The following is a 96,402-nucleotide window of genomic DNA, read 5'->3' on the forward strand; positions in this document are numbered from 1 at the left end:
CCGCGTCGAGCGGACAAGCGCGACAATGTATTCCAGAACATCGTCGTGTACGGCCACCCCCTCCACCGCCGCCCGCATGCCGAGCACGTCGGCGGCCTCGACCACCCGGCGGGCGCGGGGTTCGCGGACCGTGCGGTCCACGCGCTGCCGCAGCAGCGACTTCTCTTCGCCCGCACCGAGATACCCGAGCCGCAGCCGGACCGCGAACCGGTCGAGCTGGGCCTGCGGAAGCGCGTACGTCCCCTCGTGCTCGACGGGATTCTCCGTCGCCAGCACCACGAACGGCGACGGCAGGCGACGCGTGACTCCGTCCACGGTGACCTGTTCCTCGGCCATCGCCTCCAGCAGCGCGGACTGGGTCTTGGGCGGGGTGCGGTTGATCTCGTCCGCGATCACGACGTTGGTGAAGATGGGCCCCGCGCGATACTCGAACTCCCCGGATCCCGCGTTGTACACCGCCGACCCCACCAGATCGGCGGGCAGGAGATCGGGCGTGAACTGGACGCGGGTGACGCCGAGTCCGAGCGCCGTCGCGAAGGACTTCGCCGTCAACGTCTTTCCGAGTCCCGGCAGATCCTCGAGCAGGACGTGCCCCCCGGCCATGATCGTCGCAAGGACGATCGTCAGCACCGGGCGCTTGCCCAGGACGACCCGATCCACCTCGTCGAGCACCCGCTGCGCGGGCGTGCGATCCGCCCTACCGTTCGTGCTCATCGCTGCCGCCCGATCATCCCGACAACCGCGCCGAACCGACCGCGGTCCCCCAGATCGCCATGGACATCGCGAGATTCGCGAGCACGGTGACGATGATCGCCATCCGGATCGCCCGGCCGGCCGCGACGCCGACGCCTTCCGGCCCGCCGGTCGCGAAATAGCCGTAATAGCACTGGATGAAGACGGTCAGCACCACCATCACCACCAGCTTGAGAATCGAGTAGAACACGTCGGTCGGGACCGCGAAGATGTGGAAATAGTGCTCATAGGTGCCGCCGGAGACGTCGCCGATCACCGCGACGGTGAGCTGTGCCGATATGTACGAGACCGCCAGCGCCACAACGTAGAGCGGCACGGCCACCGCCGCACCGGCGATGATCCGGGTGGTGACCAGATAGGGCATGGGGCGGATCGCCAGCGATTCGAGCGCGTCGATCTCCTCCGAGATCCGCATGGCGCCCAGCTGGGCGGTGAACCGGCATCCGGCCTGGACGATGAATGCCTGCGACGCCAGGATGGGGGCGATCTCACGCGTTCCGCCCAGCGCCGTGATCGCACCCGTCACCTGCCCGATTCCCAGCAGATCGAGATTGGAGAACGCCTCGATCCCCACCGTCATGCCGCCGAACGCGCACATGACCAGCATGACCCCGACGGTGCCGCCGCCGGCCACCAATGTGCCGTTCCCCCAGGTGATATCGGCGATGAGCCGGTTCACCTCGCGCGAGTAGTGCCGCAGTGTCAGCGGGATGTCCGCCAGGGCGTGGAGCAGGAAGTAGACCATGTGGCCCGCGCCCGCGAGTCCTCGTTTCGGCGCCTGGGCGGCCCGTCGGGCGGGGCGCAGAGCGGCCGGCCGGTATGTCGTCGCCATCGCCTACCCCAACCGGCTCGGGACTATGGAGTTGTAGATCTGCGAGATGATCACGTTGGCGCCGAACAGGACGAGCGCCGACTGCACCACCGCCGCGTTCACCGCGTTGGCCACCCCGCCCGGACCGCCGCGGGCGTGCAGCCCGTGGTAGCTGGCGATGATCCCCGTGAAGGCGCCGAACAGCGCGGCCTTGACGATCGCGATCAGCAGGTCGTTGGAGTCGGCGAAATCCACGAATGCCTGCAGGAAGGATCCCGCGGTGCCGTTGTCGGCGTAGATGAAGAAGCCGTAGGTCGCCGCGAAGCCGACGAAGATCACGAACCCGCACAGCATGGTGCTGACCAGGGTCGCGGCCAGCAGCCGCGGTCCCACCAGCCGCTCCAGCGGGTCGACGCCCATCGTCCGCATCGCGTCGATCTCCTCGCGGATGGTGCGCGAGCCGAGATCCGCGCAGATGGCGGATCCGACCGCACCGGCGATCATGATCGACGTGACCAGCGGCGCGCCCTGCTTGACCACGCCGATCCCGACCGCGGCGCCCACGAAGGAATCGGCGCCCACCTGCTTGATCACCAGGCTCACCTGCAGCGATACGACTACACCGACCGGAATCGCGACGATCATCGTCGGAATCGCGGAGACGCTCGCCATGAACGAGCACTGCCGGATGAACTCGCTCCAGTGGAACCGGCGGCGCAGCAGCGCCACGATCACGCCGACGATCACCTCCCGGCCCATCGCGATCTGCAGGCCGAAGGTCTCCAGAGCCCGTTTGGGGTGGTCGTCCCAGAACTGCCTGGCCCGGGAGAGCACCGCCTCCCCCGATCCGCGTCGTACCCGACCGGCCTCCGGCGCCTGCCGCAGGGGCACCGCAACGGCCTCATCCCGCGTACTCACACCTAATCACCTACCTTGAGTCGTGAGCCGACTCTCAGTATGTGAGTGGTCGCGCGGTTTGTCCATACGACACAGAGATCTCGGGTGCGCGTTTCGGCGCGAGCAGGGAAGGGGGTTGGCCGACAAGAGAAAACGGCCCCGGAACCAGTGGTTCCGGGGCCGTTCATTTGTAGCGGGGACAGGATTTGAACCTGCGACCTCTGGGTTATGAGCCCAGCGAGCTACCGAGCTGCTCCACCCCGCGTCGGTGAACACAACATTACACACACGTGCCGAGTATGGACAAATCGTGTGGTCAGAGGGTGTTTCCGGGGTGCGGTCGATGATCATCGCAAAGGGGCGAACGGTTGGGGAGCGGCCGAATCGCGGCAATAGTGACGACCGACCGGTTCCATTCCGCGGATGATGGCCGCAATTGCTCACGCACGCGCGCGTTTCCAAAACAAGCCCCGACTAACGTGATCCAGGCCACATTTTTTGTGTGATCCGCCACACATCACGAATGGATAACAGACCGACCAGAATTTGCATTTGCAGCATAGCCGCCCTGCATCAACGTTCTTTTTGCGGTTATGCACATCATGCATACTCGACGTTATCAAGACGTGATCTGCCGAAATCTGTTCGTTATCGTCGTGCTCGGCCCGGATCGACCAGTGAAGGGCTCCAGACCCGAACCGCTGCATGCCGGTAACCCTGCCCCGCGGTTCGAGGGATCCCCGACCTCCTGGGGGCAGGGACACGGCGGAAGATCGCCGCGCCGGTGGGCGCAGGGAGGGACACCACCATGAACAAGAACCGGAAGATCAGCAGTCGCGCCCTCGGCTTCGCCGCCGTCACCGGCGCACTTGTTGCCGTCCCGTTCACCATGACCAGCACCGCCTCGGCCGCCCCAGCGCACGATTGGGACGGCGTCGCCCAGTGCGAGAGCGGCGGCAACTGGGGCATCAACACCGGTAACGGCTACTACGGCGGTCTGCAGTTCTCGCAGAGCACCTGGAATGCCAACGGCGGCAGCGGCAGCCCCGCCAACGCCTCGAAGGCGGAGCAGATCCGTGTCGCGGAGAACGTGCTGGCCACCCAGGGCCAGGGCGCCTGGCCCGTCTGCGGGCAGTACCTGCGCTGGGGCGCCGACGAGGCCGCCCAGCCCGAGCCCGCCCCGCAGGAGGAGGCGCAGGCCGCTCCGGCCCCAGCCCCGTCCGAGCGCCAGGCGCTCATCGACCAGGCCAAGACCACCGGTGGTCAGGTCGCCACCCAGTTCGGTGTCACCGACCAGTACCAGCAGATCCTGCAGCAGCACAACGACTTCATCGAGTCGCTCGCCCGCTGACCCGGCCTCTCCGCCATACCGGAGAAACGGGAACGGCGCCGTCATCATTGGGGATGACGGCGCCGTTCGCGTTCGGAGGTACGCCTAGCCGCCGGACTTGTTGTAGTCGTCGACCGCCCGCTGCAACGTCTCCAGGGCCTGGCCGAGGCGGCCGAGATCGCCCGACTTCTGGGCGTCCTGCACGCCCTTCAGCGCGTCGTTGAGCTCGCGGACCGCGGCATCCTTACCCGCCGATCCCGTCGGCGGAGTCACGGGCGGCTGCGTCGGCGGATTGGCGCCGCTCTGGCCGGACGGCGGATTCACCGCCTGCTGGCCGGGCTGCTGTGTCGCCGCCGAGCCGATGCCCGACTGGACGTCGTCGAGGGCGTCGCCGAGCGTCGCCTGATAGCCGACCTTGTCGCCGGAACTCGCGAGGACCTTGACCAGCTGCGGGAACGACGCGGCATTCGGACCCGCGTTGCGTTCCAGATACCACGGCTCCACATACAGGACCCCGCCGTCGCCGACCGGCAGGGTCAGCAGATTCCCGTATTTGATCTTGTTGGTATTGCCGCCGGTCAGCACGGTGCGGTCACTGGACACCCGCGCGTCGGTCGTCATCGACGTCTGCACCTGTTGCGGGCCGGGTGTCTGCGAATCGGTCGGGAGTCTTCGCACCGTGAATTTGCCGTAATTCTCCGGATCGGAATTGACCTGGATATAGGCGGCGAGGAACTGCCGTTTGTAGCCGACCATCGCACTGGTCAGATTGAATGCCGGCTTCCCCGTCTGTGGATCACCCAGCAGCACGTAGTACGGCGGCTGATGCGCGTTGGTCGGGGTGTCGGAGGTCGGATCGCTGGGCACCGACCAGAACGCGTTCGTGGTGAAGAACTCGCGCGGGTCGTTGACGTGGTAGCGCGACAGGATGTCCCGCTGCACCTTGAACAGATCCTCCGGATAGCGGAAGTGCGCCTGCAACTCCGGCGAGATCGCGCTCTTCGGCTGAACCGCGTTCGGGAACACGCCCTCCCACGCCTTGAGCACCGGATCGTTGGTATCCGTCTCGTAGAGGGTCACCGTGCCGTCGTAGGCGTCGACGGTGGCCTTCACCGAGTTGCGGATGTAGCTGACCTCCTTGCGCGGCAGCATGCGCCCGGTGTTCTGGTCGATCGAATCCTCGACCACGCCGTCCAGCGAGGTGCGCTGGGCATACGGGAAGTTGTCGAGGGTGGTGTAGGCGTCGACGATCCACTGGATGCGGCCGTTGACCACCGCCGGGTAGACGTCGCCGTCGGCGGTCAGCCACGGCGCCACCTGCTGCACCCGGTCGCGCGGGTTGCGGTTGTAGATGATCTTCGAATCCGAGCCGATCGCGCCCGAGAACAGGATGTTGCGCTCGGCGTACTTGGCCGCGAACGCCAGCCGGTTGAACCAGTTGCTGATCGGCACGCCGCCCGAACCCGTGTAGGTGTACTGCGAGGTGCCCGTGTCGTATTCGCGCGGCGGCTGCTCGTTACCGCCCACGATCGCGTAGTCGGCATCGGACTTGGAGATCATCTCGCCGTAGTAGATGCGCGGCTGGTCGACCTTGATGGCCTGCTTGTCCTTGGGCGTGAACAGGTCGCTGACCGTGGACTGGTCACCGACGTTGAACACCGGGTAGCCGTAGCCGCCCGAATTCGTCCCCGCCGAACCCGTCGCGGCCTGCTGGGTCTCCTTGGGCGGAGCGACGTTCACGCGGTTGGCCGGCGCGGCGACGAATCCGTTGCCGTGCGTGTAGACCGTGTGCTTGTTGATCCAGTCGGTCTGGTTACCGGACAGGTTCTGCGGCACCAGTTCCCGCGCGCCCACGATGTAGTCCTGGATGTCGCCGTTGACGGTGTAGCGGTCGATGTCCAGCGGATCGGGGAAGCCGTAGAAGTTCTGCAGCTGCTGGCGCTGGATGAAGGTCTGCGTCAACAGGTTCGGGTCCAGCAGGCGGATGTTCTTGATGGTCTGCTGATCCGCGGGGATCGACGCCGGATCCTTGGTCGGGGTGCCCTTGTAGTCCTGGTATTGGACCTTGTCGTCGGTGAGCCCGTATGCCTGGCGCGTTGCGGCGATATTGCGCTCGATGTAGGCCGACTCCTTGGTCGCCGCGTTCGGCCGCACCTCGAACTGCTCGACGATGAGCGGCCACACCGCGCCGATCAGGATCGACGACAGCACCAGCAGCGCCGCGGCCATCGCCGGAACGCGCAGGTCCTTCAGCACGATGCCGGTGAAGAACGCGATCGCGCAGATGATCGCGATCGACATCAGGATCAGCTTGGCCGGCAGGACCGCGTTGATATCGGTGTACGAGCCGCCGGTGAAGGTGGGCTCCTTGCGCGTGCTCGACAGCAGCGAATACCGGTCGAACCAGTACGCGATCGCCTTGAGCAGCACGAAGGTTCCGGCGATGACGGCCAGCTGGATGCGGGCCGGGCGGGTCAGGGTGCCCTCGCGGCCGGACAGGCGCAGGCCGCCGAAGACGTAGTGCGTCACCAGATTCGCGAAGAATGCGATCACCGCCGCGACGAACAGCCAGTTCAGCAGCATCTTGTAGAACGGCAGATCGAAGGCGTAGAAGCCGACGTCCAGGCCGAACTGCGGATCCTTCATATTGAAGGAGCCGCCGTGCAGGAACATCTGCACCGTCACCCAGCTGGACTGCGCCACCAGGCCCGACAGCAGGCCGACCAGCACGGGGATGCCGATGCCGAACAGCCGCAGCCGGCCCATGACCGTGGTGCGGTAGCGCGCGATCGGATCGTTGGGCCCGGCGACCGGGACGAAGACCGGCCGCGTCCGGTAGGCCGCCAGCAGCGCCAGCCAGATCAGCAGGCCGACGACGACGGCGACCACCAGGAACAACAGGATCCGGGTCAGCAGCACCGTGGTGTACACGCGGCGGAATCCCAGTTCGCCGAACCACAGAAAATTGGTATAGGCGTCGACCAGGCGCGGCCCCACCAGCAGCAGAGCCGCCAGTACTAGGGCGGTCACGAGCAGCACCCGGCTGCGTCGGGACAGCGAAGGTAAACCCGTCGGGGGGCGCATGCCCACGATGCCACTCTCCCAGGTCCGGCGGTGCGCGACTTCCCGGTCGACACACCGCAGTCCGATGTTGCGGAGGTCCCTGCGGACCGTCTCTCGCGCCCCACTCTACGTAAAACGGGTCGAGTTGGATCACGATGCCTCCGGCGCGGGTCGCAACTCGCTACGGGCGAACGCCGGCACCGACAACGGTTCGCGGCCCGGCTCGTGTTTCGGTGGCCGCCGCGCAAGCGACGAAGGAGCAAGCGGCGGTCGCCGAAACACGAGCCACAGGGGCCGCGAACCCACGGCGCCGAAGGCGACGCCATAAGCTCTGCCCGTGACCATCGCGAACCCATCCACCGCCCTGTACCGCTGTATCCGCGAGGTGGCCGAGTACGCCGAGGACGAGGGCTGGGATCGGCCGCCGCAGCTGTTCGCTCTGGTGCCCACGGCGGACCTGGTCGCGGCCGAGCCGACCCTGGAGGATCAGCTCGCCGACGGCGCCGAGCTGACTCCCGTTGCGCAGGAACCGCTTCCGGACGACCTGCGCTCGGATTCGATGGCGCTCGACGAGTTCCTGGCCACCACCAGCTGGCCGCCGGCGGTCGCCGGATGTGTGCTGGTGCAGCAGATCGTGGTGCTGCCGCCGGACGCCGAGCAGACCCTCGACGAGGCGATCGCCCCGCTGATGGCCGACCGCGACGCCGCGGACCGCGCGGGCCGCGACGCCGCCGTCACCCATCCCGGCCGCCGCGACGCGCGGCTGTACGCGGGCGTGCTGCGCGACGGCGTCTCGCTGTGCCTGCTGCAGATCCGCCCCGACGAGGACGAGGACGACCCCTTCGGCGACCTGGACCTGCGCACGGCCCCCAATCTCGCGCCGAATGTCGTCGAGGCCCTGCGTCACACGCTCGAGAACGAGCCCGACTAGGCCGGGCGGTCTCGGCCACGCGCGCTTGACTGTGCCGTAACGGCACACCAGAGACTGACGTTCGAGCCGGTGCGACCGTGCCGGCCGCCCCGGTGTCCGAGGAGTGACTGTCATGGCGTGGAGTACCCGTCAGCTCGCCGACCTCGCCGGCACGAGTCTGCGGACGGTGCGGCACTACCACGACGTCGGCCTGCTCGCCGAGCCCGAACGCTCGTCCAACGGGTACAAGCAGTACGGCGTCCCCCACCTGGTGCGGCTGCTGCGGATCAAGCGGCTCACCGATCTGGGCTTCTCGCTGAACCAGATCGCCGAGATGGGTGACGGCGGCGGCCATCCCGAGGAGGCGCTGCGGGCGCTGGACGCCGACCTGGCCGCGACCATCGAGCGGTTGCAGCGCGTGCGTGTCGAGCTGTCGCTGATCCTGCGCAACTCCTCCCCGACCGACCTGCCCGCGGACCTGGCACAGGCCACCGTCGACGCGGGTCTCAGCGACAACGACCGGTCCTTCGTCCTCGTCATGACGCGGGTGCTCAGCTCCTCGGCCCTCGACGCCTACAAGGAACTGCTGCGATCGCCCGACGCACTGCCCTCGGGTCCCGATTTCGACCGCCTGGCCGCCGACGCCGACGAACGGACCCGGTCCGAGCTGGCCGAACGCCTGCTGCCCGAGATGCGCGCCCTGCTCGCCGACATTCCGGAACTGACCGATACCGCACCGGGTGTGCCCGACGCCGCGCACACCATCCGGACGGCGCTGACCGATCTGTACAACCCGGCTCAGGTCGACGTGATGCAACGCGTCGGCCGAAGGCTCGGGGCGACGACGGGAGAGGATCAGGAATGAGTCCGTGGACGAACCACCGCCTCCGGCGGCGGGGCACGGTGGTCCTGCTCCTGGTGCTGGCGCTGGGCGCGTGCGCCCGGTCGGAACCGTCCGGACCGGAGACCGGCCTGGCGCGTTTCTACGACCAGAAGCTGTCGTTCGGGGCATGCGAGGGGTATGCCACGACCGCGGCGGACACTCGGGCGTTCGCGGGCGATCCGGGGTTCCGGTGCGCCCGCGTCGAGGTACCGCTGGACTACGACAACCCCGGCGGCCGGACCGCGAAGATCGCGCTGCTGAAGGTCCCCGCGCGCGGTGAGCGGATCGGATCGCTGCTGCTCAATCCGGGCGGGCCCGGCGGGCCGGGTATGAGTATGGCCGCGCTCGGGGCGAAGACCCTGGCGAACAGCGCGGTCACCGAGCGCTTCGATCTGATCGGATTCGACCCGCGCGGCGTCGGGGCCTCCACCCCGGCCGTCGACTGCTTCACCGACGCGGACCTGGACCGCGGGAAGGCCGTCAGTTCCGTCACCGTCGGCGACGGGACGTGGACCGAGAAGGACACCCGGGGCCTGGCCGACCGCTGCGCCGCGGGGTCCGGCGGCCCGGATGTGCTGGCGCACCTCGGAACTCGCGACGCGGCACGCGATCTGGATATTCTGCGCGCGGTCCTGAGCGACGAGAAGCTGAGCTATTTCGGCCAGAGTTACGGCACCCGCCTGGGCGCGGTCTACGCCGAGATGTTCCCGCGCAATGTCCGGGCGATGGTGCTCGACGGCGGCATCGATCCGCATACGGGCACCTCGGAGCGCCGCCTGTCGCAGTTCGCGAGCTTCCAGCGGTCCTTCGACACGATGGCCGCCGACTGCGCCACCCGGCCCGGCTGCCCGCTGGGCGCCGATCCGGCGAAGGCGACCGAGACCTTCCAGAACATCGTCCGGCCGCTGATCGACCATCCGGTCCCCGCGGGCGGCGGCCGGGAACTGGACTTCAACGGGGCCTGGGGCTCGGTGGGCGCCGGACTGTACGACGCGACGGCCTGGCCCGCGGTCACCAGGGGGATCGCCGAGGTCGCGGCCGGGCGCGGGGACACCCTTCTCGCGCTGAGCGACGCGTTCGGCGGGCGCGACCCCGACGGCCACTGGAGCAATTTCGGCGAGGCCAACTACGCGATCAACTGCATGGACGAGGACCGCCACACCCCCGAGCAGGAGAGCGATCTCAAGCGCCGGGTCCAGGAGGCGGCCCCCTACACCGACTCCGGTCGCGGCTTCGCGGGCGCGCGGGACGGCTGCGAGGCGTGGCCGGCCCGGCCGACCCTCGGCTACCCCTACGCCACCGGCATTCAGGGCTTGCCGCAGACCCTGACGATCTCCGTCACCGGCGACCCCGCCACCCCCTACCAGGGCGGTCTCAACCTGGCCCAGGCCCTGGGCGGCGCCGCGCTCGCCGTCGAGGGCGAACAGCACACCGTCGCCCTGGCGGGAAAGAGCGCATGCGTGAACGAAGCCGTCGCCGAATACCTTGTCGCGCTGAGGATTCCACCCGCGGGCGCACGCTGCACCCTCTGACCGCAGAACTCCGCGCCGCCCAGCACCCCCGACCGCCGGATTCAGCCCGCTGAGCACCCGCTGCACCCCAGGGGATGGCCGGACTCCGCCACCTCTCACGCGCTGCATCCTCGGCGGCCGAACTCCGCCCAGCACCCGCTGCACCCCGAGACGGCACCCGCACGGCCGGTGTCCGCTGCGGACACCGGCCGTGCGGGTGGGTCAGCCGCAGGTGGGGGCGTCGTCGCGGCCGGCGGTGATGCTGTCGAGGGACTGGACCGCGGTGGTGAGGGTGTCGACCTTGACCAGCTTCAGGCCGTCGGGGATGCGCTGGCGGGCCTCGTTGCAGTTGTCGGCGGGGACGAGGAAGGTCTCGGCGCCGGCCTCGCGCGCGGCGATCATCTTGTACTGGATGCCGCCGATCGGGCCCACCTTGCCGGCCGGATCGATCGTGCCGGTTCCGGCGATGAACTTGCCGCCGTTGAGCTTTCCGGGGCTGAGCTTGTCGATCAGGGCCAGGCTGAACATGAGGCCCGCGGACGGCCCGCCGATATCGGCCAGGTTGAAGGTGACGTCCAGCGGGCCCTGCGGGACCTCCTCCGGCGTCACGCCGAGGTAGCCCTTCGACTTGTCGTCGGGCCGGGCGCCGAGCTTCACCTCGATGGTCTGTTCGGTCCCGTCGCGGCGCACCACGATCGGCAGGACGGTATCGGGCTTGGCCGCCGTCACGGCCTCGACGACCTCCTTGGAGGTGCCGACCGGTTTGCCGGCGACGCTCACCAGCACGTCGCCCTTGCGCAGCACCCCGTTGGCCGGGCCGTCCTCGGCGACGACGCGCAGCTTCACCGTCGTCGGGTACTTCAGGTAGTGCAGCGCGGCCAGTTCGGCGTTGTTCTCGGAATCCTTGAAATCCTGCTGGTTGGACTTGTCGATTTGATCACGCGGCACGCCCGGCGGATAGACCTCCGCGCGCGGCACCAACCCGTAGCGCCCGTCCGCCCAGAGCGCGAACGCCTCGAAGATATTCAGCCCGTCGCGAACGGAGACCGTGGTCATGTTGAGGTTGCCGGACGTCGGATCGACGGGTGCGCCCTGCACGTCGACGACCTGTTTACCTTCGACATCACCCAGCGTATTGAAGGTGGGACCGGGGCCGAGCGCCACGAACGGCACCGTGACGGCACTGCCTACGACACCGAGTACGAGGACGGGGATCAGGGCGGCCAGCAGCGTGAGGATCCGTCGATTCACCCGGCCCACAGTAGCGGCTCGCCCGTGGCCACCCGCGTAACGTTAGGGATATGAGCGACGTGCCATTCGGATTCTCCAACCGTGATGACGATCCCGACCGCGACAAGCGGGGCGATCAGTCCGGTCCCGGCGCGAACAACCCGTTCGGAATCGGGGGTCCGGGTGGGGGCGGATTCGATCCGTCGCAACTCGGGCAGATGCTGACCTCGCTGGGGCAGATGTTCTCCACCATCGGTCAGCCCGGCGAGCAGTCGGGCGGGCCGGTCAACTACGACATCGCCAAGCGGCTGGCCCGCCAGCAGCTGGGCTCGACCGTCGAGCCGGTGTCCGCGAGCACCCAGCGCGCGGTCGCCGACGCGGCCCATCTGGCCGAGCTGTGGCTGGACGCGGTCACCACCCTGCCCGCGGGCGCGACCAAGACGGTCGCGTGGACCCCCAACGACTGGATCGAGGAGACGCTGCCCACGTGGCGGCGGCTGTGCGATCCGGTGGCGCAGCAGGTGTCGGGCATGTGGACGGCGACCCTGCCGGAGGAGGCGAAGGAGTTCGCCGCGCCGATGATCGGCATGCTGGGGCAGATGGGCGGGCTGGCCTTCGGGTCGCAGCTCGGCCAGGCCCTGGGCCAGCTGGCCAAGGAGGTGCTGACCTCCACCGATATCGGCCTGCCGCTGGGCCCGGACGGCACCGCGGCGCTGCTGCCGGCCGCCGTCACCGAGTTCAGCGAGGGTCTGGAGCGTCCGGAGAGCGAGATCCTGGTCTTCCTGGCCGCCCGCGAGGCCGCGCATCAGCGGCTGTTCGCGCACGTGCCGTGGCTGCGCCAGCAGGTGCTGGGCGCGGTCGAGGATTACGCGCGCGGCATCCGGATGGACTTCTCGGCGATCGAGGAGGCCGCGCAGAACATCGATCCGATGTCGCTGACCGATCCGTCCAAGCTGGAGGAGTTGCTCTCCCAGGGCACATTCGAACCGCAGACGACCCCGGAACAGAAGGCCGCGCTGGAGCGGCTGGAGACGCTGCTGGCCCTGATCGAGGGCTGGGTGCAGGTCGTGGTCACCGAGGCCGTCGGCGACCGGCTGCCCGGCGCCGGCGCGCTGGCCGAGACCCTGCGCCGCCGCCGCGCCACCGGCGGCCCCGCCGAGCAGACCTTCGCCACCCTGGTCGGCCTGGAACTGCGTCCCCGCAAGCTGCGCGAGGCCGCCGACCTGTGGCAGCGCCTCACCGCCGACGCCGGCATGCAGTCCCGCGACGCCATCTGGGCCCACCCGGACCTGCTCCCCAGCTCCGAGGACCTGGACAACCCGGCCGGCTTCATCGACACCGTCATCGGCGGCGGCACCAGCGCCTTCGACGACCCCCTCGCCCAACTCGCCGAATTCGAGGCCCGCGAGAAGGAGCGGAAGGAAGGCGGCGAGGCGAAGGACACGGAGAAGCCGGACGACGACTCCGGCGACACCCCCACCTGACCACCGCCGCGCCGCCCCAACCGTTTCCGGCGCACCCCCACCCCACCGTTTCCGGCACACGCCCACCCCACCGTTTCCGGCACACCCCACCCCACCGTTTCCGGCACACCCCACCCCACGGTTTCCGGCACGCTTTTGGCCGGAAACCACGCCGCTCAGTCCCCCTACGACAGCAGCACCTCCGCCAGGCGACGCCACCGCGGCACCGCCGACTCTCCCGGCGCGACGCCGATGACCTGCACCGCGACGTGGTCGGCGCCGGCGGCGACGTGGGCGCGCAGGCGGTCGGCGATGTCGGCGGGCTCACCCCAGAACACCAGGTCGTCGACGAGACGGTCGCTCCCGCCGCCCGAGGTGTCCTGTTCCGAGTAGCCGAGGCGGTGGAACTTGGCGAGGTTGTACGGGGTGGTCAGGTACGGGACGAGGTGGGCGCGCGCGATCTCGCGGGCCCGGTCGGGATCCGTCTCGAACAGCACCGCGTGTTCGACGCCGAGGAAAGTGCCGGGGCCCAGTATCTCTCGCGCCTGGGCGGTGTGGTCCACGGTCACGTGATAGGTGTGCGCCCCGGCCGCGCGGTCGCGGGCCAGCTCCAGCATCCGGGGGCCGTAGGCGGCCAGGATGCGGCGGATCGGGCGCGGGTCGTCCTGCTCCCGCGCGAGCCGGTCCAGATCGTCGAGGTACCGGTTCATGGCGGCCAGCGGCGTGACGCCCGGCAACCCCTGCCCGACGCCCAGGCCGAGGATGTGCCGGTCCGGATACGCGTCCGCCAGCAGCCGCGCGGCCCCGTACGTGGCCAGCGGCTCGCGCGGCGCGAGTTGCGCGATGGCGTTCACCACGGGCAGCCGCTCGGTGACCGACAGTAGGTAGCCGGCATGCGAAAGCGCCTCGCGCCCACCGACTTCCGGAAACCAGAACGCCCCCCAGCCTTGCTCCTCGACCGCGCGGATCGACTCGCGCAGCCCGGCCGCGGGCAGATGTTCGAAGTCGAAGGTGTAGATCCCGAAGGTCCCGATGTCGAGGCCGTCGATGGTGCCCATGGCAGATCTCCCTGTATCGGTCACGCCGCACGTGACGCATCGTCGTATCGAAGAATTACGATACAACAAACATCGCAGATCTTCGATCTGTTCCGGCCCGATGCCCCGCACGCCCACCGAATCCCGGCACGCCCACCACATTTCCGGCACGCTTTTGGCCGGAATCCCTACAACACCCGCCCCAACTCAGCCACCAACTCCGCGATCCGCCCCTCGTCCCGCCGATAGTGGGTCCACTTCCCCACCCGCGTCGACCGCACCAGCCCCGCCCGCTCGAGCTCGGCCATATACGCCGACACCGTCGACTGCGCGAGCCCCACCTTCTCCTGGATATGGCTCACACAGACGCCGACCTCGGTCATATCGACGATGGCGCGCTCCACCGGGAAGTGCCGCTCCGGATCGCGTAGCCAGGCGAGAAGTTGCAGCCGCAGCGGATTCGCCAGCGCGCGCAGGGCCCGGACGAGATCCGGATCGGGCGCGTCCGGAGTCTCTGGCATGCGCCCAGAATACCGTCCGGATACCGACATTTCGAAGGATGTCGATGCGAGGCCGGTCGGCCGCCCGCTCCCCCGGGCCTCGGAATCGAGCCCTGATCAAGGAGATTCGCGCCGGTAGGATGGATGCACACAGCCGCTACGTCGGCTCCACACATCCGGCCGCCCGCACCGAACAGCCCACCCGCCGCACCTGCATACGGAGGCCTTCGTGACCTTTCGCCCCACCACCGACCGACCGGCCACCGTCAGCACCGATCCGATCCGGGACTACCTGCACCGCATCGGCCGCACCGCACTGCTCACCGCCGAGCAGGAGTACGAACTCGGCGAGCGCATGGCGGCGGGCCAGGATGCCGAGCAGCGCCTGGCAGCGGCCGAGGCGGAGGGCACGACACTCACCACGGCCGAGCGCCGCGAACTGACCCGCGCCGTCCGGTCCGGACGCACCGCGAAGAACCACATGATCGAGGCCAATCTGCGGCTGGTGGTCTCGATCGCCAAGCGCTATCCGGCGCCCGCCGGCATGTCGCTGCTGGACCTGGTCCAGGAGGGCACGCTGGGCCTGATCCGGGCGGTGGAGAAGTTCGACCACCGGCGCGGGCTGAAGTTCTCCACCTACGCGACGTGGTGGATCAAGCAGGCCGTCGGCCGCGCGATCGACGACAAGAGCCGCGCGATTCGCCTGCCCGCGCACGTGGCGGAGGTCCTGCACCGGATCACCCGCGCCCAGCGCACCCTCGACCAGCAGCTCGGGCGGCAGGCCACCGATGACGAGCTGGCCGCCGAACTGGACCTGCCCGCCGCCAAGGTGCGCGAGGTGCTGCGTCATGCGCGCGAGCCGATCTCCCTGCACCTACAGGTCGGCGACGACGACACCGAACTCGGCGCGCTGATCGCCGACGAGTCGCCCGATCCGGCCGATACGGTCGCCGCCTCCCTCACCCGGGGCCGGCTCGCCGATGTGCTGGCCACCCTGGCCGAACGCGAGGCGCAGGTACTCGTGCTGCGCTACGGGCTCGACGGCACCGAACCGCGCACCCTCGAACAGGTCGGCCGCCTACTGGGCGTCTCCCGCGAGCGCATCCGCCAGATCGAGGCCAAGAGCATGACCAAACTCCGCAAACCCGCCAGTACACGGGTCCTGGACGGCCTGCTCGGCTGAGGTCGCGTCCCGGACGGCCTGCTCGGCTGAGGTCGCGTCCCGGACGGCCTGCTCGGCTGAGGGTCGGGTCCCGGACGGTCTCCTCGGCTGAGGTCGGGTCCTGGACGGCCTGCTCGGCTGACCGCTCAGGCGAAGCGCGCCTCGGCCGTGGCGTATCCGAAGAGCTTGCGGCCCTTGGCGATTGCCTCGATGCCGATGGTGGCCGTTCGCCGGATCGGGTTCAGCCAGGTGACGCGACCGCGGAATTCGATCGGGACGGGCTCGCCGGTGCCGATCGGCAGGTAGTGCATCTTGGGCGCGTACTGCACGCGGTACTTCGATACGGCCGTCGGATCGCCGAGCCACGACGAGAGGTACCCGGCGGCCAGGCCGAGGCTGAGCATGCCCGGCGTCACGGCGCCCGGTGAGGTCGTGGGCACGCGGTCGTCGGGCCCGAGCCGCCCCAGCGTGCCCACCACGCTGGCGTGATGCATGACGTCCGCGGGGGCGAGCGTGTGGCGCCGGACCGGTAGCTCGAATCCGGCGCTCAGCTCGGAGAACTCGACGACCGGCCGCGGTCCCCGGGTCGCGGCGGCGTCCCGGCGGCGGGCGGGCGCCGATTCGCCGAGGACGGAGAGGCGCGGCCGGTGCCGGGTCGGCACCAGCTCGAGCCCCCGCTCGTACCCGCTCGGCCCGGTGCGGTGCGGCGGGACCCGCTGGGTGTGCACCAGCAGCGTGGACGAGCCGACGGCGACGACCTGCGCGTGGCGATCGCGCAGCGTGGTCACCATCGACACGATGTCGTAGTCGCGATAGTGCCGGAACGACTCGAAGTGGACATCGCATCCCACCCGGTCGCCGGCCAGCAGCGGGCGCGCGAGATCGAGGGACCGGTCGGCGTGCAGGATGCGGCCGATGTGGAAGCCGGGCACCAGCGCCGCCAGCGTCTCCTCCTCGGCCCGCATCCACACCATGGTGGCGAAGGTCGGCGGCGCCACCAGCGCGCCGAATCCGCGGACGGCGGCGGCATCCGCGTCGAGGTGGATGCGATCGCTGTTGCCGACCGCCAGCGCGTACTCGCGGATGTGGTCGGCGTCCACCGCGAAGGTGTTGCGCGACCACAGTCGTTCGTCGGCAGCCACGTGCGGGACGTCGACGGATGCGCTTCCCATAGTGCTCCTTTGCAGCGTATCCGGGGCCGGGCCGTTCGGGGCGAGGTCCATATCACCGAACACCCATTGTTTTCCCGTCGAGCCGCGAATTTCACCACTCGCGGTAGGGGTCTGGAGAACTCACCGCATTCCGGGCGATCGGGTTGTGACTCCCCCTGCCCCGCCGCCACCGCCGACTGTGAAAGGTCTCCGTCCAGGGCCGATGGGGCGCGCTGTCTCAGCCGGTCCGTGTGCGCGAGGCGATTTCGCGGCCCGGAATGTCCGGAAAGGCGGAATCCTTTGGTAGCTGGGAGGTTCCGTGAAGATCGTTTTCCACAGGCGCGGGACGAACCTTGGGAGAAACACCCCCGCTGGGGATGAATTCGGCGGCAGGCTGCGGAGAGGACACCGGCGAGCGGGGCGCGGACACCCCCGTGTCCTGGCCGATCATCCTGTTGATGACCCCCGAATTCTGTGGATAACCAGCGATTTCGGGCGATCTCACAGCGCCCGGTGTGCGAATACTGTGGATATGACCATGTTTCGGCCGCGCGGGCCGATGCTGCATCCGCGAGTGGCGGTGCTGCGGCGTCCGTCGGGCGCGGTACAGCTGGGGTGGGATCCGGAGCGGGCGGTGGTGGTGCAGCCGCCCGGAATCGCCGCCGACCTGATCGCCGAATTCCTGAAGCTCCTGGACGGTCTGCGCAGCCATCCGCAGATCATCTGGCAGGCAAGCCGTTTCGGTATCCCGGCCGCCGACGCGCTACAGCTGCTGGCCGATATCGACCGTGCGGGCCTGCTGGTGCGTCCCCACTCCCGCGCGGAGACGGTGCGGACGCTCCACGTGCACGGCCGGGGTCCGCTGTCGGAGGCGATCGCCGCGGGCGTGCGGCGGCTGGGGCTGCGGCCGGGCCGGACGCGCGCGGCCGGTACGGAGCGGCCGGTGGGCAGCGGGGCCGATCTGGTGATCCTGGCCGACGCGCTGGTGCCCGAACCGCACCTCGTCAACGACCTTGTCCTGCAGCGCGTTCCGCACCTGCAGGTCCGCATCCGCGACGGCCGCGGCGTGGTGGGCCCGCTGGTCCTCCCGGGCGGCACCAGCTGCCTGCGCTGCGCCGACCTCACCCGGCGCGATCTCGACGCGGAGTGGCCGCACCTGGCCGCCCAACTGCTCGGCCGGGTCGGGTACGGCTCCCCCGCGATGATCGCCGCCACCGCGGCCCTGGCTCTGCGCGATGTCGAGATCATCCTCGGCGGCGCCGCCGATCCCGCGCCCCAGACGCTGGACACCACCCTCGAACTGGATCCCGACTCCCATCACATCGACCGCCGCTCGTGGCCCCCGCACCCCGCCTGCGGGTGCCGCGCCGTGCTCACCGCTCCACCGGGGGCTCGCAAAAATGACGGTTGCCGCGGCGGGCAGCGCGGGGACCGGTCGACGTGACGGGTGACACATCCAAGGGAGTGGGAACCGTCACAGAACCAGAGTGTGACCGATACCACCACTGTGAGAGGTCCATGAGTTCACCCGATTCCCATGGCACACCGCTCGGTCCGTCGGCCATGATGGTTGGGTGTCTGAGATTGTGCGACGTCGCTCCTCCCGCAATGCCAAGCTGGCCAAGATCCCGCTCGGGATCGCGGGCCGCGCGGCCGTGGGCTTCGGGCGCAAGCTCGCGGGGGGCGACCGCACCGAGATCAACGCCGAGCTGAACCAGCGGGCCGCCGAGCAACTGTTCGCCGTCCTGGGCGAGCTCAAGGGCGGCGCGATGAAGTTCGGCCAGGCGCTGTCAGTGATGGAGGCCGCGGTTCCCGAGGAATTCGGCGAGCCCTACCGCGAGGCGTTGACGAAGCTGCAGGCCGCCGCGCCGCCGCTGCCCGCTCCGGCCGTGCACCGCGTGCTGGACCAGCAACTGGGCACGGGCTGGCGCCAGCGGTTCGCCGCCTTCGACGACACCCCGGCGGCCTCGGCCAGCATCGGCCAGGTGCACAAGGCCGAATGGTCGGACGGGCGCGTCGTCGCGGTCAAGGTGCAGTACCCGGGCGCCGACGAGGCCCTGCGCGCCGACCTCAAGACCCTGAACCGGATGGCCGGCATGATCGGCGCGGTCGTCCCCGGCGCGGATGTGAAGCCGATCCTCGCCGAGATCACCGAGCGCACCGAGGAAGAACTCGACTACCGCACCGAGGCCGCCAACCAGCGCGCCTTCGCCAAGGCCTTCGACGGGCATCCCCGGTTCCTGGTGCCCAAGGTGGTGGCCAGCGCGCCCAAGGTGATCGTCACCGAATGGCTGGACGGCACACCGGTTTCCGCGATCATCAAGCGCGGCGAGGAGGATCCGGCGGGCACCGTCGAACTCCGCAACCGGGTCGCCGGGCTGATGGGCGAATTCCACTTCTCCTCGCCCGCCATCGTGGGCAAGCTGCACGCCGATCCGCATCCGGGCAATTTCATGATGCTCCCCGACGATCGCCTGGCGGTCATCGACTTCGGGGCCTGCGCGCCCCTGCCGGACGGGTTTCCGGTCATCCTCGGCCAGATGGTGGCGCTCGCGGTCGAGGATCGCTTCGACGAGCTGACCGATCTGATGTACGGCAACGGATTCGTCATCCCCGGCCGCCGGATCACCCATCAGGAGCTGGCCGACTACCTGCGCCCGTTCACCGATCCCATCCGCACCGAGTCGTTCCACTTCACCCGCCGGTGGATGCAGCGCGTCGCGGGCAAGGCCACCGACGTCAGCCGCCCCGAGATGAAAACCGGCATGTCCCTGCAACTTCCGCCCGAGGACATCATGATCTTCCGGGTGCTGATGGGGTCGATCGGCATCTGCGCCCAGCTCGACGCCGAGGTCCCCTTCATGAAGCTGATGCAGGACTGGGTGCCCGGCTACGCCGAATATCGCTCCGCCAGCTGATCTTTCACGCCGTATACCTCCCACAACGCACTGAACATTCACAACGCGACCTTGCGGATGATCTCTTCCGATCGTCATGAGGTAAAAACTGTGCTGTGCCCTCGCGGCGCCGACAATGAAGCCCGAAACCGTTGGGAGGCTGGGCGAGTGCACGCGAACAGTGAGGTACCGAGACGGCTCGGCCTGGCCGACGTCGTGCACAACCGGCGGCTGGCGGCCAAGCTGACGCTGGCGCAACTGGCCCAGCGCACCGCGCTCTCACCGTCGTTCCTCAGCCAGTTCGAGAACGGCCACACCAATTCCAGCCTGCGCTCGCTCCAGCGGATCGCGGGCGCGCTGGGCACCACGGCCACCGCACTACTGGCCGAGGCGAATCCGGCCCCCAGCGAGGCGGTGGTCCGAGCGGAGCCGAATCCCCTTCCGGCCCAGGATCTTCCGGACGAGGGCTCGAGGCGATCGCTGGTACACGGCCGCCGGGACCTGCGAGCCCTGGAATACACCGGCGGCACGGCCCGAGCCGACCACGATTCCACCCGCGACAGCGACGAATTGATCTACGTGGTGCGCGGCACGATCACCGTCCTGGCCGGCGGCGCGGAGACCGAGCTGTCCACGGGCGACTCCTACTACTGCACGGCGGGCGAGAGCCACAGCTGGTGGGCCCACACCGACGAAACGGTCACCCTTCTACTGTCCGTAGCGGACGGTCTGGTCGTCCGCCGTCCACCGCACCGGCCCCGCTGAGACCGGCCTCCACCCCGCTGAGACCGGCCTCCACCCGCACGCCCATCCCCACGCCCATTTTCCGGCACGCTTTTGGCCGGAATCCACTCGCCGCACAGTAGATTCCGGCCAAAAGCGTGCCGGAAAAAGATGACGCCCCGCCGGGGATGATGCTTCGCCGGAAAGCGGGCACCCAAAGGGCGAGCCCCGCATCTCGAACAGAGATGCGGGGCTCGGTCGGGATTCGAGTCTTGCGTAGCCATCACGCCACGGCGACCTTGCGCGGGCGGCCGCGGGGCCGCTTGCGGGCGATCACGACACCCTGGTCGAAGATCTCGCCGCCCCAGACCCCCCAGGGCTCCTGGCGATCCAGCGCCGCCGCCAGGCAGCCCTTGCGGATCGGGCAGGTGGCGCACAGTGCCTTCGCCTCCTCCAGCTGCGTGGGGCTCTCGGCGAACCACAGGTCGGGGTCGCCGACCCGGCAGGGCAGGTTGAGGGTGACCCCCCGGGTGCGGGAGGTCGGGGCCACGGTCGTGCAGCAGGTCACGCGAGGAACGGTCGCGGTCGACACGTCGTCTCTCCTTCAGCTCGTGCAGCGGTTGTTTCGTTTTCCGTGAAACCGGTGCCGGTGGCTGGAGAGCCGGTAAAACTATGGCCACGGTTTCGCTGTGCGCGATCCGTGGCCAGGAGGCTCAGGGTGGGTGTCCCCTACCTGAGTCGACTTCGATGTCGAGATCTGATCACGGTCGCTGGTTTGGTGCGGCGGAGGCGGGCTGCCGGCATACCGACCATCGGGTGGTCGGCCGCACCGGCATTGGCGAATGCGTCTGCGTGCGCATCGGCAAAGGCCAGATGCCAGCCCCGCTCGGGCTTGTCCGTCTCGATCGCATGCTGCGGCGCCGGCACATCGGCTCCGAGAATGCTCACGCCGGACAGGCCGGTCCCCTGCAAGGCGAGGACCCCCCGGGAGGCAGGCGCATAGGAAATCGCCGACGGCGCATTGCCGATCGAAGCGATGTACAAGGTGATGCTCATTGGTCTGCCTCCCTCCTAACTCGTTGTCCGATTGTTGACTGTGCGCGCCGGAATGCCCTCCCGGTGCGTGGTCCCCACCCTACGGGGGGCTTACACAACGGCACAACCTATTTTTCACCTGCAGTTTTATGGTCTTGCGCACCGGCGTGCGAGCGCACTATCGCTAGTACGTCGGCGCCGTACTGCCCGAGCTTCTTGGCCCCGATTCCGGGGATGGCCACCAGCGCGCGATCGTCGGCGGGCAGCTGCTCGGCGATCGCGGTCAGTGTGGTGTCGCTGAACACGACGAAGTGCGGGAGCGACAGTTCGTCGGCCTTCTCGCGCCGCCACTCCCGCAGGGCCTCCAGCAGGACCGGGTCGATCTCCGCGGGGCAGCGCGAGCAGCGGCCGAGCATGGTGGATTTGGTGCCCAGCAGCGGGCGGCCGCAGATGCGGCAGGTCGGATGCCTGCGCTTGCGCGGGTCGCCGGTGGGCTGGGCGATACGCGAGGCCGGGGAGTCGTCGGGCACCAGACCGGCGAGAAAACGGCTGCGGCGGCGCGTCTTGCGCCCGCCCTCGCTGCGCGCCAGCGCCCACGACAGCCGCAGATGTTCGCGGGCGCGGGTCACGCCCACGTACAGCAGCCGCCGCTCCTCCTCGAGGGCGGCCTCGTCGGCGACCGTGCCGCCGTCGCCGAAGACGTGTGCGATGGGCAGGGTGCCGTCGGCGAGGCCGACCAGGAATACCGCGTCCCACTCCAGGCCCTTGGCGGCGTGCAGCGAGGCCAAGGTCACGCCCTGCACGGTCGGGGGGTGGCGGGCCTCGGCGCGAGTGGCCAGCTCGCGCAGCAGACCGCTCAGCTCGAGGTCCGGATCGTTGGCGGCCAGTTCCTCGGTGAGTTGCACCAGCGCGACCAGGGACGCCCATCGTTCCCGGGCCTGGGCGCCGGTGGGCTCCTCGGTGGTCAGGCCCAGGCGGCCGAGGGCGGCGCGGACGAGGCTGACGAGCCCGGGGCCGCGAGCATCGGGCAGGTCGTCGCGGGCGGCGGTCTGGCGCAGGGCCTGGACCGCCTGCCGGACCTCGGTGCGCTGGAAGAAGCCCTCGCCGCCGCGCACCTGATACGGGATGCCCGCCTCGGTGAGGGCGTGCTCGTAGGCCTCGGACTGGGCGTTGATCCGGTACAGCACGGCGATCTCGGCCGCGGGTACGCCCCGGTCGATCAGGCGGGCGGCGGCCTTGGCGACGGACAGGGCCTCGGCGGGCTCGTCGTCGTATTCGGCGAAGGCGGGCTCGGGACCGTCGGGCCGCTGGCCGATCAGCTGGAGGCGGGTGCCCGCGATGCGGCCGCGCGCCGCGCCGATCACCCGGTTGGCCAGCGAAACCACCTGCGGGCTGGAACGGTAGTCGCGCTCGAGCCGGACCACCGTGGCGTCGGGGAAGCGGCGGGAGAAGTCGAGCAGGTGATTCGGGCTGGCGCCGGTGAAGGAGTAGATGGTCTGGTTGGCGTCGCCGACGACGGTCAGATCGTCGCGGTCGCCGAGCCAGGCGTCGAGGACGCGCTGCTGTAGGGGGGTGACGTCCTGATATTCGTCGACGACGAAACAGCGATAGCGGCCGCGGAACTCCTCGGCGACGGACGCGTAGTCCTCCAGCGCGGCGGCGGTGTGCAGCAGCAGATCGTCGAAATCGAGCAGCAGGCCGTCCGGAGTGTTCTTGAGCTGCTCGTACCCGGCGTACACGGCGGCGACCTTGCCCGCCTCGTACGGGATGTCGCGGCGCAGGCGCCCGGCGGTCGCGGCGTAGTCCTCCGGGGCGACCAGCGAGGCCTTGGCCCACTCGATCTCCGAGGCCAGATCGCGCACGCTCTCGGTGGAGGTGGGCAGGCTCGCGGTGCGGGCCGCCTGCGCGACGATCGGGAATTTGCTGTCGATCAGCTTCCACGGGACGTCGCCGACGATCTGGGGCCAGAAGTAGCGCAGTTGCCGCAGCGCCGCGGCGTGGAAGGTGCGCGCCTGCACCGTATTCGCCTCGCCGCCCAGCCCCAGGCCACGCAGGCGAGAGCGCAACTCCCCGGCGGCACGGGCGGTGAAGGTGACCGCCAGCACCTGGTCGGCCCGGACATGGCCCGCCGAGACCAGATGCGCGATGCGATGGGTGATGGTGCGGGTCTTCCCCGTGCCCGCGCCCGCCAGTACGCACACCGGGCCGCGCGGAGCGGTGACGGCGGCGGCCTGCTCGGGATCCAGTCCGTCGAGCCGCAGCGCGGGGGTGGGGGTCGATGCGGGCACGGGCTCCATCATGACAGTGCGGTACGACAGAAAACCGACCCCCACGCATTACTGTTCGCTCGTGGCCTCGGACTCACCGATTCGCGAACCGGAACACGCCGACCGGCACGCGACCTGGATGGAGCTGTTCTTCGACCTGGTCGCCGTGGCCGGAATCGGCCAGCTGACCCATCTCCTGCACCATGGTCCGTCGCCCTCCGATTTCGCCCTGTATGCCGTTGCGTACCTGGCCTTCTGGATGGTGTGGGCGTGCGTCACGCTCTACGGCGACATCGCCCGCGATCAGACCCGGATCGCACTCATGCTGGCGGCGATGCTGGGCCTGGGCCTGATGGTGGCCGCGGTCGCCGGTATCCCGGAACGGCATTCGACGACCTTCGCCGCGGTGTACGTGGTGGTCCGGATGGTCACCGACCAGGTGTGGGGGCGCGGGCGCGTGGTGGTCGACTGGCCCACCGCGCAGTTCGGCGCGGGCACGCTGCCGTGGATCGTCTCGCTGTGGGTGCCCGAGCCCTGGAAGTACTGGCTGTGGGCGGCCGGGCTGGCGGTCGACATGTGGGTGATGTTCGCGATCAGCGGCGAGCGGATGATGGCCGGCGCGCAGGAGGCGCTCGACCGCCGCCTGCGCCGATCCCGCCGCTTCGAGGGCAGGGAACCTCCGAAACTCGAGGCGCTGCACGCCGATCCGGCCCATCTCGGGGAGCGGCTGGGCCTGTTCGTGATCATCGTGCTCGGCGAGGGCGTCATCGTGGTGGTGGACGCGGTCGGCGGCGTGGCCTGGACCGCGCGGGTGCTCGCACTGGGCCTCGCCGCGTTCGTCGTCCTCACCGGCATGTGGGCGCTGACCCTGAACTTCGGCATCATCCCGCGCATGATGTCCGGCACGGACCCCGCCGCCGCGCTGCCGAGCCGGCACATCATGGCCCAGCACTGCTGGCTGACCGGGGCGATCGCCACCGTCACCGCGGGCCTCGGCCTGTCCCTGGATCACGTCGGCGGACATCTGACGACGGGTATCGGCTGGGTGCTGGGCGGGGGCGCGGCCGCCTACTTCCTGATCACCGGCCTCGGCGGCGCCCACAGCGGCGCGGGGTGGCGCTGGACGATCGCCTGGCCGATCCCGTGCGCCGCCCTGGCCGTCCTGCTCGGCGCCCTCGGCCCGCACCTCGGCGCCCTCTGGCTGGTCTGGGGCCTGGCCGCCCTGATCCTCTGGTCTGTCGCCTGGGAGACCCACGCGCGGGGCCTCTGGCCGCGGCGCCGCGAGCGGCGATAGATCCCGGCCAAAAGCATGCCGGGATCAGTACGGGAGGCATGCCGGGAACGGGGCGGGAGGCATGCCGGGAACGGGGCGGGAGGCATGCCGGGAACGGGGCGGGAGGCATGCCGGGAACGGGGCGACGGGCACTGGGGGCGCCCGCGGATCTAACCGCGCAGGTGGCGGAGGGCGGTGGTGAATCCGGCGGTGCGCTCGCCGAGGGGTGCGAAGAATTCGTGGTCGCAGGTCTCGACCGCGACGATGGCCCGATCAGCCAGGGCCACACCGGCTTTCGTGGCGACCAGGGATTTCGCGCGCCGGTCGTGCGGGTGGTCGCGGCGCTCCACCAGGCCCTTCTGTTCGAGGGCCCGCAGTACCTGCGACGTCATCATCGGATCGGTGGCGGCGTGCGCCGCGAGGTCGCGCTGCATCACCGGCTCGCCGCCGGTCGCGTCGGCCAGCCAGGTGAGCGAGGCCAGCAGCACGAATTGCACGTGCGTGAGACCGAACGGGGCCAGGGCCGCGCGCTGGGCGGCCTGCCAGCGGTTGGTCACCTGCCACAGCAGCAGTCCGGGGCTCTCGTCGGCGTCGGCGAATTCGGAGCGCAGTCGATGCCTCACGCGCCGACCATAGCCCGCGAGATGACGGCGAAATCGTGGGCGCTCAGCTCGACGAGCCCGCGCCGCAGCACCACGCCCCAGTGGGGTGTGCTGGTGAGTTCGAGGTCGCCGCGCAGCTCGTCGATCGGGGCCTCCCGCGCCTCGGCCGCGTACGTGACCGCCCGCCGCCAGGGCCGGAAGTCACCGCCCTGATCCTCCGCCTGCCAGACCGGCCGGTCGTCGATCGTGCCCAGGGCGGTGAACGCCTTGACCGGCGCGCCCTCCCGCATGCCGGTGCGGGGCGAGTAGTACACCAGCCCGTCGCCGGGGCGCATGCGCTCGGCCGCGGCGCGCTTGCCGTGGTTGGCCTGCGCGATGCCCAGTTCGACGCCGCGACGGACGTGGTCCCGCGAGACCACATTGAGCCAGTACCTGGTCATCGTTCCTCCTGCGTTCCACAGATAGTATGCATGCATACTATCTGTTCGGTCGATACGGGGAACAGGTTCGGCACTGTCGATGTTGAATGCTGTCGTGACTGCTAGCGACCTGACCATGTACTCGACGACCTGGTGCGGCTATTGCCGCCGCCTCAAGAAGCAGCTCGACGAGGCGGGCATCACCTACACCGAGGTGGATATCGAGCAGGACCCGGCCTCCGCCGAGTTCGTCGGAAAAGTCAACGGCGGCAACCACGTGGTGCCGACCGTGAAGTACTCCGACGGCTCGACCGCCACCAACCCGAGCCTGGCCCAGGTGAAGCAGGCGCTGGCCGCCATTTAAGACCATGGCTCCCGTGTCCCGGCATGCCTTTGGCCGGGATCACCCCTCCGCAGCCCACGACTCCACAATGCTGCGGGCGATCGAGATGGACCCCGGCAGGAACAGGCGCTGCTGTTCGGCATTCCCCGAGACACCGGTCGGCGCGCCCCACGCGCCGGCCGACAGGGCCTGCCGCACGTCGGCGCGCGTGAACCAGTACGCCTCGGCGATCTCGCCGTCGGTGAAGGCCAGCGGCTGTTCCGGATCGGCGACGGCCGCGAAGCCGAGCATCAGCGAGCGCGGCAGCGGCCACGGCTGACTGCCCAGGTACTGGATGTCGCGCACATCGATGCCGACCTCCTCGCGGATCTCGCGCTGCACGCACCGCTCCAGCGACTCCCCCGCCTCCACGAACCCGGCCAGCAGCGAGAACATCGTCTCCGGCCAGGTGTGCTGACGGGCCAGCAGCACCTGGTCGCCGCCGTCGTGCACCAGGCAGATCACCGCCGGGTCGATGCGCGGGAACTCCTCGTGCCCGGCCGCGCTCACCCGCGTCCAGCCGCCGTTGGCGGGTGTGGTCGCGGTGCCGTCGGCCGCGCTGAAGCCCGCCCGCTCGTGCCAGTTCAGCAGGGCCAGGGCGGTGGACAGGATGCCGAGGGTGACGTCGTCGAGGTGCAGGGTGCTGCCGACCACGCGCAGGTCCATCAGCGTGCCGTCGATATCGTTGTCGCGCACCGCCCACAGGTGGGCGCCGCCGTCGACACCGAGGAACACCGCCTCCGGAACGGGCTCGGCCGCCAGCGTCTCCGTCGATTCCAGCAGCACCGAGTCACCCTCGACGCGCACCTGACCGCGGCGGTTCATCCGCAGCAATCGTGCCCCCGGCCAGCCTTCCTTCAACGCCTTGTCGTCCGATCGCAACTCCTCGGCGCGATCGAGCGCGGAACGCGACAGCAGCGGAACGTCTTTCAGCCGAAATCCAGACACGATCCGAGCGTATAGGGCCGGAGCGACAGGAGCGGAGGCGGCAGCCTGCACACCATCCGTTACTTGTGCACGCGGCGGATGTACAGCAGCCGGTCGCCCGTTTCCAGGGCGTCCACCTCGGGCTCGTCGACGCGGATCAGGTCGCCGCCGCGGACCACGCCCAGCACGATGTCGCGCAGGTGCCGCGGGGAGCCGCCGACCTCGTCGGGATCCACCTCGCGCTCGGCGATGGCGAAGCCCGCCTCGGGCGTGAGCAGGTCCTCGACCATGTCGACGACCTTCGGCGTAGTGGTCGCGATGCCGAGCAGGCGGCCCGCGGTCTCCGAGGACACCACCACCGAATCGGCGCCCGACTGCCTCAGCAGATGGACGTTCTCGGCCTCCCGGATCGACGCGACGATCTTGGCCTGCTTGTTCAGTTCGCGCGCGGTGAGCGTGACCAGCACAGCCGTATCGTCGCGGTTGGCGGCCACCACCACCGAGGCCGCGTGCTGCACGCCGGCCAGCCGCAGCACATCCGACTGCGCCGCCGATCCGTGCACCGTCACCAGGCCCGCGGTGGCCGCGCGCTCCAGGGCCACGGGATCGGTGTCGACCACGACGACGTCGCCGGGCTGCACGCCGTCGCCCAGCATCGCGTCGACGGCGGTGCGCCCCTTCGTCCCGTACCCCACCACCACGGTGTGATTGCGCACCTTGTGCCTCCATCGCTGAATCTTGAACACCTGTCGGGACCGCTCGGTCAGCACCTGCAGGGTGGTACCGACCAAGACGATCAGGAAGAGGACCCGCAGCGGGGTGATGACGATGGTGTTGATCAGCCGGGCCTGCGGAGTGATCGGCGTGATATCGCCGTAGCCGGTGGTCGACAGCGACACCGTCGAGTAGTACAGCGCGTCCAGCAACGACAGGTCGTCGCCTTGATTGTCGTGATATCCCGAACGCCCGAAATACACCACCAGCGTCGCGCCGGCGAGCAACGCCATCGCGAACACGACGCGACGAGTCAGCGAAGCCCAAGGGCTGGTTTGAATCTCGGGTATTCGCAGAATGCCGACCAGGGCGTAGTCGGGACGGTCGGTGAGTCGGCGCAGACCGCGCGACTGCTCATCGAACACGGGTATCACCGATCCTGTCCTGCACCACGGATCCGCAGCGTACCGGGCCGACGCCGGCTCGACAGCACGGCACGCGGGTGGCATCGTGCAGACATGACCTCCGACTCCACCGCACGGCCGCGTCGCGCGCAACTGATGGCCGCCGCGCTGTTCGGTATGGGCACGTTGCATTTCGTGGTGCCGGGCCCGTTCGATTCGATCGTGCCGCCCGCCCTGCCCGGAAAGGCGCGCAGCTACACCTACTGGTCCGGCGTCGCGGAGCTGACCGTGGCGACGACGCTGGCGCTGCCCCGCACGCGACGGCTCGGTGGACTGCTGGCGGCCCTGCTGTTCATCGCCGTCTACCCCGCCAACGTCCAGATGGCGGTCGACAGCGTGCGCAATCCCAAGGCGCCGACCGCGCTCAAGGCGATCTCGATCCTGCGGCTGCCGCTCCAGTTCCCCATGATCCGGCAGGCGTTGAAGGTGCGCCGCGAGGCGGCCTGATCCGGCTAGCCGGACGTCTCCTCCGAGGCCGCGGACCAGCTCGGCGCGGCGGTCGTGAGAAATTCGGCCAGTTCCTCCGGACCGGGCAGGTTCGGCGGCTTGATGGTGCGGCCGGTGCGCACGTAATGGAATGCGGCGTCGATCTTTTCGAGCATCTCGTGCTCGTCGGCGCCGAGCCGCCCGGCCAGCAGGCGGGCCCACGCCAAGCGGTACACGGCCAGCTGCATCGACACCGCGGCCTCCTCGGCGCGGGTCGGCTCGGCGCCGGTCTTCCAGTCCACCACCAGCCAGCGGCCGCCGGGTTCGGCGAATACCGCGTCCATGCGGCCGCGAATGAGCGTGCCCGCCAACGACGTTTCGAAGGCGACCTCGACCTCGGCGGGATTGCGGTCGGCCCACGGCGAGGACAGGAACGACTCCTGCAACCGGACCAGATCGGCGTCGGCACCGCCACTGTCGGCGGCGCCGGGCAGTTCGTCCAGCCCGAGCAGCCGGGTCGAGCCGAACCACTGCTGCAGCCACGCGTGAAACGCGGTGCCGCGCCGCGCGAACGGGCTCGGCGGATACGGCAGCGGCCGCCGCAGCCGCGCCGCCAGCTTCGCCGGATCGGCCCGCAACTCCACCAGCGCCGTGGCGGGCAACTGCCCCGGCAACTCCACCTCCCGCACCCCGTCACCGGCAGCGAAATGCTCCGACAGCAACGCATCGACATCAGCCGCCCAGCCCTCGGGATCATCGTCCGCCGGCGATGAGTCCTTGTGCTCCCCACGGGGTTCCTCGACCGGACCGGGCGTCTCGTCCGCCGGATCACCGAACAAGGACAGCTGCCCGCCCGGCTCCCCCGCGTACTCGGCGAAGGTCTCCTCGCCCGCTGCCCGGGCCGCGTCGTTCTGCGATGTCTCGCCCAGCGGCGACCCGTCCGCCGCGGCACCCTCGTCGTGTCGTGGATCCGGTTCGGGGGGAAGGTCTTTCAGCGCGGCCCGGACCAGATCGGCACCCTCCCGCACGGCGGCGCGACGCCTGCCCAGGGGGTCGCGGGGCCACTGCGCGGAGGCGGGGTCGTCGGTGAAGGGGTTGACCGCGTCGGTGGCGGGCGGGTCGGCCCACAGGTCGATGCGGACGGCCGCGCCGAGGGCGGAATCCGGGTGCTCCACAGCGTGTTTCAGGTCGAGCAGGAAGTCCGACGGGCCCTTGGGGGTCGAACCGGTTTCCGCCCAGTGGTGGGCCGAGACGAACAGGACGCGTTCGGTCCGGGTGAGCGCGACGTAGAACAGGCGGCGCTCCTCGTCGAGCCGCCGGCGGTTGAGGGCGTCCTTGTGCTGTTTGATGGCGCGATCGAGATCGCTGCGGTCATAGAGGTCCGAAAGATCCAGGACGGGAACGCCGTCCGCGGAGTCGCGCTGCCGGTCGCCGCGCAGGGTGGTGGGCAGCTCGGCGAGCGCGCCCAGCCAGGTCCCGGCGGCGGTGCCGGACGGGAACACACCGCGCGCCACGTGCGGGACGGCCACCACCTCCCATTCCAGGCCCTTGGCGGCGTGCACGGTGAGGATCTGGACGCGGTCGCGGGCCACCTCGACCTCGCCGGGCTCCAGGCCGTTCTCGACCTCCTCGGCGGCGGCCAGGAACGTCAGCAGTCCGGGCAGCGTCGCGCGGTGATCGCTGGTGTAGTCGGCGACGACCTCGGCGAAGGCGTCGAGGTGTTCGCGGCCCGCGCCGCCGCCCGCCGACGCCCGCCGGGCCTGGGTCTCCACGCCGACACCGATGGTGCGCTCCACATCGGCCACCAGTTCCGGCAGCGATTGACCACTGCGCTCGCGCAATGCCGCCAGTTCCCGGCCGAGGTCCACGATGCGTGCGTACCCGTCGTCCGAATACTGTTCCGCCGCACCGGGATCGGCGATCGCGTCGGCGAGTCCGGCCCGTTCGGCCGGTTCCGGCGCGACCGTGCGCAGCGCCTCGGCCAGGCCCGCCGAATCGGTGATGGCGGCGGCCTGTTCGGGCGGCCGCGTGATCGACAGGTCGCGGGCCCGGCGGGCCAGCGCGGCCAGATCGGAGACGCCCAGCCGCCAGCGGGCGCCGGTGAGGATGCGCACGGCGGCGCTGCCCGCGGCCGGATCGGCGATGAGCCGCAGGGTGGCGACCACATCGGCCACCTCCGGCGTGGCCAGCAGGCCGCCGAGTCCCACGATCTCCACGGGTAATCCGCGCTCGCGCAAGGCTTCCGCGAGCGGCGCGGCATCGGCATTGCGCCGCACCAGCACCGCGGACGTGGGCGGCGGCACACCGGCGTCGGCGCGCGTCTCCCATTCCGCGGCGATCCGTTCGGCCACCCACTCCCGTTCGGCCGCAACGGTTTCGGCCAGCGCCAGCGCCACGGTTCCGGCGTCGGCCCCGGGCCGCGGCCGCAGCGCGTCGACGGTCACCCCGCCCTCGACGTCGCGCAGCGGCTCCGCCACCAGATTCGCCAGTTCCAGGGCCTCCGGCGGATTGCGCCAGCTGGTCAGCAGCGGCAGTATCGGCGCGGGAACGCCGGGCGCGCTGGGAAAGTCGGTGGCGAACCGCGGCAGGTTGGCCGCCGACGCGCCACGCCAGCCGTAGATGGACTGCATCGGATCCCCGACCGCAGTCACCGCCAGCCGCTGCCCGCCCTCCCCGAGCCCACCCACCACAGCGGGATCGGCACGCGCGCCTCCGAGCACCGAATCCGCACCGCCACCGAACCCGTACGCGGCCTCCGGCTGCGCATCGGTACCCGAGCCCTTCTGCGCGACGGGACCCGAACCCTGTTGCGCAGCCGGACCCGAACCCTGTTGCACGACCGGACCCGAACCCTGTTGCACGACCGGACCCGACCCCTCTTGCGCAGCCGGACCCCAACCCTCTTGCACAACCGGACCCGAACCCTGGTGCGTATCGAGACCCGAATCCTCTTGCGCATCGGGAACCCGATCCTTCTGCGCGGCAGCAGAATCGGATCCCTGCGCATTGCCCAGGTCGCCGAAGAGGGCCGCCAGCAGGATGCGCTGGGCATGGCCCGTGTCCTGGTACTCGTCCAGGAGGACCAGCCGGAAGCGATCGCGTTCGGCGATACCGACCTCGGCGTGCTCGGCCGCCAGCCGGGCGGCCAGCGACATCTGGGCGCCGAAGTCCAGCGCGCCGCGCCGGCGCAGTTCCTCACCCAGCCGCCGCACCAGCGGGAGCAGCGCCACCCGCTCGTGCTGCACGGCGAGTATGCCCAGCAGCTCCTGGCTCGGGCCGCCGCGCTGACGGGGACCGCGGGGCAGGGTGAGGATCAGCTTCTCGAGTTCGGTGTGCGCCTCGGCGAGCTGTTCGGCCTCGACCAGATGCTCGGCGAGCTGTCCGGACAGCGCGAGAACGGCCTCGGTGACCGATACCGGGGTGCGGTCGGTGTCCAGGTCGCCGTCCCAGCCGGTCACCACCCGGTGCGCGAGCTGCCACAGCTGAGTCTCGGTGAGCAGGGTCGCATTGGGTTCGACCGGCAGCAGCAGGCCGTGCTCGCCGAGCAGCCGCCCGGCGTAGGAGTGGTAGGTGCTGATCTCCGGCTCGGAACCGGTCAGCCGGGCGCGCAATCGGCCGCTCGGATCGATCTCGCGCAGCAGGGGCGCACCGGCGAGCCGGGCCAGCCGGGTGCGGATGCGAGTCGTCAACTGCTGCGCGGCTTTCCGCGTGAACGTGAGGCCCAGCACCGCGTCCGGGGCCACGAGACCGTTGGCGACCATCCACACCACGCGCGCGGCCATCGTCTCGGTCTTGCCCGCGCCCGCGCCCGCGACCACCAGCGTCGGGCCGGGCGGTGCGGCGATCACCGCGGCCTGTTCGGCGGTCGGCGGCGGCAGGCCGAGCGCCTCCGCGAGTTCTTCCGGCGTGACGGGCCCACTCATGTGTCGGTCACCTGCCGTCCGGTGTCCTGGACCGGGCAGCTGCCCGAGACCGAACAGTGCCGGCAGCCGTCGTTGCGCATGGCGAGATAGCTGGGCCCGCGGGTGGCGCCGGCCGCCTGGTGGATGGCGTCGCGCCACTGCTCGACGCCCTCCGCGTCCAGCGCGCCCTGAAGGCGCTGGGCGGCACCCTCTTTCGCGCTCGGCTTGGCGACGTAGACCAGGCGCGCGCCGCCGGGCTCGGCATCGGGCGAGCCGTCGTCGAGCGCGCCGGCGGCGGCTGCCACCTGATAGGTCGCCAGCTGGGCGTGGTCCTGCGCGGCCTGTTTGGAGATCGGCGTCTTCCCGGTCTTGACGTCCACGATCACGAAGCGCCCGAAGGCATCTCGCTCGACCCGGTCGACGCGACCGCGGATCCGCACCGCGTACTCGTCCGGCCCGCGGGCGGGCAGCACGCAGTCGACGGGCACCTCGACGCCCATCTGGGTGAGTTCGGCGCGGGTGTTGTGCAGCCAGGCCAGGAACGTGTCCAGCATCGTTTCGGTGCGCCGCAGATCCTGCCGGGAATGCCAGCTGGTCGGGCCCGTATCGGCCGCGGTCGGGTCGACGGCCTTCCACGCCCGCGCCAGCGCCTGCTTGACCTGCGCCTCCGATACCTGACCGGCCAGCGCCTGCACCAGCGTGTGCACCAGGTTGCCCTTGACCGCGTACGGGTTGTCGCCGTCGTTGCCGCCGTGGCGTTCCAGCGCCCAGCGCAGCGGGCAGGTCTGCAGCAGTTCGACCGTGGACGGGGACAGCGCGACCGGGCCCTCCGCCTCGCCCCACAGCGGCAGCTGCGAGCTGAGTTCGGCAGTGCCGTACCAGTCGTCGGGGTGCGCCCCGCGCACACCCGCGCGCGCCAGCCGAGCCAGCTCCCGGGCCGCGCGCTCCCGCCGCCCCGGCTGTTCCTCCACATCGCAGACCACACCGCGCAATTCGGCGATCAGCGCCTGCATGACCAGGGCGCGGCCGGGATCGATCGGCGGCGGGATGCGGCCGGGATCGCCCGGATCGGCGGTCTCGTCGAGTTCAGCGAGAAATCGCGACGGCACCAGATCCCGGTCGCCGCTGACCGATTCGACCGCCGTCACCAGCAGGGAGCGGCGGGCGCGGCTGCACGCGAGCAGCAGCAGCCGCCTTTCCTCCGCCAGGATCGGCGCGGCGCGGCTCACCCGCTCGCCGGAATCGACCACGCCCGCAACGAGATCCACCATGTCCTCGACGCCGAGCAGGGTGCCGCGCGGACGCAGGTTGGGCCAGATCCCCTCCTGCACCCCGGCGACGGCGACCACATCCCATTCGCGACCCGCCGCGGCGTGCGCGCTCACGATGGCGACGGCGTCGTTCCGATCGGTCAGGGGCGCGGAATCCTGCGGGATCTCCTGCATTTCCAGGTATTCCACGAATCCCTCGACGGAGGCGCGCGGGAGCCGGTCCACGAAGGCGGCCGCCGCGTCGAACACACCCACCGCGGCGTCCAGATCCCGGTCGGCCTGCATGCCGACGGCCCCGCCCCGCTCCGACTGCCCCACCCAGCGCCGCTCCAGATTCGACGCGGTCCACAACCCCCACAGCACATCCTCGACCCCCGCCCCGCGCTGCGCCGCCCGCCGCGCCCGCCCCACCGCCTTCAGCACCCGCCGCAGGGGCGCGGCCTCCACCTCGGTCAGCCGATCCAGAATGGTGAAATCCCCCACCCCGGTGATCAGGTCCCGCAAGACCTCCGCCGACGACTTGTCCAGCTCCGCCGAGTACACGGAATCGACTGCCTCCCAGGCGAAGTCGTCGTCCACGGCACTCCCGCGCCGCACCGCCGCAGGCCCCTCGGATTCGGCCTTCCCCTCCGACCCTGCTCGGAGGCCCTCGTCCGCCCCACGATCCTCGCTGCCCTGCGCCTGGCCCGGTTCCGCGTCTCCCCCGGCCGCCTCCCACGGGTCGTCGGCGGGCCGGGGCTTGCCGCGTTCGAGGATGGTGCGGCGGACGCCGCGGCGGAGGCGGCGCAGGGCGATCTGGTCGGCGCCGCCGAGGGGGCCGGACAAGAGGTCGAGGGCGTCGTCCTCGGTGAACAGGTCGGGGCGGGGGCGGTCGGCGGCGAGCAGGGCGCGCAGTGACAGGAGCATCCACGCGGCGCCGCGACGGCGGGCCAGCGGGACGTCCGGCTTCGGTTGCAGGACAGGCACTCCCGCCGCGAGCAGGGCGCGCCGCAGCGGGGCGAGCGAGAGCGGAACCGAACGCACGATCACCGCCATCCGCGACCACGGCACGCCGTCGGTGAGGTGCGCGCGGCGCAGGTGGTCGGCGATCAGCGCCGCCTCCTTCGCCGGTGTGGTCAGCACCCGCACTCGCACATCTCCCGGATGGTCGCTATCGGATTCCTCGGTAGCCGTGGCGTTCTCACGACCGTCGAACCGATGCGGGGCGCTCCCCGGCAATCGCGCGGAGATGCGGGCCACGGCCTCGTGCACCGCCCTCGCACCGCGGCGGTCGACGCCCAGCACGATGCGCCGCTCGGCCGCGGTCTCCAGATCGGCGACGAACCGGGCGTCCGCGCCGCGGAAGGTGAAGACGGACTGATCCGGATCACCGGCCACCACCGTCGTCGCCGCGCCCGCGCCGATGGCCCGAACCAGTTGCGCCGCCAGCGGATCCAGATGTTGCGCGTCGTCGACGAGCAGGCAGCGGATGCGATCGCGCTCCTCGGCCAGCAGGTCCGGATCCAGGGCGAGCGCGTCCAGCGCCGCGCCGACCAGTTCCGCCGCGTCCAGGGCGGGCGCGCTCGCCTCGGGCGCCTCCACGCCGACCGACCAGCGCAGCAGCATCGACTGTTCGTAGCGCTCCGCGAAACGGCCCGCCGCCACCCATTCCGGGCGGTCCTGGCTCTGCCCGAGGTCGATCAGATCCTCCGGCCCGAGGCCGCGCTCGGTGGCGCGCAACATCAGATCGCGCAATTGCTCGGCGAACCCGACGGTCCCCAGCGCCGGTTGCAGCCGCTGCGGCCACCACTCGGTATCGCCGCCGTAGCCCTCCTGAATATCGGCCAGCTCGCCGCGCAGCATCTCGCGCAGCACCACGTCCTGTTCGGCGCCGGTGAGCAGCCGGGGCGGCGGATTGCCGTGCGCGGCGGCGTGGCGGCGCACGATGGCGAAGGCGTAGGAGTGCACCGTGCGCACCAGCGGCTCCCGCGTCGCGCCCGGCACGCCGCCGAACCGGTCGGCCAACCGCCGGGTGACGGCATTGCGCACATGCAGCGCCGCCTGTTTCGAATGAGTGAGCACCAGCACCGATTCCGGATCGGCGCCGCCGGAGATCCGGTCGGCCGCGATATCGGTGAGCAGCGCCGTCTTACCCGTCCCCGGGCCGCCGAGTACCTGCCACGGCCGCCATCCGGCCTCCGCGGCAACACCGGTGAACAGCGGTCGGACCTCGGCGCCCCATTCTCGCGCCCGGGTGGCCGGCTCGCCGCGACGCACCAATCGCACCGAGTTATCCGATCGCATCACAGCCGCTATTTCAACAGACGCCCCCGACAGAAATTGCGCCCCGGCAGCAAACTGTGCCGCTCATATCGGACGTATCCGGCCCGTGATAGGGATCCCGCCCGACCGTTATCGGCGACACACCGAATTTCTACGAAACACCGCGGGCCGTCCACCGGGCTTATTCGAACATATTGTCGAATTACCGCAGCGCCTCCCACCGCACACCGGACAACCGGACGGGTCGCCGCGGCCACGCGGCCTCGCAACCACGGCCGGATTAGGGTTGGATCGAGATATGCGCGCCCTCTACCACGAGAACCTGCGGCAGCTCACCGAGCTGCTCCACGCCATGTGCCTGCGGGACCGGGCCGCCGTCGAGGCCGCGACGGATGCCGTGGTGAACGCGAATATCGAACAGGCCGAGGCCGCGATCGATATCGCCGCCGAGGTGGAGACCATGCAGCAGTCGGCCGAACAGGAGGCGATACGGCTGCTCGCGCTGCAATCGCCGGTGGCCGGTGAGCTGCGGCAGGTCGTGACCGCCATCCAGCTGACCGGAAATCTGCAGCGCATGGGCGCCCTCGCCGGTCACATCGCGACCAGTGCGCGCCGCCGCCACCCCGGTCAGGCGATCGTGGATTCGGTGCGGCCGCTCGTCGCCCGCATGGGCTCGACCGCGGCGGATATCGCCACCAGCGCCGCCGACGTCCTCGATTCCGGCGACCCCGCCGCCGCGGCCACCCTCGACAGCCAGGACGACGCCATGGACCGGCTGCACGAACGGCTGCTGGCCACCGTCCTGGACCACGAGTGGGACGCGGGCATCACCACCGCGGTCGACGTCACCCTGCTCGGCCGCTACTACGAACGCTTCGCCGACAACGCGGTCGAGGTCGGCCGCCGCACCATCTTCCTGGCCACGGGCGAGACCGCCGAGAACTGGACCCCCGACCTCTAGTTGGCGCAGTCGGCGTAGCCGTCCTCAGTCCGCGCACGGCCGGAGCGAAGGCGGAGGTACGCCTAAGCCTCAGCCCGTCCAGGCCCGGGTCACCCGGCCGTCGCGCACCTCGAAGTTCAGCCTGTCCGCGCGGTACTCCAGGGTGATGATCGCCCCCGGCGGCAACGACCGCACCGTCTGCCAGCCGCGTTCCCGCGCCCGCCGCTCGGCCTCCGCCGCGGCGAGGCCGACATACGCGGCCGGATCATCCTGGGACTGCGGAACCGATGCCATGCGACCACGCTAGCCCCCGCCTACGGCGAGGGCATGGAGGAACAGCCGGGCATGTGGAGGACAGCGAGGGCATGGAGGAACGGCCGGGACATGTAAGAAGGCGGGGCATGTGTCCGAACGGGACGGGCATGTGTCGGGGCGACCCGGCACAATGGTCGCGTGTTCGAACTCCATGTCCATCGCTATGGTCCGGCCGACGGTCCGCTCGTCCTCGCGCTGCACGGGCTCACCGGGCACGGGCGCCGCTGGGAGGCGCTCGCCGACCAGCTGCCCGAGGTCCGGATCGTGGCGCCCGATCTGCGCGGGCACGGGCGGTCCCCGGCGCTGCCGCCGTGGACGTTCGAGGACGTGGTGGAGGATGTGGCCGGTCTGCTGGACGGCGCACCGGCGGTCGTGGCCGGGCACTCGTTCGGCGGCGCGGTCGGAATCCATCTCGCACAACGGTATCCGGAGCTGGTCCGGGGCCTGGTCCTGCTGGATCCGGCGATCGGGCTGCACCCCGGCATGATGCTCGACATCGCCGAGAGCATGCTGGCCGCGCCCGACTACCCGGACCGCGAGGCCGCCCGCCTGGACAAGCTGGAGACGGCGTGGGCCGACGTCTCCCCCGAACTGCTCGAGGCCGAACTCGACGAGCACCTGGTTCCCACCGCATCGGGCCGGGCCGGCTGGCGCATGAATCTGCCCGCCATCGTCTCGTATTGGGGCCAGCTCGCCCGCCCCGCCGTCCTGCCGCCCGCCGACCTGCCGACCGTCCTGGTCCAAGCGATGAAGTCGCCGTTCGTCACACCCGAATTCCGCACTGCGCTCACCGCCCACCTGGGCGACCGCCTGACCGTCCACGAATTCGACTGCGACCACATGGTGGCCCAGGCCCGCCCGGCCGAGACGGCCGCCGTCCTGCGCGCGGCGCTCTGACATGCCCACCACCGACGCCGAGATCGAGCGGGTCCGCGACCTGGTCGCCGCGATCCCGCCGGGCCGGGTCGCCACCTACGGCGATATCGCCGCGGCGGCCGGGCTGTCGACGCCGCGCACGGTCGGCTGGATCATGCGCACCGACGCCGCCGACCTCCCCTGGCACCGGGTCCTGCGCGCGAACGGCACCCCGGCCCCGCACCTGGCACACCGCCAGCTCCGGCAGCTGGCCGAGGAGGGCTGTCCGGTCCGCGGCGACCGGGTCGACCTCGCGGCCGCCCGGCACCGCTTCGAATAATCCGGCGGCACAAGCCGAGCGAACCGGCCGACCGCACCGAAAATGCGCCGCCGGTGCCGGTCCGGAGGCTACCGTGGAATCATGTCCACCCGTCTGGCGTGCGTGGTGTTCGACGCGGTCCGGCCGCGGGCCGTGGCCCGGTTCTGGGCCGAGTTGCTGGGCTGGGAGGTGGTCCTCGACCGTCCCGGCAAAGTCGACGTGGCCGCGACCGATCCGGACGCGCACGACGTCGCACTCACCTTCCTGGAGACGCCCCAGCCCAAGTCGGGCAAGAACGGCATCCATCTCGACCTGGCCACCCGATCGCTGGATCATCAACGCGTGCAAGTGGATCGAGCACTGTCGCTGGGCGCGCGGCACATCGATATCGGGCAGGGCGACGTACCGTGGACCGTCCTCGCCGACCCCGAGGGCAACGAGTTCTGCGTGCTGGAGCCGCGCGAGCAGTACGTCGACACGGGCGCGATCGCCGCGATCGTGATCGACACGCGCGACCCGGCCCGGCTCGCCCGGTTCTGGTCGACGGCCTCGGGCTGGCCGGTGACCCACGACGACCACCGCTTCGCCGGCATCCGCTCGGTCACCGAACAGGGACCGTGGCTCGAGTTCCTGCGCACCCCCGGCGGCGGGCAGGTCCCCGGCAGCCGGCGATTACACCTGGACCTGATCCGGTTCCCCTCCGACGACCCCGACGAGGAGGTCGCCCGGCTGCGCGCCGCCGGTGCGACTCCGGTGCGGCCCAACGCCTCTCGCACGGGCGGGCCGCCGCCCATCATGGCCGATCCGGAGACCTACGAGTTCTGTGTGCTGCCACCGCACGACGAATAGCCTCACCGGCGGCCGTCACCGCATGGTGAGCGCGACCCGACGAACTACGATCGGCACCATGACCGACCTACCGGGCAGCGGCTCGTGACCGACGCCGACGCGATCGTGCTGGCGGGCGGCCGCGCCACCCGGATGGGCGGGGTGGACAAGCCCGCGATCGTGGTCGGCGGCCGCTCGATGCTGGACGCCGCCCTGACCGCGGTCGCCGCGTGCGCCCGCACGGTCGTGGTCGGCCCGCACCGCCCCGAACTCGCCCCGGAGGTGCGGCAGGCGCAGGAGATTCCGGCCGGATCGGGCCCGGTCGCGGCCATCGCCGCCGGACTGCGGTCGCTGGAGGAGTGCGATTTCCCCGCCGGTCTGGTGGTCGTCCTGGCCGCCGATATGCCGTTCCTGACCACCGCCGCGATCGACGACCTGCTCCGCCACGCCGCCACCTCCGATGCCGACGCGGTCTTCGCGGCCGACGAATCGGGGCGGCCGCAGTATCTGGTCGGGGTGTGGCGGCGCGGGGCGCTGCTGGCCGGCCTCAACCAGCTGGACTCGGTGATGAACCAGCCGATGAAGGCGCTGGTCCCGGTCGACACCCTGATGGTGCCGCTGCCCGGCGTGGCCGATTGCGATACTCCCGACGACGTCCGGCGGGCCCGCGCGCACGCCGCGCCGCTGACTCTCGACGAGGCGCGAACAGTGGTGCGCCACAATCTATCCCGTCTCCCGGTCCGGCAGGCGGCCCTGCCCGCGGCGCGCGGCGGGGTCCTGGCGGCCCCGCTCACCGCCGCCGAGGCGCTGCCCCGGTTCGACGTATCGGCGATGGACGGCTACGCGGCGTCCGGGGACGGCCCCTGGCAGCTGCGGCACGATGTCGGATTCGCGGGTGGTCAGCGCCCGGTCGGCCTGCTGCCCGGCGAGGCCGTCCGCATCGCCACCGGTGCGCACGTCCCCGAGGGCACCACGACGGTCGTCCGCGACGAGTTCGTCGCCGCCGGAGCGGACGGCGTGCTGCGGCGGATTCCGGACACTCCGATCCGCGACGACGTGCGCCGCCGCGGCGAGGACTGGCAGCCCGGGGATGTCGTCGCGCCCGCGGGCACCCCGGTGTCGGCGGCGCTGCTGTCGGTGGCGGCCGCCGCCGAGGTGACCACGGCCGCCGTGCGCGGTCCGGTGCGGGCGCGCATCGTCATGACCGGCGACGAGATCCGCAGCGAGGGCCCGCTGCACACCGGCCAGACCCGCGACTCGATCGGGCCGGTGCTGCCGGATCTGCTGGCGTGGTGCGGGATTCACGCCTCGGACCGCGTCCACCTGCGCGACACCCCGAACGGTTTCGACGAGGTCCTCGCGGCCGCCGCCGACTGCGATCTCCTGGTGGTGGTCGGCGCGACGGGCGGCGGGGCCGCCGACCAGCTCCGCGACGCCCTCGACCGCACCGCCGCCCGAATCCTGGTGCACCGGTTGCGCATGCGCCCCGGCGGCTCCACCGTTATTGCCGAAACCAGCAGCAACACAACGGTTCTCGGCCTCCCCGGCAACCCCTTCGCCGCGGTCGCCACCCTGCTGGCGCTGGCCCCCGCCATCGTCGACGGCCACACCGGCCGCCTCCCCGCCCGTCCCACGCTCGGCCCCCTCCGCAACGCCGCCGAGATCTCCGGCCCGGCGCCGCGCCTAGTCCCCGCCCGCGCCCACCCCGACGGCGGCTGGCACGGCGACCTCCACATCCGCACCGCCCACCTGGCCGGCCTCCTCAACCGCGACGGCCTGGTCATCGTCCCGCCCGACGCCCCCGACGGCACCCAGGTCGAATTTCTCCCGCTGCCCAGCTGAACGGGCAAGGTGGCGTTCTCCGTTCTCCTCGCTGAGCCGAGGGGGTTGCGCACGGTGCCCGGGGTCGGCAGTCTAGAACGCGTTCTAATTCTAGGAGGACGCATGACCACACCCGGAAAGCTCGTCACCGCCTTCTGCGCCGAATGGGGAACGGGCACACCCGAATCCATCGCCGAGTACTTCAGCGACGAGGCCGTGTACCACAACATCCCGATGGAGCCGCTGGCCGGGAAGGCGGCCATCCTCGAGTTTCTGCGGGGGTTCATCGGCGGATTCGGGAATATCGACTTCGTGGTGCACCATCAGGCCGAGGTCGGGAACACCGTGCTCAACGAGCGCACCGACCGGTTCAGCATCGGCGACAAGAAGGTCGAGTTGCCCGTGATGGGCACGTTCGAGGTCCGGGACGGCAAGATCGTAGCCTGGCGCGACTACTTCGATATGGCCCCGTTCGCGGCCATGCAGCAGTCGTAGCGGCCCGCCGGGTCTCGGCGAATAACCCACTGATCACCTGCCGGACACCTGGCGATGGCAGCGTGGCGGCGTGCGGGTCGACACGGATACGGAGGCCGCGGGCCGGGCGGAGTGGTTCCATCGCTGGTGCGAGGTGGTGGCGTCCCGGCTGCCGCTGGGATTGGACCGCCTCGTCCCCGCGACGTTCCTGGGCTTCGCGTTCATCAACGGCTGCACGTTCGCCATCGATCTGATCCTGCTCACGGCCCTGCACGGCTGGTTCGGCATCGGCCTGCCGATCGCGGTGACGGTGGCCTACGCCTGCGCGTTCGGCCTGAGCTATCTGGCCAATCGGACGCTGAACTTCCGCTCGCACGCGGCCGTGGGCCCGCAGGTCGCCGTCTACATCGTGGTCGTGGTGATCAACTACCTGGCGTTCATCCTCGGCGTCTCCAGCCTGCTCAGCGCCATCGGCGTCGAGTATCACCTGGCACGGATAGTGGCGGGCGCGTGCGAGGCCGTCTTCATGTACGGCGCCATGCGCTGGGTGGTGTTCCGGCGCTGACAGCAGGATGTCACGCGCCGAGCGGCAGCGCCGGGCGATCGTGGCGGGCCGGGTCCGGAATCGGCACCGCCGCCAGCAACCGCCGGGTGTAGTCCTCCCGCGGATCCCCGAAAACCGCGGCGGGCGTCCCGGTTTCGACGACCGATCCGGCCCGCAGCACCACCACCCGGTCGGCGACCTGGTGGACGACGGCCAGGTCGTGGCTGATGAACAGGCAGGCGAAGCCGTACTCCGCACGCAGATCGGCGAAGAGGTCGAGGACCTGCGCCTGCACGGAGACGTCCAGGGCGCTGGTGGGTTCGTCGGCCACGAGTAATCGCGGAGCGAGCGCCAGGGCGCGGGCCAGCGCCACCCGCTGCCGCTGTCCGCCCGACAGCTCACCGGGCCGCCGTCCGGCGTAATCGCCCGGCAGCCGGACGGATTCGAGGAGCTGCGCGACCTTGGCGCGCACCAGCGATCCGCTCGCCACCCGATGTACTCGCAGCGGCTCGCCGATCGAATCCTCGATGGTGCGGCGCGGATCGAGCGACGCGGCGACATCCTGATGGACGAGGGCGACGTTCTTGCGCAGCCCCCGGAGTTCCCGCCCGCTCAGGCCGCGCAGCGACACGCCTTGCAGCACAACCTCCCCCGAGTGCGCGGGCACCAAGCCCAGCGCCGCCCGCCCGAGAGTGCTCTTGCCGGAACCGGATTCACCGACCAGCCCGATCACCTCGCGCGGCGCGACCGCCAGCGATACGTCACGCAACGCCCGGAAGCGCTTACCGCGGCCGCCGTAGACCACCGTCAGATCCCGCAGCCGCACCACGGGTTCGGACGCCTCCGGCACGGTGACCTCCGGCTCGGCGGGACCGGCCCCATCGGGCAGTCGCGGGACCGCGGCCAGCAGCGTCCGCGTATAGGACTCCCGTGGCGTCGCGAACAGCTCGCGCACCGGCCGCTGCTCGACGACCCGGCCACCGCGCAGCACCACGACCCGGTCCGCGATCTCGGCGACCACGCCCAGGTTGTGGGTGATGAACAGGACGGCGGTGCCCTTGCGCCGCTGGAGATCTCGCAACAGGTCCAGGATCTCGGCCTGCACCGTCACGTCCAAGGCCGTGGTCGGTTCGTCGGCGATGAGCAGATCCGGCTCGCCCGACAGCGCCAGCGCGATGACCACCCGCTGCTTCTGACCGCCGGACAGCTGATGCGGATACCAGTCGACGCGCCGCTCCGGCTCCGGAATGTCCACCAGCCCCAGCAGTTCCACCGCCCGCGCCCGGGCATCGGCCCGCGAGATCGGCCCGTGGGCCCGCAGCGCCTGCGCGATCTGGGTCCCGATCTTCTGCACGGGATTCAGCGCGGTCTGCGGTTCCTGGAACACCATGGCCGCGCGAGTTCCCCGCACACCGCGCAGCGCGTCCTCGCTTGAGCCGACGATCTCGGTGCCGTCCAGCAGGACCGAACCGGTCGCCCCCGCACTGTCGGGCAGCAGGCCCAGCACCGCGCGGGCGGTCAGCGATTTGCCCGATCCGGACTCCCCGACCAGCGCGACCACCTCGCCGCGCCGGACCTCGAGAGCGACCCGGTCGACCACGGTGCGCGATCCGAAACGCACCGTCAGCTCGCGGATGTCCAGTACCGGATCGTTCCCGTCACTCATGCGATCCTCCTCGCCCGGCCCAATCCCTGGGCGATCAGCAGAAATCCGAGCGTCAGCCCCGCGACCACGACGAGCGGTCCGACGGCCATCGCCGGATTCGCGTCCATATTCGAGATCGATTCGGCGATCACCGATCCCAGCGACGGCTGCGGCGGCCGCACCCCGAGCCCGATGAAACTCATCGCCCCGTCCACCGCGACGGCGATCGACATCGACAGCGCCAGTTGCACCGCCAGCGGTTCGAGCACATTGGGCAGCACGTGTTTGCGCACCGTCCACCAGGTGCCCGCGCCGATCACCTCGGCGGCCTCGACGAACGCCTGCTCGCGCACCCGCAGGATCGCGGTGCGGATCTGGCGGCCGAACACCGGGACCTCGGCGGCCACGATCACGATGACCACCGCGTGCGCCCCGGGCCCGGTGATCGCGGCCAGCGCGATGGCGAGGATGAGCGCGGGAAAGGCGAGCACCACGTCGAAGACGCGCTGCGCCACGGTGTCCACCGCCGCGTTCACCCCGGCCAGCAGCCCGATCGCCGATCCCAGCACCGCGGCCAGGGGTACGGCGACGAAGACGATGAGCAGGTCGACACGCAGTCCGTGCAGCACCCGCGCCAAGACGTCGCGATTGAGTTCGTCGGTGCCGAGCCAGTGTTCCGCGGTCGGCGGCAGCAGGTTCGCGCCGGTGATCTGCGTGACCGGATCCTGCCGGCTCAGCACCCCCGCGAACAGGCCCGCCAGCACGATGACGCCCACCAGGATCAGCCCGGCCAGCCCCTGCCCGCGCAGCAGCGCGTGGCGCGCGTCACCGGAAACCTTTGTCGCGGAGCCCGTATCGCCTATCACCGCGGTCATGACCGTCCTCCGATCCGGATCCGCGGATCCAGCCACGCGTGCACGATGTCGGTGAGCAGTTGCAGCAGCACGAATACGGCCACCGACAGCAGCAACAGCACCTGCACCACCGGATAGTCGCGGCGGTTGATGCCCTGCTCGATGAGCTGCCCGATGCCGGGCCACGCGAAGATCGCCTCGACGAGGACCGCGCCGCCGAGCAGGTGGCCGGTCTGGATGCCGAGCGCGGTCAGCATCGAGGGCAGGGCATTGCGCAACGCGCCGCGAGTGACGATCTGCCACTGCGAGATTCCCTGCGACCGCGCGGTCAGCACATAGGGTTTGCCGAGTTCGGTGCGCAGCGCCTCGGTGAGGAACCGGGTCAGCGCCGCGCCCACCGGCAGCGCCAGGCATATCGCCGGCAGCAGCAGGTACTGCACGGCGATATCCGGCCGCGCCACGAAACCGTCCGGCGGCACGCCGCCCGCGGGCAGCACCGGAATCACGACGGCGAACAGGAGCGCCAGCAGCACCCCGGTCACGAAGGTGGGCAGCGCGACGGCCACGGTATTGGCGGCCGCGATCACCGCGTTCAGCCACCGGTTCGGCCGGACCACCGAGGCCACACCGAGTATCAGGCTCACGACGACCGCGAGCAGCAGCGCGGCCGCCGTCAGCACCAGCGTATTGGTCAGGCCCTGGGCCACCAGGTCGGAGATCTGCCCGCCGAGGACGTAGGACCGGCCGAGGTCGAAGGTGGCCAGGCCGCCGAGCCAGCTCAGGTACTGCGCGGGAATCGACCGGTCCAGCCCCAGCTGGTGCCGGATCGCCTCGATGGTCTGGGGCGTCGCGTCCGGCCCGGCCAGGGTGGTCGCCGGATCGCCGGGAACGAGGCGCATCAGCAGGAAGATGAGCACCGACGCCAGGAACAGCACCAGTGCCGCGGAGGGTAAGCGGCGCAACAGATATCGGGTCACGATACGAATGCCTCCGTGAGCAGGGTCTCGCGGCGTTTGGTCCAGCCCACCCCGTGCACCCGCTTGGACGCGGCGACCTGGTTGAGCCGGACACCGATCTCGATGAGGAACAGCCCGTCCAGCAGCTGATCGCTGACCGCCCGATACGCCGAGACCGCGGCGGCATCCGTACCACCGGTGCGCTTCCAGGCGGTGTCGGCGGCGGCGACATACGCGGGCGACTCGTAGTGCGAGGCGTTCTTGCGCGCGTTGAACGGGTAGGCGCTGACGGTCAGCGTCGAGGGGACGAACTGCGCCCACGAGTGGTCGGTGACCCACAGCCCCGGAAACTGGCCGCCGATCAGCTTTTTCACGAAGGTGGCGTCGTCGTTCGGGTCGAGGGTCACGTCGATGCCCACCTCGGCGAGGTTGGACTGCACGATCTGCGCGGTCGCCCCGTACGCCGGGACGCTGGTGTTGTAGGACAGCGGGATCTCCGGCGGCTTCCCCACCTGCGCCACCAATTCCCGTGCCTTGTCGAGGTTCCGGGAGTATTTGGTGTTGCGGGCCTCGTCGTACGCGGGAGAGTTCTTGGGCCACGGCACGTTCAGCGCGTATCCGGCGCCGCGGTACACCTCGTCGATGATGCGGTCGCGGTCCAGGGCGTAGGCGACCGCCTGCCGCAGCCGCACGTCGGCCAGCGCCGGATTCTGCACGTTCACGCCGACATACATCTGGAGTTCCGCGCCGTCGTAGGTGATCGACTTGAATCCCGGCCGCTTGGCGAGGTTTTCGATATCGCGGGGATTGAGCCCGTGCGCGAGCCCGATCTGCCCCGACCGCAGGGCGTTGAGCTGGGCCTGGCTGTCTGGAACGACCGAGAATTGCACCCGGTCCAGATACGGCCGGTCGGGAACCCAATAGTGATCGTTGCGCTCGAAGGTCAACTGGCTGTTCGGAATCCGGTCGACGAACCGGAAGGGCCCGGTGCCGACGAAGGCGTCGCCGGTGGCCAGCTGCCCGATCGTCTCCCGATCCAGCATCGGCGCGGTGTCCAGCAGGTCGAAGATATTGCCCAGCGGAGACGCGAACCGCAGCACGATGCGATGCGGGGCGCTGGTGTCGTAGCCGGTGATGGCCGCGGCCGTACTCTTCAGCTGCGCCGACCATTTCGGGTCGGCATAGGTGCGCAGCGCGAATTCGACATCGGCCGAGGTGAACGGCCGCCCGCTGTGGAAGGTGACGTCGTCGCGCAGGTCCAGGGCCAGCGACAGGCCGTCCGGCGCCAGGCTCCACGACTTCGCCAGCAGCGGTTGCGGTTCCAGCCGGTCGTTCGGGTAGCGGATGAGCGATTCGTACACCAGGCCGATCAGCGCGGGCGTGGTCGCGGTATTGGTGAGGATGTTGGTCGGGACGATATCCCACGGCGTGCCGACCTTCAGGGTGCCGCCGCGAACGGGAGTGGCGTCGTCGCCCACGGCATCGAGTTCACGCACCGCCGACGTGCACCCCGACAGGCCCGCGCCACCGGCGATCGCGAAGGCGACGAGACCCGCCCCGCGCAGGAAGGTACGGCGGCTCGCGGCGCCGGGTGGTGAACTCATAGCTGGATCCTCGAAGTACGGGAGAACGCGCCGGTGCGGCATCAGTCACGCACGAGACGGCGACAGCACGACGGGTCGCCCGGCCCGCTTCGGGGCGCGCAGGGCCGACTCGTGTGCATGATCGTCACGGTAACCGGCCCGAATCCGCCCGGCACCGGTTGCGCGCACCCTGCGCGAAACCCTGGCGACAGGTATCCCGGTACGGTTTCGCTGGACCGATGCCTGTGCCTGACCACGCCCGCGGCTACGACGACTTCGCCGGAACGATCGGCCGGACCACCGCGGACTCCACGCCGCGGTGGACCTACCCGCCGGCCGCGCCCGCCGGTGCGCCGAACATCATCGTGGTGCTCGTCGACGATATGGGCTTCAGCGATATCGGCCCGTTCGGGTCGGAGATCGAGACGCCGACCCTGGACCGGCTGGCCGAGCGCGGCATCCGGCTCACGAACTATCACACCACGCCGCTGTGCTCGCCCTCGCGGGCGGCGCTGCTCACCGGAATCAATCCGCACCGTGCGGGTTTCGGTTTCGTCGCCAATGCCGATCCGGGCTATCCGGGGTTGCGGCTGGAACTGGCCGACGACGTGCTGACGCTGCCGGAGATCCTGCGGGCGGGCGGCTACGCGACCTACGCGGTCGGCAAGTGGCATCTGGTGCGCGATGCCACCATGAACCCTGCGGCCCACCGGGATTCGTGGCCGACGCAGCGCGGTTTCGACCGCTATTACGGCTCGCTGGAGGGGTTCAACTCCTACTTCTATCCGAACCAGATCGTCTCCGACAGTTCGGTCGTCGACGTCGAGGCCTATCCCGACGACTACTACGTCACCGACGACCTCACCGATACCGCGATCTCCTATCTGAAGGACCTGCGGGCGCACGACGCGACCAAGCCGTTCTTCCTCTACTTCGCTCATGTCGCGATGCACGGGCCGCTCCAGGCCAAGCAGGTGGATCTGGAGAAGTACCGGGGACGCTACGCCGAGGGCTGGGATCGGCTGCGGCACAGCCGTTTCGCCGAGCAGATCGCCCAGGGCCTGTTCCCGGAGGGGACGCGGCAGAAGCCCCGCAATACCGAGCCGGGCTACGAGGCCCAGGAATGGGACGCACTGCCGGAGGACCAGCGCCGCCGCTTCGCGCGCTACATGGAGGTGTACGCGGCGATGGTCGACAATATCGACCAGAACCTCGGCCGGTTGCTGGACACCGTGGATCGGCTGGGCGAGTTGGACGACACCATCGTGGTGTTCACCTCGGACAACGGCGGCACCGCCGAGGGCGGGCCCGTCGGAACCCGGAGCTACCTGGCGGAATTCGCGCACGTCGACGATCCCGGCTGGGTCGGCGACGTCCCGCACGACGAGGAGCTGATCGGCACCGCGAGGCTCGGCGTGCATTATCCGCGCGGATGGGGGCAGGCCTCGAATACGCCGTTCCGGTTCTACAAGGGGCAGACGTTCGCCGGTGGCGTGCGGGTGCCGTTCGTCGTCTCGTGGCCGAAAGGGTTGCCCGCCGGGGAGATTCGCCGCGAATACACCTATGTGACCGATCTGGCCCCCACTCTGCTGGAGCTGGCCGGGCTTCCGCGTCCCGAGACGCGTAACGGGTTGCCCGCCAAGGATTTCGACGGGGTGTCCGCGGCCGCGGTGCTGCGCGATCCGGAGGCCGCCTCCGACCATGTCGAGCAGTACTCGGAGATGACCGGGCACCGCGGCTTCTACCGCGACGGGTGGAAGCTGCTCGCGCTGCACGAACCGGGCGCCGATATCGACGACCCGCGGTGGCAGCTGTTCGATGTGCGCACCGACCCGACCGAGCTGCACGATGTCGCGGCGCGGTTTCCGGAGAAGGTCGCCGAGCTGGCCCGCGCCTGGGATGAGGCCGCCTGGCGCAATACCGTATTCCCGCTGGTCACCCGCGCGGATCTGGCCCGGCGCCGGCCGGAGGAGGCGCGGCTGTCCGAACCGGTGCGCCTGCTGCCCGGCACGCCGACGCTGGAGCGCTATCGCTCGCAGCGGCTGATCGCCTACCGCGATTTCACCGTCACCGCCGAGCTGGGCGGATTCGCCGGCGGCGACGAGGGCGTGCTGGTGGCGCACGGCGATCCGCAGGGCGGCTATCTGCTCTACGTCGAGGACGACCGGGTGGTGTTCGGATTCAACGCCTACGGCAACCTGGCCACCGTCTCGGCTCCGCTTCCCGCCGGAGCGCGCTCGATCGCCGTCACGGCCCGCGTGCGGCCGAGGCTGCGCTGGGACTTCACCGTCAGCATCGACGGCACGGCCGCCGCCCAACTCCCCGACCAGGTCCAACTCGTCGGCATGGCCCCCTGGACCGGCATCTCCGTCGGCGTCGACGCCCGCGGCCCCGTCGACTGGGACCTCCGCCACCGCCGCGGCCCCTTCCCCTACACCGGCAACCTCATCTCCCTCACCTACACCCCCGGCCCCCTCCAGGTCCCCGGCGACACCATCCGCGCCCTCGAATCCGAATCCGAGTTGATAGCCGAATAGCGCCACCCATCACTCCGCCCCGCAGTCCACCACTCCGCCCCCGCGATCCACCCCACCTCCCACTCCGGCACCCGGACCGCCATCTCCCTGTTTCCGGCATGCTTTTGGCCGGAAACCACAGCCGCACCCCCGAATCCCCACTGAAATCACGCAGACGGATGCAGGATGAGACCGTGCGGCCCCCTCGGCTCCTGCTCCAGGTTGCGGCCGCGGCCGCCGCGGTGGTGTGGACGGCCGCGGCCGCCTGGAGCGTGGCGATCGGGCTGTTCGCGGCAGCGGACACCCGCTGCGGCGCCACCTCGGCGCGGGTGGATATGACCGGCGGCTGGTGGGTCATCGCCACCCTCGCCGTCTGGACCCTGCCGTTCGCCCTGTGCGCCTTCGTCTTCCGCCCCCGCTGGGCCGTGCCCGCCGCCTGGACAGCGGTAATCGTCGACCTGGTCGTGGTCGCGGCAATGTTCGCCCACCCAATCCGTTTCTGCTGGTGAGGCTATGCGCGCAACGCTTCGACAATCTTGTCTATACGCCGCGCGCGGGTTTCCGGCCGCTTGGCTCCGGTTACCGACGTGACATGTTCGCGACGGCGGGTGTATGAGAGTCGGTCGAAGGGCTCGCGCACACCGGCGTCGGCGAGGGCGGCGGCCAGGTCGTCGGGGATGTCCACGGTGCGTTCGGCGGTGTCGCGCTCGAGCGTGACGTCCACGGTGTCGCCGGGCTGCTTGCCCAGTTCGGCGCGGATCGCCTTCACCAGGCCGATGCACGGGCCGTTGCCCATGGACACGATCGACCCGGTGTAGTCGACACCGTCGAAGGTGGCGCGCACCGGGATTCGCCCGCCACCGCCGAGCGCCGCCACGACCTCGGGAGGTACGGGGATATACGCGTTGTTTCCGCCGGCGGGTTCGATCACGGCCTCGAATCGCTCCATACCGCGCAGCCTAATCCGCGGGCGGCACACGCACCGGGATATCCGTTCCGCGACCGCCTGGCAAACGATTTACCAGTCGGCAATTCGGTCGACGTACCGTGTGCGACGTCCGTCTCATCGCACCGGAAAATCGGACCCGAGGGCGCCCTCCGGGTGTGTAAACAAATGTAAAGCGCCCGAGAACCAGCCGTTTCCAAAGCATCACCGGCCGACCCGAAAAGGCCCCTCGGACTCTAGGAATCCCGTATCCGCCCAGGTCGCCCCCGCGCAGGTCGAGCGGCATCGCTACCCGGCAGTGACCACCACGTTTCCCCCGCCTCACAACTCACACGGGCCCGTGGAGCGGTGTGAGAGAACCGTTTTGCGCCCTCGCCCGGCGTCCTTACTCTCGGTGCCACAGCCCGGTTTTCAGCTCGAAGGGGGCGTTGTGGTTAATTCGCATACAAAGGGTTCGACCCCCTCCGATACGAACGGGAGATCCGCCGCCTCCGGCGACGCACTGCTGCGGTTGGGCAAATACTTCAACCGGGGCGAGGTGTCCGAGGATCTGCGCACCGTGCACAAGGTGGGCGGCCGCGGCGCCGACGAGTTCTACCGCGACCGCTGGGCGCACGACAAGGTGGTGCGTTCCACCCATGGCGTGAACTGCACCGGGTCGTGCTCGTGGAAGATCTACGTCAAGGACGGCGTGATCACCTGGGAATCGCAGCAGACCGACTATCCGTCCGTCGGCTCCGACAAACCCGAGTACGAACCTCGCGGCTGCCCCCGCGGCGCCTCGTTCTCCTGGTACACCTATTCCCCTGCGCGCGTGCGGTATCCGTACGTCCGCGGCGTCTTGCTGGAGATGTACCGCGAGGCCAAATCCCGGCTCAAGGACCCCGTCGCGGCCTGGGAATCACTCGTCGAGGACCCCGAGCAGGCGCGGCGGTACAAGAGCGCCCGCGGCAAGGGCGGATTCGTGCGCGCCGAATGGTGGGAAGCCGCCGAGATCGCCGCCGCCGCACACGTTCACACCATCAAACGCTACGGCCCCGACCGCGTCGCCGGCTTCTCCCCCATCCCGGCCATGTCCATGGTCTCCCACGCCGCCGGCGCCCGGTTCATCTCCCTGCTCGGCGGCTCCATGCTCTCGTTCTACGACTGGTACGCCGACCTGCCCGTCGCCTCCCCCCAGGTCTTCGGCGACCAGACCGACGTCCCCGAATCCGCCGACTGGTTCGACGCCGGCTACCTCATCATGTGGGGCTCCAACGTGCCGGTCACCCGCACCCCCGACGCCCACTACATGACCGAGGCCCGCTACCGCGGCCAGAAGGTCGTCGTCGTCTCCCCCGACTACGCCGACAACACCAAATTCGCCGACGAATGGGTCCCCGCCCGGCCCGGCACCGACGCCGCGCTCGCCATGGCCATGGGCCACGTCATCCTCACGGAGTTCTTCCGCGACCGCGCCACGCCCCGATTCCTCGACTACATCAAGCGGTACACCGACCTGCCGTTCCTCATCACCCTCGACGAGCACGAGGGCGGCTGGAACGGCGACGGCGAGTACCGCCCCCACACGTGGGTGCCCGGAAAGTTCCTCACCGCAGCGGATCTCGGCGATACGGCCGAGGGCGCCGAACACAAGACGGTGCTGCTCGATACCGCCGGGAACACCGTGGTCCCGAACGGCAGTCTGGGCCATCGCTTCTCCGCGTCCGGCGCCGGTCGCTGGAATCTGGACCTGGGGGACATCGATCCCCTGGTGACGCTGTACGGCCGCACCAACGACGCTGCGGCCGTGCAGTTGCCTCGCTACGACGGCGACGCGGGCGGCGTGCTGAGCCGTGGCGTGCCGACGAGAATCGTTGCGGGCAAACGGGTCACGACCGTCTTCGACCTGCTGCTCGCCCAGTACGGCGTCGCGCGTGACGGCCTGCCGGGAACCTGGCCCACCGGCTACGACGACGTCGCCGAGCCCTACACCCCGGCCTGGCAGGAGACCATCACCGGCGTCCCCGCCGCGCAGGCCGCGCGAATCGCACGGGAGTTCGCCGACAACGCCGACCGCTCCGGCGGCCGGTCCATGATCCTGATGGGCGCGGGCACCAACCACTGGTTCCACTCCGACCAGATCTACCGCTCCTTCTTCACTTTGACGTTGCTGACCGGGTGTCAGGGCGTGAACGGCGGCGGCTGGGCGCATTACGTCGGGCAGGAGAAGTGCCGCCCCGTAACCGGCTGGGCCACCTTGGCTTTCGGCCTCGACTGGCAGCGACCACCGCGTCATATGCAGGGCACCGTGTTCTGGTATCTGGCCAACGACCAATGGCGCTACGACCCGTTCACCGCCGAATCCTTCACCTCCCCACTGGGTTCCGGCCGGTTCCGCGGGCGCACCGCCGCCGACAACATCGCGCTGGCGTCGCGGCTGGGCTGGATGCCGTCGTATCCGACCTTCGACCGCAACCCCCTCGATCTCGTCGACGACGCCGAGGCCGCGGGGAAGACCCCGCAGGACTACGTGGTCGACGGCCTGAAGTCCGGGGACCTGCGTTTCGCCTGCGAGGACCCCGACGCGCCGGAGAACTTCCCCCGCTGCCTGACCGTCTGGCGCGCCAACCTCCTCGGCTCCTCCGGTAAGGGGAACGAGTACTTCCACAAGCATCTGCTGGGCTCGGACTCCAACCTCCAGACCACCGACACCGCCGGAGTGCGGCCGCAGGAACTCGAATGGCGGGACCAGGCGGCGACGGGAAAGCTGGATCTGCTGCTGTCGCTGGACTTCCGCATGACCTCGACGACCCTGTTCTCCGATATCGTGCTCCCCGCCGCCACCTGGTACGAGAAGCACGACCTGTCGTCCACCGATATGCACCCGTTCGTGCACGCCTTCTCCCCCGCCATCTCCCCACCGTGGGAGGCCAAGACCGATTTCGAGGCGTTCCACCGCATCGCCCGCGGGTTCTCCTGGCTCGCCGAGAAACACCTCGGGGTACGCAAGGACCTGGTCGCTGTTGCGTTGCACCATGATTCGCCGGACGCCCTCGCACAGCCCGGTGGTCGCGTGCTGGATTGGAAAGCGGGCGAGTGCGAGCCCGTCCCGGGAAAGACGATGCCGAAACTCGTTGTCGTCGAACGGGATTATCCGAAACTGGCGGAGAAGATGGCCGCCCTCGGACCGCTGATCGATACGCTCGGCGTCACCACCAAGGGCGTCACCACCTATCCCGATGCCGAGGTGACCTACCTCGCCGGGGTCAACGGCACCGTGATCTCCGGCGCCGGACAGGGCCGTCCGTCGCTGGCCAAGGACGTCCACGCGGCGGAGACCATCCTCGCGCTGTCGGGCACCACCAACGGGCGTCTCGCGGTCGAGGGGTTCCAGGCGCTCGAGCGGCGCACCGGAACCAAGCTGGCCGATCTGGCCGCCGAGCACGAGGGTAAGCGGGTCACCTTCGCCGACACCCAGGCCCGGCCCGTCCCGGTGATCACGTCTCCGGAGTGGTCCGGCTCCGAGACCGGGGGCCGCCGGTATTCGCCGTTCACCATCAACACCGAACGCCTCAAGCCCTGGCACACCTTGACCGGACGGCAGCATTTCTACCTCGATCACGACTGGATGATCGAACTCGGCGAGCAGCTGCCGATCTTCCGGCCCCCGCTGGACATGTCCGCGCTGTTCCGCGAACCCGATGTCGGATCGGTGACCGACAAGGGCGTGACGGTCCGGTACCTCACCCCGCATTCGAAGTGGTCGATCCATTCCGCCTACCAGGACAACCTGCATATGCTCACCCTTTCCCGGGGTGGCCAGGCCATCTGGATGTCGGAGAAGGACGCGGCGAAGATCGGCGTGGCCGACAACGACTGGATCGAGGCGATCAATCGCAACGGCGTCGTGGTCGCCCGCGCCATCGTCTCGCATCGCATGCCCGAGGGCACCGTATTCATGTACCACGCCCAGGACCGCGCCGTGGACGTCCCGCGCATCGAGGGACCGAAAGGCAGCGCCGAGGGAGCCGGCTTCGTCGGCAGGGGCAAACGCGGCGGCATCCACAATGCCCTGACCCGCATCATGATCAAGCCCTCACACCTGATCGGCGGCTACGCCCAGCAGTCGTTCGCCATCAACTACCACGGCCCCACCGGAAACCAGCGTGACGAGGTCACGACCATTCGCCGGCGCGGCCAGAACGTGGAGTACTGATTATGCGTGTCATGGCACAGCTCGCCATGGTGATGAACCTGGACAAATGCATCGGGTGTCACACCTGCAGCGTCACCTGCAAACAGGCCTGGACCAATCGCGCCGGCACCGAATACGTCTGGTTCAACAACGTGGAAACCCGTCCCGGACAAGGGTATCCACGCCGGTACCAGGATCAGGAGAAATGGAAGGGCGGCTGGACCCTCAACCGCAGGGGACGGCTGACGCTCAGATCCGGTTCCCGGATGAAGCGCCTGCTCAATATCTTCGCCAATCCCGACCTGCCCACCGTGTCGGACTATTACGACCCGTGGAGCTACGACTACGACAATCTCCTGTCCTCCCCCGCCACCGACACCACCCCGGTCGCGCGGCCGAAATCGCTGATCACCGGCGAGGATACGAAGGTCACGTGGGGCGCGAACTGGGACGACGATCTGGGCTCCGGACCCGAGCAGGTCGGTAAGGACCCCCTGCTGGCCAAGCTGTCGGATCAGGTGAAGCTCGAATTCGAGCAGACGTTCATGTTCTACCTGCCCCGCATCTGCGAACACTGCCTCAACCCGTCCTGCGCGGCGTCCTGCCCCTCCGGCGCGATCTACAAACGCGCCGAGGACGGCATCGTCCTGGTCGATCAGGACAAGTGCCGCGGCTGGCGGCAGTGCGTCACCGGCTGCCCGTACAAGAAGATCTACTTCAACCACAAGACCGGCAAAGCCGAGAAATGCACCTTCTGTTACCCGCGCGTCGAGGTCGGCATCCCCACCGTCTGTTCCGAAACCTGCGTCGGGCGGCTGCGCTATATCGGCGTCATGCTGTACGACGCCGACGCCGTGCAGGAGGCCGCGTCGGTCACCGACGACAACGATCTCTACCCGGCACAACTGGGCGTCTTCCTCAATCCGCACGACCCACGGGTGATCGCCGAGGCGGAGGCGGCCGGGATCTCGCCGGAATGGATTCAGGCGGCGCAGGATTCGCCGGTCTACAAACTCATCGTCGACTATCAGATCGCGTTGCCGCTGCATCCGGAATACCGCACCATGCCGATGGTCTGGTACGTCCCGCCGCTGTCACCGATGGTCGACGTGCTGTCGGAGACCGGGAACGACGGCGAGAACGTGTCGAATCTGTTCGGCGCGATCGATGCCCTGCGGATACCCGTCGAATATCTGGCGGAACTGTTCACCGCCGGTGATGTCGGACCGGTGCGCGCCGCGCTGCAACGCCTCGCCGGAATGCGCGCGTTCATGCGCTCGATCAATCTCGGCCAGGAGCCCGATATGTCCATTCCGGACGCGGTGCGGCTGGAGCCCGAGGAGATCGAGGCGATGTATCGGCTGCTGGCGATCGCCAAATACGAACATCGCTACGTCATCCCCACCGGCGCCACCACCCGCGCCCACGAACTCGACTCCCTCGCCACCGGATGCAGCCTCGACACCGACGGCGGCCCCGGCATGACCGCCTTCGACGTCATGGCCGACAAGTTCCATCTCACCGACACCAACGGCGCCGCGCCCGACGACAAGTCGGCCCGGGTGAATCTGCTCAACTGGGACGGCAGGTCCACCAACGGCCTTCTGCCGGAGCGCAATGGAACGAACGGCAACGGCAACGGGTCGGCGGTAAACGGCTCCACCACACCCGAAACCAGCGGGGTGGCACGATGAACCGGGCCGGAGGGCTGCTGTGAGTCTGTTGAAAATCCGCCGCCGCCCCGAACCCACCGTCGCGATGCCCGAGCGCGACCGCCGCCTGGTCTGGCGCATCGCCGCACTACTGCTCGACTACCCCGGCACCGAGACCCTGGCCATGGTCGGCGAATTATCCGACGCCACAACGGAACTCCCGGACGAGGTCCGGACGGCCCTGGACGGATTCCTGCGGCACCTGCGCGACACCGACCCTCTCACCCTCGCCCAGCGGTACGTCGAGACCTTCGACCTCCGCCGCCGCGCCAGCCTCCACCTCACCTACTACGCCTACGGCGACACCCGTAAACGCGGCATGGCCCTGCTCCGCTTCAAACACGCCTACCGCCACGCCGGCGTCGAACTCGGCGACACCGAACTGCCCGACCACCTCCCGGTCCTGCTCGAGTTCGCCGCCACCGTCGATCCCATCGGCGGCGAACGCCTTCTCGGCGAACACGTCCCCGTGATCGAACTGCTACGACTGTCGTTGTCCGACACGGGATCTCCGTACGCGGACGTCCTGGCCGCGGTCGTCGCCACCCTGCCTCCGCTCACCACGGCCGACCGCCGCCGCATCGCCGAACTCGCCGCCCAGGGCCCACCCGAGGAGGAAGTCGGCCTGCAACCCTTCGCCATGGACCCCAGCCTGGTCAGCGGCCCCACATCATCCACCGGATCGGAGTGCCGACGATGACCACCACCCTCTGGACGACCCTGCCCTATGTGGCATTCACGTCCTTCCTCCTCGGCCATCTCTGGCGCTACCGCAACGACCAATTCGGCTGGACCACAAGGTCTTCCCAGATCTACGAGAGCCGTCTGCTGCGACTCGGCAGTCCCCTGTTCCACTTCGGCATGCTCGGGGTCATCGGCGGGCACGTGCTCGGCGTGCTGATTCCCGAGTCCTGGACCGCCGCCGTCGGCATCACCGAACACGTCTACCACCTGGTCGCGGTGACCGCGGGAACGGTCGCCGGCATCGCGGTCATCGCGGGAATCGCCATCCTGCTCTACCGCCGCGTCACCGTCCCGGCCGTCCGCCAGGCGACCACCACCAACGACAAGATCATGTACGTCCTGCTCGCGGCGGCGCTGACCACCGGCCTGCTCAACACCGTCGGCAGCAACCTGCTCTGGGGCCGCCACAACTACCGCGAAACCGTCTCGCCCTGGTTCCGCAGCCTGTTCACCCTGCATCCCGAGCCGGATCTCATGGTCGGCACACCCTGGACTTTCCAGGCTCACGGCCTGATCGTCCTCACCCTCATCGGCCTCTGGCCCTACACCCGCCTCGTCCACATGTTCAGCGCGCCCGTCGGCTACCTCGTCCGCCCCTACGTCGTCTATCGCAGCAAGGAATACGCGACGCCCGACAAAAACCGGTACGCCAAGGCTTGGAACGCGCCGGTGCTGCCGCCGTCCCGGTAGCTCCATGGCCGTGGACGCTCTCTTATGTCCGAGAGCTTCCCAGCGATGTTCGCGTCTCGCCGAAACCGGTGTACTTATCGCATGACAACGACGCAGGCGAGCACCGCCACCTCGACCCTCGGCTCCCTCTCCCTGGTGGTCGCCACCATCTCGACCGGCCTGCTGGCCGGAGTGTTCTACGCCTACGCCAGCTCGGTGATGCTGGCGCTGCGGCAGCTGGACGACCGCACCTTCGTGGACGTGATGAACCGGATCAACGTGGTGATCGTCAATCCGGCCTTCATGTTCAGCTTCCTCGGATCGCTGGTCTTCACCGGCATCGCCGCCGCGCTGCATCTGCGAGCGGATCAGCGCACGGTGCTGTGGTGGATCCTGGCGGCGCTGGTGCTCAACGTGATCAGCTTCCTGATCTCCGCGGGCGGCAACATCCCGCTGAACAATCAGCTCGCCGACGTCAGCGGCGGCGACTTCGCGGCGCTGCGGCAGCAGTTCGAGGGCTCCTGGGTGACCCTGAACATCCTGCGCGGCGTGGCCAATACCGCGGCCGTCGGCGCGCTGGCCTGGGCGCTGCGGTGTGCGGGCCGTGGCTGAGGTGACCGGTCCGCCGTCAGATCTCGATCTCGCGGCGGACCACCTTGCCGGTCGCGTTGCGCGGCAACGGATCCGCGGTGATCACCCACCGTTCGGGCACCTTGAAGTAGGCCAGCCGGGCGGCGGCGAAATCGCGCAGCTCGACCTCGGTGACGGCGGCCGGGTCGGCGACGACCACGACGGCGGCCACCGCCTGACCGAGGTCGGGATGCGCGATTGCGAGCACCGCCGACTCCACCACGGCGGGATGTTCGTCGAGCACGTTCTCGATCTCGGTGGGGTACACGTTCTCCCCGCCGCGCAGGATGAGATCGCTGCGGCGGCCGGACAATCGGAGCCGGCCGTCCTCGACGATGCCGAAATCGCCGGTGTGCAGCCATCGCCCACCGTCGACGGCCGCCGCGGTGGCGCCCTCGTCGTTCCAGTAGCCGAGCATCACGTACGGGCTGCGGACGCAGATCTCGCCCTCCGCGCCGTCGGGCACCGGCCGGTTGTCCGGATCGCGGATCTCGACCGCGACGCCGAGGATCGGGCGCCCCACCGTCTCCGGATGCGCCACCAGCTCCGGCGGCGTGGCAACCGTTGCGGCCGTACCGCTTTCGGTGAGACCGTAGCTGGTGGTGAGCGCCACCTGCGCGACCGGCAGCGATTCGCGCAGGCGCCGGTGGAAGGCCGGGGAGGACGGTGCGGCGTTGAGCGAGAACGCCGCCAGCGACGTCAGGTCGTATCCGGACAGGTCGTGCTCGAGAATCCGGCTCGCCATGGTCGGCACCGCGCCCCAGTTGGTGACTCGCTCGCGCTCCACCAGCCGCAGCACCCGCTCGACATCGAACGAACCCTGATGGATCACGACGGCCGCACCGGTGGCCAGCCGCGGGATCACCAGATTGTGCAGGCTCGCGATGTGGAACAGCGGTGAGGTGAGCAGGAAGCGCTTGTCGCTGGGCTCCCGATGCGGCTGCCCGCGGAAACCCGCCGCCATCGCATCCGTGAACCGGTGGTAATCGGCGACCGCGACCAGATTCCGGTGCGAATGCACGACACCCTTGGGCCGCCCGCTGGTACCGCTGGTGTACAGGATCACCGCCGGATCGTCCTCGGCGACCGCGGCCCGCGGATTCGCACCCGAGTACTCGGCGATCAGAGCCGGAAGATCGTCCTCCATCGTGAGCACCGGAATATCCCTCGCGCCCGACTCGCGCAGCAGCACAGCTCTTTTCGCATCCGCGATCACCACCGCGGGCCGCGTGTGCCCGAGCCCGTAGGCGATCTCCCGGGGCGCCCACCACGCGTTGTACCCGACCGCGATCGCGCCCAGGCACTGCGCCGCCCAGAACGCCACGACCCAGTCGGGGCCGTTGGCGGCCAGGATGCCCACCCGGTCGCCCTTGCCCACCCCGTAGCGATCGGCCAGCCCCCGCGCCAGTGCGCCGGCCGCGGCGGCGTGCTCCGCGAACGACATCCGGCCGTCGGCGGTCACCAGATACTCGCGCTCACCCCACGCCACCGAGGCCTCGAGCACCTCCACCAGCGAACGACGCCGATCGCGCAGCACCGGAATCGGCGCCCCCAGCACCTCCTCGACCACCGTCTCGAACGGCCCGCCCGGCCCCGTCAGCTCGGCGGTCACGCGCGCCGCGACAGCCTGCGGATCGACAGCATTCGCCACAGCACCCACATCCCCGATAGTCATCGTTCCGACACCGGCCCCGACCTCACGAGTCCCCGTCCGGCCGACGCCGCGCCGGACAAGGCGCGAGCACCGTACGCACACCAAAACTAGAACTCGTTACAGTCGTGACGTGGCACACACGTTAGCACCCGCCCGAAGGCCCACGCGATACCTCTGAGCAGGACAAGGGGGTTATGGGGCAGAGATCGGGGCGCGGGAGGCGCAGGGGCAGTGGGCGGACGCAGCGTGGGTTTACTTCCGCCCACTGCCGGGAGTCAGCCTGTTCGGTGGCGCTTATGGACTACTTGCCACCGCCTTAAGGCGACTACTACCGCGCTCGCTTGGCCGGGAGGGTTCGGGCGTAGGCGAGGCCGCGGGTGATCCACTCGTGCAGCACATCGTCGTCGCCGACCGCCTCGGCGCTGATCCGCAGCCAGTTCCGCATCTCGCGGCCGCCCATCACCATGCGGGCGACCGTATCCGCCTCGAGCAGGGCGTCGGCCTCGTCGGGGTCGACACGGACCATGAGGCCGCCCTTCCCGCTGGCGGCGACGGCCATATTGCCGCCGAGCAGGAACGCCAGCCCGCCGAACATCTTCTTCTCGACCACCTCCGGCAGCGCCGGACCGAGCAGATCCCGGATCCGGTCGGCCAGTTCCTCGTCGTAGGCCATACCGGCATTGTGGCCGACACCACCGACAAGTTCGATCGCACCGAGAATTCACCGAGAGTTCCCCAGCCACGGCGACGGTCGGGTTGCCAGAACCAGCGCGCTGGACGAGCATCCACACCCATGCCGTCGAATCGCTTGAACCCGGCCGGGGACATTCCGGACACGGGGATTCCCGAAGCGCTTGCCGCCACCATGACCATGGCCGAGCAGTACGAATGGCACCGCTCCTATCTCCGGCGGCATTCGGTGTCGCGGCGCAACTTCCTGCGCGGCTCGGCCGCCGCCGCGGCGGTCGCGGCGGTCGGCGCCGCACCGTTCGCGGGCCGCGCCTACGCCCAGGACGCGCAACTCGCCGTCGGCGGGCGGCACGTCGGATTCGGCGCCGACGCCGCCAGTCAACTCCGGTTCTCGGCACAGCTGTCGCGAAACCCCCACGGCGCCAAGGTTTTCCTCGACCACGGGCCGACGCCCGCACTGGGCGGCAGCCTCGAGGCCGAGGTGCGCAATCTGGTCACCCAGATCCCCAGCAGCGACGGCGGCGTGCTCGCGGCCGAGCAGTTCTACGTGCACGCGCCGGTCGACGGGCTGCCGGGCCGGCTGCCGCACTTCTACCGCTGGCGCACCTCCGACGGCTTCACCGGCGAGGTCCGCTCCGCGTCCACCGCCATGCCCACCGCGCGAAACGCGGTGCTGCCCTTCCGCTTCACGATGATGGGCGACCAGGGCACCGACGAGACGCCCGCGCTGCCCGGCGGCGTGGCGCCCGGCGACTACGACGACATGTACTACAAACCGGACAACGCGCCGACGGTCCGGCACGCCGACAACGTGATGCGCCAGATCGTCGCCAGCCGACCGGATTTCCACGTCCTCGCCGGTGACATCGCCTACGCCGATCCGTCCGGCGCGGGGAAGGATCCGCAGTTCGTCCCCGCGGGCGGCAAGGCGGGCAGCGGCTTCGACAAGTTCAACCCGTTCGTGTGGGACGTCTATCTCGGCACGATCGAGGCCAGCGCCTCGACCACGCCGTGGATGTTCACGACCGGCAACCACGACATGGAGGCCGCCTACGACACCCACGGGTACGGCGGACACCTTGCGCGCCTGGACTTTCCGGGCAGCGGCCCCGCGGGCTGCCCGTCGGCGTACTCGTTCACCTACGGCAATGTCGCGGTGCTGTCCCTGGACGCCAACGACGTGTCCTACGAGATCAAGGCCAATACGGGATACTCCGGCGGCGCTCAGACCGGGTGGGTGGAGCGCGCGCTCGCGGGCTACCGGGCCGATCCGAATATCGACTTCATCGTGTGCTTCTTCCACCACTGCGCGTACTCGACCACCGATTCGCACGCCAGCGACGGCGGCCTGCGCGACGCCTGGTGCGGCCTGTTCGACCGCTATCAGGTGGATCTGGTGCTCCAGGGCCACAACCACATCTTCGAGCGCACCGACCCGATCCGCGGCGGCCGGCCCACCAAACCGGCCGGGGACAACGCGATCGTCTACCCGGAGTCCGACGGCACGGTCTACTACACCGTCGGCGGCGGCGGACGCCCCCGCTACGGGTTCCAGCCGGGCTCGGAGGAGACCTACCGCGGCCACGAGGTCGCCGACACCACGGTCCCCAACAGCTACGTGTGGACCACCGACGGCGGCAAGCAGGACGAGGCGGCCCCGTGGTCACGGGTGCGCTTCCGCAACTACTCGTTCATCCGCGTCGACGTCCGCCCCGGCTTCTTCGCCAGCGAGATGGACGTCGTCGCCGTAGACGAGGACGGCCGCGAATTCGACAAACTCACCTACCGCCGCCAGGTACACGCCTGACCCACCGACACCCCGCGTGCACCGACCCGGCGCACCCACCCGTTGCCCAGGCTCACACCCACCCATTGCACCGGCGTGCGCTGATTCGTTGTTCCGGCGTGCTTTTGGCCGGAACCCTCACACACCCAGCGCGGCGGCGAACACCGGCCACGAATCGTGCACGTCGTCCTGCCAGTACGGCCAGGCGTGCGTACCGGAGCGCAGCACAACCGTGGCCGGAATACCCAGTGCCCCGAGCCGATCCGTCAGCTCGCGGGTGCAGCCGTTCACGATCGACTCCATGACGCCGCCCACCGACATGCGGTCCGCGAGCGCGCCGACATTGCCCGCGATCGACGGATCGGCGAGCGTGTCGTGCACGCCCGGGCCACCGGTCCCGGCCGAGATGTACAGCGCCACACCGCGCAAGCGCTCGGCGTTCACGATCGGGTCGTGCGCGGGCCAGGCCGGATTGTCCGGGCCGCCCCACATATTGGCGGCGTTCGCGCCGAAGACCCCGAGCTGCGAGTGCACGTAGGCACGCGAGACCGGATCGCTGGTGCGCGGGCAGCCGCTGTAGGAACCGACGGCCTGGTACCTGCCCGGCGCCTCGATCGCCAGGTCCAGCGCCGAGGTCGCCGACATCGACGTTCCCGCAACGGCATTGCGGCCGGTCATCTGGAAGCGCTGTTCCAGCAGCGGCGGCAGTTCGTGAATCAGGAAGGTGGACCACTGATTCCGGCCCAGGACCGGATCGTCGGCGACCCAGTCGGTGTAGTAGCTGGCCCGCCCGCCCATCGGCACGACGACGTTGACGGGCTTGTCGGCGAAGAACTGCGCCACATCGGTGCGCCTGGTCCAGGGACCGCCGTCCTCGCCGCCGTCGACCGCATTGAGCAGATACAGCGCGGGCGCGGGCGCGCCCGGATGCGACATCCACACCGTGATCGGCCGGTTCATCGCGGCGGAGTACACCACGACCTCGAATTGGCGACCGCCGAGAGGCCGCACGTCGAGAATCGCCGGACCGTCACCGGGCGCGGCGTGTGCGGAGGCAGGCACAATCACGGCAAACATCGCCGTCAGGACGATCAGGCAGCGCAGGACCCGGTGCATCCGTGCAGTATCCCACTGTGGCACACCGATCCCCGCGCGCTCACCGGGCGTGTTGACCCGGCGACCCGCATCCGTACGGCAATCGCCCACCGCGGCCGACGCGCGGCCCCTGCGGTCACCCTCGATCGTGGGCGTCCTGCAAGACCTTCAGATCGATCTTCGACATGGTCCGCAGCGCCGCGCCCACGGCCGCGGCCCGGTCGCCGGCCAGCAGCGCCGTCAGCGGCTCGGGGACGACCTGCCAGGCCAGCCCGTACCGGTCGGTCAGCCAGCCGCACGGCCCCGGCGTGCCGTCGGCGGTGAGCGCCGCCCACAGCCGGTCGACCTCGTCCTGGGTCTCGACGATCACCTGGATGGACGTCGCATCGGTGAACGAATGGCCCGGACCGCCGTTCAGCAGCGTGACCGCGTGCCCGGCCAGGTCGAGGGAGACGACGAACACCGCGCCGTCGGGACCGCGGGTGATATCGGTGATGCGGGAGTCCGGCACCGCGGCGGTGTAGAACTCGGCCGCTTCCTCGGCGTCGTTGTCGAACCAGAGGAAGGTGTTGACGCTGGTCATGATGTGCTCCTTGGGTTGTACCGACGTACTGTCACCCTTCGGTCGGAGCCGCCGACGGACTCTCGACGTACTTCGCGAAAATTCTTCGATTTCTTTTTCCGACGCGCGCGACCGTTCAGCGTTCTCGCAGCTGGTCCAGGGCCGCCTGGCTGTCCTCGTCCGCCGCGCGATAGATGATCAGCCGCTGGTCCGGATCCTGGAGCGGCATCAGGGCCTCGAAGGCGACTGTCACCCGGCCCACCTCCGGATGTATCAGGGTCTTGTGGCCGCGCCCGTTCACCCGGACATCCCGCTGCCCCCACAGCTTCTCGAATTCCTCACTCCGAGAGCGGAATTCCCCGATCAGGTCGGCGAGTACCCGGTCGTCGGGGTGCGCGGCCCACGCCGCGCGCAGGTCGGCGATGCCCTCGCGCACCGTCCGCTCGCGCTCGGCGAAGAATCCGCGCATCCCCGGATGCAGCATGCACATCCACATGGAGTTGCGCTGGGACGGCGGCAGCGTATCGAAATCCAGGAGCAGCCTGGACATTTCGCGATTCCACGCGAGGATGTCGTAGCGGTGGTTCACCACCATGGCCGGGCGCGGCGACAGGTCGGCCACCAGCAGCGCCAGCTCCGGCGCGGCCGTGGTGGCCGGTTTGGCCTCGTGGGGCCGGCGCTGGCGGGCCAGATCGAACAGGTAGGCGCGCTCGTCGGCTCCCAGCCGCAGGGCGCGGGCCAGCGCTTCCAGGACCTCCGCGGAGGGCCGCAGCCCGCGACCCTGTTCGAGCCGCACGACATAGTCGGTACTGACGCCCGCCAGTTCGGCGACGTCCTCGCGCCGCAGGCCGGGGGTGCGCCGGGACCGCCGCGACGGCAGGCCGAAATCGCGCGGGTCCAGCCGCTCGCGCCGGGCGCGCAGAAATGCCGCCAGCTCCCGTGTCGCATCCACCGTCTCGGTCATCGATTCGATCCTACGGGCAGCCTGGTACCGGCGCTCCCAGGAAAAGCCTTCCCTTATCCGCAGGTCGCGACCGTCGCAGACTGGGTCACGACGTCGGATACGAACAGGAGAAGACGATGGCTCTCACCCTCGACACCTACCGGCTGCTGGGACGGTCCGGACTGCGGGTCTCGCCGCTGGCGCTGGGCACGATGACCTTCGGGGCCGACTGGGGCTGGGGCGCCGACCGCGACGAATCGCGCAAACTGCTCGATCTCTACCTCGATCGCGGCGGCAACTTCATCGATACCGCCAGCATGTACACCAACGGCAGCTCCGAGCGGCTGCTGGGCGAGTTCACCCGCGACAATCGCGAAAGCCTGGTGCTGGCAACGAAATACACCATGCAGCGGCGGCCCGGCGATCCGAATGCCGGCGGCAATCATCGCAAGAGCATGTTCGCCTCGGTGGAAAACAGCCTGCGGCAACTGAATACGGACTACATCGATCTGCTGTACCTGCACGCCTGGGATTTCCACACCCCGGTCGAGGAGATCCTGCGCGGCATGGACGACCTGGTCCGCCAGGGCAAGGTGCTCTACGTGGCGATCTCCGACGCGCCGGCCTGGCAGGTCTCGCGCATGCAGGCCATCGCCGACCTGCGCGGCTGGTCGCCGCTGGTGGCGCTGCAAGTCGAGTACAGCCTCATCGAGCGCACGGTGGAGCGGGACCTGATCCCGATGGCGCGGGAGATGGGCCTGGGTGTGATCCCGTGGTCGCCGCTGGCCGGCGGGGTGCTCACGGGCAAGTACGGCCGCACCGACCTCGCGACCGACCGCGTCGACTCACCGGAGGGCACGCGCAAGAACGTCGTCGTGGCGCAGAACCAGCTGACCGAGCGCGGCCTCGCCATCGCCGACGTGGTCAAGCAGGTCGCGACCGAGATCGGCCGCACCCCCGCCCAGGTAGCCCTCGCCTGGACCCTCCTGAATCCGGGCGTGACCGCCCCCATCATCGGCGCCCGCACCCCCGACCAACTGGAGGACAACCTCGGCGCCCTGGACATCGACCTCGCCCCCGAACACCGCGCCCGCCTCGACGAGGCCAGCGCCATCACCCTCGGCTTCCCCCACGACATGCTCGCCCTCGACATGACCCGCACCGTCACCACCGGCGGCCTGACCATCCAACCCCGCCCCTGACCCCTTCGCGACCGAGCCACGGCTGCCGTGCTCCCGCACCCCTTGCGGGCTGCCCTGGGCGCGTGAGTTGTGCACCCGGGTAGCCCGGAACTGCCGGTGGTCAGGCGGCCGCGGGGGTGAGGGTGCGGGCGGCGGTGGTGTAGCGGTCGAGGAGGAGGTGGACGGCGGCGGGGTGGACGCCCAGGGGGGCGGCTACGCCGTCGGCGCCGGCCTCGTGGAGGCGCTGGTGGAAGAGGCCGTGGGCGAGGAGATACGAGGCGATGAAGACGCGGCGGGCGCCGGATTCGCGCAGGGCGGCAACGACTTCCGGGACGCGGGGGGTGCCCGTGGCGATGTAGGCGACGGGGACCGGGGTGCGCAGGTGGTCGCCGAGCATCCGGGCCGCGCGGCGGACGTCGTGGCGGGCGCGGGCGTCGGAGGAGCCCGCCGCGGCGAAGACCACGGCATCGCCGGGACGCCAGCCCGCCTCGCGCAACCGCAGGCGCATGATGCGGGCCAGGGCCGGGTCGGGGCCCAGGGCCGGGGTGACCGCGACCGACGGATGCTCGCTCTCGGCGACCTCCCGCGGAACATCCTGGTACACGTGGTATCCGGACGCGAGAAACGCCGGAACCACCACGGCCGGAACGGATCCCAGATCCCGCAGCACCTCCGAGGGTGACGGCCCCAGCACATCCACGAACGCCGTCCGCACCAGCGGGGTGTGCAGTCCCGACGAGCGGAGTTCATCGGACGCCTTCGGTATCCGAACTTCCCGCGAGACAACAAGTTCCGAAATCGGCGCGGGAGTGACCGCACCTAGTTCCCGCGTGACGGCGGCGGCGAGATCGGCGATCATCCCCACTCCCCGTGCGCTTCTGGTGCCGTGGGCGACCAGCACCAGGGCCGGGGCGCTCACCAGACCCCCGCCATCGGCTCGGGGCGCTGGGGCCGGAGCGACGGGCCGTAGCCGACCGGCGGGCGCGGATTGTTATCGATGCATTCGGCGGGGTCCAGGGCCAGGCGGTAGCCGCGTTTCACCACGGTCTGAATGGCCTTGGGGCTGCCCAGTCCGGCGCGCAGGCGGGCGATACCGGTCTCCACGGCGTGGGTGTCGTCACCGCCGCCGGGTAGCGCCGCCAGCAGGTCCTCGCGGGAGACCACGCGGCCGGGCTGCCGGGCCAGCGCCCGCATCAGCGCCATCGGCGCGGGGGCCAGCTGCCGGACGGTGCCGTCGACCACGACGCATCCGCCACGCACGCTCAGGATGTGCCCGGCGGCGTGAATCCTGTTGGCGCGCCGCGGAAGTTCCTCGGCGACGTGCCGCGCCAGGGCGCCCAGCCGGGCTCGGCCGGGCATGGTGGTGGGCACGCCCAGTTCCTCGAGCGGCGCGGCGGTGATCGGCCCGACGCACGCGGGCAGGACCCGCGCGCGGAAGGCATGCAGGATCGGCTCCAGCAGCCCGGTTTCCTTGGCGCGCATGAGCGTCGAGGCCACGGCGGGCGCACTGGTGAAGGTGACACAGTCCAGCGCCGAGGTGACGATCGCCTCGATCATCCGGTCCATCGGCGTCGTATCCGGCGGCGGCGTCCAGCGATACACGGGCACCGGCACCACATCGGCTCCGGCACAACGCAATACCTCGCAGAAGTCGGGCACCGGCTCCCACTCGGTGGTCGCACCGTGCAGCTGCACCGCGATCCGCACGCCCTCCACGCCCTCGGCGAGCAGGTGATCGAGCACCTCCGCCGACGACTCCGAGGCCGGCGACCACTCCTCGCGCAGTTCGGCGGCGCGGATGGCGCCCTTGGCCTTCGGGCCGCGGGCCAGCAGCCGGGTCGACCCCAGCGTGCCGCGCAGATCCTCGGCCAGGCCCCAGCCCTCCGCCGCCTCCATCCAGCCGCGGAAACCGATACCGGTCGTGGCGACGGCGATCTGCGGCGGATCGGCGACCAGCTGCCGCGTCACCCGCTCCAGCTCGTTGTCGTCGGCCAGCGGAATGATCCGGATGGCCGGAGCGGCGAGAATGGTGGCGCCCCGCCGGGTCAGCAGGGTGGCCAGTTCCTCGGCCCGGCGCGCCGCGGTGACGCCGATGGTGAAGCCGTCCAGGCAGGCGGCGTTGGTCACGGGTTCGACGGTCACGGCGAGTCCTCACCAGAACAGTCGATGGGCGCGTTCGATACCCCGACGATACCGTCCACGACACGGACGCCGTACACCGGAAGGGCCGCCGTCGCATCGTCCAGGCAGTGCCCGTCCAGCAGCGAGAAGGCCTGCTTGAGCAGCGGAGATGCCACCACGGGCACGCCACCGCGATCACCGACGATCCCGCGCGACATGACCGCGGCCCGCCCGAACGGATCGATATTGCCGACGGCGTAGAGGGAGCCGTCGGGCAGCAGGAACAGGGCGGCCTGCCGGCCACCCTTCAGCAATACCGCCACGCCGCGGCCGGGGATCAGATAGTCGAGCCGGCACGCCGAGGTCCAACCAGCGGTGGTGACCTGCGCAATGCCGGGTGTGTCGATCACGGTCATCGGTAACTCCTGTGCTCCGAACGCCCTACCCATTGGTACCGGCGCCCTGTTTCCACGCTATTACGCGCCTATTTCCCGTGCGTGGCGCTCGCTGTGTCGCTGCTGACAGGCAGCTCAGGCATACCGTGCCCAGCATCGGCCTGCCCGACGTGCCCTCCGTGGTTACGCAGGCTGCCGCCTCCGGGCACGTCGGGCATGCCGTGCCCATCATCGGCCTGCCCGACGTGCCCTCCGTGGTTACGCAGGCTGCCGCCTCCGGGCACGTCGGGCATGCCGTGCCCATCATCGGCCTGCCCGACGTGCCCTCCGTGGTTACGCAGGCTGCCGCCTCCGGGCACGTCGGGCATGCCGAGCAGGACAGGGACCTTGCGCTCGCCGCTGTCGTCGAAGCCGATCGTGGGATCGGCCTCCTCCGGCGCGTTGACGAAGGACACGAACCGCGACAGCTTCTCCGGATCGTCCAGCACCGCCGACCACTCGTCCCGGTACCCGGCGACGTGCTCGGCCATGGCGGCCTCCAGCTCGTCCGCGATGCCGAGCGAGTCCTCGCATACCACCTGTTTGACGTGCTCGATGCCGCCCTCCAGCGACTCCTGCCAGGGCGCGGTGCGTTGCAGGCGGTCGGCGGTGCGGATGTAGAACATCAGGTAGCGGTCGATGTACTTGATCAGCGTCTCGTCGTCGAGATCGCCGGCCAGCAGCACCGCGTGCTTGGGGGTGAGGCCGCCGTTGCCGCCGACGTACAGGTTCCACCCGTTCTCGGTGGCGATGACGCCGACATCCTTACCCCGCGCCTCGGCACATTCGCGGGCGCATCCGGAGACCGCCAGCTTCAGCTTGTGCGGCGACCGCAGTCCCCGGTACCGCTTCTCCAGCAGCACGGCCATGCCGACCGAATCCTGCTGCCCGTAGCGGCACCACGTGGACCCGACGCAGCTCTTGACCGTACGCAGCGACTTGCCGTAGGCGTGCCCGGATTCCATGCCGACGTCGACCAGCCGCTGCCAGATCTTCGGCAGCTGCTCCACCCGCGCACCGAACAGGTCGATGCGCTGACCGCCGGTGACCTTCACGTAGAGGCCGAAATCCTTGGCGATCTGGCCGATTTCGATCAGCTGCTCGGGCGTGCACTCGCCGCCGGGCATGCGCGGCACCACCGAGTAGGTGCCGTTCTTCTGGAGGTTGGCCAGGAAGTGGTCGTTGGTGTCCTGCAGCGCGGCCTGTTCGCCCTCGAGGATGTGATCGTTCGAGGTCGAGGCCAGGATCGAGGCCACCGTCGGCTTGCAGATATCGCAGCCGGATCCCTTGCCGTGCTTGGCGATCAGCTCGGAGAAGGTGCGGATTCCGGTGACCTGGACGATCTGGAACAGCTCCGCGCGCGACTGCTCGAAGTGCTCGCACAGCGCCTTGGACATCTCCACGCCCGACTGCTCCAGCAGCTTCTTGAGCATGGGAACGCAACCGCCACAGGAGGTTCCGGCCGATGTGCAGCTCTTGATGCCGGGGACATCGCACGCGCCCTCCGCGATTGCCCCGCAGATCGTGCCCTTGGACACGTTGTTGCAGGAGCAGATCTGCGCCTCGTCGGGCAGCGCGTCGGCGCCCAATTCCGCACCGGCGGGCGAGATCAGGGCCGCGGGCTCGGCGGGTAACTCGCTGCCGACCAGCGGTCGCAGCGCGGCGTACTGCGAGGCGTCGCCGACCAGGATGCCGCCCAGCAGGGTCTTGGCGTCGTCGGAGATCACGAGTTTCGCGTAGGTGCCCTTGGCCGCGTCGTGCAGCACGACCGACAGCGCGCCCTCGGTGGTGCCGTGCGCGTCGCCGAAGCTGGCCACGTCCACGCCGAGCAGCTTGAGTTTGGTCGACAGGTCCGCGCCCGGGAATTCGCCCGCGCCGCCGAGCAATCGGTCCGCCACGATCTCGGCGGTGGTGTAGCCGGGGGCCACCAGGCCGTAGCAGGTGCCCTCGACCGCGGCCACCTCGCCGACCGCGTAGATGTGCGGATCCGAGGTCCGCAGGCCGAGATCGGTGACGACGCCGCCGCGCGCGCCGATCTCCAGCCCGGCGTCGCGGGCGATCTGGTCGCGCGGGCGGACGCCGGCGGAGAACACCACCATCGACGCGTCGATGGTCGACTCGTCCGACAGCGTGACCCGCAGTCCCGCACCGTCTTCGGCCGGTTCGATGGCGGACGTGCCGACCCCGGTGTGGACGTGCAGGCCCAGATCGGTGACGAGGCGCTCCAGGATCGCGCCGCCGCCCTCGTCCACCTGCACCGGCATCAGCCGCGGCGCGAACTCGACGACGTGCGGCGTGACACCCATCAACCGCAGCGCGTTGGCCGCCTCCAGGCCGAGCAGGCCGCCGCCGACCACGACGCCCACCGCGCCCGGACCGGCCTGCTCGGCCGCGGCCCGGATGCCGTCGAGGTCCTCGATGGTGCGGTAGACGAAACATTCGGGCCGGTCGTGGCCGGGCACCGGCGGCACGAACGCGTACGAGCCGGTCGCGAGAACCAGTGCGTCGTAACCGATCACGTCGCCGCCGGAGGTGGTGATCTTGCGGGCGCCGGGATCGACGGACTCGGCGAGCACGCCCAGTCGCAGGTCGACGAGCGGGTCACCGGCGTACTCGTTACCCGGCAGCGCCAGCGCGCTCGCGTCCCAGGCGCCGACGTAGGACGACAGGCCGACGCGGTCGTAGGCCGCCCGCGGCTCCTCGCCGAGGATCACGACCTGCCAGCGGCCGTCGGTGTCGCGCGAACGCAGGGCCTCGACGAACCGGTGACCGACCATGCCGTGACCGGCGACCACCACGGTCTTGCGCTGGGCGGATTCCACAGTGGGGTTCATGACTGTCCTCCGAGTGGTTCTGGTCAGGCTCTGGGCCGGCGGGTGGTGGACTGGGACGCGCTGCCGGACACCGGATCTCCGGATTCGGCCTCGAGCACGAACGCCTCGGCTTCCACGACGACATCCGGCTCCGGCCGGCGCCGGGCGCTCGGCCGGCGCAGGAACACCGCCCAGCACACCGCGGCGCAGACCAGGTAGAAGACCATGAAGACCCAGAAGGCGGTGGTCGCGGACTTGGTCGAGGCGTAGGACGAGCGCAGCACCAGGTTGATGCCCACGCCGCCGAGCGCGCCGACCGCGCCGACGAATCCGATCAGGGCGCCCGAGGTGTTCTGCGACCAGGCCGCCCGGGTGGCCGAATCACCGGGCAGGCTACGGGATTTCGCGTCGAATACGGACGGGATGATCTTGGTGACCGCCCCGTTGCCGATTCCGGAGACCACGAACAGCGCGATGAAGCCGATCACCATCGCGGCCATCACGGCGCCGGTGGGCACGTGACCGTTGCCGTCGGCGACCGCGCTGGCCGCGGCTACCACGAGGGTGGCGAGCGTCATGACGACGAAGCTGACCACGGTGACCCGGCTGCCGCCGAACCGGTCGGCCCACTTGCCGCCGTAGGGCCGGGTCAGCGAGCCGAGCAGCGGTCCGATGAAGGCGATCTGCGCGGCGTGCAGCGCGGCCTCGGCGGGCTTGCCGCCGCCGGCGACGAAGCTGACCTGCAATACCTGCCCGAACGCGAAGCTGTAGCCGATGAACGAGCCGAACGTGCCGATGTAGAGGAAGGCGATCGCCCACGACTGCGGCGCCTTCAGCGCCGTGACCATGAAGGAGTAGTCGGCCTTCTGGTTGCGCACGTTGTCCATGTAGAGCGCCGCGCCCGTGGCCGCGACCACGATCAGCGCCAGATACACCAGGCAGACCACCGAGGCGTGCCCGTAGGCGCTGCCCAGGGTGGCGATGACGGCCAGGCCGACCAGCTGGATCACCGGAACGCCGACATTGCCGCCGCCCGCGTTGAGCCCGAGGGCCCAGCCCTTGAGCCGCTGCGGGTAGAAGACGTTGATATTGGCCATCGAGGAGGCGAAGTTGCCGCCGCCCAGGCCCGCGAACGCGGCCACGATCAGGACGGTCGTGAACGAGGTGCCCGGCTGATTGATGAAGTACAGCGTCAGCAGCACCGGCACCAGCAGCGCGAGCGCGGAGAAGATGGTCCAGTTGCGCCCGCCGAATTTCGCGGTGGCGACGGTGTAGGGAATGCGCAGCACGCCGCCGACCAGCGTCGGCACCGCGCCGAGGAAGAACTTCCCGGCCGTGTCGATGTGGAAGACGTCGGTGGGCATGAACAGCACCATCACCGACCAGATCGACCACACCGAGAAACCGACGTGTTCGGCGAAGACGGACCAGACCAGGTTGCGGCGCGCGACGTCCTTACCGCCGGCCTCCCAGGCGTCGACGTCCTCGGCGTCCCAATGCTCTATGTCGTGATTGCGCGTCAGCGTGGTCACTCAGGGCCTCCTGAATCTCGGATGGCCCCAAGGTAGAAAACCGGTATTGCGCGGATGCTGCGCGAAATGACCGCCAAATCAAAGGTTGCTCACGTGGATCGAGGGGAATCCGTGAGAACCCGGCGAATGTTTCGTGCATGTGACACAACGGTTTCCGCCGGTCAAGAAATGCCCACCCCGCGACCGCCGGGCGGTGAGATCAAGGGCGGCAAGTGTTCTGGCACACATCTTGGCCCAGACCTCACCGTCCGGCAAGTCCTACGGTGAATTCACTTCACCACGTGTCTTCGAGCATCCTGGGCTTGCACGCCTGCCACGCACCCGCCAGCAGGACCAGCACGGCGACCGCCAGCAGGGCGAAGGGGGCGCCCCAGCCGTGGGTCACGTCGTGCAGCACGCCGAACAGCAGCGGGCCGACGCAGGCCACGGAGTAGCCGACGCCCTGGGTGAAGCCGGACAGGGAGGCCGATCCGGCCTGGGTGCGGGTGCGGAGGTTGATCAGCGTCAGGGCCATCGGGAAGGTGCTCGGGCCCAGGCCCAGCAGGATCACCCACAGCCACGGCGCGGCCATCGGCGCGGTCAGCAACCCGGCGAAGGCGATGAAAAAGCTGATGGCACAACCGATCACGATCGGGAACGGATTGCGCACGCGGGCGGTCACGCTGGGCGCGGTGAGCGCGGCCACCAGGCCGACGAGCGAGAACACACCGACCATGGTCCCGCCGAACGAGTCGGAGGCCCCGGCGTCGGACAGGATCTTGGGCAGCCAGGTGAACATGGCGTAGGTGCTCAGCGAGGTCATGCCGAACATGCCGGCCATCCCCCAGGCCACCGGCGACCGCCACACCTTGCCCGCGGCGGCCCCCTGCTGCGGCAGCGCGGTCACATCCACCTGGTCACGGCCGCGCCGATCGCGCAGCACGCCCAGCCACGGCAGCGCGGCCGCGAAGCCCAGCAGCGCCCACAGGCCCAGCGAGATCCGCCAGCCCTCGGCATCGGCCACCGGCACCGCGATCATCGCCGGAACCACCGTGCCCAGCTGCACCATCGTGATGTAGAGCGAGCTCAGCACCGCCAGATGATCCGCGAAGTACCGCTTGACCAGCGGCGGGATCACCACGTTGCCGATACCCATACCGGCCAGCGCCAGCGCCGACAGCACCAGCAGCTCCCAGGTGTCGGGCACCATCGCGCGGGTCAGCTGGCCGACGCCGGCCATCAGCATGGCCACCAGCGCCGTGCGTTCCAGCCCGAGCCGCCGGACGAAGATCGGCGTGAGAACGCCCGCGAAGGCGAACATGGCGGTGGGGATCATGCCGAAGACGCCGACGATCGCGGTCGAGTAGCCGATATCCGAGCCGATCCGCTCGGCGAGCGGGGTGAACGCCGTCACCGCGAGCCGCAACGTGAACGCCGACATGAGGATGGCGGCGAAGACCAGCAGCCGTCCCTCGATCAGGGAGCGGCGACGACGGTCCACCTCGGCGGTGGTCTGCTCAACGGTGACTGTCACCGAAAAATCATAGGATGATTGGGTGATAGGACGCAAAGAATGTGAGCAGGGGTACTCTATGGAGCGTGCAGCCCGTCCGTCGCACCAGCCTCATCGCTCAGGTCACCGAGCAGCTGCGTGCCGAAATTCGTTCCGGCCGTTGGCCCGTCGGCTCCCGCATCCCCACGGAGCCGGAGCTGACCGAGCTGACCGGCACCGGTCGCAATACCGTCCGTGAGGCCGTACAGGCCCTGGTGCACGCCGGCATGCTCGAGCGCCGCCAGGGCTCCGGCACCTATGTGATCGCCACGTCCGACCTGGGTGGCGCGCTCGCGAAGTACTTCGCCGACGCCGTCGAGCGCGACATCCTCGAACTGCGCCAGGCCCTGGACACCCAGGCCGCCCGGCTGGCCGCGCAGCGCCGCGACGACACCGATATCGCCACCCTGCTGCGCCTGCTCGAGGAGCGCCGCCAGGCCTGGGACGAGGAGAATCCGGCCGCCATCGAGGCCGACGTCGAACTCCACCGCGCCATCGTGGTGGCCAGCCACAACGCCGTGTACCTGGAGTTCTACGATTCGCTGCTCCCGGTGATCGAGGAGGGAATCCGTTCCCGCACGGCCAAATCGGGCGACGCCTACCACTCCGAACACGCCGACCTGGTACACGCCGTGATCGATGGCGACCCGGAGCGCGCCGCCCGCGCGGCCAACTGTTTTCTCGGTTCGCTGATCGCCGAATATCCAGGCAAGTAGACACGGCCGCAGAGCCGTCTCCGGCGCTGTCACCACCCGATATCCGGCCACGTAAACGAGTCGTCACCGCCGTGCCGAGGCTCGGGTGAGCGGGAATTGCCCGCGTCGTCATGTCGTGCGACGTGTGTGTAACGCCACATCCCTACGGTTGGACCCCGACCGTGATGAGGGCGGTCACCCATCGTGAGAGGACGCGCCGATGACCACCACCGACGCCGCAGTACCGACCGATCCGGACACCTCCGCCTTCCGGCATCAATCCCGCGGGCGCTGGCTGCACCGGTGGGAACCGGACGACGAGACCTTCTGGGAGAGCGGCGGCAAGCGGACCGCGCGCAAGAACCTGATCTTCTCGGTATTCGCCGAGAACCTCGGCTTCAGCATCTGGGTGCTGTGGGCCAGCGTGGTCACCGCCATGGGCCCGGCCGGGTTCGCCTTCCTGGACGGGCTGGGCCGGGGAAACCCTGTGGCCGTGGGCAATTCGCTGCTGCTGACCTCCACGCCGACCCTGGTCGGCGCGGCGCTGCGCATTCCCTACACCTTCGCCATCCCCCGCTTCGGCGGCCGCGCGTTCACCGTGTTCAGCGCGGGCATGCTGCTGCTGCCGACGCTGGGCCTGGCCTGGTTCGTCAACAAGCCGGAGACACCGTTCTGGGTGTTCATGCTGCTGGCAGCCCTGGCCGGGGTCGGCGGCGGCAACTTCTCGTCGTCGATGGCCAATATCAACTTCTTCTTCCCCGAGGGCAAGAAGGGCGCGGCCCTGGGCATCAACGCGGCCGGGGGCAATCTGGGCGTGGCCCAGACCCAGCTGTTCGTGCCGTTGGTCATCACCCTCGGCACGCACATCATGGCCAAGGACGCGGGCGGCTACCGGTTCGGCATCACCCTCGCGACCCTGATGTGGGTGCCGTTCATCCTGATCGCGATGGCGGGCGCGCTGCGGTACATGGACTCGCTGTCCGGCGCCCGGACCGACGGGCGCTCCTACCGGCTGGCGCTCACCAACCGGCACACCTGGGTGATGGCGGTGCTCTACATCGGCACCTTCGGCTCGTTCATCGGCTTCTCCTTCGCCTTCCCGACCCTGCTGAAGGCCAATTTCCCCGAACTGGCGAAGATCGGCTGGATGAGCACGATCGGCAACCTGGCCTTCCTGGGCGCGCTGGTGGGCTCGATGAGCCGGCCGTTCGGCGGCTGGATCTCCGACCGGCTCAGCGGCGCCCGGATCACCTTCTACGTCTTCGTCGGCATGGCGGCGGCCACCGTGCTGATCATCGCGTCACTGGGGGCGAAAAGCTTTCCGCTGTACCTGATCTCGTTCCTGATCCTGTTCGTGCTCACCGGCATCGGAAACGGGTCCACCTACCGGATGATCCCGTCGATCTTCATGGCCGAGTGCAAGCGGCGGGCCAGCGAGGCCGGCGAGGACACCGCCGCCGCACTGCTCGCCGCGAAGCGGCAGGCGGGCGCGGCGATCGGGGTGATCGGCGCGGTGGGCGCCTCCGGCGGCTGGGTGCTGCAGCAGGCACTGCGCCTGTCCAACAACCACTTCGGCACCATGTCGCCGGCGTTCTGGGCGTATGCCGTGGCATTTCTGGCGATGGGCGGAGCCACCTGGTGGTTCTACCTGCGGTCGTCGTTCGCCGTATCGCGTGCTCCGTCACTGGCTTACGCCGACGTGTAACACTCCGCGGTCCAGGACAGATGATCAAGTACGCGGGTAATGCTCTGTGCCCCCGACCGATCCGGCCCTGACCAAGCCGGATCCCCCGAGCACGGTCGCCGTCGTCCCCCCTGCCGTCGGCGACCGTGCTCACCCGCAGGGCACATCGGGGGAATGGCAGCACGCCGTCACGGAAATCGAACGACCGCACGAACATCCCGGCCATACGACCGGACGAGCCGGGTGGTACGAAATCCGGCTCAGAGGCGCATGCGGACCATGTCGGCCGTGCGGGCCAGTCCCGGAAAGGCTTCCGGGGTCGAGCGCGGATGCAGGGCGTGGACCGCGAGGCGAAACATGACCGCGCGCACCACCATCTGCGGCCACTCGGGTAGGTCCGACCATCGATCCAGCAGGCCGTCGTCGGCCCCACCCCAGGACAGCGCGTCGACCACGACCACCCCCGCCGCCCACGGCGCCGGACGCCAGTAGGGCGTGAGGTCGGTGAGTCCCGGCGTGAAGGTCCCGGCGAACAGGACCGTGCCGAACAGATCGCCGTGCACCAGCTGGGACGGCGTCTGCACGGGTTTGCGCAGGGTGGCCAGCTGCGTGAGCATTTCGAGGCTGCGCTGCCCGTCCGGCGAGGTCGAGGGCAGCATGCCGCCCACCTTCAGGCTGCGCAGCGGGACCGGCTCCCAGGCGGCGCGATCGGCGGCGACGAAGACGTCGACATCCACCCAGGGCGCGATCGGCTGCTGTACCAAGAATCGGGGCCGCTCCAGTGCCGCGGTGGCCTGGTGTAGTCGCAGCGAGACCGACACCACCTCGTCGTGCCGCGGTTCGGGCGTGCCTTCCAGGAATGTGTCCGCGCGCCAACCGGATACGACGTACCGGCCGTCGGTGCCGCGCACCGGGCGGGCCAGGCGCAGGCCGTCCACCTGCAGTGTCTCGCGCACCTTGGCCGACCAGGCGGCCCGGGCGTGATCGGCCACCGGGGACAGCACCACGTCCCCGCACCGCCATCCGCCGTCCCAATCACCGAGCGCGACCGGCGTCACTTCGCGCAGGCCGAAGGTGGCCCGCACATGCTCGGGAGGTTCCACAGAAGTCACGGCCGTACCGTACTCCCGGACTGTTGTCCACCCAGGAAGCCGCGCCGAGGTAGCGATCAGCACGCGAGCTAACCTGCCTCTCCGCGTTGCCAACCCGCCTCTGCGCGCTTCAGGACGCACGAGCAAACACTCCGCGGATTTTCAGCAAGCTCCACGCAATTACTCGGCAACCTCTGCACGCCCGGCGAGTCACCCGCGTCATCGCGAATCCCGTTGGTACGCAAGCAAAATATACGCGAAAATCCCCTAGCGTACCGGGCGGTTCTCCCCTGTCCCCCGCCCTAGGGGCGGGGGACAGGAGATGGGATCAGCCCAACAGGACATGGTCCCGGCGCGCTTTTGGCCGGGATCAGTAGACCGGGAGGCTCGGATCTATCTGGTTGGCCCAGGCGATGATTCCGCCCTGGAGGTGGACGGCGTCGGAGAAGCCGGCGTTCTTGAGGGCCGCGAGGGCCTCGGCGGAGCGGATGCCGGTCTTGCAGTGCAGGACGATGGGGCGGTTCTGGGGCAGTTCGGCGAGGGCCTCGCCGGAGAGGATGCGGTCCTTGGGGACGAGCGTCGCGCCGTCGATGCGGACGATGTCCCACTCGACCGGCTCCCGCACGTCGACGATAGCGACGTCCTTGCCCGCGTCGAGCATGTCCTTCAGCTCGCGCGCGGTCACGGTCGAGCCGATCGCGGCGGCCTGGCCCTCCTCCGAGACGACACCGCAGAACGCCTCGTAGTCGATCAGCTCGGTGATCGGCTGCCGTTCCGGATCGCGGCGGAGCTTGATCGTGCGGTAGTTCATGTCGAGGGCGTCGTAGACCATCAGCCGGCCCAGCAGCGATTCGCCGATACCGGTGATCAGCTTGATCGCCTCGGTCACCATGACCGATCCGATCGAGGCGCACAGCACGCCCAGCACGCCGCCCTCGGCGCACGAAGGCACCATGCCCGGCGGCGGCGCCTCGGGGTAGAGGTCGCGGTAGTTGATGCCCCGGCCGTCCGGCGCGTCCTCCCAGAACACCGACACCTGGCCCTCGAACCGGTAGATCGAGCCCCAGACGTACGGCTTGCCCGCGAGCACCGCGGCGTCGTTGACCAGGTACCGGGTCGCGAAGTTGTCGGTGCCGTCGACGATCAGGTCGTATTCGGCGAACAGTTCGACCGCGTTCTCCGGCTCGAGGCGGATCTTGTGCAGGCGCACATCGATCCCGGAGTTGATCTCGAGAATCGAATCGCGGGCGCTGTCGGCCTTGCTGCGGCCGATATCGGATTCGCCGTGGATCACCTGCCGTTGCAGATTCGACGCGTCGACCTCGTCGAATTCCACGATGCCCAGGGTGCCGACCCCGGCGGCGGCCAGGTACAGCAGCGCCGGCGAGCCGAGCCCGCCCGCGCCGATCACCAGCACCTTGGCGTTCTTCAGCCGCTTCTGGCCGTCCACCCCCAGATCGGGAATGATCAGGTGGCGGCTGTAGCGGGCGACCTCATCCTTGGTCAGCTCCGCGGCCGGCTCGACCAGTGGCGGCAGGGTCTGTGGTGATGACACGTCCTGAACTCCTCGAATCGAATTCGCCGATCTCACCCGTGCAACACCGCGAATCGGACCGTTCTTCCCGACCATCGTGCCGCACCGGCCACGTCGTCAGCCGCGCGGGTACGGCCAGGGGTTGAAGCGGCATTTCTTGCCGTCCATCGGCACCACGCCCTGCGGGTCGAGCGCGGCGATGTCGTTGTTGCGGGTGCCGAAGGTCTGCTGCATCATCACCGGCGCCAGCCCGCCGTCGGCCTCGCACGGCTGGTGTTCGTGATAGCCGATGGCGTGCCCGACCTCGTGGTTGATCTGGTACTGGCGGTAGGACCCGATATCGCCCTCGAAGGCGGGCGCCCCGCGCACCCAGCGCACCTCCGAGAGCACCACGCGGCCCAGATCGCCGTTGTAGCAGGAGGAGTCGATGGGAATCTCGAATCCGCACGCGGTCTTGGTGGTCTGGCGCGAGGTGAGCGAGATCCGAAAATCGGGATCGCCGGAATCGACGCGGCGGAATCCGAATTTGGGATCGTGCGTCCAACTCTTGGGATTGGACAGGGTGGCCTCGACCATCTTCGCGACCGCCTCGTCGCCGCCGAGCGCGCCGGTGTCCACACCGTCCTCGATCTCGACCGTATAGCTGAACAGATGGCCCTGCGCCGCGCCCACCTGAGTCGTCGTGCCGCGCACCAGATGCCAGGCGCCCGTGCCGTTCTCGGCGTACGGCCCGCCCTCCGGCAGCGCGCCGCTGGCGAGTTCGGCGGGGAATTTGCCGTCACCCCGCGGCGGCGCGCCGATAATGCCCGATTTCTCGGTGTGTTGGCTCAGCCGGCCGAGTCCGGGGGCCCCGGCGACGACCGCGTCGCCACCCCCCTTGACGGCGTCGACGACCACCAGCACGGTGATCACGAACAGCACCGGCAGCGCGTACGCCCGCCAGCCGTAGGTGGAGACGAACCGCCGCAGCGGGCTCTTCTTCCGCCTGCCGCCGGACGACGGCCGCGACCCGTCCAGGAGCGGATTCCAGCTCGCGGTCAGCGGCTGCCGGGCCGGATCCATGCCGTTGACCAGGCCGTTCGAGTGCCCGTTCGGGCCGCGGGTACCGGGATAGAGTCCGAGTGGGTCGTAGACATCCCCCTCGGGCTCGGTGCGGCGCCGGGCGCCGAGACCTCCCGGGCGCGACGTCAGGGCGCCCACCAGGCGGCGCGGATCCCGCCCGCCGGTAGGTCGGCCCCGTTCGTCGGTCACTTATCCAGAGTCTCACAACCGCCCCGACCGCATGGTCGGACCCGGCTCCGACCGGCAGGGGTTGCGATATTTCTCACGGCTGTGCGAGATTGCTCTGGACGGCCAGTTACTGGCAAGTTGCCAATAGCCGTTGTCGTCCGTGGGCGATCAGACCGCCGAAGCGTGCCACGAATGCGGTGCGTTTCGCGTATGGTGCTCCGAGCGTCAGCGAGGTCAGCCGTGAACGCGGCGCGCCGAGAAATACATTGCGCGCCGTGAGTGGGAACACCGAGCGCCAGCAAGGTGAGCCGTGTGCGAGTATCGTTTTACGGATACCCGTGCACATACTTTTCCGCCGGGAATCGATTGGGAGAGCCGAAATGACAGACCTCGTGGACCGGATGACGTCGCCCCGACTGTCGTCCGAGGCCATGCCGAGCAAGCGCGGAACTCGCCTGCCCCGCGAGGCACGCCGCGCGCAACTGCTTGCGGCGGCCAGCGAGGTTTTCGTACTACGCGGATATCACGCGTCCGGCATGGACGAGATCTCGCAGTGCGCCGGAGTCTCCAAACCGGTGCTGTACCAGCACTTCTCGAGCAAACTCGAGCTATATCTCGCGGTGCTGCAGAACTACATCGACGCGCTGGTGTCCAGCGTGCGGCAGGCGCTGCGCTCCACCACCGACAACCGCCAGCGCGTGCGCGCCGCGGTGCAGGCCTACTTCGATTTCGTCGACCACGAGACCCAGGGTTTCCGGCTGGTCTTCGAATCCGATCTGACCAGCGAGCCGCAGGTGCAGCGCCGTGTCGAGCAGGCCACCGAGGCGTGCGTCGACGCCGTATTCGACCTGGTCGCCCACGATTCCGGGCTGGACCCGTACCGCGCCCGGATTCTCGCGGTGGGCCTGGTCGGCGCCAGCCAGATCACCGCCCGCTACTGGCTCGAGGCGGACCGGCCCATCCCCAAGGAGGAGGCCGTCGACACGACCGTCGCGCTGTGCTGGGGTGGCCTGTCGCGCATTCCGCTCAGCAGCCCGTCCTCACCGCGCTTCTAGCCGTACCGAAACCGAAGGGGCGAGACCTGATCAGGTCTCGCCCCTTCGGTTTTCGAGTGGGTGCCGTACTACACCGCCGCGAAACCCACGCGGCCGCTGGTCGACGTGCCGATCTCCACGTAGGCGACCTTGGCGGCCTGGATCAGGTATTTGCGGCCCTTCTCGTCGGTCAGTGCCAGCACGCCGCCCTTGCCGTCCAGCGCGCCCGACACCAGCGTCTCGACCTCGTCCGGGGTCTGCGAACTGGTGATCACGAGCTCGCGCGGGCTGTCCGAAATACCGATCTTGACCTCCACGGCCAAACCTCCTCGAGTCTGATGTGTCCTGCTCAGGCTAATGCAGGACGGGTGAGCGGAGTTAACGCTGTCAGCGAACGGGAACTATCCCAGACCCAGCACGCGCATGCGCTCCGCGTGGCTGGTCTGCATGCGCTCGAACAGGGCGGCGATGCCGTTGAGATCGCCGGTGGCGATGAGGACCAGTTCGGTGAGCTCGTCGCGCTGGGCCATCACGAACTGCGCCTGCGTGATCGCCTCGCCCAGCAGCCGTCGACCCCACAGCGTGAGACGGTCACGCTCGGAACGGCTCTCGGTGACCGCGCGGCGCACCTCCTCGACGACGAATTCGGAGTGGCTGGTCTCGGCGAGCACGTCGTGCACGACGCCGGCCACCTCGGGCGACAGCGAATCGGCCAGGACGGTGTAGAAGTCGGCGGCGATGCCGTCGCCGACGTAGAACTTCACCATGGACTCGAGCCACGTCGAGGGGTCGGTCGAGGCGTGGTAGTCGTCCAGCGCGCGCACGAACGGCGCCATGGCGTCGAAGACCTCCGCGCCACGCTCCGCCAGCGCGCGTTCCAGGGTGTCGAAGTGCTCCATCTCGGCGGCGGCCATCTTCGCCACCGCCACCCTGCCCCGGAGGGTCGGCGACAGTTTCGCCTCCTCGGCGAGGCGGTAGAACGCCGAGATCTCGCCGTAGGCGAGCACCGCGAACAGATCGAGGACACCGGGGTGGTCGGCGGGAATGCGGGCGTCGGATTCGGTGGAAACGCCCAGCGCGGCAGACGGGTTTACTCCCATGCCACCACCCTAGTCGGCGCAGTCGGCGTAGCCGCCCTCAGTCCGCGCACGGCCGGAGCGAATGCGGACGCCTAGTGCGCGCGGCGGCGGGCGCGTGGCCGGTCAGGATCGATCCCGCAGAAACTTCTCGAGGTAGGTCCACGTGGTGTCGCGGGCGGCCGGTCCGGTGAGGATGCCGAGATGGCTGCCGGGCGCGGTCTCGTAGCGCACCTCGGGCGCGCCGGTGAGGGTGGTGACACCGTGCTCGACCGCCGCGGCGGGGGTGATGACATCGCCGGGCCCGCCGACCAGCAACACCGGCGCGGTCACCTCGGCCAGCTCGATCGGCGGCCGCGCGCCCAGCCGCACGATCCCCCGGCCGATGTCGTTGGCCAGCATGAACCGGCTCCACAGCTGGTTGTAGAACCGGCCCGGGTAGCCCGGCATCTCGGCCTGGAAGCGGTCGATGGTCTCCATCCGGCCCAGGGTGGCGTCGTCGGTGATGTTGGTGGCGACGAACAACGGGCGGCGCAACTCCCGCTCCCACGCGGTGGCCCGGTAGGCCAGCCGGGTCAGCGGGCCGGGAACCCCGCCGGCCGCGCGCACCAGCGTGGAGACGCCGACGCCGCCGGTGAACCGGGCCAGCGCGCGCACCTGCGGCACCCCCGTGACACGGTCGTAGTTCAGCGGCGCGCCGACCGCGGTGATCGAGCGGATCGGCAGCGCGGCGTCGGCGGCGGCCGTCAACAGCGCCAGCACGCCGCCCAGCGACCAGCCGACCAGATCCACGGGCGCCCCGTTCCGATCGGCGGAGACCCGGCCGATCGCCTCGGGCAGGATGTCGTCGATCCAGTCCTCGAAGCCCATGCGGCGGTCGGCGAAGGTGATCTCGCCGTAGTCGACGACGTACGGGTGGTGGCCGGATTCGAGCAGGTGGCGCGCCAGGCTCTGGTCCGGGCGCAGATCGAAACAGCTGGCGGGGGCGGCCAGCGGCGGCACCAGCAGCACCGCGGCGTCGGACGCGGTAGGCCCGTCCGCCCGCTCGAACCGGCGCACCTGCCGGTGCGGTTCGTCCCACAGGACCGTCGACGGTGCGGGGGCGGGCGGCTCGATACCGTCGCCGAAGGTCAGTGCCCACGCGTTGCGCGCGGCGATGGTCACGGTGTCTGCCAGGCTCACGGACCCAACTTAACCTGTTACTCCGCGTCTCACATATGTGGGATCGGCCACCGCGCGCCCGGCGATTCGGCCGCCCGGCGGGTCGCGGGAAATTCGGCGAACGGCCTGAATTGTGCTGTGCCGCAATGCACGCCGCATCCCGGAACGAGGGTACGACGAAGTGCCCGGCCTATTGACGCCGGGGAATAACCGGAGCCGGAAATGAGGTTGAAGAAGCTATCACGCTACAATCTGCGTGAGCAACGGAAATTCACCCCACTTGCGGTAACGATCGCAACCGGGCAAGGGTCACCGTCGCTCACGGAAAATGTGCGCGCACCAGATCCGCACCACCATTGCGCCGCGCCAGGTCGATGCCATCACGACGGTGTCCCGCAGCGGTCCAGGTGGAGAGAATGCCGGATACGTGGTCGTCGCGGGCCGTACGGGTCCGCCCCACGCCTCGTGCGCGCTTGATGCGAAATACACGAGGAAAGGCACGAACCTGAGCAAGATCACTGTCGAACAGGAGCCGGGGCTGTCGGAGACGCTGCTCACGGCGGAACTCGACCCCACTCACACCGCACCGACATTCGCCGAATTGGGAGTGCACCCGGAAATCGTCCGCGCACTCCACGAGATCGGAATCGAACGCACTTTCGCCATCCAGGAACTCACCCTGCCGCTGGCACTGGCCGGTGAGGATCTCATCGGCCAGGCACGGACCGGCATGGGTAAGACTTTCGGATTCGGCGTCCCCCTGCTGCACCGAATTTCCACCGCCGACTCCGGCACCGTGACACTCGACGGCACGCCGCGCGCACTGGTCATCGTGCCGACGCGCGAGCTGTGCATCCAGGTCACCCAGGATCTGGAGAACGCCGCCAAGCACGTGGTGAACGAGCGCGGCCCGCTGCGGGTGACCTCCATCTACGGCGGCCGCCCCTACGAGTCGCAGATCTCGGCGCTGCGCGAGGGCGTCGACGTGGTCGTCGGCACGCCCGGCCGCCTGCTGGATCTGGCCGAGCAGCAGCACCTGATCCTCGGCAAGGTCGGGGTGCTGGTGCTGGACGAGGCCGACGAGATGCTCGACCTGGGCTTCCTGCCCGATATCGAGCGCATCCTGACCATGGTCCCCGACCGGCGTCAGACCATGCTGTTCTCGGCGACCATGCCGGGGCCGATCATCACGCTGGCCCGCACGTTCCTGCACAAACCCACCCACATCCGGGCCGAGGAGCCGCACGACTCGGCGGTGCACGATCGCACCTCGCAGTACGTCTACCGGGCCCACGCGCTGGACAAGAGCGAACTGGTCGCGCGGGTGCTGCAGGCCGAGACCCGCGGCGCCACCATGATCTTCACGCGCACCAAGCGGACCGCGCAGAAGGTGGCCGACGATCTGGCCGACCGCGGTTTCGCCGTCGGCGCCGTCCATGGCGACCTGGGCCAGATCGCCCGCGAGAAGGCGCTGGACAAGTTCCGCAAGGGCCGGATCGACGTGCTGGTCGCGACCGATGTCGCCGCCCGCGGCATCGATATCGACGACGTCACGCACGTGGTCAACTACCAGTGCCCCGAGGACGAGAAGACCTACGTGCACCGCATCGGCCGCACCGGCCGGGCCGGGCGCACCGGTGTCGCGGTCACGCTGGTCGACTGGGACGAGCTGAAGCGCTGGGAGTCCATCGACGCCGCGCTCTCCCTCGGCATGCCGGAACCCGTCGAGACCTATTCGCGGTCCCCGCACCTCTACGAGGATCTGGGCATCCCCGAGGGCGTCTCGGGCACGCTGCGCCGCAAGCCGACGGCCCGCGACGAGGACGCGGTCGTCGTCGAGCGGGAGCAGCGCGCCCCCCGCAAGCGCAACCGCAAGCGCACCGTCCGCGGCAGGCCCGTCGACGGCGTCGAGGGCGAAACCACCGACACCACAACGGAATCCGTGGACACCACCGCCGATTCCCCGGAGTCGCAGGACGCCTCGGAGTCCGGCGACAAGCCGGCCCGACGCCGCCGTCGCCGCCGCCGCACGCCGGGCGAGACCGGTGCGGCAGCCGACTCCGCAACCGACGAGACAGCGTCGGGCAACGACACCGCCACGGACGAATCCTCCGAGGACGAGTCCGACAAGCCCGCCCGCCGCCGCCGTCGCCGCCGCAAGCCCGCCGACGCCGACGCGAACACCGGTGCCGCGGTCGACCAGGTAAGCACCTCGGCGTAGTCGCAACGTTTCCGGCACGCTGTCGGCCGGAATCCATCGCGAGGGACGTGGATCCCGGCCAAAAGCGTGCCGGGATAAGCGAGGGGCCACGCCGGAATTAGCGAGTGGGCCGCGCCGGAATCCCTCGCGAGGGGCGAGGTGCCGGGAGGAAGGGCGGCGGCGGAATCCGCTACCCTCGCTGACGTGCTCGCACCCGAACGGCGGACGCGCGCCGATATCTGTGCCGCGGTCGCGATCGCCGTCGTCCTGGTGATCGCGGGCGTGGTCGTCTGGGTGACCAGTGATGCGCGCGGCACCACCTCCGAACCCGCCGCGCAGGCGGCCGGGGCGCCCGCGTCGGCGACCGCGCTGCCGCAGTCGCTGGGCGAGTTGTGGCACGAATCGGACGGCGCGAGCACCCGGGCGCTGGCCTCGGGCGGCGTCGCCGTCACGGGGGACGGGGGCACCGTCACCGGGCGCGATCCACGCACCGGCAAGCAGCTCTGGAAATACGAGCGCGACCTGCCGCTGTGCGGGGTGGAGAGCCAGTTCGGCACCGTCGTCGCCACCTACCGCGACGGGCGCGGTTGCAGCCAGACCACGCTGCTGGCCGCCGATACCGGCGCCCGGCGCACCGCCCGCAGCAGCTATATGGACCAGCAGGTGAAGCTGTCGGTGGACGGCACCTACACGCTGGCACTGGGATCCGACCGGCTGGAGATGTGGCGCTCGGATCTGGTCCGCACCCTCGAATACGGCTACGTGGACGCACCCGTCAACGTGCGTACGCAGCCGCGCAAGGACTGCCGCCTGCTGTCCGGCGCGTCCAGCACCACCCGGCTGGCGGTGCTCGAGCGCTGCCCCGAGGAGACCGCCGACCGGCTGACCGTCCTCAATCCCGCGCCCAAGGACAACAGCACGCCCGAGGAGTACGGCTCGCACGTGCTGACCGAGGCCGGCGCGATCTCCGAGAAGGCCCGGGTGATCGCGGTGTCGGATACCCGGATCGCGCTGTACCTGCCCGGAACCGATACCGAGGCACCGGAATTCGCGATCTACGACCAGGCCGCCAACTCCGTCGCCGTGCACCGGCTCACCGCGCCCCTGGCCGACGAGACCACCGCGACCACCCGCCTCGGTTCCGCCTTCCTGGTCTTCACCGGCAACAGCGTGATCGCCCTGAGCGCGACCACCTTCGACCCGATCTGGACCGCCTCCGACGCGCTGGGCAATCCGGCCATGATGGCAGGCCAGTTGATCATGCCCGTAACCGACGGCCTCGCCGTCATCGATCCCGCCACCGGCGCGCAGACCTCACGAATCCCGGTGCGGCGCACCGACTACCACAACGAGCCCATCTCCCTGGCCGTCGTCGGCTCCACCGTCCTGGAACACCGCGGCACGGGCCTGTACGCCCTCGGCTGATTCCGGCCGAAAGCGTGCCGGAAACAAAGAAGACGGTCCCTGCTTCCGGCACGCGTCTCTCTGCTTTCCCGGCACGCCTCGCTCTGCTCTCCCGGCACGCCTCGCTCTGCTCTCCCGGCACGCCTCGCTCTGCCCTCCCAGCACGGCCTCGCTCTGCCCTCCCAGCACGGCCTCGCTCTGCCCTCCCAGCACGCCTCGCTCTGCTTTCCCGGCACGCTTTTGGCCGGGAATCCCGCCGGGACGAGGTCTTCGCACCCTCGTCCGGCATGATCGACGGCATGGGCGACACAGATTTCCGGCTGGTATTGCTCCGGCACGGCGAGACCGAGTGGTCGCGGGCGCGCAGGCATACCGGGCGCACCGACGTGCCGCTGACTCCGCTGGGTGAGGAGCAGGCGCGGGCGGCGGGACGCCTGCTGGGCACCCTGGAGTTGCGCGATCCGCTCGTGCTGACCAGCCCCAAACAGCGGGCCGTGCGCACCGCCGAGCTGGCCGGGCTCACGGTCGATCGGACCGACGACGACCTGCTCGAATGGGACTACGGCGACTACGAGGGCATCACCACGCCCGAGATCCAGCGGACCGCGCCCGGCTGGACGATCTTCACCGGCGAGGTGCCCGGCGGCGAATCGGCCGCCGAGGTGGGCGCCCGCGCCGATCGCGTGCTGGCCTCGATCGAACCGGACCTGAACGCCCGCGACGTGCTGCTGGTCGGCCACGGCCACTTCTCCCGCGCGCTGATCGCCCGCTGGGCGGAATTCGACGTCCGCGAGGGCCGTCGCTTCTTCCTGTCCACCGGCGCGGTGTCCGTCCTGGGCCACGACCACCAGGCCCGCACCGTCCTGGCCCACAATCTCGTTCCGGCCTTGAACGGAGGCGACCGATGATCCGCCGCGCCGCGCCCGCCGATGTGCCCGCGCTCGTCGGCCTGGTCTACGACCTCGCCGAGTACGAGAAGTCGCGGCACGAATGCGAGCTGACCGACGAGCAGCTGCACGCCGCCCTGTTCGGCCCGAATCCGGCGGTGTTCGCCCATGTCGCACAGGACGATTCGAGCGATGCCGTCCTCGGCTGCGCGATCTGGTTCCTGAACTTCTCCACCTGGACCGGCACGCACGGCATCTACCTCGAGGATCTGTACGTCAAGCCGGAGGCGCGCGGTCTCGGCCTGGGCAAGGCGCTGCTCACCGCACTGGCCCGCGAGGCGGTCGCCCGCGGCTTCCACCGGGTGGACTGGTCGGTGCTGGACTGGAACACCCCGTCGATCGACTTCTACGACTCGCTCGGCGCACGGCCGCAGACCGAATGGACCGGCTACCGCCTGGAGGGCGACGCCCTGGCGGCCCTGGGACGGTCCTGACGCACGCCCGCGTACCCGAAGTGGTCAACTGACCAAAAGCGCGTCAGCGTGCCGTTCCGGGCCCGCCGCGGGACCTCTCAGTCCACGTCGCCGGTGTCGTAGACCTCCGCGGCCCAGCGCGTCGACGGAGGCGAGAACAGCAGGCCCAGCCCGACGAGCGCGACCAGCCCCAGCGGGATCCCGAACTGCGGCTGCCCGTTGATCATGTACCACGACACCGGCAGCAGCAGGATCTGCGCGATCACCGCGATGGCCCGCCCCCAGCGCCGCCCGCGCAGCAGCCCGAGGCCCGCGGCCAGCACCGCGCCGCCGAAGATCACGAACCACGCGGCGGTGCCGTAGGCGCTGGTCTGACTCTGATCGACGCCGCCGAGCCCGCGCACCAGCAGCACGATCGCCACGACCACCCCGGCCGCACCCTCGAGCGCCGCCAGCGCTCCGGCCGCCCGCACCGTCGACGGCACCCGCTCCGGTGCCGTGCCCTCGTCCGCGTTCCGCTTCGCCACCCCGCCAGCCTAAGACCATCGATGGCGGGGCACGGGGTGGCCTATGACCATCGCTACGGGGCACGGGGCGACCTAAGACCATCACTCGCGGGGCACGGGGTGACCTATGACCATCGCTCGCGGGGCACGGGGTGGCCTGAGACTGGGACAGTTGCCCTCGCCTCAGTACGCTGCATGCGTGCGGACGTTGCTGATCGTGAATCCGAATGCCACCTCGACGACACCGGCGACCCGCGACCTGCTCGCCCATGCGCTGGAGAGCCGGACCCAGCTGATCGTCGCGCACACCCAGCACCGCGGGCACGCCGCCGAACTCGCGCAGTGGGCGGCCACCAACGAGATGGATCTCATCGTCGTGCACGGCGGGGACGGCACGGTCAACGAGACGATCAACGGCTTCCTGCCGCTGCCGCAGGTCGACGACGGGCAGGCGTGGACTCCGCGGCTCGGCGTCATCCCGGGCGGCTCGGCCAACGTCTTCGCGCGCTCGCTGGGCATCCGCCCGGATCCGGTGGCCGCCACCAATCAGCTCATCGATCTGCTGTCGCTGGAGAAGGATCGCCGCATCGGCCTGTCCATCGCCGACGACCGCTGGTTCACCTTCTCCGCGGGCGTCGGACTCGACGCGGACGTCTGCGAGGCCATCGACAACAGCCGCGCCCGCGGGCATGCCGCCACGCCCGCGCGCTATCTCCGGACCACGGTTCGTCAGTTCTTTCGGGCGAAACGCCGTGAGCCGTCCGTCACACTTCGGATCGCCGATCACGAACCGGTCACGGGCGTGCATTACGCATTCGTGACCAACACCAGCCCCTGGACTTATCTCGACTCCACTCCGGTGGTCACCAACCCCGGCACGCGATTCGAAACCGGTCTCGGAGTGTTTGCCATGCGGACCATGGGGGTACTGCCAACACTGTGGGTTGCCCGGCAGCTGTTGGCCACCGACGGAAATCCCAAGTCGCGCACATTGTTTCGTGCGGACGATGTTCCGGCGGTCCGCATCTCGGCCACCGAGCCGATCGGACTGCAAATCGACGGCGACTTCATCGGCCGCCGGGACGTGGTGGATTTCACCTCGGTGCCGGAGGTGCTCGAGGTGATCGCGCCACAGCCCGAATCGGTCCGACACAACTGAGAAACATCGCGGTTGGGCTGCGAAAACCGATTCGAGCGAGTACAAAGGACTCGGTTGGCCCCCGATGTAGGGGTCTTACAGCGTGAGCTTCCCCACGGTGCACCACCAAGCTATTGACATCTACGGTGTTCGTGAAAGCATTCACAAGCAACCGTGCGGAAACATTCGAGTCGCACAAGTGAACGGACCACAAACCCGAGGCGCACCGATGCGCCCAGCAAAGGAGCAGAGAGAATGGACTGGCGCCACACTGCCATCTGTCGCGATGAGGACCCCGAGCTGTTCTTCCCGGTCGGTAACAGCGGTCCTGCACTCGCGCAGATTGCTGATGCCAAGCTGGTGTGCGCCCGCTGTCCCGTGACCGCCGAATGCCTGTCCTGGGCCCTCAAGTCCGGACAGGACGCCGGCGTGTGGGGCGGTATGAGCGAAGACGAGCGTCGGGCGCTGAAGCGTCGCAACGCCCGTACCCGCACCCGTAGCGTCGTCTGACGGCGCTGCGCGTTACGGCCACGCGAGACCCGCACAGCCCGGCCCGTAACGCTTTCTCGGCCCGGCACCGTTGTTCAGGTGCCGGGCTTCATTGTTTCTCAGCGAGATGAGCGCCGCCCCAACGGAACTCGCAGCACCGCATCCGTGCCGATATCCGCGCCGGGGTGTAAACCGATCGAGCCGCCCAGTTCCGCGGTCACCAGTGTGCGGACGATCTGCAGACCCAGGCGGTCGGAGCCCTCGAGGCTGAACCCGTCGGGCAGGCCGCGGCCGTCGTCGCTGATGATGACGTCCAGCCAGCGGGCCGACCGCTCGGAACGGATTGTCACCGTACCGTTCTCGCCCGCGTCGAAGGCGTGCTCGATGGCGTTCTGAACCAGTTCGGTCAGGACCATCACCAGCGGGGTCGCGCGCTCGGCGGAGAACACGCCGAGCGAGCCGGCGCGGCGCACCTTGATCCGCGCGGTGTGCACGGTCGCCACATCGGCCATGATCGGCAGCAGCCGGTCCACGACCTCGTCGAGATCGACCTCCTCGTCCACCGACATCGACAGCATCTCGTGCACCGAGGCGATCGAGGTGACCCGGCGCACCGATTCGGTCAGGGCCAGCCGCGCCTCCTCGTTCTCGGTGCGGCGGGCCTGTAAACGCAGCAGCGCGGCCACCGTCTGGAGGTTGTTCTTCACCCGGTGGTGGATCTCGCGAATGGTCGCGTCCTTGGACAGCAGCGCCCGGTCGCGGCGCTTGACCTCGGTGACGTCGCGCACCAGCACCGCGGCGCCGGCGAGTTCACCGTGCGGCCGCAGGACGAGGGTGCGCAGCAGGACGGTGGCCCCGCGCGCCTCGACCTCCATCCGCCGCCCGGACTTGCCCGCGAGCGCGGCCTGGATGTCGTTGACCACCTCCTGCGCGTCGAACGGGTCGGTGATCAGCGAGCGCGTGGTCTGCGACAGATCCTGTCCGGCCAGCTCGCTCTGCAGGCCCATGCGGTGGTAGGCGGACAGCGCGTTCGGGCTGGCGTAGGCGACGAGGCCCTCGGTGTCGATGCGGATGAATCCGTCACCGGCGCGGGGACTGGAGTGCGAGCCCGTGCGGTCCTCGAGGGTCGGGAAGGTGCCGTCGGCGATCATCTGGCACAGGTCGTCCGCGCAGGCCATATAGGCGTGTTCGAGGGTGCCGCGGATCTTCGAGCGCTGCACGTCGGTATCGCGGCCGAGTACCGCGATCACGTCGTCGCCCACCCGGACCGGGATGGCCTCGCGGATGGCGTGCACGGGGGTGGGGTGGTAGACGCCGGTGGACTCGCCGTCGGAATCCACCCGCACGATCTCCCCGGTGAGCAGCGCCTCGAAGACCTGCGGGTGATCCTCCTTGGAGGCGAGCGTGCCCACCACGTCCTCGGGGTGCACGGTCGCCGCGGTGGTCGGGCGGGCCTGCGCCACGCACACCACATCGGCGCCCTCGGCGACGGGTCCGGCCCCGACCCACAGCTGCAGATCCGCGAACGAGAGATCCGACAGCAGTTGCCAATCCCCCACCACCCGCTGCAGATGATCCACGGCCGCGCCCGGCAGATCGGTGTGCTCGGCCAGCAGATCACTCAGTGTCGACATCTACCACGCTCCTCGTGCGAACCACCGTCAGGAGATGACGGCGATCACATCGCCTTTCTGCAGCACCTGGCCCGGCTCGACGTTGATGGAGGTCACGGTGCCGTCGGCCTCGGCCACGACGGGGATCTCCATCTTCATCGATTCCAGCATCACCAGGGTGTCACCCTCGCGCACCGTCGCGCCCTCCTTCGCGACGATCTCGTAGACGGTCGACACCATCTCGGCGACCACTTCCTCGGCCATGACACCCTCTCGATCGATCGGCACTGCTCGGGCCGTACATCCGGTGGACGTACAAGCCAATCACACCGGCCGCTCGGACGTGCCGTCAGATTCGAGAACGGCGACTCCCGGACCCTCGAGATCGGCCAGGGCGATCCGCCGTCCCGAGACGGCCAGCAACAGGGCGAGTACGGGTCCGCGCACCTCCGGCCCGTCGCCGAGGGACAGCTCGGTATCGACCGCCACCAGGCGGATCCCGGAGACCAGTTCCTTGGCCCCGCCCAGCGACGCCGAGGTGCGGGTCTGCAGGCGCAGGGCCCTGACCACGGCTTCCGTCGGGTAGGCGCGCGAGATTCCCAAGGGGCGGCGGATGTCCTCGCCGTGCACGATCTCCTCGACGAACCGGCTGTCGAGGGGCGCCGGGGGCGTCGACCGCCGCGTCGCCACCGATCGCAGCCGCCGCAGCGTCTCCGCCGGTGTGGCGCCGCGGGCGCGCTCTATCCCGCGCGCGTTCTGGCGATGGAAGTCGAACCGCGCGCGAATCATGCCGGCCACGAATCCGAGTCGCGTCGTGCGAGCGGTCTCGGCGAGATGAGCGGCCACATCGTGCACGGTCCACCCGTCGCACAGCGAGGGCACGTCCCACCGCTCGTCCTCGATCCGGGCGAGATCCTCGATCAGCGCCGCCCGCTCCGCGTGCACGATCGGCCAGACGTCGCTGCTCACAGCCCCACCTTCGTTCCCGCGTTGTTCCCGCGTTCACGACTCCCCTGTTCTCGCGTCCACGACCGCACCGTTGTTCCCGCGTCCATGCCTCTACCTCTGTTCCCGCATTCGTGCTTTCTGCTCTGTTCAGTCGGGACGGGATTCGGGGCGGGAACTCATCGGCTCAGTCGAGGCAGAACTCGTTGCCCTCCGGATCGGCCATGACGATATGCCCCGCGTCCATCGGCGGTACGGGCTCGTAGCGCTGAATCCGCTTGGCGCCCAACGCTATCAGCCGCTCGCACTCGGACTCCAGCGCCGCCATCCGTTCGTCCCCGCGGAGTCCGGGCGCCGCGCGGACGTCGAGGTGGACGCGATTCTTGACGACCTTGTCCTCGGGCACCCGCTGAAAGAACACACGCGGACCGCGCCCGTCCGGGTCTTCGATGGCCGAGCGCGAATTGCGTTCCTGCTCGGGAACGCCGATCCGCGCGAGGAAATCGTCCCAGGCGGCCAGCGGATCCGCGCCCGGAGGCAGGTCGATTCCGGGCGGGCCGGGATGGATGTACCCCAGCACCTCCCGCCAGAAGATCGACACCGCCCGCGGGTCGTGGGCGTCGAAGGTGACCTGGAATTCGCGGCTCATCGGAGTTCTCCGTTCGTCTCGAGGTGGGTGTGCAGGTAGAGGTCGCGCAGCAGGCAGACCTCCGACAGATGGTGGATCAGCTCCCGGTGGATGTGCAGCACCAGGTCGGCCATGGCCAGTTCGGGATAGGGCTCTTTGTCTCCGACCGGAACCCGCAACCCGTCCTCGCCGAGGTCGCGGACCCCGGCCAGCCAGACGTCGAGCTGGGTCTCGAGCTGGTCTAGCGCGGCGCCCGCGGTGGTCGCGTACTCCCACGTGTCGTACGACGCGGCCGGCGCGCCGAAATGCGCGGCGTTGCGCATGGCGAGGACGCCGACGATCACATGGCCGAGCCGCCAAGCGATCGTGGTGAACGGCGCGGGCGCCGGCTGGGGGAATGCGAAATCGATGGTGTGGTCACCGGCGCCCGCCTGCATCTGTGCCGTGGAAGCGCCGCGCGGTCGCACGCTCCAGAAGTCCGGTACCGGCGACCAGAAGTACTCGTCGTCGGTGAGGCCGTCGAGCCGGGCGCGGAGCTGGTTGTTCCAGTGGAACTCCCACTGATCGCGCAGGCTCCGATTCCACGTGAATTCGTCTGTGTCCATAGGGCACAGCCTGGCACCCCTAGCGGACAGTATCGGTCCGCTATCTCTGGCACAGTGGTCGTATGAGCGTGGCGAGCGGCGAGGAGCGGGGCACCACCGAACGAGTGCTGACACTGCTCGGACTGCTCCAGCAACGCCGGGTGTGGACCGGTCCCGAACTCGCCGGCCGGCTGGGCGTCACATCGCGCACCGTCCGGCGCGACGTCGAGCGGCTGCGTGCGCTCGGCTATCCCATCCAGGCCGGTCAGGGCGTCGGCGGCGGGTATCAGCTGGCGCCGGGACGGGAGCTGCCGCCGCTGCTGCTCGACGACGAGGAGGCGATCGCGACCGCGGTCTCGCTGCTGGCGGGGGCGGGCGGCGCGGTCACCGGGACCGGCGACGCCGCGCTGCGGGCGCTGGCCAAACTCGACCGGGTGCTGCCCGTGCGGCTGCGGCACGAGGTGCGAGCGCTGTCGGGCTCGGTGGAATCCTTCGGCGCGGATCACGCGCCCGTCGATCCGGGAACCCTCATGACGTTGGCCCGCGCCTGCCGCGACGAGGTCGAGGCCGAGTTCGACTACCCGTCGAACAATCCGCCGCGCCGGCGCCGGGTCGAGCCGTATCGCCTGATCGCCTCCGGCCGGCGCTGGTACCTGCTCGCCTACGATCTGGACCGCGACGACTGGCGCAGCTTCCGGGTGGACAGGATGACCGAGATCGGCACGCGGACCTGGCATTTCCGGCCGCGCGCGGTGCCCGACGCGGCGGCCTACGTCCAGGAGGGCGTGGCGAGCCGGGTCTATCCGAAACGCGCGCGCTTCCTCGTCCACGCCCCCGCGGAGACCGTGCGCGTGCAGATTCCGGCGCAGGCGGCCGTGGTGCGATCGCGTGACGA

Annotated in this window: 83 protein-coding genes, 1 tRNA gene and 1 pseudogene; 38 read left to right on the forward strand and 47 right to left on the reverse strand. The window is 69.7% G+C overall.

Annotated elements, in window-relative coordinates:
• The 4 genes from ON41_RS24395 to ON41_RS24410 form a co-directional block, all read right to left on the reverse strand.
• A partial coding sequence (locus ON41_RS24395) for an AAA family ATPase (protein WP_040750094.1) occupies window positions 1-714 on the reverse strand: 714 nt, incomplete at its 3' end.
• 13 nt (window positions 715-727) lie between these two features.
• The gene (locus ON41_RS24400) at window positions 728-1,585 is read right to left on the reverse strand and encodes an ABC transporter permease (RefSeq protein ID WP_040750095.1); all 858 of its coding nucleotides are present in this window, start codon (window positions 1,583-1,585) and stop codon (window positions 728-730) included.
• 3 nt (window positions 1,586-1,588) lie between these two features.
• A complete protein-coding gene (locus ON41_RS24405) occupies window positions 1,589-2,398 on the reverse strand; it encodes an MlaE family ABC transporter permease (RefSeq protein WP_040750096.1) in 810 nt (269 codons plus the stop codon).
• A 254-nt stretch (window positions 2,399-2,652) separates the two neighbouring features.
• Window positions 2,653-2,726 (reverse strand) — tRNA-Met (locus ON41_RS24410).
• 543 nt (window positions 2,727-3,269) lie between these two features.
• Between ON41_RS24410 and ON41_RS24415 the strand changes: the two genes are divergently transcribed.
• A complete protein-coding gene (locus ON41_RS24415) occupies window positions 3,270-3,812 on the forward strand; it encodes a transglycosylase family protein (protein ID WP_040750097.1) in 543 nt (180 codons plus the stop codon).
• 84 nt (window positions 3,813-3,896) lie between these two features.
• Here ON41_RS24415 and ON41_RS24420 read toward each other — a convergent pair whose 3' ends face one another.
• Window positions 3,897-6,881 carry a UPF0182 family protein gene (locus tag ON41_RS24420; RefSeq protein ID WP_040750098.1) on the reverse strand — a complete coding sequence of 995 codons (2,985 nt, stop codon included), beginning with the start codon at window positions 6,879-6,881 and terminating at the stop codon, window positions 3,897-3,899.
• 310 nt (window positions 6,882-7,191) lie between these two features.
• On the opposite strand from ON41_RS24420, the gene ON41_RS24425 reads away from it, so the two are divergent.
• From ON41_RS24425 to ON41_RS24435, 3 genes are all read left to right on the forward strand, one after another.
• On the forward strand, window positions 7,192-7,785 hold the full coding sequence (locus ON41_RS24425; RefSeq protein ID WP_040750099.1) for a PPA1309 family protein: 594 nt from the start codon (window positions 7,192-7,194) through the stop codon (window positions 7,783-7,785).
• 112 nt (window positions 7,786-7,897) lie between these two features.
• A complete protein-coding gene (locus ON41_RS24430) occupies window positions 7,898-8,629 on the forward strand; it encodes a helix-turn-helix domain-containing protein (protein ID WP_040750100.1) in 732 nt (243 codons plus the stop codon).
• Window positions 8,626-10,179: an alpha/beta fold hydrolase gene (locus ON41_RS24435; protein ID WP_040750101.1), complete on the forward strand. Its 1,554-nt coding sequence runs from the start codon at window positions 8,626-8,628 to the stop codon at window positions 10,177-10,179. The genes ON41_RS24430 and ON41_RS24435 overlap by 4 nt, the downstream gene beginning before the upstream one ends.
• A gap of 201 nt (window positions 10,180-10,380) precedes the next feature.
• On the opposite strand, the gene ON41_RS24440 is transcribed toward ON41_RS24435, so the two are convergent.
• Complete coding sequence (locus ON41_RS24440; protein WP_184782110.1) at window positions 10,381-11,409, reverse strand: YlbL family protein; 1,029 nt, start codon at window positions 11,407-11,409, stop codon at window positions 10,381-10,383.
• 50 nt (window positions 11,410-11,459) lie between these two features.
• Between ON41_RS24440 and ON41_RS24445 the strand changes: the two genes are divergently transcribed.
• The gene (locus ON41_RS24445) at window positions 11,460-12,872 is read left to right on the forward strand and encodes a zinc-dependent metalloprotease (RefSeq protein WP_040750103.1); all 1,413 of its coding nucleotides are present in this window, start codon (window positions 11,460-11,462) and stop codon (window positions 12,870-12,872) included.
• A 164-nt stretch (window positions 12,873-13,036) separates the two neighbouring features.
• Here ON41_RS24445 and ON41_RS24450 read toward each other — a convergent pair whose 3' ends face one another.
• Both ON41_RS24450 and ON41_RS24455 read right to left on the reverse strand, forming a co-directional pair.
• The gene (locus tag ON41_RS24450) at window positions 13,037-13,909 is read right to left on the reverse strand and encodes a TIGR03620 family F420-dependent LLM class oxidoreductase (RefSeq protein WP_040750104.1); all 873 of its coding nucleotides are present in this window, start codon (window positions 13,907-13,909) and stop codon (window positions 13,037-13,039) included.
• A gap of 167 nt (window positions 13,910-14,076) precedes the next feature.
• Complete coding sequence (locus ON41_RS24455; RefSeq protein ID WP_040750105.1) at window positions 14,077-14,409, reverse strand: ArsR/SmtB family transcription factor; 333 nt, start codon at window positions 14,407-14,409, stop codon at window positions 14,077-14,079.
• Window positions 14,410-14,617: 208 nt separating this feature from the next.
• On the opposite strand from ON41_RS24455, the gene ON41_RS24460 reads away from it, so the two are divergent.
• Window positions 14,618-15,571: a sigma-70 family RNA polymerase sigma factor gene (locus ON41_RS24460; RefSeq protein ID WP_040750106.1), complete on the forward strand. Its 954-nt coding sequence runs from the start codon at window positions 14,618-14,620 to the stop codon at window positions 15,569-15,571.
• A gap of 125 nt (window positions 15,572-15,696) precedes the next feature.
• Here the strand turns inward: ON41_RS24460 and ON41_RS24465 are convergent, their stop codons facing one another.
• A complete protein-coding gene (locus ON41_RS24465) occupies window positions 15,697-16,722 on the reverse strand; it encodes an FAS1-like dehydratase domain-containing protein (RefSeq protein WP_040750107.1) in 1,026 nt (341 codons plus the stop codon).
• A 511-nt stretch (window positions 16,723-17,233) separates the two neighbouring features.
• On the opposite strand from ON41_RS24465, the gene ON41_RS24470 reads away from it, so the two are divergent.
• The 3 genes from ON41_RS24470 (at window position 17,234) to ON41_RS24480 (ending at window position 20,363) form a co-directional block, all read left to right on the forward strand.
• Complete coding sequence (locus ON41_RS24470; protein ID WP_063709946.1) at window positions 17,234-18,145, forward strand: hypothetical protein; 912 nt, start codon at window positions 17,234-17,236, stop codon at window positions 18,143-18,145.
• A gap of 130 nt (window positions 18,146-18,275) precedes the next feature.
• Window positions 18,276-19,619: an ABC1 kinase family protein gene (locus ON41_RS24475; protein WP_040750108.1), complete on the forward strand. Its 1,344-nt coding sequence runs from the start codon at window positions 18,276-18,278 to the stop codon at window positions 19,617-19,619.
• Between the two features lie 147 nt (window positions 19,620-19,766).
• Window positions 19,767-20,363 carry a helix-turn-helix domain-containing protein gene (locus tag ON41_RS24480; protein ID WP_040750109.1) on the forward strand — a complete coding sequence of 199 codons (597 nt, stop codon included), beginning with the start codon at window positions 19,767-19,769 and terminating at the stop codon, window positions 20,361-20,363.
• Window positions 20,364-20,604: 241 nt separating this feature from the next.
• Here the strand turns inward: ON41_RS24480 and ON41_RS24485 are convergent, their stop codons facing one another.
• From ON41_RS24485 to ON41_RS24495, 3 genes are all read right to left on the reverse strand, one after another.
• On the reverse strand, window positions 20,605-20,889 hold the full coding sequence (locus tag ON41_RS24485; RefSeq protein ID WP_051162398.1) for a WhiB family transcriptional regulator: 285 nt from the start codon (window positions 20,887-20,889) through the stop codon (window positions 20,605-20,607).
• Between the two features lie 161 nt (window positions 20,890-21,050).
• Window positions 21,051-21,377 (reverse strand): hypothetical protein, encoded by a 327-nt coding sequence (locus ON41_RS24490; RefSeq protein ID WP_040750110.1) that lies wholly within the window; start codon window positions 21,375-21,377, stop codon window positions 21,051-21,053.
• Window positions 21,378-21,484: 107 nt separating this feature from the next.
• Entirely contained in the window at window positions 21,485-23,653 is a 2,169-nt protein-coding gene (locus tag ON41_RS24495) for an ATP-dependent DNA helicase UvrD2 (protein ID WP_051162400.1), read from the reverse strand.
• Between the two features lie 52 nt (window positions 23,654-23,705).
• Between ON41_RS24495 and ON41_RS24500 the strand changes: the two genes are divergently transcribed.
• Window positions 23,706-24,917 (forward strand): low temperature requirement protein A, encoded by a 1,212-nt coding sequence (locus ON41_RS24500; protein ID WP_083905607.1) that lies wholly within the window; start codon window positions 23,706-23,708, stop codon window positions 24,915-24,917.
• 149 nt (window positions 24,918-25,066) lie between these two features.
• On the opposite strand, the gene ON41_RS24505 is transcribed toward ON41_RS24500, so the two are convergent.
• Together ON41_RS24505 and ON41_RS24510 are read right to left on the reverse strand one after the other, a co-directional pair.
• Window positions 25,067-25,519: a MarR family winged helix-turn-helix transcriptional regulator gene (locus ON41_RS24505; RefSeq protein WP_040750111.1), complete on the reverse strand. Its 453-nt coding sequence runs from the start codon at window positions 25,517-25,519 to the stop codon at window positions 25,067-25,069.
• Window positions 25,516-25,938 carry an EVE domain-containing protein gene (locus ON41_RS24510; RefSeq protein WP_040750168.1) on the reverse strand — a complete coding sequence of 141 codons (423 nt, stop codon included), beginning with the start codon at window positions 25,936-25,938 and terminating at the stop codon, window positions 25,516-25,518. The genes ON41_RS24505 and ON41_RS24510 overlap by 4 nt, the downstream gene beginning before the upstream one ends.
• Before the next feature lie 94 nt (window positions 25,939-26,032).
• On the opposite strand from ON41_RS24510, the gene ON41_RS24515 reads away from it, so the two are divergent.
• Window positions 26,033-26,281 carry a mycoredoxin gene (locus ON41_RS24515; protein ID WP_040750112.1) on the forward strand — a complete coding sequence of 83 codons (249 nt, stop codon included), beginning with the start codon at window positions 26,033-26,035 and terminating at the stop codon, window positions 26,279-26,281.
• 39 nt (window positions 26,282-26,320) lie between these two features.
• On the opposite strand, the gene nudC is transcribed toward ON41_RS24515, so the two are convergent.
• Together nudC and ON41_RS24525 are read right to left on the reverse strand one after the other, a co-directional pair.
• A complete protein-coding gene (nudC, locus tag ON41_RS24520) occupies window positions 26,321-27,247 on the reverse strand; it encodes an NAD(+) diphosphatase (protein WP_040750113.1) in 927 nt (308 codons plus the stop codon).
• Window positions 27,248-27,306: 59 nt separating this feature from the next.
• A complete protein-coding gene (locus ON41_RS24525; RefSeq protein ID WP_040750114.1) occupies window positions 27,307-28,365 on the reverse strand; it encodes a potassium channel family protein in 1,059 nt (352 codons plus the stop codon).
• 93 nt (window positions 28,366-28,458) lie between these two features.
• Here ON41_RS24525 and ON41_RS24530 point away from each other — a divergent pair, with 93 nt between their 5' ends.
• Entirely contained in the window at window positions 28,459-28,851 is a 393-nt protein-coding gene (locus tag ON41_RS24530) for a DoxX family protein (protein WP_040750115.1), read from the forward strand.
• A 5-nt stretch (window positions 28,852-28,856) separates the two neighbouring features.
• Here ON41_RS24530 and ON41_RS24535 read toward each other — a convergent pair whose 3' ends face one another.
• Both ON41_RS24535 and ON41_RS24540 read right to left on the reverse strand, forming a co-directional pair.
• Entirely contained in the window at window positions 28,857-32,753 is a 3,897-nt protein-coding gene (locus tag ON41_RS24535; RefSeq protein WP_040750116.1) for an ATP-dependent helicase, read from the reverse strand.
• Complete coding sequence (locus ON41_RS24540) at window positions 32,750-36,286, reverse strand: ATP-dependent helicase (protein WP_040750117.1); 3,537 nt, start codon at window positions 36,284-36,286, stop codon at window positions 32,750-32,752. The genes ON41_RS24535 and ON41_RS24540 overlap by 4 nt, the downstream gene beginning before the upstream one ends.
• A 277-nt stretch (window positions 36,287-36,563) precedes the next feature.
• Between ON41_RS24540 and phoU the strand changes: the two genes are divergently transcribed.
• The gene (phoU, locus tag ON41_RS24545; protein ID WP_040750118.1) at window positions 36,564-37,226 is read left to right on the forward strand and encodes a phosphate signaling complex protein PhoU; all 663 of its coding nucleotides are present in this window, start codon (window positions 36,564-36,566) and stop codon (window positions 37,224-37,226) included.
• A 69-nt stretch (window positions 37,227-37,295) separates the two neighbouring features.
• Here phoU and ON41_RS24550 read toward each other — a convergent pair whose 3' ends face one another.
• Window positions 37,296-37,499 carry an I78 family peptidase inhibitor gene (locus ON41_RS24550; protein WP_040750119.1) on the reverse strand — a complete coding sequence of 68 codons (204 nt, stop codon included), beginning with the start codon at window positions 37,497-37,499 and terminating at the stop codon, window positions 37,296-37,298.
• A gap of 159 nt (window positions 37,500-37,658) precedes the next feature.
• Between ON41_RS24550 and ON41_RS24555 the strand changes: the two genes are divergently transcribed.
• From ON41_RS24555 to ON41_RS24580, 6 genes are all read left to right on the forward strand, one after another.
• Complete coding sequence (locus tag ON41_RS24555; protein ID WP_040750120.1) at window positions 37,659-38,417, forward strand: alpha/beta fold hydrolase; 759 nt, start codon at window positions 37,659-37,661, stop codon at window positions 38,415-38,417.
• A gap of 1 nt (window position 38,418) precedes the next feature.
• Window positions 38,419-38,715, forward strand: a complete 297-nt coding sequence (locus ON41_RS24560) for an MGMT family protein (protein WP_040750121.1) — start codon at window positions 38,419-38,421, stop codon at window positions 38,713-38,715.
• Window positions 38,716-38,796: 81 nt separating this feature from the next.
• On the forward strand, window positions 38,797-39,543 hold the full coding sequence (locus ON41_RS24565; protein ID WP_040750122.1) for a VOC family protein: 747 nt from the start codon (window positions 38,797-38,799) through the stop codon (window positions 39,541-39,543).
• A gap of 84 nt (window positions 39,544-39,627) precedes the next feature.
• Window positions 39,628-41,364, forward strand: a complete 1,737-nt coding sequence (locus ON41_RS24570; protein WP_040750123.1) for an NTP transferase domain-containing protein — start codon at window positions 39,628-39,630, stop codon at window positions 41,362-41,364.
• 102 nt (window positions 41,365-41,466) lie between these two features.
• Window positions 41,467-41,838, forward strand: a complete 372-nt coding sequence (locus ON41_RS24575; RefSeq protein WP_040750124.1) for a limonene-1,2-epoxide hydrolase family protein — start codon at window positions 41,467-41,469, stop codon at window positions 41,836-41,838.
• A gap of 70 nt (window positions 41,839-41,908) precedes the next feature.
• Window positions 41,909-42,382 carry a GtrA family protein gene (locus ON41_RS24580; RefSeq protein ID WP_040750125.1) on the forward strand — a complete coding sequence of 158 codons (474 nt, stop codon included), beginning with the start codon at window positions 41,909-41,911 and terminating at the stop codon, window positions 42,380-42,382.
• Window positions 42,383-42,392: 10 nt separating this feature from the next.
• Here the strand turns inward: ON41_RS24580 and ON41_RS24585 are convergent, their stop codons facing one another.
• From ON41_RS24585 to ON41_RS24600, 4 genes are read right to left on the reverse strand one after another with little or no spacing between them, the layout of a single operon-like run.
• Window positions 42,393-44,027: a dipeptide ABC transporter ATP-binding protein gene (locus ON41_RS24585; RefSeq protein ID WP_040750126.1), complete on the reverse strand. Its 1,635-nt coding sequence runs from the start codon at window positions 44,025-44,027 to the stop codon at window positions 42,393-42,395.
• Entirely contained in the window at window positions 44,024-44,881 is an 858-nt protein-coding gene (locus ON41_RS24590) for an ABC transporter permease (protein WP_040750127.1), read from the reverse strand. The genes ON41_RS24585 and ON41_RS24590 overlap by 4 nt, the downstream gene beginning before the upstream one ends.
• Window positions 44,878-45,837, reverse strand: coding sequence for an ABC transporter permease (locus tag ON41_RS24595; protein ID WP_040750128.1), 960 nt, complete (start codon window positions 45,835-45,837; stop codon window positions 44,878-44,880). The genes ON41_RS24590 and ON41_RS24595 overlap by 4 nt, the downstream gene beginning before the upstream one ends.
• Window positions 45,834-47,420 (reverse strand): ABC transporter substrate-binding protein, encoded by a 1,587-nt coding sequence (locus ON41_RS24600; protein ID WP_040750129.1) that lies wholly within the window; start codon window positions 47,418-47,420, stop codon window positions 45,834-45,836. The genes ON41_RS24595 and ON41_RS24600 overlap by 4 nt, the downstream gene beginning before the upstream one ends.
• 218 nt (window positions 47,421-47,638) lie before the next feature.
• On the opposite strand from ON41_RS24600, the gene ON41_RS24605 reads away from it, so the two are divergent.
• Complete coding sequence (locus ON41_RS24605) at window positions 47,639-49,936, forward strand: arylsulfatase (RefSeq protein ID WP_040750130.1); 2,298 nt, start codon at window positions 47,639-47,641, stop codon at window positions 49,934-49,936.
• A gap of 173 nt (window positions 49,937-50,109) precedes the next feature.
• Window positions 50,110-50,424, forward strand: coding sequence for a hypothetical protein (locus ON41_RS24610; protein ID WP_157185612.1), 315 nt, complete (start codon window positions 50,110-50,112; stop codon window positions 50,422-50,424).
• 2 nt (window positions 50,425-50,426) lie between these two features.
• On the opposite strand, the gene ON41_RS24615 is transcribed toward ON41_RS24610, so the two are convergent.
• A complete protein-coding gene (locus ON41_RS24615; protein ID WP_040750132.1) occupies window positions 50,427-50,864 on the reverse strand; it encodes a YdeI/OmpD-associated family protein in 438 nt (145 codons plus the stop codon).
• A gap of 427 nt (window positions 50,865-51,291) precedes the next feature.
• On the opposite strand from ON41_RS24615, the gene ON41_RS24620 reads away from it, so the two are divergent.
• The 5 genes from ON41_RS24620 to ON41_RS24640 all read left to right on the forward strand — a co-directional run bounded on the left by ON41_RS24620 (window position 51,292) and on the right by ON41_RS24640 (window position 58,775).
• Window positions 51,292-55,059 carry a nitrate reductase subunit alpha gene (locus ON41_RS24620; RefSeq protein WP_040750133.1) on the forward strand — a complete coding sequence of 1,256 codons (3,768 nt, stop codon included), beginning with the start codon at window positions 51,292-51,294 and terminating at the stop codon, window positions 55,057-55,059.
• A gap of 11 nt (window positions 55,060-55,070) precedes the next feature.
• Window positions 55,071-56,732, forward strand: a complete 1,662-nt coding sequence (gene narH, locus ON41_RS24625) for a nitrate reductase subunit beta (protein WP_040750169.1) — start codon at window positions 55,071-55,073, stop codon at window positions 56,730-56,732.
• Between the two features lie 19 nt (window positions 56,733-56,751).
• On the forward strand, window positions 56,752-57,450 hold the full coding sequence (gene narJ, locus ON41_RS24630) for a nitrate reductase molybdenum cofactor assembly chaperone (protein WP_051162389.1): 699 nt from the start codon (window positions 56,752-56,754) through the stop codon (window positions 57,448-57,450).
• On the forward strand, window positions 57,447-58,184 hold the full coding sequence (gene narI, locus ON41_RS24635; RefSeq protein WP_040750134.1) for a respiratory nitrate reductase subunit gamma: 738 nt from the start codon (window positions 57,447-57,449) through the stop codon (window positions 58,182-58,184). The genes narJ and narI overlap by 4 nt, the downstream gene beginning before the upstream one ends.
• Before the next feature lie 81 nt (window positions 58,185-58,265).
• Entirely contained in the window at window positions 58,266-58,775 is a 510-nt protein-coding gene (locus tag ON41_RS24640; RefSeq protein WP_051162391.1) for an anthrone oxygenase family protein, read from the forward strand.
• Between the two features lie 16 nt (window positions 58,776-58,791).
• Here the strand turns inward: ON41_RS24640 and casG are convergent, their stop codons facing one another.
• Together casG and ON41_RS24650 are read right to left on the reverse strand one after the other, a co-directional pair.
• Window positions 58,792-60,444, reverse strand: coding sequence for a steroid-24-oyl-CoA synthetase (gene casG, locus ON41_RS24645; RefSeq protein WP_246829602.1), 1,653 nt, complete (start codon window positions 60,442-60,444; stop codon window positions 58,792-58,794).
• A 331-nt stretch (window positions 60,445-60,775) separates the two neighbouring features.
• The gene (locus ON41_RS24650; protein ID WP_040750136.1) at window positions 60,776-61,120 is read right to left on the reverse strand and encodes a TfoX/Sxy family protein; all 345 of its coding nucleotides are present in this window, start codon (window positions 61,118-61,120) and stop codon (window positions 60,776-60,778) included.
• A gap of 120 nt (window positions 61,121-61,240) precedes the next feature.
• Between ON41_RS24650 and ON41_RS24655 the strand changes: the two genes are divergently transcribed.
• Window positions 61,241-62,944 carry a metallophosphoesterase gene (locus ON41_RS24655; protein ID WP_040750137.1) on the forward strand — a complete coding sequence of 568 codons (1,704 nt, stop codon included), beginning with the start codon at window positions 61,241-61,243 and terminating at the stop codon, window positions 62,942-62,944.
• Between the two features lie 117 nt (window positions 62,945-63,061).
• Here ON41_RS24655 and ON41_RS24660 read toward each other — a convergent pair whose 3' ends face one another.
• From ON41_RS24660 to ON41_RS24670, 3 genes are all read right to left on the reverse strand, one after another.
• Window positions 63,062-64,039: an alpha/beta hydrolase gene (locus ON41_RS24660; RefSeq protein WP_040750138.1), complete on the reverse strand. Its 978-nt coding sequence runs from the start codon at window positions 64,037-64,039 to the stop codon at window positions 63,062-63,064.
• Window positions 64,040-64,154: 115 nt separating this feature from the next.
• Window positions 64,155-64,601: a VOC family protein gene (locus tag ON41_RS24665; RefSeq protein WP_040750139.1), complete on the reverse strand. Its 447-nt coding sequence runs from the start codon at window positions 64,599-64,601 to the stop codon at window positions 64,155-64,157.
• Between the two features lie 115 nt (window positions 64,602-64,716).
• The gene (locus ON41_RS24670; protein ID WP_040750140.1) at window positions 64,717-65,544 is read right to left on the reverse strand and encodes a helix-turn-helix transcriptional regulator; all 828 of its coding nucleotides are present in this window, start codon (window positions 65,542-65,544) and stop codon (window positions 64,717-64,719) included.
• A 116-nt stretch (window positions 65,545-65,660) separates the two neighbouring features.
• On the opposite strand from ON41_RS24670, the gene ON41_RS24675 reads away from it, so the two are divergent.
• Window positions 65,661-66,725, forward strand: coding sequence for an aldo/keto reductase (locus tag ON41_RS24675; RefSeq protein WP_040750141.1), 1,065 nt, complete (start codon window positions 65,661-65,663; stop codon window positions 66,723-66,725).
• 100 nt (window positions 66,726-66,825) lie between these two features.
• On the opposite strand, the gene ON41_RS24680 is transcribed toward ON41_RS24675, so the two are convergent.
• The 6 genes and pseudogenes from ON41_RS24680 to ON41_RS24705 all read right to left on the reverse strand — a co-directional run bounded on the left by ON41_RS24680 (window position 66,826) and on the right by ON41_RS24705 (window position 75,024).
• Window positions 66,826-67,623, reverse strand: coding sequence for a sirohydrochlorin chelatase (locus ON41_RS24680; protein WP_040750142.1), 798 nt, complete (start codon window positions 67,621-67,623; stop codon window positions 66,826-66,828).
• The gene (locus ON41_RS24685) at window positions 67,620-68,846 is read right to left on the reverse strand and encodes a uroporphyrinogen-III synthase (RefSeq protein ID WP_040750143.1); all 1,227 of its coding nucleotides are present in this window, start codon (window positions 68,844-68,846) and stop codon (window positions 67,620-67,622) included. Before ON41_RS24685 ends, ON41_RS24680 begins: the two co-directional genes overlap by 4 nt.
• Window positions 68,843-69,241, reverse strand: coding sequence for a nitrite reductase small subunit NirD (gene nirD / locus ON41_RS24690; protein ID WP_040750144.1), 399 nt, complete (start codon window positions 69,239-69,241; stop codon window positions 68,843-68,845). The genes ON41_RS24685 and nirD overlap by 4 nt, the downstream gene beginning before the upstream one ends.
• 326 nt (window positions 69,242-69,567) lie before the next feature.
• Window positions 69,568-72,093, reverse strand: a pseudogene (gene nirB, locus ON41_RS24695) (nitrite reductase large subunit NirB); the annotation flags it as partial.
• Window positions 72,094-72,116: 23 nt separating this feature from the next.
• Window positions 72,117-73,604 carry a nitrate/nitrite transporter gene (locus ON41_RS24700; protein ID WP_040750145.1) on the reverse strand — a complete coding sequence of 496 codons (1,488 nt, stop codon included), beginning with the start codon at window positions 73,602-73,604 and terminating at the stop codon, window positions 72,117-72,119.
• A 274-nt stretch (window positions 73,605-73,878) separates the two neighbouring features.
• The gene (locus ON41_RS24705; RefSeq protein ID WP_083905614.1) at window positions 73,879-75,024 is read right to left on the reverse strand and encodes an MFS transporter; all 1,146 of its coding nucleotides are present in this window, start codon (window positions 75,022-75,024) and stop codon (window positions 73,879-73,881) included.
• Between the two features lie 158 nt (window positions 75,025-75,182).
• Here ON41_RS24705 and ON41_RS24710 point away from each other — a divergent pair, with 158 nt between their 5' ends.
• Together ON41_RS24710 and ON41_RS24715 are read left to right on the forward strand one after the other, a co-directional pair.
• Complete coding sequence (locus ON41_RS24710; protein ID WP_040750147.1) at window positions 75,183-75,851, forward strand: FadR/GntR family transcriptional regulator; 669 nt, start codon at window positions 75,183-75,185, stop codon at window positions 75,849-75,851.
• A 199-nt stretch (window positions 75,852-76,050) separates the two neighbouring features.
• Window positions 76,051-77,535, forward strand: a complete 1,485-nt coding sequence (locus ON41_RS24715) for an MFS transporter (protein WP_040750148.1) — start codon at window positions 76,051-76,053, stop codon at window positions 77,533-77,535.
• A gap of 239 nt (window positions 77,536-77,774) precedes the next feature.
• On the opposite strand, the gene ON41_RS24720 is transcribed toward ON41_RS24715, so the two are convergent.
• The 3 genes from ON41_RS24720 to ON41_RS24730 form a co-directional block, all read right to left on the reverse strand.
• Window positions 77,775-78,626, reverse strand: a complete 852-nt coding sequence (locus ON41_RS24720) for a TIGR02569 family protein (RefSeq protein WP_040750149.1) — start codon at window positions 78,624-78,626, stop codon at window positions 77,775-77,777.
• Between the two features lie 349 nt (window positions 78,627-78,975).
• Entirely contained in the window at window positions 78,976-80,142 is a 1,167-nt protein-coding gene (gene moeZ, locus ON41_RS24725; protein ID WP_221333014.1) for an adenylyltransferase/sulfurtransferase MoeZ, read from the reverse strand.
• A gap of 114 nt (window positions 80,143-80,256) precedes the next feature.
• Window positions 80,257-81,201, reverse strand: coding sequence for a DUF3152 domain-containing protein (locus ON41_RS24730; RefSeq protein ID WP_051162408.1), 945 nt, complete (start codon window positions 81,199-81,201; stop codon window positions 80,257-80,259).
• Window positions 81,202-81,749: 548 nt separating this feature from the next.
• Between ON41_RS24730 and fasR the strand changes: the two genes are divergently transcribed.
• Window positions 81,750-82,424 carry an HTH-type transcriptional activator FasR gene (fasR, locus tag ON41_RS24735; protein ID WP_040750151.1) on the forward strand — a complete coding sequence of 225 codons (675 nt, stop codon included), beginning with the start codon at window positions 81,750-81,752 and terminating at the stop codon, window positions 82,422-82,424.
• A gap of 68 nt (window positions 82,425-82,492) precedes the next feature.
• On the opposite strand, the gene ON41_RS24740 is transcribed toward fasR, so the two are convergent.
• From ON41_RS24740 to ON41_RS24750, 3 genes are all read right to left on the reverse strand, one after another.
• Entirely contained in the window at window positions 82,493-82,720 is a 228-nt protein-coding gene (locus tag ON41_RS24740) for a DUF3107 domain-containing protein (RefSeq protein ID WP_040750152.1), read from the reverse strand.
• Window positions 82,721-82,804: 84 nt separating this feature from the next.
• Window positions 82,805-83,503, reverse strand: a complete 699-nt coding sequence (locus ON41_RS24745; RefSeq protein ID WP_051162395.1) for a ferritin-like fold-containing protein — start codon at window positions 83,501-83,503, stop codon at window positions 82,805-82,807.
• Between the two features lie 102 nt (window positions 83,504-83,605).
• On the reverse strand, window positions 83,606-84,661 hold the full coding sequence (locus ON41_RS24750; RefSeq protein ID WP_040750153.1) for an alpha/beta fold hydrolase: 1,056 nt from the start codon (window positions 84,659-84,661) through the stop codon (window positions 83,606-83,608).
• Window positions 84,662-85,178: 517 nt separating this feature from the next.
• Between ON41_RS24750 and ON41_RS24755 the strand changes: the two genes are divergently transcribed.
• The 4 genes from ON41_RS24755 to ON41_RS24770 all read left to right on the forward strand — a co-directional run bounded on the left by ON41_RS24755 (window position 85,179) and on the right by ON41_RS24770 (window position 89,625).
• Window positions 85,179-86,861, forward strand: coding sequence for a DEAD/DEAH box helicase (locus tag ON41_RS24755; RefSeq protein WP_246461120.1), 1,683 nt, complete (start codon window positions 85,179-85,181; stop codon window positions 86,859-86,861).
• 183 nt (window positions 86,862-87,044) lie between these two features.
• Window positions 87,045-88,265 (forward strand): Rv3212 family protein, encoded by a 1,221-nt coding sequence (locus ON41_RS24760; RefSeq protein WP_040750154.1) that lies wholly within the window; start codon window positions 87,045-87,047, stop codon window positions 88,263-88,265.
• Window positions 88,266-88,543: 278 nt separating this feature from the next.
• Window positions 88,544-89,152: an acid phosphatase gene (locus tag ON41_RS24765; protein ID WP_040750176.1), complete on the forward strand. Its 609-nt coding sequence runs from the start codon at window positions 88,544-88,546 to the stop codon at window positions 89,150-89,152.
• Window positions 89,149-89,625: a GNAT family N-acetyltransferase gene (locus tag ON41_RS24770; RefSeq protein WP_040750155.1), complete on the forward strand. Its 477-nt coding sequence runs from the start codon at window positions 89,149-89,151 to the stop codon at window positions 89,623-89,625. Before ON41_RS24765 ends, ON41_RS24770 begins: the two co-directional genes overlap by 4 nt.
• Before the next feature lie 77 nt (window positions 89,626-89,702).
• Here ON41_RS24770 and ON41_RS24775 read toward each other — a convergent pair whose 3' ends face one another.
• Window positions 89,703-90,131: a hypothetical protein gene (locus tag ON41_RS24775; RefSeq protein ID WP_051162397.1), complete on the reverse strand. Its 429-nt coding sequence runs from the start codon at window positions 90,129-90,131 to the stop codon at window positions 89,703-89,705.
• Window positions 90,132-90,309: 178 nt separating this feature from the next.
• Here ON41_RS24775 and ON41_RS24780 point away from each other — a divergent pair, with 178 nt between their 5' ends.
• Both ON41_RS24780 and ON41_RS24785 read left to right on the forward strand, forming a co-directional pair.
• On the forward strand, window positions 90,310-91,269 hold the full coding sequence (locus ON41_RS24780; RefSeq protein WP_040750156.1) for a diacylglycerol/lipid kinase family protein: 960 nt from the start codon (window positions 90,310-90,312) through the stop codon (window positions 91,267-91,269).
• 234 nt (window positions 91,270-91,503) lie between these two features.
• Window positions 91,504-91,758 (forward strand): WhiB family transcriptional regulator, encoded by a 255-nt coding sequence (locus tag ON41_RS24785; protein ID WP_040750157.1) that lies wholly within the window; start codon window positions 91,504-91,506, stop codon window positions 91,756-91,758.
• A gap of 98 nt (window positions 91,759-91,856) precedes the next feature.
• Here ON41_RS24785 and ON41_RS24790 read toward each other — a convergent pair whose 3' ends face one another.
• From ON41_RS24790 to ON41_RS24810, 5 genes are all read right to left on the reverse strand, one after another.
• Complete coding sequence (locus tag ON41_RS24790; protein WP_040750158.1) at window positions 91,857-93,371, reverse strand: sensor histidine kinase; 1,515 nt, start codon at window positions 93,369-93,371, stop codon at window positions 91,857-91,859.
• A 27-nt stretch (window positions 93,372-93,398) separates the two neighbouring features.
• Complete coding sequence (locus tag ON41_RS24795; protein WP_040750159.1) at window positions 93,399-93,614, reverse strand: biotin/lipoyl-binding carrier protein; 216 nt, start codon at window positions 93,612-93,614, stop codon at window positions 93,399-93,401.
• 60 nt (window positions 93,615-93,674) lie between these two features.
• Window positions 93,675-94,319 (reverse strand): maleylpyruvate isomerase family mycothiol-dependent enzyme, encoded by a 645-nt coding sequence (locus ON41_RS24800; protein ID WP_040750160.1) that lies wholly within the window; start codon window positions 94,317-94,319, stop codon window positions 93,675-93,677.
• Window positions 94,320-94,482: 163 nt separating this feature from the next.
• Entirely contained in the window at window positions 94,483-94,944 is a 462-nt protein-coding gene (locus ON41_RS24805; protein ID WP_040750161.1) for a VOC family protein, read from the reverse strand.
• Entirely contained in the window at window positions 94,941-95,528 is a 588-nt protein-coding gene (locus ON41_RS24810) for a DinB family protein (protein WP_040750162.1), read from the reverse strand. The genes ON41_RS24805 and ON41_RS24810 overlap by 4 nt, the downstream gene beginning before the upstream one ends.
• 62 nt (window positions 95,529-95,590) lie before the next feature.
• On the opposite strand from ON41_RS24810, the gene ON41_RS24815 reads away from it, so the two are divergent.
• The coding region (locus tag ON41_RS24815) for a helix-turn-helix transcriptional regulator (RefSeq protein WP_040750163.1) at window positions 95,591-96,402 on the forward strand (812 nt) is incomplete at its 3' end.

Source organism: Nocardia transvalensis NBRC 15921, assembly GCF_000308875.1.
GTDB classification, from domain to species: Bacteria; Actinomycetota; Actinomycetes; order Mycobacteriales; family Mycobacteriaceae; genus Nocardia; species Nocardia transvalensis.

Coding starts and splice junctions, on each gene's coding strand:
- ON41_RS24785 (WP_040750157.1), top strand. CDS start 91,504: ATGGACTGGCGCCACACTGCCATCTGTCGCGATGAGGACCCCGAGCTG.
- ON41_RS24675 (WP_040750141.1), top strand. CDS start 65,661: ATGGCTCTCACCCTCGACACCTACCGGCTGCTGGGACGGTCCGGACTG.
- ON41_RS24715 (WP_040750148.1), top strand. CDS start 76,051: ATGACCACCACCGACGCCGCAGTACCGACCGATCCGGACACCTCCGCC.
- ON41_RS24655 (WP_040750137.1), top strand. CDS start 61,241: ATGCCGTCGAATCGCTTGAACCCGGCCGGGGACATTCCGGACACGGGG.
- ON41_RS24415 (WP_040750097.1), top strand. CDS start 3,270: ATGAACAAGAACCGGAAGATCAGCAGTCGCGCCCTCGGCTTCGCCGCC.
- ON41_RS24550 (WP_040750119.1), bottom strand. CDS start 37,499: ATGGCATCGGTTCCGCAGTCCCAGGATGATCCGGCCGCGTATGTCGGC.
- ON41_RS24705 (WP_083905614.1), bottom strand. CDS start 75,024: ATGTCGGCGTTCACGTTGCGGCTCGCGGTGACGGCGTTCACCCCGCTC.
- fasR (WP_040750151.1), top strand. CDS start 81,750: ATGACAGACCTCGTGGACCGGATGACGTCGCCCCGACTGTCGTCCGAG.
- ON41_RS24470 (WP_063709946.1), top strand. CDS start 17,234: ATGACCATGTTTCGGCCGCGCGGGCCGATGCTGCATCCGCGAGTGGCG.
- ON41_RS24770 (WP_040750155.1), top strand. CDS start 89,149: ATGATCCGCCGCGCCGCGCCCGCCGATGTGCCCGCGCTCGTCGGCCTG.
- ON41_RS24510 (WP_040750168.1), bottom strand. CDS start 25,938: ATGACCAGGTACTGGCTCAATGTGGTCTCGCGGGACCACGTCCGTCGC.
- ON41_RS24805 (WP_040750161.1), bottom strand. CDS start 94,944: ATGAGCCGCGAATTCCAGGTCACCTTCGACGCCCACGACCCGCGGGCG.
- ON41_RS24640 (WP_051162391.1), top strand. CDS start 58,266: ATGACAACGACGCAGGCGAGCACCGCCACCTCGACCCTCGGCTCCCTC.
- phoU (WP_040750118.1), top strand. CDS start 36,564: ATGCGCGCCCTCTACCACGAGAACCTGCGGCAGCTCACCGAGCTGCTC.
- ON41_RS24795 (WP_040750159.1), bottom strand. CDS start 93,614: ATGGCCGAGGAAGTGGTCGCCGAGATGGTGTCGACCGTCTACGAGATC.
- ON41_RS24765 (WP_040750176.1), top strand. CDS start 88,544: ATGGGCGACACAGATTTCCGGCTGGTATTGCTCCGGCACGGCGAGACC.
- nirD (WP_040750144.1), bottom strand. CDS start 69,241: ATGACCGTGATCGACACACCCGGCATTGCGCAGGTCACCACCGCTGGT.
- ON41_RS24650 (WP_040750136.1), bottom strand. CDS start 61,120: ATGGCCTACGACGAGGAACTGGCCGACCGGATCCGGGATCTGCTCGGT.
- ON41_RS24745 (WP_051162395.1), bottom strand. CDS start 83,503: ATGGGAGTAAACCCGTCTGCCGCGCTGGGCGTTTCCACCGAATCCGAC.
- ON41_RS24615 (WP_040750132.1), bottom strand. CDS start 50,864: ATGGAGCGATTCGAGGCCGTGATCGAACCCGCCGGCGGAAACAACGCG.
- ON41_RS24605 (WP_040750130.1), top strand. CDS start 47,639: ATGCCTGTGCCTGACCACGCCCGCGGCTACGACGACTTCGCCGGAACG.
- ON41_RS24530 (WP_040750115.1), top strand. CDS start 28,459: ATGACCTCCGACTCCACCGCACGGCCGCGTCGCGCGCAACTGATGGCC.
- ON41_RS24490 (WP_040750110.1), bottom strand. CDS start 21,377: ATGAGCATCACCTTGTACATCGCTTCGATCGGCAATGCGCCGTCGGCG.
- ON41_RS24665 (WP_040750139.1), bottom strand. CDS start 64,601: ATGACCAGCGTCAACACCTTCCTCTGGTTCGACAACGACGCCGAGGAA.
- ON41_RS24450 (WP_040750104.1), bottom strand. CDS start 13,909: ATGGGCACCATCGACGGCCTCGACATCGGGACCTTCGGGATCTACACC.
- ON41_RS24430 (WP_040750100.1), top strand. CDS start 7,898: ATGGCGTGGAGTACCCGTCAGCTCGCCGACCTCGCCGGCACGAGTCTG.
- ON41_RS24445 (WP_040750103.1), top strand. CDS start 11,460: ATGAGCGACGTGCCATTCGGATTCTCCAACCGTGATGACGATCCCGAC.
- ON41_RS24590 (WP_040750127.1), bottom strand. CDS start 44,881: ATGACCGCGGTGATAGGCGATACGGGCTCCGCGACAAAGGTTTCCGGT.
- ON41_RS24660 (WP_040750138.1), bottom strand. CDS start 64,039: ATGCACCGGGTCCTGCGCTGCCTGATCGTCCTGACGGCGATGTTTGCC.
- narI (WP_040750134.1), top strand. CDS start 57,447: ATGACCACCACCCTCTGGACGACCCTGCCCTATGTGGCATTCACGTCC.
- ON41_RS24535 (WP_040750116.1), bottom strand. CDS start 32,753: ATGAGTGGGCCCGTCACGCCGGAAGAACTCGCGGAGGCGCTCGGCCTG.
- ON41_RS24560 (WP_040750121.1), top strand. CDS start 38,419: ATGCCCACCACCGACGCCGAGATCGAGCGGGTCCGCGACCTGGTCGCC.
- ON41_RS24465 (WP_040750107.1), bottom strand. CDS start 16,722: ATGGGAAGCGCATCCGTCGACGTCCCGCACGTGGCTGCCGACGAACGA.
- narH (WP_040750169.1), top strand. CDS start 55,071: ATGGCACAGCTCGCCATGGTGATGAACCTGGACAAATGCATCGGGTGT.
- ON41_RS24790 (WP_040750158.1), bottom strand. CDS start 93,371: ATGTCGACACTGAGTGATCTGCTGGCCGAGCACACCGATCTGCCGGGC.
- ON41_RS24400 (WP_040750095.1), bottom strand. CDS start 1,585: ATGGCGACGACATACCGGCCGGCCGCTCTGCGCCCCGCCCGACGGGCC.
- ON41_RS24565 (WP_040750122.1), top strand. CDS start 38,797: ATGTCCACCCGTCTGGCGTGCGTGGTGTTCGACGCGGTCCGGCCGCGG.
- ON41_RS24455 (WP_040750105.1), bottom strand. CDS start 14,409: ATGCCAGAGACTCCGGACGCGCCCGATCCGGATCTCGTCCGGGCCCTG.
- ON41_RS24670 (WP_040750140.1), bottom strand. CDS start 65,544: ATGACCGAGACGGTGGATGCGACACGGGAGCTGGCGGCATTTCTGCGC.
- ON41_RS24575 (WP_040750124.1), top strand. CDS start 41,467: ATGACCACACCCGGAAAGCTCGTCACCGCCTTCTGCGCCGAATGGGGA.
- ON41_RS24585 (WP_040750126.1), bottom strand. CDS start 44,027: ATGAGTGACGGGAACGATCCGGTACTGGACATCCGCGAGCTGACGGTG.
- ON41_RS24730 (WP_051162408.1), bottom strand. CDS start 81,201: ATGGATCCGGCCCGGCAGCCGCTGACCGCGAGCTGGAATCCGCTCCTG.
- ON41_RS24435 (WP_040750101.1), top strand. CDS start 8,626: ATGAGTCCGTGGACGAACCACCGCCTCCGGCGGCGGGGCACGGTGGTC.
- ON41_RS24495 (WP_051162400.1), bottom strand. CDS start 23,653: ATGGAGCCCGTGCCCGCATCGACCCCCACCCCCGCGCTGCGGCTCGAC.
- ON41_RS24540 (WP_040750117.1), bottom strand. CDS start 36,286: ATGCGATCGGATAACTCGGTGCGATTGGTGCGTCGCGGCGAGCCGGCC.
- ON41_RS24600 (WP_040750129.1), bottom strand. CDS start 47,420: ATGAGTTCACCACCCGGCGCCGCGAGCCGCCGTACCTTCCTGCGCGGG.
- ON41_RS24810 (WP_040750162.1), bottom strand. CDS start 95,528: ATGGACACAGACGAATTCACGTGGAATCGGAGCCTGCGCGATCAGTGG.